Source organism: Paenarthrobacter sp. RAF54_2 (assembly GCF_052113945.1).
Taxonomy (GTDB): Bacteria; Actinomycetota; Actinomycetes; order Actinomycetales; family Micrococcaceae; genus Arthrobacter.
Genome location: NZ_JBFRDV010000003.1, coordinates 1 through 115,343, shown reverse-complemented (window position 1 = coordinate 115,343; position 115,343 = coordinate 1). Strand labels below are relative to the sequence as shown.

Annotated in this window: 103 protein-coding genes, 1 tRNA gene and 1 riboswitch (1 of these 105 running past the window's edge); of the genes, 27 read left to right on the top strand and 77 right to left on the bottom strand. The window is 60.0% G+C overall.

All coding sequences use genetic code 11. The features are described from left to right. From AB4Y87_RS03360 to AB4Y87_RS03325, 8 genes are all read right to left on the bottom strand, one after another. A protein-coding gene (locus AB4Y87_RS03360) for a Gfo/Idh/MocA family protein (RefSeq protein WP_442003070.1) crosses the window boundary here: on the bottom strand, positions 1-1,124 show its 5' portion. It extends 10 nt beyond the left edge of the window; 1,124 of the gene's 1,134 nt are visible here — the first part of the coding sequence; its start codon is at positions 1,122-1,124; the stop codon falls past the left edge of the window. Between the two features lie 83 nt (positions 1,125-1,207). Next, on the bottom strand, positions 1,208-2,968 hold the full coding sequence (locus AB4Y87_RS03355) for a hydantoinase B/oxoprolinase family protein (protein ID WP_442003069.1): 1,761 nt from the start codon (positions 2,966-2,968) through the stop codon (positions 1,208-1,210). A 2-nt stretch (positions 2,969-2,970) separates the two neighbouring features. Next, a complete protein-coding gene (locus AB4Y87_RS03350) occupies positions 2,971-5,061 on the bottom strand; it encodes a hydantoinase/oxoprolinase family protein (protein ID WP_442003068.1) in 2,091 nt (696 codons plus the stop codon). 30 nt (positions 5,062-5,091) lie between these two features. Beyond that, positions 5,092-5,991 carry a fumarylacetoacetate hydrolase family protein gene (locus tag AB4Y87_RS03345; protein ID WP_442003067.1) on the bottom strand — a complete coding sequence of 300 codons (900 nt, stop codon included), beginning with the start codon at positions 5,989-5,991 and terminating at the stop codon, positions 5,092-5,094. A 2-nt stretch (positions 5,992-5,993) separates the two neighbouring features. After that, positions 5,994-7,286 carry an aspartate aminotransferase family protein gene (locus tag AB4Y87_RS03340; RefSeq protein WP_442003066.1) on the bottom strand — a complete coding sequence of 431 codons (1,293 nt, stop codon included), beginning with the start codon at positions 7,284-7,286 and terminating at the stop codon, positions 5,994-5,996. A gap of 20 nt (positions 7,287-7,306) precedes the next feature. After that, positions 7,307-8,254 carry a C-terminal binding protein gene (locus AB4Y87_RS03335; RefSeq protein ID WP_442003065.1) on the bottom strand — a complete coding sequence of 316 codons (948 nt, stop codon included), beginning with the start codon at positions 8,252-8,254 and terminating at the stop codon, positions 7,307-7,309. Positions 8,255-8,480: 226 nt separating this feature from the next. After that, positions 8,481-10,283 carry a sigma-54-dependent Fis family transcriptional regulator gene (locus tag AB4Y87_RS03330; protein WP_431114663.1) on the bottom strand — a complete coding sequence of 601 codons (1,803 nt, stop codon included), beginning with the start codon at positions 10,281-10,283 and terminating at the stop codon, positions 8,481-8,483. A gap of 30 nt (positions 10,284-10,313) precedes the next feature. Then, positions 10,314-10,496: a hypothetical protein gene (locus AB4Y87_RS03325; protein ID WP_442003064.1), complete on the bottom strand. Its 183-nt coding sequence runs from the start codon at positions 10,494-10,496 to the stop codon at positions 10,314-10,316. Positions 10,497-10,723: 227 nt separating this feature from the next. Between AB4Y87_RS03325 and AB4Y87_RS03320 the strand changes: the two genes are divergently transcribed. Next, the gene (locus tag AB4Y87_RS03320) at positions 10,724-11,371 is read left to right on the top strand and encodes a TetR/AcrR family transcriptional regulator (RefSeq protein ID WP_442003063.1); all 648 of its coding nucleotides are present in this window, start codon (positions 10,724-10,726) and stop codon (positions 11,369-11,371) included. A gap of 172 nt (positions 11,372-11,543) precedes the next feature. Here the strand turns inward: AB4Y87_RS03320 and AB4Y87_RS03315 are convergent, their stop codons facing one another. Beyond that, positions 11,544-11,996, bottom strand: coding sequence for a 6,7-dimethyl-8-ribityllumazine synthase (locus AB4Y87_RS03315; RefSeq protein WP_442003062.1), 453 nt, complete (start codon positions 11,994-11,996; stop codon positions 11,544-11,546). A 385-nt stretch (positions 11,997-12,381) separates the two neighbouring features. Between AB4Y87_RS03315 and AB4Y87_RS03310 the strand changes: the two genes are divergently transcribed. The 9 genes from AB4Y87_RS03310 to AB4Y87_RS03270 all read left to right on the top strand — a co-directional run bounded on the left by AB4Y87_RS03310 (position 12,382) and on the right by AB4Y87_RS03270 (position 22,071). Then, on the top strand, positions 12,382-13,260 hold the full coding sequence (locus tag AB4Y87_RS03310) for a transketolase (protein WP_442003061.1): 879 nt from the start codon (positions 12,382-12,384) through the stop codon (positions 13,258-13,260). Next, positions 13,257-14,225 carry a transketolase family protein gene (locus AB4Y87_RS03305; RefSeq protein WP_442003060.1) on the top strand — a complete coding sequence of 323 codons (969 nt, stop codon included), beginning with the start codon at positions 13,257-13,259 and terminating at the stop codon, positions 14,223-14,225. The genes AB4Y87_RS03310 and AB4Y87_RS03305 overlap by 4 nt, the downstream gene beginning before the upstream one ends. Beyond that, the gene (locus AB4Y87_RS03300) at positions 14,218-15,771 is read left to right on the top strand and encodes an FGGY-family carbohydrate kinase (RefSeq protein WP_442003059.1); all 1,554 of its coding nucleotides are present in this window, start codon (positions 14,218-14,220) and stop codon (positions 15,769-15,771) included. Before AB4Y87_RS03305 ends, AB4Y87_RS03300 begins: the two co-directional genes overlap by 8 nt. Beyond that, positions 15,772-16,581: an SDR family NAD(P)-dependent oxidoreductase gene (locus AB4Y87_RS03295; protein WP_442003058.1), complete on the top strand. Its 810-nt coding sequence runs from the start codon at positions 15,772-15,774 to the stop codon at positions 16,579-16,581. A 28-nt stretch (positions 16,582-16,609) separates the two neighbouring features. Next, positions 16,610-17,629, top strand: coding sequence for an ABC transporter permease (locus AB4Y87_RS03290; protein WP_442003057.1), 1,020 nt, complete (start codon positions 16,610-16,612; stop codon positions 17,627-17,629). Positions 17,630-17,720: 91 nt separating this feature from the next. Next, positions 17,721-18,680 carry a substrate-binding domain-containing protein gene (locus AB4Y87_RS03285; RefSeq protein ID WP_442003056.1) on the top strand — a complete coding sequence of 320 codons (960 nt, stop codon included), beginning with the start codon at positions 17,721-17,723 and terminating at the stop codon, positions 18,678-18,680. A gap of 68 nt (positions 18,681-18,748) precedes the next feature. After that, positions 18,749-20,239, top strand: coding sequence for a sugar ABC transporter ATP-binding protein (locus AB4Y87_RS03280; protein WP_442003055.1), 1,491 nt, complete (start codon positions 18,749-18,751; stop codon positions 20,237-20,239). A 61-nt stretch (positions 20,240-20,300) separates the two neighbouring features. Further along, a complete protein-coding gene (locus AB4Y87_RS03275; protein WP_442003054.1) occupies positions 20,301-21,329 on the top strand; it encodes a sugar-binding transcriptional regulator in 1,029 nt (342 codons plus the stop codon). Continuing rightward, complete coding sequence (locus tag AB4Y87_RS03270; protein ID WP_442003053.1) at positions 21,301-22,071, top strand: SDR family oxidoreductase; 771 nt, start codon at positions 21,301-21,303, stop codon at positions 22,069-22,071. The genes AB4Y87_RS03275 and AB4Y87_RS03270 overlap by 29 nt, the downstream gene beginning before the upstream one ends. A gap of 242 nt (positions 22,072-22,313) precedes the next feature. Here AB4Y87_RS03270 and purU read toward each other — a convergent pair whose 3' ends face one another. The 5 genes from purU to AB4Y87_RS03245 form a co-directional block, all read right to left on the bottom strand. Further along, positions 22,314-23,156 (bottom strand): formyltetrahydrofolate deformylase, encoded by an 843-nt coding sequence (purU, locus tag AB4Y87_RS03265; protein ID WP_442003052.1) that lies wholly within the window; start codon positions 23,154-23,156, stop codon positions 22,314-22,316. A 2-nt stretch (positions 23,157-23,158) separates the two neighbouring features. Further along, on the bottom strand, positions 23,159-24,274 hold the full coding sequence (locus AB4Y87_RS03260) for an aminomethyltransferase family protein (RefSeq protein ID WP_442003051.1): 1,116 nt from the start codon (positions 24,272-24,274) through the stop codon (positions 23,159-23,161). Positions 24,275-24,518: 244 nt separating this feature from the next. After that, the gene (locus tag AB4Y87_RS03255) at positions 24,519-25,316 is read right to left on the bottom strand and encodes an SDR family oxidoreductase (protein ID WP_442003050.1); all 798 of its coding nucleotides are present in this window, start codon (positions 25,314-25,316) and stop codon (positions 24,519-24,521) included. Positions 25,317-25,448: 132 nt separating this feature from the next. Beyond that, positions 25,449-26,270, bottom strand: a complete 822-nt coding sequence (locus tag AB4Y87_RS03250) for an SDR family NAD(P)-dependent oxidoreductase (RefSeq protein ID WP_442003049.1) — start codon at positions 26,268-26,270, stop codon at positions 25,449-25,451. 193 nt (positions 26,271-26,463) lie between these two features. After that, positions 26,464-27,927: an APC family permease gene (locus AB4Y87_RS03245; protein ID WP_442003048.1), complete on the bottom strand. Its 1,464-nt coding sequence runs from the start codon at positions 27,925-27,927 to the stop codon at positions 26,464-26,466. 411 nt (positions 27,928-28,338) lie between these two features. On the opposite strand from AB4Y87_RS03245, the gene AB4Y87_RS03240 reads away from it, so the two are divergent. Together AB4Y87_RS03240 and AB4Y87_RS03235 are read left to right on the top strand one after the other, a co-directional pair. After that, on the top strand, positions 28,339-28,746 hold the full coding sequence (locus tag AB4Y87_RS03240) for a nuclear transport factor 2 family protein (RefSeq protein ID WP_442003047.1): 408 nt from the start codon (positions 28,339-28,341) through the stop codon (positions 28,744-28,746). Positions 28,747-28,971: 225 nt separating this feature from the next. Continuing rightward, the gene (locus AB4Y87_RS03235) at positions 28,972-29,646 is read left to right on the top strand and encodes a TetR/AcrR family transcriptional regulator (RefSeq protein ID WP_442003046.1); all 675 of its coding nucleotides are present in this window, start codon (positions 28,972-28,974) and stop codon (positions 29,644-29,646) included. A 218-nt stretch (positions 29,647-29,864) separates the two neighbouring features. Here the strand turns inward: AB4Y87_RS03235 and AB4Y87_RS03230 are convergent, their stop codons facing one another. The 4 genes from AB4Y87_RS03230 to AB4Y87_RS03215 all read right to left on the bottom strand — a co-directional run bounded on the left by AB4Y87_RS03230 (position 29,865) and on the right by AB4Y87_RS03215 (position 36,745). Beyond that, entirely contained in the window at positions 29,865-31,379 is a 1,515-nt protein-coding gene (locus tag AB4Y87_RS03230; RefSeq protein WP_442003045.1) for a class I adenylate-forming enzyme family protein, read from the bottom strand. A 191-nt stretch (positions 31,380-31,570) separates the two neighbouring features. Further along, on the bottom strand, positions 31,571-32,719 hold the full coding sequence (locus AB4Y87_RS03225; protein ID WP_442003044.1) for a saccharopine dehydrogenase family protein: 1,149 nt from the start codon (positions 32,717-32,719) through the stop codon (positions 31,571-31,573). A gap of 178 nt (positions 32,720-32,897) precedes the next feature. Further along, complete coding sequence (locus AB4Y87_RS03220; protein WP_442003043.1) at positions 32,898-34,667, bottom strand: hydantoinase B/oxoprolinase family protein; 1,770 nt, start codon at positions 34,665-34,667, stop codon at positions 32,898-32,900. After that, positions 34,664-36,745 (bottom strand): hydantoinase/oxoprolinase family protein, encoded by a 2,082-nt coding sequence (locus AB4Y87_RS03215; protein ID WP_442003042.1) that lies wholly within the window; start codon positions 36,743-36,745, stop codon positions 34,664-34,666. The genes AB4Y87_RS03220 and AB4Y87_RS03215 overlap by 4 nt, the downstream gene beginning before the upstream one ends. Before the next feature lie 538 nt (positions 36,746-37,283). Between AB4Y87_RS03215 and AB4Y87_RS03210 the strand changes: the two genes are divergently transcribed. The 4 genes from AB4Y87_RS03210 (at position 37,284) to AB4Y87_RS03195 (ending at position 42,498) form a co-directional block, all read left to right on the top strand. Then, positions 37,284-38,060 carry an SDR family NAD(P)-dependent oxidoreductase gene (locus AB4Y87_RS03210; protein WP_442003041.1) on the top strand — a complete coding sequence of 259 codons (777 nt, stop codon included), beginning with the start codon at positions 37,284-37,286 and terminating at the stop codon, positions 38,058-38,060. Between the two features lie 139 nt (positions 38,061-38,199). Further along, positions 38,200-39,402: a cytochrome P450 gene (locus AB4Y87_RS03205; protein WP_442003040.1), complete on the top strand. Its 1,203-nt coding sequence runs from the start codon at positions 38,200-38,202 to the stop codon at positions 39,400-39,402. 212 nt (positions 39,403-39,614) lie between these two features. Then, the gene (locus AB4Y87_RS03200) at positions 39,615-40,019 is read left to right on the top strand and encodes a cupin domain-containing protein (protein WP_442003039.1); all 405 of its coding nucleotides are present in this window, start codon (positions 39,615-39,617) and stop codon (positions 40,017-40,019) included. Between the two features lie 295 nt (positions 40,020-40,314). After that, the gene (locus AB4Y87_RS03195; protein ID WP_442003038.1) at positions 40,315-42,498 is read left to right on the top strand and encodes an amylo-alpha-1,6-glucosidase; all 2,184 of its coding nucleotides are present in this window, start codon (positions 40,315-40,317) and stop codon (positions 42,496-42,498) included. 64 nt (positions 42,499-42,562) lie between these two features. Here the strand turns inward: AB4Y87_RS03195 and AB4Y87_RS03190 are convergent, their stop codons facing one another. From AB4Y87_RS03190 to AB4Y87_RS03175, 4 genes are all read right to left on the bottom strand, one after another. After that, positions 42,563-43,846 carry a cytochrome P450 gene (locus AB4Y87_RS03190; RefSeq protein WP_442003037.1) on the bottom strand — a complete coding sequence of 428 codons (1,284 nt, stop codon included), beginning with the start codon at positions 43,844-43,846 and terminating at the stop codon, positions 42,563-42,565. A gap of 224 nt (positions 43,847-44,070) precedes the next feature. Beyond that, the gene (locus AB4Y87_RS03185; RefSeq protein WP_442003036.1) at positions 44,071-45,303 is read right to left on the bottom strand and encodes an NAD(P)/FAD-dependent oxidoreductase; all 1,233 of its coding nucleotides are present in this window, start codon (positions 45,301-45,303) and stop codon (positions 44,071-44,073) included. 12 nt (positions 45,304-45,315) lie between these two features. Then, complete coding sequence (locus AB4Y87_RS03180; RefSeq protein WP_442003035.1) at positions 45,316-45,633, bottom strand: 2Fe-2S iron-sulfur cluster-binding protein; 318 nt, start codon at positions 45,631-45,633, stop codon at positions 45,316-45,318. A gap of 389 nt (positions 45,634-46,022) precedes the next feature. Further along, positions 46,023-47,051, bottom strand: a complete 1,029-nt coding sequence (locus tag AB4Y87_RS03175; protein WP_442003034.1) for a 3-keto-5-aminohexanoate cleavage protein — start codon at positions 47,049-47,051, stop codon at positions 46,023-46,025. A gap of 281 nt (positions 47,052-47,332) precedes the next feature. On the opposite strand from AB4Y87_RS03175, the gene AB4Y87_RS03170 reads away from it, so the two are divergent. Continuing rightward, positions 47,333-47,998: a TetR/AcrR family transcriptional regulator gene (locus tag AB4Y87_RS03170; protein ID WP_442003033.1), complete on the top strand. Its 666-nt coding sequence runs from the start codon at positions 47,333-47,335 to the stop codon at positions 47,996-47,998. Between the two features lie 155 nt (positions 47,999-48,153). On the opposite strand, the gene AB4Y87_RS03165 is transcribed toward AB4Y87_RS03170, so the two are convergent. Then, complete coding sequence (locus AB4Y87_RS03165; RefSeq protein ID WP_442003032.1) at positions 48,154-49,704, bottom strand: purine-cytosine permease family protein; 1,551 nt, start codon at positions 49,702-49,704, stop codon at positions 48,154-48,156. Between the two features lie 472 nt (positions 49,705-50,176). On the opposite strand from AB4Y87_RS03165, the gene AB4Y87_RS03160 reads away from it, so the two are divergent. The 5 genes from AB4Y87_RS03160 (at position 50,177) to AB4Y87_RS03140 (ending at position 57,442) form a co-directional block, all read left to right on the top strand. After that, positions 50,177-51,637 (top strand): APC family permease, encoded by a 1,461-nt coding sequence (locus AB4Y87_RS03160; RefSeq protein ID WP_442003031.1) that lies wholly within the window; start codon positions 50,177-50,179, stop codon positions 51,635-51,637. A gap of 417 nt (positions 51,638-52,054) precedes the next feature. After that, a complete protein-coding gene (locus AB4Y87_RS03155; protein WP_442003030.1) occupies positions 52,055-52,414 on the top strand; it encodes a cupin domain-containing protein in 360 nt (119 codons plus the stop codon). Positions 52,415-53,093: 679 nt separating this feature from the next. After that, the gene (locus tag AB4Y87_RS03150) at positions 53,094-53,375 is read left to right on the top strand and encodes a hypothetical protein (protein WP_442003029.1); all 282 of its coding nucleotides are present in this window, start codon (positions 53,094-53,096) and stop codon (positions 53,373-53,375) included. After that, complete coding sequence (gene mobF / locus AB4Y87_RS03145; protein WP_442003028.1) at positions 53,372-56,920, top strand: MobF family relaxase; 3,549 nt, start codon at positions 53,372-53,374, stop codon at positions 56,918-56,920. The genes AB4Y87_RS03150 and mobF overlap by 4 nt, the downstream gene beginning before the upstream one ends. A gap of 15 nt (positions 56,921-56,935) precedes the next feature. After that, complete coding sequence (locus AB4Y87_RS03140; RefSeq protein WP_442003027.1) at positions 56,936-57,442, top strand: hypothetical protein; 507 nt, start codon at positions 56,936-56,938, stop codon at positions 57,440-57,442. Between the two features lie 70 nt (positions 57,443-57,512). On the opposite strand, the gene AB4Y87_RS03135 is transcribed toward AB4Y87_RS03140, so the two are convergent. The 13 genes from AB4Y87_RS03135 to AB4Y87_RS03075 all read right to left on the bottom strand — a co-directional run bounded on the left by AB4Y87_RS03135 (position 57,513) and on the right by AB4Y87_RS03075 (position 72,459). Then, the gene (locus tag AB4Y87_RS03135) at positions 57,513-57,794 is read right to left on the bottom strand and encodes a hypothetical protein (protein WP_431119931.1); all 282 of its coding nucleotides are present in this window, start codon (positions 57,792-57,794) and stop codon (positions 57,513-57,515) included. A 101-nt stretch (positions 57,795-57,895) separates the two neighbouring features. Further along, entirely contained in the window at positions 57,896-58,402 is a 507-nt protein-coding gene (locus AB4Y87_RS03130; protein ID WP_442003026.1) for a single-stranded DNA-binding protein, read from the bottom strand. Positions 58,403-58,454: 52 nt separating this feature from the next. Beyond that, the gene (locus AB4Y87_RS03125; RefSeq protein WP_442003025.1) at positions 58,455-59,612 is read right to left on the bottom strand and encodes an ArdC-like ssDNA-binding domain-containing protein; all 1,158 of its coding nucleotides are present in this window, start codon (positions 59,610-59,612) and stop codon (positions 58,455-58,457) included. 84 nt (positions 59,613-59,696) lie between these two features. Then, positions 59,697-60,197, bottom strand: coding sequence for a hypothetical protein (locus AB4Y87_RS03120; RefSeq protein ID WP_442003024.1), 501 nt, complete (start codon positions 60,195-60,197; stop codon positions 59,697-59,699). Further along, positions 60,197-61,996, bottom strand: coding sequence for a type IV secretory system conjugative DNA transfer family protein (locus AB4Y87_RS03115; protein ID WP_442003023.1), 1,800 nt, complete (start codon positions 61,994-61,996; stop codon positions 60,197-60,199). The genes AB4Y87_RS03120 and AB4Y87_RS03115 overlap by 1 nt, the downstream gene beginning before the upstream one ends. Further along, a complete protein-coding gene (locus AB4Y87_RS03110) occupies positions 61,996-63,456 on the bottom strand; it encodes an ATP-binding protein (RefSeq protein WP_442003022.1) in 1,461 nt (486 codons plus the stop codon). The genes AB4Y87_RS03115 and AB4Y87_RS03110 overlap by 1 nt, the downstream gene beginning before the upstream one ends. Beyond that, complete coding sequence (locus AB4Y87_RS03105; protein WP_442003021.1) at positions 63,453-64,943, bottom strand: SCO6880 family protein; 1,491 nt, start codon at positions 64,941-64,943, stop codon at positions 63,453-63,455. Before AB4Y87_RS03105 ends, AB4Y87_RS03110 begins: the two co-directional genes overlap by 4 nt. Beyond that, complete coding sequence (locus AB4Y87_RS03100; RefSeq protein ID WP_442003020.1) at positions 64,936-66,345, bottom strand: type IV secretion system protein; 1,410 nt, start codon at positions 66,343-66,345, stop codon at positions 64,936-64,938. The genes AB4Y87_RS03105 and AB4Y87_RS03100 overlap by 8 nt, the downstream gene beginning before the upstream one ends. A gap of 12 nt (positions 66,346-66,357) precedes the next feature. Beyond that, positions 66,358-66,672: a hypothetical protein gene (locus tag AB4Y87_RS03095; RefSeq protein ID WP_091551245.1), complete on the bottom strand. Its 315-nt coding sequence runs from the start codon at positions 66,670-66,672 to the stop codon at positions 66,358-66,360. A 187-nt stretch (positions 66,673-66,859) separates the two neighbouring features. Beyond that, positions 66,860-69,463, bottom strand: a complete 2,604-nt coding sequence (locus tag AB4Y87_RS03090) for an AAA family ATPase (protein WP_442003019.1) — start codon at positions 69,461-69,463, stop codon at positions 66,860-66,862. 225 nt (positions 69,464-69,688) lie between these two features. Continuing rightward, a complete protein-coding gene (locus AB4Y87_RS03085) occupies positions 69,689-70,774 on the bottom strand; it encodes a C40 family peptidase (protein ID WP_442003018.1) in 1,086 nt (361 codons plus the stop codon). A gap of 20 nt (positions 70,775-70,794) precedes the next feature. Further along, positions 70,795-71,124 carry a hypothetical protein gene (locus tag AB4Y87_RS03080; protein WP_442003017.1) on the bottom strand — a complete coding sequence of 110 codons (330 nt, stop codon included), beginning with the start codon at positions 71,122-71,124 and terminating at the stop codon, positions 70,795-70,797. A gap of 435 nt (positions 71,125-71,559) precedes the next feature. Next, the gene (locus AB4Y87_RS03075; RefSeq protein WP_442003016.1) at positions 71,560-72,459 is read right to left on the bottom strand and encodes a sigma factor; all 900 of its coding nucleotides are present in this window, start codon (positions 72,457-72,459) and stop codon (positions 71,560-71,562) included. 182 nt (positions 72,460-72,641) lie between these two features. Between AB4Y87_RS03075 and AB4Y87_RS03070 the strand changes: the two genes are divergently transcribed. Further along, positions 72,642-72,965 (top strand): ArsR/SmtB family transcription factor, encoded by a 324-nt coding sequence (locus tag AB4Y87_RS03070; RefSeq protein ID WP_442003015.1) that lies wholly within the window; start codon positions 72,642-72,644, stop codon positions 72,963-72,965. On the opposite strand, the gene AB4Y87_RS03065 is transcribed toward AB4Y87_RS03070, so the two are convergent. After that, the gene (locus tag AB4Y87_RS03065; protein WP_442003014.1) at positions 72,919-73,425 is read right to left on the bottom strand and encodes a hypothetical protein; all 507 of its coding nucleotides are present in this window, start codon (positions 73,423-73,425) and stop codon (positions 72,919-72,921) included. The genes AB4Y87_RS03070 and AB4Y87_RS03065 overlap by 47 nt on opposite strands. Positions 73,426-73,610: 185 nt before the next feature. Between AB4Y87_RS03065 and AB4Y87_RS03060 the strand changes: the two genes are divergently transcribed. Continuing rightward, on the top strand, positions 73,611-73,895 hold the full coding sequence (locus tag AB4Y87_RS03060) for a winged helix-turn-helix domain-containing protein (protein ID WP_442003013.1): 285 nt from the start codon (positions 73,611-73,613) through the stop codon (positions 73,893-73,895). On the opposite strand, the gene AB4Y87_RS03055 is transcribed toward AB4Y87_RS03060, so the two are convergent. The 9 genes from AB4Y87_RS03055 to AB4Y87_RS03015 form a co-directional block, all read right to left on the bottom strand. Continuing rightward, entirely contained in the window at positions 73,864-74,760 is an 897-nt protein-coding gene (locus tag AB4Y87_RS03055; protein WP_442003012.1) for an alpha/beta hydrolase family protein, read from the bottom strand. The genes AB4Y87_RS03060 and AB4Y87_RS03055 overlap by 32 nt on opposite strands. A 298-nt stretch (positions 74,761-75,058) precedes the next feature. Beyond that, positions 75,059-75,517, bottom strand: a complete 459-nt coding sequence (locus AB4Y87_RS03050; RefSeq protein ID WP_442003011.1) for a hypothetical protein — start codon at positions 75,515-75,517, stop codon at positions 75,059-75,061. After that, positions 75,514-76,530 carry a hypothetical protein gene (locus AB4Y87_RS03045; protein ID WP_442003010.1) on the bottom strand — a complete coding sequence of 339 codons (1,017 nt, stop codon included), beginning with the start codon at positions 76,528-76,530 and terminating at the stop codon, positions 75,514-75,516. Before AB4Y87_RS03045 ends, AB4Y87_RS03050 begins: the two co-directional genes overlap by 4 nt. Beyond that, positions 76,527-77,018, bottom strand: coding sequence for a hypothetical protein (locus AB4Y87_RS03040; RefSeq protein WP_442003009.1), 492 nt, complete (start codon positions 77,016-77,018; stop codon positions 76,527-76,529). Before AB4Y87_RS03040 ends, AB4Y87_RS03045 begins: the two co-directional genes overlap by 4 nt. Positions 77,019-77,536: 518 nt before the next feature. Then, the gene (locus tag AB4Y87_RS03035; RefSeq protein WP_442003008.1) at positions 77,537-78,940 is read right to left on the bottom strand and encodes a PIN domain-containing protein; all 1,404 of its coding nucleotides are present in this window, start codon (positions 78,938-78,940) and stop codon (positions 77,537-77,539) included. 300 nt (positions 78,941-79,240) lie between these two features. Then, positions 79,241-80,266 carry a hypothetical protein gene (locus AB4Y87_RS03030; RefSeq protein WP_442003007.1) on the bottom strand — a complete coding sequence of 342 codons (1,026 nt, stop codon included), beginning with the start codon at positions 80,264-80,266 and terminating at the stop codon, positions 79,241-79,243. 23 nt (positions 80,267-80,289) lie between these two features. After that, the gene (locus tag AB4Y87_RS03025; RefSeq protein WP_442003006.1) at positions 80,290-81,009 is read right to left on the bottom strand and encodes a hypothetical protein; all 720 of its coding nucleotides are present in this window, start codon (positions 81,007-81,009) and stop codon (positions 80,290-80,292) included. A 4-nt stretch (positions 81,010-81,013) separates the two neighbouring features. Next, entirely contained in the window at positions 81,014-81,778 is a 765-nt protein-coding gene (locus AB4Y87_RS03020) for a hypothetical protein (RefSeq protein WP_442003005.1), read from the bottom strand. Between the two features lie 308 nt (positions 81,779-82,086). Then, the gene (locus tag AB4Y87_RS03015; protein WP_442003159.1) at positions 82,087-82,320 is read right to left on the bottom strand and encodes a sigma factor; all 234 of its coding nucleotides are present in this window, start codon (positions 82,318-82,320) and stop codon (positions 82,087-82,089) included. A gap of 277 nt (positions 82,321-82,597) precedes the next feature. Between AB4Y87_RS03015 and AB4Y87_RS03010 the strand changes: the two genes are divergently transcribed. Continuing rightward, positions 82,598-82,864 carry a hypothetical protein gene (locus tag AB4Y87_RS03010; protein ID WP_442003004.1) on the top strand — a complete coding sequence of 89 codons (267 nt, stop codon included), beginning with the start codon at positions 82,598-82,600 and terminating at the stop codon, positions 82,862-82,864. Between the two features lie 22 nt (positions 82,865-82,886). Here the strand turns inward: AB4Y87_RS03010 and AB4Y87_RS03005 are convergent, their stop codons facing one another. Continuing rightward, the gene (locus tag AB4Y87_RS03005) at positions 82,887-84,017 is read right to left on the bottom strand and encodes a tyrosine-type recombinase/integrase (RefSeq protein ID WP_442003003.1); all 1,131 of its coding nucleotides are present in this window, start codon (positions 84,015-84,017) and stop codon (positions 82,887-82,889) included. 86 nt (positions 84,018-84,103) lie between these two features. Continuing rightward, positions 84,104-84,185, bottom strand: a tRNA-Leu gene (locus AB4Y87_RS03000). Between the two features lie 198 nt (positions 84,186-84,383). On the opposite strand from AB4Y87_RS03000, the gene AB4Y87_RS02995 reads away from it, so the two are divergent. After that, a complete protein-coding gene (locus tag AB4Y87_RS02995) occupies positions 84,384-84,989 on the top strand; it encodes an ANTAR domain-containing response regulator (RefSeq protein WP_431119893.1) in 606 nt (201 codons plus the stop codon). 145 nt (positions 84,990-85,134) lie between these two features. Here AB4Y87_RS02995 and pyk read toward each other — a convergent pair whose 3' ends face one another. The 11 genes from pyk to hisI form a co-directional block, all read right to left on the bottom strand. Continuing rightward, the gene (pyk, locus tag AB4Y87_RS02990) at positions 85,135-86,625 is read right to left on the bottom strand and encodes a pyruvate kinase (protein WP_431119891.1); all 1,491 of its coding nucleotides are present in this window, start codon (positions 86,623-86,625) and stop codon (positions 85,135-85,137) included. Positions 86,626-86,680: 55 nt separating this feature from the next. Next, entirely contained in the window at positions 86,681-88,138 is a 1,458-nt protein-coding gene (locus tag AB4Y87_RS02985) for a glutamate synthase subunit beta (protein ID WP_442003002.1), read from the bottom strand. Beyond that, positions 88,131-92,744, bottom strand: a complete 4,614-nt coding sequence (gltB, locus tag AB4Y87_RS02980) for a glutamate synthase large subunit (protein WP_442003001.1) — start codon at positions 92,742-92,744, stop codon at positions 88,131-88,133. Before gltB ends, AB4Y87_RS02985 begins: the two co-directional genes overlap by 8 nt. Positions 92,745-93,004: 260 nt before the next feature. After that, entirely contained in the window at positions 93,005-94,159 is a 1,155-nt protein-coding gene (lgt, locus tag AB4Y87_RS02975; protein WP_442003000.1) for a prolipoprotein diacylglyceryl transferase, read from the bottom strand. A gap of 23 nt (positions 94,160-94,182) precedes the next feature. Continuing rightward, positions 94,183-94,995, bottom strand: a complete 813-nt coding sequence (trpA, locus tag AB4Y87_RS02970) for a tryptophan synthase subunit alpha (protein WP_442002999.1) — start codon at positions 94,993-94,995, stop codon at positions 94,183-94,185. Then, positions 94,995-96,371 (bottom strand): tryptophan synthase subunit beta, encoded by a 1,377-nt coding sequence (gene trpB / locus AB4Y87_RS02965; RefSeq protein WP_442003158.1) that lies wholly within the window; start codon positions 96,369-96,371, stop codon positions 94,995-94,997. Before trpB ends, trpA begins: the two co-directional genes overlap by 1 nt. A 114-nt stretch (positions 96,372-96,485) precedes the next feature. Further along, positions 96,486-97,304 carry an indole-3-glycerol phosphate synthase TrpC gene (gene trpC, locus AB4Y87_RS02960; protein ID WP_442002998.1) on the bottom strand — a complete coding sequence of 273 codons (819 nt, stop codon included), beginning with the start codon at positions 97,302-97,304 and terminating at the stop codon, positions 96,486-96,488. A 2-nt stretch (positions 97,305-97,306) separates the two neighbouring features. Then, positions 97,307-97,579: an HGxxPAAW family protein gene (locus tag AB4Y87_RS02955; RefSeq protein ID WP_216923214.1), complete on the bottom strand. Its 273-nt coding sequence runs from the start codon at positions 97,577-97,579 to the stop codon at positions 97,307-97,309. A gap of 131 nt (positions 97,580-97,710) precedes the next feature. Continuing rightward, entirely contained in the window at positions 97,711-98,313 is a 603-nt protein-coding gene (locus tag AB4Y87_RS02950) for a Trp biosynthesis-associated membrane protein (RefSeq protein ID WP_442002997.1), read from the bottom strand. After that, a complete protein-coding gene (locus tag AB4Y87_RS02945; protein WP_442002996.1) occupies positions 98,310-99,893 on the bottom strand; it encodes an anthranilate synthase component I in 1,584 nt (527 codons plus the stop codon). Before AB4Y87_RS02945 ends, AB4Y87_RS02950 begins: the two co-directional genes overlap by 4 nt. Positions 99,894-99,950: 57 nt before the next feature. Further along, positions 99,951-100,367, bottom strand: coding sequence for a phosphoribosyl-AMP cyclohydrolase (gene hisI, locus AB4Y87_RS02940; RefSeq protein ID WP_442002995.1), 417 nt, complete (start codon positions 100,365-100,367; stop codon positions 99,951-99,953). Positions 100,368-100,456: 89 nt separating this feature from the next. On the opposite strand from hisI, the gene AB4Y87_RS02935 reads away from it, so the two are divergent. Further along, positions 100,457-101,101, top strand: coding sequence for a TIGR03085 family metal-binding protein (locus AB4Y87_RS02935; RefSeq protein WP_216923805.1), 645 nt, complete (start codon positions 100,457-100,459; stop codon positions 101,099-101,101). Between the two features lie 77 nt (positions 101,102-101,178). Here the strand turns inward: AB4Y87_RS02935 and hisF are convergent, their stop codons facing one another. The 18 genes from hisF to AB4Y87_RS02845 all read right to left on the bottom strand — a co-directional run. Continuing rightward, positions 101,179-101,955 (bottom strand): imidazole glycerol phosphate synthase subunit HisF, encoded by a 777-nt coding sequence (gene hisF / locus AB4Y87_RS02930; RefSeq protein ID WP_442002994.1) that lies wholly within the window; start codon positions 101,953-101,955, stop codon positions 101,179-101,181. A gap of 66 nt (positions 101,956-102,021) precedes the next feature. Continuing rightward, positions 102,022-102,882, bottom strand: a complete 861-nt coding sequence (gene hisG, locus AB4Y87_RS02925) for an ATP phosphoribosyltransferase (RefSeq protein ID WP_442002993.1) — start codon at positions 102,880-102,882, stop codon at positions 102,022-102,024. An 84-nt stretch (positions 102,883-102,966) separates the two neighbouring features. After that, complete coding sequence (locus AB4Y87_RS02920; RefSeq protein WP_018778638.1) at positions 102,967-103,230, bottom strand: phosphoribosyl-ATP diphosphatase; 264 nt, start codon at positions 103,228-103,230, stop codon at positions 102,967-102,969. Positions 103,231-103,362: 132 nt separating this feature from the next. Continuing rightward, positions 103,363-103,848, bottom strand: coding sequence for a 6,7-dimethyl-8-ribityllumazine synthase (gene ribH / locus AB4Y87_RS02915; protein WP_442002992.1), 486 nt, complete (start codon positions 103,846-103,848; stop codon positions 103,363-103,365). A gap of 18 nt (positions 103,849-103,866) precedes the next feature. Beyond that, on the bottom strand, positions 103,867-104,571 hold the full coding sequence (gene ribA / locus AB4Y87_RS02910) for a GTP cyclohydrolase II (protein ID WP_442002991.1): 705 nt from the start codon (positions 104,569-104,571) through the stop codon (positions 103,867-103,869). Beyond that, complete coding sequence (gene ribB / locus AB4Y87_RS02905) at positions 104,568-105,263, bottom strand: 3,4-dihydroxy-2-butanone-4-phosphate synthase (protein ID WP_442002990.1); 696 nt, start codon at positions 105,261-105,263, stop codon at positions 104,568-104,570. The genes ribA and ribB overlap by 4 nt, the downstream gene beginning before the upstream one ends. Beyond that, positions 105,260-105,928 (bottom strand): riboflavin synthase, encoded by a 669-nt coding sequence (locus tag AB4Y87_RS02900; RefSeq protein WP_442002989.1) that lies wholly within the window; start codon positions 105,926-105,928, stop codon positions 105,260-105,262. The genes ribB and AB4Y87_RS02900 overlap by 4 nt, the downstream gene beginning before the upstream one ends. Next, positions 105,929-107,020, bottom strand: coding sequence for a bifunctional diaminohydroxyphosphoribosylaminopyrimidine deaminase/5-amino-6-(5-phosphoribosylamino)uracil reductase RibD (gene ribD / locus AB4Y87_RS02895; protein WP_442003157.1), 1,092 nt, complete (start codon positions 107,018-107,020; stop codon positions 105,929-105,931). It lies immediately after the preceding gene. 41 nt (positions 107,021-107,061) lie between these two features. Continuing rightward, positions 107,062-107,754, bottom strand: coding sequence for a nicotinamide riboside transporter PnuC (pnuC, locus tag AB4Y87_RS02890; protein WP_442002988.1), 693 nt, complete (start codon positions 107,752-107,754; stop codon positions 107,062-107,064). 87 nt (positions 107,755-107,841) lie between these two features. Then, a riboswitch (FMN riboswitch) is annotated at positions 107,842-107,995 on the bottom strand. Between the two features lie 77 nt (positions 107,996-108,072). Next, entirely contained in the window at positions 108,073-108,759 is a 687-nt protein-coding gene (gene rpe / locus AB4Y87_RS02885) for a ribulose-phosphate 3-epimerase (protein ID WP_442002987.1), read from the bottom strand. Positions 108,760-108,852: 93 nt separating this feature from the next. Beyond that, positions 108,853-110,403 (bottom strand): RsmB/NOP family class I SAM-dependent RNA methyltransferase, encoded by a 1,551-nt coding sequence (locus AB4Y87_RS02880; RefSeq protein ID WP_442002986.1) that lies wholly within the window; start codon positions 110,401-110,403, stop codon positions 108,853-108,855. Further along, positions 110,400-111,320, bottom strand: coding sequence for a methionyl-tRNA formyltransferase (gene fmt / locus AB4Y87_RS02875; RefSeq protein WP_442002985.1), 921 nt, complete (start codon positions 111,318-111,320; stop codon positions 110,400-110,402). Before fmt ends, AB4Y87_RS02880 begins: the two co-directional genes overlap by 4 nt. Next, positions 111,317-111,889, bottom strand: a complete 573-nt coding sequence (def, locus tag AB4Y87_RS02870) for a peptide deformylase (protein WP_442002984.1) — start codon at positions 111,887-111,889, stop codon at positions 111,317-111,319. Before def ends, fmt begins: the two co-directional genes overlap by 4 nt. 50 nt (positions 111,890-111,939) lie before the next feature. Continuing rightward, complete coding sequence (locus tag AB4Y87_RS02865; RefSeq protein ID WP_442002983.1) at positions 111,940-112,887, bottom strand: cytochrome; 948 nt, start codon at positions 112,885-112,887, stop codon at positions 111,940-111,942. A gap of 37 nt (positions 112,888-112,924) precedes the next feature. Beyond that, on the bottom strand, positions 112,925-113,095 hold the full coding sequence (locus AB4Y87_RS02860; RefSeq protein ID WP_442002982.1) for a hypothetical protein: 171 nt from the start codon (positions 113,093-113,095) through the stop codon (positions 112,925-112,927). Between the two features lie 208 nt (positions 113,096-113,303). Continuing rightward, entirely contained in the window at positions 113,304-113,681 is a 378-nt protein-coding gene (locus AB4Y87_RS02855) for a hypothetical protein (protein WP_442002981.1), read from the bottom strand. A gap of 78 nt (positions 113,682-113,759) precedes the next feature. Continuing rightward, complete coding sequence (locus AB4Y87_RS02850; RefSeq protein ID WP_442002980.1) at positions 113,760-113,933, bottom strand: hypothetical protein; 174 nt, start codon at positions 113,931-113,933, stop codon at positions 113,760-113,762. Between the two features lie 269 nt (positions 113,934-114,202). Next, positions 114,203-115,343 (bottom strand): SpaH/EbpB family LPXTG-anchored major pilin (locus AB4Y87_RS02845; RefSeq protein WP_442002979.1); only part of this gene is annotated, 1,141 nt, incomplete at its 5' end.

Here is a 115,343-nt window from a genome sequence, read left to right as displayed (position 1 = left end):
CGGTAGGGCTCCTGCGGCCCCACCGATGGCAGCGGCCGTGGCCGCTCGCAGGTGCTTTCGATCTCGATGTGGCGGCTCTGCTCCGAGGAAGCCTCGAAAGCGAGGAGGACTTCGAGCACGTGGTACGCGAAGTCGCCTCCTGTGCGCGGTTCCAGCCCCTTGCGGATGGCATAGCCGAATTCAGCCAAGCCGATGCCGCGATAGGCGTCATCCCGGTGGGTGATGGGCGTTTCCCGCCAGTCGCCTCCACCCGGAGGAGTCATATCCAGAGCCAAGTCACCGGGTTCGCCACGGCGAAGCACGGGCGCTCCGGAGAAGTGGTCCGGGTTCGGTGCAGCCAGGGAGCCACCTGTTCCGTAGATCTCCAAGTGCGGCAGATTGTGGTTCCAAATGTCCCAACTGACGATGACGGTGGCAGTCGCACCGGACTCGAAGTCGAGAGTGCCGGTAACGTGCGTTGGGGTTTTGATGTGGATGACTTCGCCCTCTTTGCCCGGACGCGGCCGGGTCTCAGATGAACGCGGCGTGGTCGCAGAAACCCGCTTAACTGGACCGAAGAAGTTCACCAGGTTGGTGATCAAATAGGGCCCAATGTCCAGCATCGGGCCGGCACCGGGGCTGTAGAAGGGGTCGACGTTCGGGTGCCAGTGCTCATAGCCGCGGCATGCGAAGGACGCGAAAGCGGCCACAGGCTCACCGATCCAGCCGTCATCTATGAGCTTTCGGCTGGTCTGCATGCCCGAACCCAGGAAAGTGGTTGGCGCCGAACCCACTTTCACCCCGGCTTCGCGGGCTGCGTCCAGGATCTGGCGTGCTTCTTCCAAGGAGGTGGCAAACGGCTTTTCCGAGAGGACGTGCTTGCCTGCGGCGATGGCTTGGAGGGTTACCGGTGCGTGGAGCTTCGGGGGCGTGAGATTGAGGATCAATTCAACCTCGTCATCGGCGAGCAGTTCCTCCGGCGTGAGGGCCTTGGGAACCGAGTATTCTGCTGCCCGGGCTTTAACGGCCTCTGCATTGACGTCGGCGAGTGCCACGACTTTTACGTCAGGGTGGACGCCGATCTTGTCCAAGTATTGGTTGAGAACGTTTCCGACGCCGATGATGCCGACTCGAATGGGTTCCATGTGTATCTCCGTCAGTAGTTAGTGAAACCGTCCGGGGCGAGGACTATACCTCGCCCCGGAATAAGTTGCTATGGCTGATACTGCTAGCCGACCAGACGCGCTTGGCGGGTCTTTGCCGTGGCTGTTTCGTCAACGCCGCCGTTGGTGATGACCACGCCGTATAGTGCAGCTGCCGCCTCCAGGGAAACCCGTGATTCGCGATAGTCGTCAAGGACCGCCAGGACGTCGCGTTCCAGCGGATCACCGTATCCACCACCACCTGGAGTGATGGATACAACCTTTTCACCGGACTGGAGGTCGTAGCGACCCACCACGGGGATCTCGCGGCGTTCGCCCGTCTTGAGGTCTTCAACCCAGGTTGAAGGCTCCGAACCGTCGTAACCGCCCCGGACGCCCTTCGGCGGATTGATCTTGCCCTCAATTCCGTACGTAAGAGTGACGCTTTCCCCACGGGGTTCCATCGTCACCCGGGTCGCGAGTCCTCCTCGCTGCCTGCCGGCTCCCCCAGTGTCAGCCACCAGGGTGCGTTCGTGAACCAGGATGGGGTAGCGCTGCTCGTCTACCTCAACGCTGTCGTGGTAGAGAAGCGCACCACAGACAGGACGCTGGTATGTAGGCCAACCGTCAACGTAGGGTGTGGCGGGTCCGCCGACGCCGCCCACCAGAATCTGGTTGACGTAGGCGTTGCCATTGCGTTCGTCGATTCCGGAAATGACCGACTTTGCGGGTGCCTGCCCGGCAGCCCCCTCTGCGGTACCGTAGCCGTCGTCGATTTGGGAGAAGGCGGCCTGGACGATGTTTACCACCCGGTCGGCGAGGTTGGTGGTCCCCGACGAGCAGGAGTACGGGTGCTTCGGGACTCCAACGGCGCAGCCGTCACGCAGCAGCACTTCTACCCGGCGGAAGGTCCCCGCGTTACTCGGGAGGTTCTCCGGGATGCCGGACAGAATGCCTGCCAGTGCGGCGCCAGTGGCCGTGGCCTTCGTGAGGTTTAGGCCGTTGGGAAGGTTGTCGGGGTTGTCGCGCAGGTCAATGACGATCTTGCCCTGTTTGGGTTTCACCTCGAGGGTTGCCTGCAGGTGAACACCCTCCGGGCCTGTGCCGGGGAAGGGATCGTGAACCGATGAGCCGTGGAGGACGTACTCGGGGAGCGTTTCGATCGCACTGGCGGTGAGGCGTTCCGAGTAGTCGAACCAGGCGTCCACGAAGTCCACAAGGTCTTCCACTCCGAACTTTTCGGCGAGCTCGTGGATGCGGCGTTCGGCGATGCGCGATGCACCGACTGAGGCGAGGTAGTCGCCGTACCACTGGTCCGGTACGCGGATGCGGGACCGGCACATGCGGATGATGTCGTCGATGTCCGTGTAGTCGCGCTGAACCCGGACACACGGGAAGATGAGGGCACCTTCTTCGTACACGTCCCGTGCTGTTGCGAAGAAGGTTGTGGGCAGCGAGTTGCCGCAGTCGGCCTGGTGGGCCTTGGTGACGGCAGTGAAGAGGTGGCGTTCCTTGATGAAGATCGGCACCAGGATCACGTGGTCGGCAGCGTGCGAGTTGCCCATGTAAGGGTCGTTGTGGAGGAACGCGTCACCTTCGCGGATGTCGTCATGCAGTTCCACCATGTCTTCGCCGAGCGGGCCTGCTCCAAAGACATGTACGGGGACACCCTCTGCTGCTGCCAGCAACTGGTTGTCTGCGGTTAACACGGCGCAGGAGAAATCGCGGGCCGTGTTGATGACGGAGGAACGGGCCGAACGCAGCAGGCCGCTCGTCATTTCCCGGACAATGCCGTCAAATGCGTTGGCGAGTACCGAGAGCTTTACGGGATCGAATTCGCGTGTCATGGTTACGCCTCCTTACGGGTGAGGTAGATGTTGGATCGTTCGTCAAGCGTGGCGTTCCACTCCGGTGGCACCACGATGGTCGTTGTGGGCTGGTCGATGACAGCTGGGCCAACGATCTTGTCCCGCGGGGCAAGGGTGACGCCGCGGTACCGCTGTGTGCTGAAACTCTCGCCACCGAAAACGATGGAGTCTGTGCGATGGACTTCGGTTGCACGGCTGACCTCGGCTTGGTCCTTCGTGTGCTCGGGCCGTGGGATTTCCACGCGGACGCCCCAGGTGATGATCTCTACGCGGCTGTCCGGATCATGGGTGCCGTTGCGACGGTCGTGCTCTTCGTGGAAGGCGCGCTCAATGATTCCGGCAGCGTCGCCCGCGGTGTCCGGCGCAGCATCCAGGTAAACACGCAAGTCCCATGCCTGCCCCGGGTAGCGGGCATCGACGAAGTAGGTGACGTTTGGGGCGTCGCCCACGCCGTCGAACCGCTTCACGAAGACCTCGGCCTTGCCCGTCAGATCCTCAACAGCCCGGGAGGCGGATCCGGCGTCGAAACTACGGGTGTCGTTGTGCAGTGGTGAGAGGAATTCCGTAGCGATCGGAGCGCGATGGGCACCATACGCGGCGAGCACGCCGGCGGTCGCGGGAATCAGGATGGTGTCAGCCTCCAGGAGGACACCGATGGCGGCCGCCACCATGGCACCTGCGCCACCGCCGGCCACAATAAGGGCGCCCCTGGGATCGACACCCTGTTCCAGCGAGGCTTGGCGGATCGCCGTGGCCATGTGATTGGCAGAGACGTCCAGGATCGCCTGTGCCGCCTGCAAAGTGTCCATGTTCATGGGGCCAGCGATGCGGGTATCGATGGCGCTCACAGCTGCCTCGCGGTCCAGCGTGAACCCACCCTCGAAACCATCAGCGTCAAGGTAGCCCAACGCGACGCAAGCGTCAGTCACCGTGGGCTCCTCGCCACCCCGTCCGTAGGCGGCTGGACCTGGAGTACTGCGGGCGCTCTGGGGACCCACGCGAAGCAGGCCACCGCCGTCGATCCATGCAATGCTGCCGCCACCGGCGCCAATGCTGGAGACGGCCACCGAAGACAGACCGGTCAGGTGCCCCACAAAGGGCTCACCCAGCCATGCTTCCCGGGTATGGCGAACAACGCCCTCTTCAACAAGGGATACGTCGAACGTGGTGCCGCCCATGTCGCAGACAACTACAGTGTCCCGCTCCGGAGCAGCTGCCGCGCCAACAAGCGGTGCCATGGACGGACCGGAGTTAAGCAACAGTACCGGCCGGTCCAGGACGTCCGCGACGTCGAGTACCGCACCTTCGGAGGTAACCACCAACAGATCACCACCGAAACCGTACTCTTGGAGGTCGCCGCGCAGCTTGCCCAGGTGGTCTGCCATGAGCGGCTTCAGGGAGGCGTCGATCGAGGCTGCCGAGGAGCGGCGGTATTCGCGGATGGTCGGGTTGGCCTCGTTGGACAGCGTGAAGGGAATACCAGGCAGGATTTCCTGGATGAGTTCCGCGACGCGCTTTTCATGTGCGTCGTTGATGATCGACCAGAGGAAGGAAACGGCCACCGCTTCGATTCCCTTTTCCTTGAAGGATCCCAGAACGTCACGCACTTGCTCTTCATCCAGCGGCACCAGCAGGTCGCCCTCTGCGGAGATGCGTTCGGTGATTTCAAAAGTCAAGTGACGGGGGATGTAAGGCGGCGGGTATGCAGCCTTGGAGTCGAAGGCGTCCCGGCGGCCGCCTTCACGGAGCAACAGGGTGTCGGCGAAACCAGCCGTGGTCAACAGGGCCGTCTTGGCCACTTTGCCCGTCAGAACTGCGTTGGTGGCGTGTGTGGTGCCATAGACAATCACATCCGCGTTGCGCAGGACGTCGTCCCCGCTCCAGCCAACCGATTCGGCTGCCCGGCGAACAGAGGCTTCGAAGCCGGTGAAAACGCGGTCATAGGTTGTCAGTGCCTTACCAACCGCCATGTCGCCTGTATTTGATCCGACCACCACGTCCGTGAACGTGCCACCGGTATCAACGGCGATGCGGTACCTCGCTTCACCTGATTGTGTCTGTACTTCACTCATGGGTTTCTAACTTTCGTAGAGTTGGAGGGGTTATTGCTGGGGCTTGCCGACGCGGTTACGGAGCAGCCCTACCTTTTCGATCTCGATTTCCACCGTGTCGCCCGGCTCAAGCCAGACTGGAGGATTCCGCTTGGCACCAATGCCCTTGGGAGTACCGGTGGCGATGACGTCTCCCGGTTCAAGGGTGAGGAAGCTCGACAGATAGGAGACGATTCGGGCGATGGAGAAGATCTGGTACTGCGTGTTGGAACGTTGCACTTCGATGCCGTTTACCCGCGTCGCGATGTCCAGTGTCTGCGGATCCCCCACTTGGTCCAGCGTGACTAGTGCCGGGCCCCAAGGGGTTGAGCCGTCAACGGCTTTGCCGGCCAGCCACTGCGTCCCGCGGTACTGGAGATCGCGTGCTGTGACGTCATTCAGTGGAGCAAGGCCTGCAACGTAGTCAAGTGCTTCCTCTTCAGGGACCACGCTTGCCCGCCGCCCGATGACAACGGCAAGTTCCCCTTCGAAGTCGAGGTTGTCGCTGACGTGGGCACCGCCGATTTCGTCCTCCGGACCCACCATGGTGGAGGCGAATTTTGCGAACACGTCCGGGTACTCCGGGAAGGCCCGGCCGGTTTCCGCCACATGGTCCTTGTAGTTGAGACCGATGCAGAGCACCTTGGACGGATCCGTGACCGGGGTGCTCAACCGAACCTCGGTCACCGCGCCCACCCGGGCTACCGGGTCCTGGGCGGCGAGACTGGTGATCCCGGCCGAGATCGCGGAGATCCGGTCGCCGTAGAGCTGCAGGAATTCACGGACCGAAGTTGGCGCACCATGGACTGCCTCAGTTGAGCCCTGCAGGAGCAGTTCCAGATCGAAGACAATATCGTCGATCAGCACTCCCCCTCGGACGCCTGACTCATGGTGGTAGGAGACAATCTTCATGGCTACTTCCCGCCTTCCATGCCCGGGGTCCGTCCGGCAACAGCGAGCACGGCTTCGGCCAGGCGCTCAGCGATGTCCCCTGCCACCTTCTCGTCCATAGGGGTGGACAAGGACAAGAGGTTTGCGGGCGAGCCGAGCAGTCCCCGCTCGTAGGAAGCCCACCAGAGCTCGTGCTGGGTCTTTTCGTCGACCTTCTCCGCGCCGGCTGGAACCGCGCGGAGCAGTGAACCTCGGCCTCGGACTTCCCAGCCGGCGTCGGCGATCTTCAGGTTCACAGCGTCGCGGGTGATGTCACCGAGGTGATTGAGCCTCTTCACTTCCTCTTGAGTGAAGAGTCGCACGGCGACTGCTCCCGCAGCCATGCTCACCGGATTTCCGGAGAAAGTTCCGCCGTGCGGCAGGCTGCCCGGATGGGTCGGGTCGACTTCGGCCATAAGTTCAGCCCGCCCGGCCACAGCGCCGACGGGGAAGCCGCCGCCGATCAACTTGCCTGTGGTCAGCAAGTCCGGTGAAACGCCGTATTCACCGCTGAAACCATTGAATCCGAGGCGCAGGCTGATGACTTCGTCAATGATCAGAACAATCCCGTACCGCGTCGCAAGCTCACGAGCTGTGCGTACAAAGTCCTCGGAGATCCTGAGAAGACCTGCCCTGTTGGGCAGCAGGTCCAAGATGATCGCGGCGTAGGAATCAGGTGCAGCTTCAACTTCCTGGCGCAGGATGTCGACGTCGTTGAGCGGCACCGCGGTGACGTCCTTGATCACGCCGCGTGTGACTCCGCGCTGATATGCCGGTCCGCCGGGAACCAGGGCCACCTCGGACGTACCGTGGTAGCCGCCCTTGGTGACGATGACCCGTTCGCGCCCTGTGCTCGCCCTGGCGATGCGGATGGCGGACATCACGGCCTCAGTACCGGAGTTGGCAAATCGTACCTGGTCAAGATCAGGCAGGCGGGACAACAAGAGATCCGCCAGTTCCCACTCGTAGAGGTTGGGAATTCCCCAGCTGGCGCCGGCGCTGAGCGCCTTCGTAGCGGCCTCCGTGATCTCGGGGTGCGCGTTGCCGTGGATGAGCGACGTGAAGTTGTTGTTCGCGTCGATGAGTTCCCGGCCACGGTCATCCCAGACGCGGTACCCCTCCCCTCGGATGGCGTAGGGGCTCGGAGCTCCCGTGTAATACGTTGAACGGCCGTAGCCGCCGGGCAGCAGAGGGAAGCCGCGGGGTCCTCTGCGCAAATGTGGATCCTCCGCGGGTTGGCGCTCCGCGACCTTTTCCAGGTGGTTATTTGTTCCCAATTGGTTTTTCTCCAGTCTTTTCAGTTCACGAGGTCGATGAGCGGTTGCCCGGTCAGGGCCAGGCGAACCCGTTCCACGGCTCCGTCCTGCAGCGCCCCGGTGGAGCGGTTGGAACGCCACGCAATGTGCGGAGTCAGGATGGTGTTCGGGGCCGAGCGGAGAGGGTGCCCGTCACGCAGGGGCTCCTCTGCAAACGTGTCGATGCCCGCACCGCCGATGTGACCGGAGGCAAGCGCTTCGGCAAGAGCTGATTCATCGATGAGTCCGCCCCGGGAAACGTTGACCACCACCGCCCCCTTGCGCATACGTGCCAGGACAACCCCGGAAACGAGGTTTGCCGTGTCTGTTGTCAGCGGCAGATGCAGCGAGACGACGTCGGAGTTTTCGAGGATGTCCTCGAGTCCGGTCAGCTCTACAAAGCTGTCTGTCACGAACGGGTCGTAGGCCCTTACTCGGGCGCCAACAGCCTGGTACATCCTGGCCACGTGCTGGCCAATGCGCCCCATACCCAGGACGCCGACTTCGAGCTCGGACAGTACCGGTGTGTCATAGCCGATGGTCCCGGCCCAGCCGAGATCACGGATTGATGCATCTCCTGCGGGAAGCCTGCGGGCCAATGCCAACCCCATGGCGAAAGCGTGCGAAGCCACTTCCTCCGAAGCTGTCCCCGGGACAATCGACACCGGGATGTCTGCCGCCGTAGCTGCAGCAACATCGATGTTGTCGTAGCCGATTCCATAGCGGATCACAGCCTTGCACTTGGACATCACAGGGAAGTCCGCAGCGGTGAGTTTCGCGTAAGGAGTGATCATCACAATATCGGCTTCGGGAAGTCCTTCACGGAAGGCTTCGACATCGGCAGCCGGGTTTAGCGTGTAACCGAATTCCTCCGCGAGCGCGTGCTCGCGGTCCAGGTTCGGAAAGTGATGGGGGGCCACAAGAATGGTTCCCTGGGCATCGCGGGTCATAGTCGCCGTCCTGTTCGTTTTGTACCCTCTTCATCTGCCAAGCACCCCTTGGAAGGGTGCTGGTGTCCGGGTGATTTCAAGTAGAACGCGATATGTCCGGGCCCATCCGTACCAAATCGAGACACCCGGGTGGGACACTGTCCCACGCACCCGTCTGCCGGTTTGGACGGAGGCACAAAGAAGCCGGCCACACGCGGTGGCCGGCTTCTTTAAACGTGCTTCAAAGTTAGAGGTCGAACCCTCGGCTGCGGAAATAGTCCATCCGACGGTAAAGCGTGGAACGGCCAATCTGCAAGGTCTCTGCCGCCAGGCTTCGGTTACCGGCGGCTTCCTGTAGAGCGGTCCGGAGTTCGCTGAGTTCGGCGTCCTCCAGCCGGGACAACCGACCCTTGGTAAATACCCTCTGGAAGCCCTGGGGGAGATCGTCCACCGTTACTTCTGCACCACCGGCCCGTTCAACAGCATTGGACACCACTGCGCGTAGCTGGTCGATGTTTCTGGGCCAGTCTGCATGCGTCAACGTTGTGAGAAGCCGGCGGGACAACCTGCGGTCCCCCATCTCTTCAGCGATCGCGTTCGCAAGTTGCGGAATGTCTTCCCTCCTGTTGCGCAAGGGCTCAACTGAAATCTCCAGGACATTGAAGGCTTCAGAGAGAATCAGGGTGGCATCGGTCGGGTGCGTGATAGTGAATGCGAGTTTGGTGGTGGCGTTGCCCCGCAGGTTCCGGGCGAGTTCAGTGGCTTCGCTTTGTGACAGTTCGTCGGCATGTTCAACGATCAACGTGGATGGCAGTTCAGTGGATACACGATGGATGACATCCCGAAGTTGGGGATTCCGGAGCGCGCCACCCCTGGCGTCAACCACGATCTGCTCGCCACGCATGGCTGCAATGGCGCCAGCAAGCCGGCGCTTCCCACTACCCAGTTCGCCGATGACAACTACCGAACGTTCCTGCTCCACAGCCTTTCTGGCCAGGTTCAAGGTGCGTTTGAATCCCAAACTCGTCCCGTCAAGATGCTTTAGGAGACGGTCCGCCGTGTCCGGCAGGGAATTCTGCAGGTTGACCTGGCTGCTTCCGGGCTCGGTAGCGCGATCTTTGGCGGGCGCATGTGGCCGGACCACCACGATTGCCCCGACATTAGCCGCAGACAATGTGACTGGTGATACTTCCAAGGTGGAGAGCCCAGGCCCTTGGAGTGACACCTCGCAATTCAGCTCACGGCCTGAGGACATCACCGATTTCGCGTACCCAGAGATGATGGAGACATCGCCGTCCTCCAACGTAGCCGTTGCGGAAGCGTTGAGGAGGGAGTTCTTGCCGTCAAGGGCAATCACGGCGCGGTTGCCCCTGCGGCGGGAGACCCTCAAGTACTCGCTGAGCAGCGCCCGTTCCTTGGACGACGTCCGGACCTCAATGTCGCGTTCAATCCTGGAAGCCACCCCCTCGAGCATCAACAACGTGGACGACGGCTCCAGCGTGGACACCCTATTGGCGGGCAGAGTAAGCCCGATGACAGCGCGGACCCTGTTGTGGAACGGGTCCCGGACCAGCGAAGCAAAGCACCAGTTACCCCGCATGTCCTCGCGGAAGTGCTCCTCCGGCGCGAGCCAGACACCACGTCCTTCTTCCAGTGCCAGACCTTCACCGTTGCTCCCGCAGCTTTCCTCCAGCAGCGAGTATCCGGCAGGGAAGCCGTCATCCCGCAGGAAGTCTGCTTTGACCAGTACGCCGTTAGGCGCTGTCAGGTTGACGTAGCCACCGAGGTCGGCGGCAACCTCATCCAGTTTCTGGAGGTGTGGACCTGCCGCCTGGATGGTGTATTCGTCCACCCGGCCCTCGTCGAAGAATCCTCGGTCCACCACGGCATCAACACCCGCAGCCCGACTCCTGTACCAGGAGCGCGCCACGATGGGTCGAACACCGGTGAGGTCGGCGTGGGGCTGCATGATGAAGAGTTCGCGTAGCCGGTCTATTTGGCGCATCGACTCTTGCGGCAGCCAAGGGGAAAGTACTTGGGCAGAGGCCATGACAGTAGTTCTTTCTGGTGGAGCCCGGAATTAGGAGACGGCGGTAGTAGTACCACCGCGGCGGGAGGGAAGCCATTTACCTACCCAACCCTGGCGCTTGGGCCGGAAAGCTTGCTCCGCGTGCCAGCTTTCGTCGTGGGCTGCACTGTCATCCAGCGCCTTGGCGCTGATGTAGGCGGAAACCATGCCCGAAAGCCCACTGCCACAGATCATGCTGCTTCCTCTAGCCCCCCGGTTCGAATCTTCGCCTGACATGATTCGTTCCTTCCCGCTTATGGCACTGATGACGGCGGAGCCAGCAGGTGCTGCTTTGCGCCTCTTTCAGGATAGCTAACTAATGATCGTTAGCCAAGAGTTTTCAAGAAATTAGATCCATGTTTAGGTCACGAAGGTGGCTATGTCAGCCAAGGTGACGTCCTCACAACTGCTAGTGTCAAATCATGAGCAGCACGTCCTACAAAGCCGCCCGCGACACCTTCGCCCACCGCTTGGAAGAGTGGGACTGGGCGGGTCAGGGAGCTTCGCGACGACACATACTTGAGGCTTTCCTGCAACTCGCCATCGCCAATGGGTTCAACTCCGTATCCATGCGGACCATCGCCAATGCCGTCAACATCAAACCGCCGAGCCTCTACTCGCATTTTCCAGGCGGTAGGGACGAAATCGTGGCGGAATCACTACGCTGGCACTTTCATCGATTCGGCCTAGCACTCCTGGAAGCCGTTGACCAAGCGGAGTCGGCAGGGGAATTTTGGGACGAGATGGTGCGGCTCCACTTCACTCGACAGTTGACGCTTCCGGAAAGCAACCTGTGGGACCTACTGGTAGCCACGGACAGAATGGCGAACATACTGCCACGTGAACTGCGCACTCAAGTGGACGACTGGGTAAACCTGCACCAAAACATGTACGTCGCCGCCGCCGTCGATATGGGATTTACGCAACCTGAAGAACGGGTAAGAGTGGTGATGACTCTTCTCGAAGGTGCCACACGGTGGGCATCTACAGACGCTGACGACGAAGAACTCACGGCTCTTACCGACCGCGCCGTCGCGCTATCCAGAACCATTCTGGAGATGGATTTCTAGAGGATTTAGAAGGAGATGCTGCCAGCGGCGAACCGGGTGCTCGAGAAGTAACCGGTTCGCCGCTGAGGCGAAATCGCGCAACTGCCACCCTTGAGGCATCGCTTGCTTTTGTGCGCGCTTCTTCGACTAGTTCACCCTCGCCCAGAAAGCCGGTGGAGCGAGGGCGACAGCCCTAAAGCGATGACAACGTTGAAAGAGTCGAGGCGAGTGCATCTGCCAACTCTTGCCCCTTGGCGACAAAGTGCCGCGAGAAGTAGTTTTTATGCTCGTCGTGCTCGTGAAAGTGGTGAGGAGTAAGGACGCCGGAAAAGACTGGAACGTCCGTTTCCATCTGCACCTTCATGAGCGCGTCCACGACGCTGCCAGCTACGAATTCATGGCGATAGATACCCCCGTCAACCACCAAGGCAGAGGTGGCAATGCCGTCGTAACGTCCAGAGGATGCCAAACGGCGGACGAGGAGCGGTATCTCAAAGGCCCCGGGAACTCTGTAAACGTCGACGTCGGGTACGCCGAGTTCCTTGAGTCGCGCCTGAAAACTGTCAAGGGCGTGATCAACGATGTCAGAGTGCCATTGGGCTCCCACAATGGCGACGCGGAAGGAGGTAGCAGGCTGGGTTGTCAAAGAGAGTTCCTTTCATGGATGTCCTCCAAGAATTCTTGCACGCGGCTCCCGATCCCGACTGCAGTGTGACTGGGCATGGGTGGTGCCGTGCCTCGAAAGGAACAGCTCCAAAGCTATAGATGCGGCGAGAACCGACTATGGAACGCACCACCACTACTCCAATCGCTTGTGCTTTGAAATGCGGCTTGGAGTCTTGGCCCACATCCGACACTCCCCCGGGATGCCCTCTCAAAACTCAGGCAATCCTGCATGCTCACCACGAACGTGCAGTACACCGCGAGGCCTAGAGGCCACCTCCTTAGCACCCACTCTTCAATGCGTTGACAAGCTCCGTGTGCCTTACGTAACATATTCACATACAGTCACTACTGAATGGATATGCAAGATGCTTACAGCAGATGCTTCACAAGCCGCGGAGTGGCGGTCCCTTCGAGAGGAACTATTGGCGGGTGACGCCTCTTTTCGCTTCGAGAAGCTGCACGAACGGGCCCAGGCCACGCGCCGCTCTATTCTTCAGATGATCGCCACGGCAGGTCAGGGCCATATCGGGGGGGACTTCTCCGTGACCGATATCCTCACTGTCCTCTTTGACGCGGTTTTGGACGTTGACCCTGAGGAACCCCGAAAGGACGGCCGGGACCAGTTCGTCCTGAGCAAGGGCCACTGCGCGGCTGCCCTGTATTCGACGCTGGCCCACTGTGGCTTCTTCCCGGCGGATGAGCTGACGACCTTTATGGAACCGCTCTCACCATTGAATGGTCACCCGAACCGGGTTAAGGTTCCCGGAGTTGAAACGAACACCGGTCCCTTGGGCCATGGCCTTCCCGTAGCCGTAGGTGCTGCGATCGGCGCCAAGCTGCGCGGAAACGGAGCCAATGTTTACGTCGTGCTCGGCGACGGTGAAATGCAGGAAGGCAGCAACTGGGAAGCACTGATGTCCGCTTCCCACCAGAAACTCGACAACCTCCACGTCATTGTGGACCGCAACCGGCTCCAGCAAGGTGCACGTACGGAAGAGACCAACGGGCTTGATCCACTCGACGCACGCCTCGCTGCTTTCGGGCTTGAGGTCAGGGTCATCGACGGCCACGACTACAACGCCCTCATCGAAGCAATGGCGCCCTCCACCACCGGCTCACCCGTCGGTGTCATCGCTAACACGATCAAGGGCAAGGGCGTGTCCTTTATCGAGGACCGCGTTGAATGGCACCACAAGGTACCCACCGCTGAACAGACCACACAGGCATTCCAGGAGCTCTCATGACCACGACAACTGTGCTCAAAGAAGCACCCACCTTCGACAACAGGCAGGATTTCGCCGACGAGCTGATCCACCTTGCACGAGTTGATGAGCGAATAGTTGCGGTCTGCAACGACTCCGTCGGCTCCAGCAACCTGACGAAATTCCGGGACGAATTCCCGGACCGTCTGATCAACGTCGGCATCGCCGAACAGAACATGGTCGGCGTGGGCGCCGGCCTGGCTAACGCCGGCCTGATTCCCTTCGTCTGCGCCGCTGGCCCCTTCCTGACCGGGCGGTCTCTGGAGCAGATCAAAGCCGACGTGGCTTACAGCCAGCACAACGTGATCCTTTGCGGCATGAGCCCAGGCATGGCCTACGGCGAACTCGGCCCGACGCACCACTCAGTTGAGGACTTCTCCTGGCTGCGCGCCCTGCCTGGCCTTGACATCGTTATCCCGGCAGACGGGGACCAGACCCGGGCCGCCGTCCGCAACGCCGCAGCAAACCCGCGACCGACCTACATCCGTGTCGGCCGGTTCAAGGTCCCCAAGGTCTCTGACCATGACTCCAGCCTTGAACGCGGCAAGTTCGTCACGGCCCGCGAAGGCTCCGACGCGACCATCATTGCAACCGGCACTGAAGTTTCCCGTGCCCTATGGGCTGCGGCATCACTGGATGCGGAGGGAATCTCGGTCCGGGTGCTGAACGCTACCTACCTGAGCCCGCTCGATGAGACGGCGATCGCCGCGGCAGCCCGTGAAACGGGTGCCGTTGTCACAGCTGAGGAAGCCAACGTTGCCGGAGGGCTCGGCGCGGCCGTGGCCAGCGTTGTCGCTCAACTCGAGGACGACGCGCGGGTGCCGCTTCGCATCCTTGGACTCAAAGACTTCGCTCCCACCGGCAGCACCCAATACCTGCTGGGACACTTTGGCCTTGAAGCGGACGACATTGCCAAAGCAGTACGTGGGGCACTGAACCGTGTCTAGCCAGAACCGTGCCGCCGCTGGCTCTGCTGTCGTTGTCGCAGTGGACCAGGGCACGAGCGCAACCAAGGCACTCGTCATGAACGCAACCGGCGAAATCCTCGGCCGTGCGCACGTGAGCCTCAGTCAGCAGCATCCCCAGCCGGGATGGGTGGAGCAGGATCCTCTGGTCATCAGGGACAGCGTGATATCTGCAATCGGGCAGAGCCTGAAAGCCTTTGATTCACACAAGGTCCGGGGCGTTGGCCTTAGCACGCAGCGTGAATCGATCATGATATGGGACAAGGCCACCGGGCAGCCGCTGGGTCCAATCCTTGGGTGGCAAGACCGCCGCACAGCACAACGGGCAAAGGAACTGCTCAGTGACGGCGCAGGTCCTACCGTGCAGCGAATCAGTGGACTACCGATCGACCCGATGTTCTCGGCCCTGAAGCTTGCGTGGTTGCTGGACAGCGTGGATCCGGATCGGCGGTTGAGCCTAGGCGGCAAAATCGCTGCAGGGACAGTAGATTCCTGGCTTGTTTCTTGCCTTACGGGTCAGCACCGCATCGAGGCCGGCAATGCTAGCCGCACCCAGCTGATGAATCTGGACACCGTGGACTGGGACGCTGAACTTCTGAATCTCTTCAGGGTCCCGGCGCAGGTACTGCCGGAGATTGTGCCGTCAAGCGAACCAAGCGGGCCGCTGACCGTTTCCGACGCCGCCGGTGCATCCGTATGCGCCGTGCTGGGTGACTCTCATTCGGCCTTGTACGCCCATGGCGTGCGGGAACCCGGGACGGTCAAAGCCACGTACGGCACCGGCAGCTCCATCATGGGATTGTTGACAGAGTCGACACAGGCGGCGCTGTTGCCAGGGCTGGTCAAGACCTTGGCGTGGCATGATGGTATTCCCCGGTACGCCTTTGAGGGCAACATCCTGGCGACCGGAGCCACAGCTATGTGGCTTGCCCAAGTCCTCGATATTGACGTCGCACACTTGGACTCCTTGGCCAGGACGGTAGATGGCGCCGGCGGCGTGAACATCGTGCCCGCCTTCGCGGGGCTGGGCGCGCCGTGGTGGGACGAATGTGCCGAAGCGTCCATCAGTGGTTTCAATCTCGGTACGTCCGCGGCTCATCTGGCCCGGGCAGCCTTCGAGTCCATCGTCCTGCAGATCGAAGATGTTTTGTCGGCGGCTGAGAAGTCTATTTCCACACCAATCCGCTCCGTTCTCGCTGATGGTGGCCCTACCTCCAACAGCTGGCTGATGCAAATGCAGGCAGATTTGAGCCAACGGACCGTCCTCCGCAGCACTGTGGCTGACTTGTCTGCTCTGGGAGTCGCCCACATGGCGGCTATTCACAGCGGCCTGTGCAGTGCTGAGGACATCGCGGCCTGGCCGCGAAACCGTACCGAGATCCGCCCGGAGATCACTTCCGGAGCGGCTGCCGTACGGAAATTGAGTTGGTCTCGCGCTGTCGCCCGGGCCCGCTGGGCTCCTCCAGCCGAATCCAATGTGGACGCGCGGCAGGACGACACGCTGGTGGCCAGTGAAAGGAGCAGGTAAATGACAAAGCCGATTGGATCAGAAATTTTTGCAGGTCATTTCAAAGGTCGTCGTGCTCTGGTCACAGGGGGTGGCAGCGGAATCGGCCTCGGAATAGCCCAAGCGTTTGCCGAAGCCGGCGCCTCGGTGCTGATCGTCGACCGCGATCCGAAAGTGGCCGACTCGGCCGAAAACCTCAGGCAAGCAGGTTTCGAAGTTGAACACGCCGTCGCAGATGTGACCAAAGAAGATGAAGTCAAGGCAGCCTTCGCACGGGTGGTGGAACTTTGGGGCGCGCTGGACATTCTGGTCAATAACGCCGGCATCATCACTATTGCCAATCTTGAGGAACTTAGCTTGGAGGAGTTCAACAGGGTACTGGCGGTCAATACGACGGCAGTGTTCCTCTGCTGCCGCGAAGCTGCTCCCCTACTGAGAGCCAGTGAAAACGGCGTCATCCTCAATGCCTCCAGCGGACAGGGTCGTCAGGGCTTCATTTTTACTCCTCACTATGCCGCCAGCAAGTTCGGTGTGATCGGGCTTAGCCAGTCCTTGGCCAAGGAACTTGCGCCCTCAGGGATTCGGGTAAACAGCTACTGCCCCGGGATCGTGAAAACAGAGATGTGGGAATACAACGACCGCGAATGGGGAAGCCGCCTCGGCAATTACAAACCCGGCGAACTCATTCAGGAATGGATCAATGGGATTCCACTCAAGCGCCCGGCGGAGGCCGCAGACGTCGCAAATTTACTGCTTTTTTTGGCTTCCGACGCAGGAAGCTACATCACCGGACAGGCCATCAATATTGATGGCGGAATGTTCATGAACTAGCCCATCTCAACTGCCAACGGAGTCAATCATGAGTCAACAAGTAGCCCATCGCCCTGGCGAAGTGAATCCAGCAGGGTCCGAAGCCAAAACAACCCGTCTTTCAAACCTCAGCGCGCGCATTCTCACCGGAAGCGGAGGCGCACTGCTCGGGCTGATAGTCCTAGTGGTTGTCTTCAGCATCCTCTCCCCCGTCTTCTTTACTCCCCGGAACATCATCAACGTCCTGGACCAGGTCTCGGTCCTCGGCATCCTTGCCGTGGGCGCCACAGCTGTGATCCTCACCGGCGGCATCGACTTGTCCGTGGGATCGGTCCTCGGCCTGGGAACAATGGTCCTGGGGTGGACGTCCCACAACGCCGGCTGGCCGCTATGGATGGCCATGCTCGCCGCCCTTGTAGTTGGCGGGCTCGCAGGCTTGCTGAACGGCGTTGGCATCACCTTCGCCAAACTCCCACCTTTCATCGCAACCCTGGCCATGATGTCCGTCGGGCGCGGGCTGGCCAACCTGATAACCGACGGCCAACAGATCGTGGGCTACCCTGAGTGGTTCTCCGACCTCTCCACCCAGCGCTACGCCGGTTATTTCTCCATCACGCTGATCGTTGTTGCACTTCTCTACCTGATGGGCTGGAGCTGGTTGAAATACCGCGCATCCGGCCGGTCAGTCTACGCAATCGGCGGCGGCTCGGAAGTCGCCCGGCTTGCAGGCATCCATGTCAAAAAAGTAACCATCTGGGTCTACGTCTTTGCTGGCGTCCTTGCTGCGCTCGGAGGTATCGTGCTCGCCAGCCGGCTGGATTCCTCACAACCCGGGGACGGTAGCGGATATGAACTCGATGTCATCGCAGCCGTCGTCATTGGCGGAGCCAGCCTTAACGGCGGCGTTGGTCGCATCGGTGGAACGGTGATTGGCGTCCTGATCATCGGTGTGCTGCGCAACGGCCTGAATCTCCTGGGCGTATCCCCGTTCATCCAGCAAATTGTCATCGGTCTTGTCATCGCCATCGCAGTTATGGCCGACGTCCTGCGCCGCAAGCAGCGCCCCTAATCCTCCTCCGGGGTCAATGGTGGTCACTGGCCCCGGAGGACTCCACCTAATCCCGCGTTACCAAACCGCTTTATCAAAGGAGATATACAAAGTGTTCAAGAAAATCGCCATCGCGGCCGTAACTGTTGCCGCCAGCTTATCCCTCGCCGCCTGTTCAGGCGCTGCCGGCTCCGGCTCCTCAGGCGGCGGAGACTCAAAACAGAAGACGATCGGCCTCGCCGTTGCCAACCAGCAGGCAGACTTCTTCAACCAGATCCGCCAGGCCGTCGAGGCCGAGGCCAAAGCAGAAAACGTCAAGGTTGTAGTTGCCGACGCCAAGGGCGACTCCAACACGCAGGTGTCGCAGATCCAAGACTTTATTACCCAGCAGGTCGACGCGATTATCTACATCCCGGCGGGGGCGACCGCGGCGACTGTCCCTGTGAAGGCTGCAAAGTCAGCCAACATCCCCATCGTGACAGTAGACCGTAACCCTGAGGGAGCCCCAGGGAACACTTTCATTGCCACCGACAGCGTCAAGGCTGCCAAGGCTCTTGGGGAGTGGGTCGGCAAGACCGTCAACGGGACCGGCAAACTCGGAGTCATCCAAGGCCAGATCGGTACCACTCCGGAGCAGGCCCGCGACGAAGGCTTCAAGTCCGCCATGACCGAATTTCCCGGCATCACGGAGGTTGCCCGTCAGGCCTCCAAGCAGTGGGCACAGGATGAAGGCTTCCAAATTGCCACGGACATGATCCAGGCCAACCCGGGCATCAACATCTTCTTTGGCCGCGCTGATGCATTGGCTCTCGGTGCCGCGCAGGCAGCAAAGAATGCAGGCCTTGAGAACGTGACGGTCGTAGGGTTTGATGGCGACGTCGCAGGCTTGAAGGCCGTACAGGACGGCACCCTCGCAGCCACTATCTGCCAGCCGACCCAAAAGATGGGCAAGCTCGCCGTCGAATCGGCAGTCAAGCTCATCAATGGTGAGAAATTGCCCGCCGAGCAGCTGCAGGATGGCGTCCTGACCACCAAGGAAAACGTCGCCCCGTTCATCTCCAACCACCCGTAACCGAGCAACGGGCGGCGCCTGACGAGGCGCCGCCCGCCCTGGCCATTCCCTAGTCAACGGAGCCTACAATGCCTACTGAGGACAAGCGCGGACTACGAGTCAGCCGCGTCACCAAGAAATACCCCGGCACCATCGCCGTCCAGGACGTTGACCTGGACATCTACCCGGGAGAAGTCGTAGCACTTCTGGGAGAAAACGGTGCAGGAAAATCCACTCTCTCCAGCATCATCGCCGGTGTCACCCAACCCACCACCGGGACAATGACTTGGAACGGTGAACCCTACGCGCCAGCGACTCCTGGTGATGCCATTGCCGCCGGCATCGGGCTTATTCACCAGGAAATGCGTCTGTTACCTGACCTCACTGTCGCCGAGAACGTCATGATAGGACGCTGGCCGATGCGCAGCGGAATGCTCGATGCCCGCACTATGCGCGAAAAGGCAAAGACCCAGCTTCAGCGGCTCGGGTTCAAGGGAAGCGTCGACTCTCTCGTCCGGGATCTGAGCGTGGCTGGGCAGCAGCAGGTGGAAATCGCCAAGGCTTTGTTGCTCAACGCCTCACTGCTCATCCTCGATGAACCGACGGCGGCACTGGGCCAGTCCGAAACGGACGCCTTGTTCGAATGCGTCCGGTCACTGCAGGCTGAAGGCGTCTCCTTTATCTACGTCAGCCACCGGCTTGCCGAAATTGCCAAGATCGCGACCCGCATCGTCGTCCTCCGGGACGGACTGAAGATCACCGAGCATGCCTCCGGTGAAGTTTCGCCGAACCAACTGGTCGAGGAAATGGTTGGCCGTCCACTAGAGCGATTGTTCCCCGAAGTTCCCCAACCCAGGGACAACGTCGTATTGGAAGTCAAGGACCTGCATGACAAGGAAGGTACTTTCAAGAACGTGTCCTTTACAGTCCGCGAAGGTGAAATTTTCGGAATTGCCGGAATCGTCGGCGCCGGACGCACCGAACTCGTCCGTGCCATCTCTGGTGCCCAACACCGTCACGGCGGCACCATAGTGCTGGATGGTAAAGCGCTCAAAGCCAACGACCCTATGGCAGCCATCAAAGCCGGCATAGTTCTTATCCCTGAGGACCGCAAACAGCAGGGACTTGTCGTATCGGAAACAATTGAGAACAACATTGCATTGCCCAATATGGCCAAGATAGCCACTGGCGGTTGGATTGCACCGTCCAAAGTTCGCAAAATGGCCAGCACTGTGGCCAGGAACATCGGGATGAAGGGCAATGTCAGCCTGCCAGTCGGATCCTTGTCCGGTGGAAACCAGCAGAAAGTTGTCATCGGAAAGTGGCTGGAACGCAATCCGCGCCTGATTATTCTCGATGAGCCAACCCGCGGAATCGACGTCGGTGCACGCGCCTCGATCTATGAAGTCATCGCCGAGCTTGCCCGAAATGGCAACGCCGTGATTGTTGTCAGCTCTGATCTTGAAGAAGTTCTCGGCTTGGCCCATCGAGTAATGGTTCTGGCCCGCGGGCAAAACCAAGGCATCTTGAATGCGGACGAAGCCTCGCCCACCCGTGTCATGGAACTGGCGACAAGATAGTAGATAGGAAGCATGAAATAATTTCATCCTTAGCCTGCAGATCTCTAGCGAAGGACAAACCGTGGCTCCGCGAAACAAGTCGCTCTCAACTGAACAGCTGGGCCTAGTGGTCAGGACTGCGCGGATGTACCACGAGCAGAAACTCAGCCAAGCTGAGATCGCTGAACAACTGCATGTCTCCCAGTCCCGGGTGTCAAGGTGGCTCTCGGACGCGATTAGGGAGGGCATCGTCAGAACGATTGTCGTTGCTCCACCTGGGGCCGAGACCGATCTGGAGGAAGCGGTCGCGGCCAAGTACGGGCTGCAGACGGTCGTTGTCGCCGATGTCCACGCTGACGACGAACCTTCAATCATTCGGGCGCTGGGGGCAGCAGCGGCAAGCTATCTTGAAGTCACCCTCACTGGCACCAACAGGGTTGGTATTTCGTCGTGGTCCGCAACGCTGCTCGCAACCGTGGATGCCATGGCACCCCGGAATGTCAAAACGGCCGAGCGCGTCGTTCAGGTCATCGGAGGCGTCGGCAAGCCGACCGTTCAAGTGCAGGCCACCCATCTGGCGGACAGGCTGGCCAGCGTTACCAAAGCGACTCCAAGGTACCTGGCGGCACCGGGAATTGTTTCCAGTCGCAGTGGCAGGGATGCGCTGATGGAAGACCCCTTCGTGGCTGAGGTGGCCGCCGAGTGGGATCATCTGGACACCTTGCTACTCGGCATCGGCAGTATCGAACCATCTCCCCTTTTGCGGGACTCCGGAAACTCACTCGGAGAAACTGACCTCAGCGTCCTTGCGGCGGCTGGTGCCGTGGGCGACGTGTGCCTGCGGTTCTTTGACGAACACGGATCCTTGGTTGAGTCGGGGCTGAATGACAGGGTGCTCGGTATCAGCCCGGAGCAGATGCTCCGCGTCGGTCGGCGTATCGGCGTCGCCGGAGGGACCAGGAAATATGCCGCCATAAGGGCCGCGCTGACTGGCAATTGGGTCAACGTACTCATCACTGACAAAGAAACTGCGCTGAAACTCGAAGCAGACACAGCGCCCATCAAACTTACAGAGGAACACCATGAACAACCCACTGTCCTTCGCACTTGACGGCCGAACAGCACTCATCACCGGAGGCGGATCCGGCATAGGACAAGCCATCGCCCTTGGCATTGCTCAACAGAACGGGTCCGTAGGAATCGTCGACCTCCCAGGAGATGGACCGGAAGAAACGCTGCACCTTCTCCGCTCGGCAGGCGCTAAAGCCACTTTCGTCCACGCCGATGTCACCAATGCCGAACAGCTCGAAGAAGCGGTCGCAAGGATTCAGGCCGATCTCGGCCCGCTCACCATGGCTGTGAATTCCGCTGGCATCGCCAACGCCGCACCGGCAGAAGACATGCCACTGAGCCAGTGGCAGAAAGTTTACGACATAGATGTGACCGGAGTTTTTCTCAGCTGCCAGGCTGAAGGACGGGCCATGCTTCAGAATGGTGGCGGTTCCATCGTGAACATAGCGTCCATGTCAGGCTCCATCGTCAACCGCGGGCTCAAGCAGGTGCACTACAACAGCGCCAAAGCAGCAGTCATCCACCTCAGCAAGTCTTTGGCCATGGAATGGGCGGAGCGGGGTGTCCGCGTCAATGCTTTGAGTCCCGGATACACCATGACGAAAATGAACTCCCGCCCAGAAATGGTCCACCAGATGGAGGTCTTCGCGCAGGAGACACCCATGAAGCGGATCGCCGATCCGTCCGAAATGGCAGGACCTGCAGTGTTCCTCCTCTCAGAGGCCTCCTCGTTCGTCACTGGCATTGATCTCCTGGCCGACGGCGGCTTCTGCGCCCAATAATGAGGAAAGCCTGCTGGCTGTCCGGACTCATTGGGATAGCCAGCAGGCGGACTGACGCATCGTCTCCTCATCTTGAGCAACCACTTCAGTGATAAGTTCCACCGGAACGATGGCCATCTTCGATGGATCAACGGTTGCTTCCGCGTTCTCCCGCGCATAGCGATGTCAAAAATGCAATTACTGTTCCCAGCGCAAATAAGGCCAAGCCTTGCTAGCGAATGGCCCAGGGCCACAGCTCGTTCTTAGGAGAGGATGACCGTGTGGCGCCCGGAGAGGAAGACGCGGTCGTCGGCGTGAAGACGTACAGCCTCCGAAAGCACCTTCCGCTCGATGTCACGGCCGATCACCACTAGGTTCTCGGCTTTGCTTCGGTGATCGACTCGCACCACATCCTGCTCGATGATGGGACCCTCGTCGAGTTCAGCGGTCACGTAATGAGCGGTCGCGCCGATAAGTTTGACGCCCCGGAGGCGGGCTTGGTGATATGGCCTCGCGCCCTTAAAGCTCGGCAAGAACGAATGATGGATATTGATGATCCGCCCCTCGAAGCCCATGCAGAAATCGTCGGAGAGGACCTGCATGTATCGGGCTAGGACGATGAAGTCAGAGCAAGTCTCGTGGACCAGCGTGGATAGTTGCCTCTCCGCCGCAAGCTTGGTTTCCGGTGTAACCGGGATGTACTGGAAGGGCACGCCAGCCGACTCCACGGCGTTACGCAGGTCTTCATGGTTGGACACGACCATCGGGATCTCCACGGGGAGTTCCCCCCTTCTATAGCGGTAGAGGAGGTCGTCCAGGCAGTGATCAAACTTCGACACCATGATCAGGGCCCGTCGCGGTTCGCGAACTCTTCTGAGCTCAACTATCGGGTCGAATCGGCCGAGACGATGAACGAGCTCTGCACGAATCAGCTGTTCATCATCGCCAGACTCGAATTCGACCCTCACATTGAGCTGGGCACTGTCCTCGTCACTGAATTGGGCGCTGTCCAGAATGTTCCCTCCTGTGGCTACGATGCCACCGGTCATCGCGTGGATGATGCCGGGCTGGTCCGCTGCCCGGATGCGAAGTATGAAGCGCTCCACCGTTAGCTCCTAACCCGAAGGCGCTCGGGATCATAGACAGGCGTCCTTCGGACCGTCGCTGGGGCTGCTCCCGAATCCGTGCCGACTTCAAGGGCGCTTCCGATGCGTGCGAGTGCGGAATCCACCCTCGCCAGCGCGACGGTTCGCCCTCCCAAGACCGGTGATGCAACGGCCATCGAAATGCGACCAACTGACATTCCGTTCAGAAGCACTGGCCGACCGTCGAGGCAGGCGGCGTCCGCCGTCGTTTCTATACTCACCAGACGGGTGGGGACGTCTTTTTTCTTCGTCAGTAGCGCATCGCGTCCCTGGAATTGCCCCTTCTCGAAATCGATCGTCCAACCCAAGCCGCATTCATAAGGCGTCGTCGAGCGGTCATATTCATAATTGTTCATGACCATGCCAGCTTCCGTACGAGCGACCAGGATGGCTTCCAACCCCATGAGTTCGATTCCGAGATCATGTTGGGCAAGGATCTCGTCCCAGAGCGTGTCCGCATGCTCAACAGGGACGATAATCTCGAACCCGAGCTCAGCCGTAAACCCGAGTCTTAGGATCGTTGCTGGAACATTCGCCACCTCGACTCCGATCAGTGAACCGTAATATGGCAGCGCTTCGTTCGAGATGTCGGCCTTCGTAAGGCGCTGCAGCAGGGTTCGGCTTAACGGCCCCTGCAGGGAAACGGCAGCGAATTCCCCACGTCGGTCTGTAACTGTGGTGCCTTTCGGAAGTGCTCGCTCCAGCTGTTGCTGCGTCAGCTGCTCACCGCCGAGGACAAGCACAGTTTCCGGGGAGAGCTTCACCAGAGTAGTGTCCTCGATCATGAAACCGTCATCATCAGTGAACACGCCGTACACAATAGTTCCCACGCGTAAGGCTCTTACGTTGCGCGAGAACACTCTGTCTACTGCTGCAACGGCGTCGGGACCCTCGACATACCATTTGCGGATCGTTGAATACTCGAGTGCGACGACAGCCTCGCGGAGTGCCTTATATTCCTTGGCTGGATCACCATAATCGATAGCAAATGGTCTGCCGAACGAATCGGCCCACTCGGAAACACGGTGGGCAAACCGCGAAGTGGTCGGGTTTGGTTCAAGCCCTGGTGGAATCTGCATTGGTGACTACCCCTAGTGGATTGGCATATGTCCCGCTTGCCTTCGCCTGACGATTGAACGGTAAGGCGCGGCCTTATGGATGAGCGTGACGACGAGTGACTCGCGCACACTATCGGTACTTGAATGGTCGTTAATTAGTTATGAGCGGCTAGAAATTTCAGCCTGAAAGGCCCGTCAGGGGCGGGTTCACGCACATCGTGGCCTGCTTATTTAATGATAAATAAATGAAGCAGCGACCTTGGCGCTAGGACAAGGATGTTCCTGCCGTCACTGCTCCATCGATGATGTGTTCGGCTCCGGAGATGTAGCTCGACTCGTCAGACAGCAAGAAGAGTACAAGCTGTGCTATCTCCAGGGGCGCGGCGTACCGACCCAAAGGAATCTGGTCATGGGTTGTGACTGCCCCACTGGAGGCAATGTCTCCGGCAATCATGTCGGTCATAGTGTCCCCAGGATGAACTGAGTTAACCCTGATGCCGTCCCCGGCCAGTTCGAGGGCCGCAGCCTTCGTCATGCCTCTCACTGCCCATTTGGACGCTACATACGAGAAGCAATCGGTGAAGCCAACAATCCCCGCTGTCGAAGAGATATTCACAATAGAGCCACCGCCCGACGCTCGCATGGCTGCCGCCGCCGCCCGCATACCGAGGAAAACGCCCTTTTGGTTGACGTCGATTGTCCGCTGCCACTGATCAGGCGTGGTCATGTCAAGTCGCTCGTGAACCAGAATTCCTGCGTTGTTTACCAGCCCCGTTAGCGGCCCAAAGTACTTTGAAGCAGAAGCTACAGCCTCATGCCAGTGGTCCTCCTTGGTCACGTCCAGACGGACGAAGCGGGCCGCGGGGCCAAGATATTCGGCGAGCTCGCGCCCCTGCTCGAGGAGGATGTCCCCGATAATGACCCGACCGCCCTCCTGCACGATTTGATCAGCGTATGCAGCACCCATTCCTCGTGCCCCGCCTGAAATGATGACGGTTTTGCCGGCCATTCGTCCACCGTGATTGATTGACTCGGCAGTGGAGTCCTGTGTGGGGGGCTTCATGTTTTAGGCGTCTCCTTCGGACTGGTGTGTTGCCGTGACTCTGGTGGATCCGCCGTTAGGGCTTCACGCTGTGCTTCCGCGCGATCGCCACATTCTCATGCCACTTGGATGCAGGAGCATAGGGCGAAGGCCTCAGTTTCCGAGCGGGATCATTGGTTCTGGAAGTGTCTCCATTACGAACAAATTCGCGGTCAGCCCGCCGTCAACGACGATGTTCGTGCCCGTAATGCCAGATGCCTCGTCAGAGGCGAGGAACGCGACAGTTGCGGCAATTTCTTCCGGTTCGATCAACCTGCGGATCGGTACACGATTGAAATCATTGAGCATATGCTCCAGAACATTAGGGGTCGAGGTTTTGTGGACCATATCAGTGTTCACAAAGCCTGGCGCAACACAGTTGACCCTGACGCCAAAAGGCGAGAGTTCGATCGTCATCGTCCGTGCCATGCTGACCACAGCGGCTTTCGTAGCCGAATAAGCGGTGACCGGACCGTCCGCACCGAGTGCGTCGATTGAAGAAATGTGGATGATTGATCCTCGTCCGTTGTCCACCATGCCCCTGGCTATCGCTTGAGACAGGAGGAAAGTACCCACCACATTGATATCAAAGCTCTGCCGAATAGTTGCAGCATCCACTTCGAGGAAGGGCGGCTCATCAAACACGGCAGCATTGTTAACCAGTACGTCGATCCGGCCCCACCGCTCCAGAGCAGTCTCTGCAAGCCGCCGCACGTCAGCTTCGGAGGAGATATCTGCGGAAATCGACCACGCCCGTCCGCCAGCACCTTCGATGAAGGCCACCGTCTCGGCGAGTGGTTCAGGTGCCCGGCCCACGATCAGGACCTCGGCTCCTTCAGAGGCCAATCTAAGAGCGATCGACTGTCCGATCCCGCGGCCTGCACCGGTCACGATCGCAGTCTGGCCTTCGAGTCGTCGGTAGTTGTGTTGGGCCACTGGGAGTTCTCCTTGCTATTCATAGTGCACTTGGTTGGGAAAGATGGAGCTGGCAACCTGAGTCCGCCGGCTATTTTCATTACGTCCATGTCATCAGTCCATTCGGCGACGAGCCCTTGAGTATCCCGTTTTGCGATTAGCGATGGAATTCCGTCAGTTGGCGGGCGTAGCCGCAGTCACAAGTCCGGGTGGCTCATTGATGACCTCGCGCCAATCCGAGCCGCTCGAATATCGCGGGCCGCCTGTACCGGAAATAGACGGCCGTCCCCATGCCCCCGAGGAGGGCAACACCAAGGATGAGGAGCAGCCCGAGGCTTTGGCCGGAATTCCCGCCCACAACCAGCTCGAAGTGCAAAACCACCAAGACGACAATAAGAGTGAAGGCAGCAAAAGCGACCAAGGGGGCAGCTACTACCTTCAGTGCCATCACTTTGGAAGAGTGTTCGGGGTTACGGCGAAACCACACGATCACGGCAAGACTAACCAGTGCCATCAATGTAAGGATGCCTGTGGAGCCCAGGCCGCCCAGTTGACCATAAAGGGCAGCGGGGTCTGTGCCCGCAAGCAGGAAAGGAACGAGTCCCCCAGCGACGACGGCCGCTGTCGCGTTAGAGGCTGTATGAGGCGATTTGTGGCGGGGGTGCACTCGGGACAGGTACTGAGGTAGGGCTCCATCTACCCCTAGGTTGTGCACGTACCGCGCTATGACGTTGTGGATGGACAACAACGCTGCAATTGCTGACGTTGCAATAAGAACGAAAGCAACCTGCGCGAAGACCGGTCCCACGAACCGACTTACGGCGTTTCCGAACATCGTCGCAGGCTCGCTGCTGGCCGTTTCCGCAGCTGAGCTTCCATACGCCGAGACAAGTGCGTAGCTGGAAAGCGTATATAAGGCTCCGATGAAGACGACCGCCAAGTAGGTGCTTCGGGRGACTGTGGTGTGGGGCTTTTTTACCTCGTCCCGATACAGTGCGGTCGCTTCGAAACCGATGAAGACCATAACGACGAAGACCATTGCTATGGGAATATCCCCTTTCGCAAACTCAGTCGGGTTCAAGGGAGCGAGGCTCAGGCCTTCGGCACCGCCACGCGTGAGAGTCGCCAGGTTGAAAATCATTACCAAAGCAACTTCGAGGACCATCACGACGCTCAGAACCTTGGCAGACAGTTCGATGTGGAAGTATCCCAGCGTGCTGACGGCCACCCAGCCGATCAGGGACCAGATCCACCATGATGTATCTGGCCCGCCGAAACTGCTGACGAGGGAGGTTATCGTGATGCCCGCGAAGACGTAGACCCCGGCGAGCAACGCCAGATAGGAGACTATGGCCATGAATGCAGCCCCAAGACCGGCGACTTTGCCCAGGCCCGATGTGATATAGGCGTAGAAAGCGCCCGGCGTTGGCAGGGACCGCGTCATTGCGATGTACCCAACGGAAAAGACCATAAGAAGTACCGTTGCCAACGCAAAGGCGACAGGTGCGGCTTGCCCAGCGAAAACGATAGTAAAAGGTATGTAGCCAGACACCGAAACGATGGGAGCGGAAAACGCCAGAACACTGAGCACCAGCGATGTCATGCCCATTCTGCCCGAAAGACGGGTTTCCGTACGTCGCGATGCGACGTCCGTTTGGACTCTAGGTTCGATGGTCATAGGGAAACTTTCGTGGTCAAGCTGCTTCGAGAGCAGTCGACGCCATTTGGTAGAGCAGACCGCGACTCTGCGACGCTCATCTCATGGCGTTTATGGGTCTTACAGGAATCGGAGGCAGTGAACTGGCCTTAAGAGCTTGGCTCTCGATGCCGCGACCACCGGCGAGGGCGAAGTTGCCTTCATTTGTGCCGACCTGGCTGGGGCCCTGGTTTTATGACGTACTTTTGGTATGAACTTAATCACCATTAAGCGATGTCGTCAAGAGGTTTGATCCCTTAATAGTCCGCTCTTGCCATAAGTCTGCGGGAGTGGCAATAATCATGCAGACAGTCAGGTCCTCTCCAGCCGCATCGTGAACTTAACGGCGCGTAAAGTGGAGAGCTCGACCAACGGACAATCAAGGAGAGAGCAATGTCCAAAGAGTCTTCCCTTAGCCTTCTGCACGACTACCATGCCGCGTGGGAGCGGGGTGACCAGGCCGCCGGCATCGCCTTCTTTGCTGAAGATGTGGTTGTGCACATGGGAGGCACAGGCCCCCTGGCCGGGGACTACCACGGGCGGGATGCCTTCGCCGCGGACTGGATCGGGCGCGTCGCCGCATATACCGACACCTGGGAAGTTGGCGGCCAGAACGAGGTATTGCTGGTTGGCGACGATGGGGTGCTCTTGCTGGTTCATGAAGTGTGGACCAGAGGGGAACGTCGCGTGGAGACAGACCGCCTCGGTCTCTATAAATTCTCAGAAGGGCAGATCATCGAAGCCTGGTTCAGTGATATGAAGCAACAGGAAGTTGAACGCTTTTTTGGCGATCTGACCTAGGCCACGCCGGACTTCCCTGCATGTTTTGCGTCTGCGCCACTGGCGCAGACGCAATCAGGCATCACTGAGCGCCCAATACGTTTTGTTCGCCGTCGGCGACAGCTCATAGTGCAATTGCTTGATAAGCGTTAAGCTGTGTACAGTGCCAGCCGGCTGGTGGTCTTCCGTGCATGGCCGACGAGCTTGCCGGCTAGCCGTGAGCAGCGAGCAGATAGGAATTCTGGGATGGTATCGAGCCGAACTGTGAACAAGACGAGCGCCGGAGGAAAAATTTCCGCGGCAAATGGTGACGCTATTGGTCGCGACGTAGTCATGAAAGTTGCTCTTCAAAAGTTCTTGCAGCATGGGTATGCGGGAACCAGCATGAAAGCCCTGGCCGAGGAACTCGGCGTTTCCGCGCCGGCCATCTACTGGTACTTCCCCTCCAAGAACGATCTGTACGTATCCGTACTGGCCGCAGCTATGAAGGACTTCCTCACACATGTTCGTGACTCCATAACTGAAAACGAACCCGTTCTCAGGTTGGGGCAGATAGTACGTGCCCATGTCACGTGGCAGCTGCAGCAATTGGGTGCTGCCCGGGCCTTTGATCTGACGATGTCGTACAAAGGCGAAGCGCACGAAATCCCCAGTGAACAGCTGGAGCCCGTGTTTGAAATGCAGCGAGAGTACGTTCGCGAGGTTCAGAACGTCTTGCAGGCGGGCAAGACACGTGGCGTGATGCAGGTGGATGACGTGCCGACTGCCTCGTTCGCCATCATCACGCTGTGCGACTACGTATTCACCTGGTTCGACCCTCACGGCGAAATGTCAATCGCTGCCGTCGCTAACAGGTACGAAGGCCTGGTCAGGAACATGGTGGGCGCGTCCACTTCCTCGGCTTCCAGCGCAGCCGCCTGACGGCATGCGGCTGCTACCGCTGGGTGCTCATAGTAGCGTGCTTCTGGGGGAAGTCCATGCGGGTCTGTCGTGGTGAGATCGAGGTTGTGGTCGGCTTAACGAGCATTAATTCATCGCTGACTCGTTGACTGCCGGTTGGAGCTGTTGACCTGCCAAGAGGTCCGAGGTGGACCTCTCTCGATGTCCACCGCGGTCCACGCATTCTCGGTCCTTGCGGGTTATGCCTTGGTCTCCAAACTCCGGTAGTGGGATGCAACAGCGCGTCGATCGATCTTGCCACTGGCCGTTCTGGGCATCGGATTCAGGATATTTATCCGCTCAGGAACGGCGTAGTCAGGGAGTAAGGACTTCAAGGCAGCCTGGGCGGCATCCTCGTCGAAAGACTCACCGGGGCGCTCCTCGACAACTGCCCACACTCGGTTCTGAAGGATGGGATCAGGCACTGCGAAGACGCAGCTTTGTCCGACGGATTCAATATTGGCAAGTAACGCCTCTACGTGGGCCGGCAGCACCTTTTCCCCCCCTCTGTTGATGACGTCGTCGACCCGGCCCTCTATGTAGTAGAGCCCGTCATCGATTCTCGCAAGGTCGCCAGTCCGCAGCCAGCCACGACTGATTTTTGACGCTGTGAGTTCTGGCTGGCGCCAGTAACCCTGCATAAGCGTGGGCCCCTGAACCCAAAGCTCACCGACTTGTCCAGGCGCCACGTCCATTCCATCCTCCCCCACAATACGGATGCTGGTGCCCGGAACGGCGAACCCAACGGACTCTCCATGATCACGGGCGTACTCAGGAGTCAGGAAGGACACGGCCGAACCATATTCGGTCATGCCGTATCCGTGAAACGGGCGCAGGTTCTGCCATTTTGCCAGCAGTTCATCAATCCAGGCGGCCGGCATGGGGGACCCGCCGTACAGAAGCACCCGTATAGAATCCAAAGCCTTTTCGGCCCCCTCGGCGAGCATGATCAACCGAATAATGCTGGGAACTGCTGCCAGATAGGTCACGGGCCGGGCGGAGAGCGCGGCAATCGCATCCTTTGTACTGAACTTGTGCAGCAGGTCCGTTCGGGCACCCAGGAGAACCATATGACCGAATTGATCAACAAAACCTGTGTTGTGGAACATAGGCACAACCACGAGGGTGGAATCGTCCTGGCTTGTTCCCAGAACGCGAACGAAAGCCCAAGAGGCCTCAGCCAGAGCCGACTGCGTCAGTGTCGCACCCTTGGGTTTTCCGGTTGTGCCGGACGTGAAACTGATCAGTGCGGGCGACTCTGGGTCAGGTAATGCGAAAGCCTCACTGGGAACGCGTTCATTGGCACCGGACAACACTCTTACGCGTTCCTTGGGAACGTTCAGAACGGTTTCGAAATGGGCATCGTCGGCGAGCACTAGCACTGCCTCAAGGAGCTCCACCTGGTCTGCGAACTGAGCTGGGTTCAACCTGTTGTTCGCCGGCGCAATCACTGCTCCCAATGACAGAACGGCCAAATAGTGGGTTATCCACGGAACGGTATTGTGGCCGACGATGACAACACGATCGCCGGGCTGCACGCCTTGTTCAACAAGCCAGGCCATGCAGCCGGAGACCTGCCTTGATAGCTGTCCGTAAGTGAATTGATGCGGCCCTGCTGTGAGTGCCAAAGCATCTGGAGTCGTTTTGGCCCAATGGGCAAAGGCCGCCGGAAGCGTCTCGAATGGCAGCGGGCGGTGATCAGCATGCTCTTTCATACGGCAGATACTCCTCATTTCTTGCGCGTGTGCAAAATGTGATATGCGTCTGTGGACGCCTAAGCCCGGCCCCCTTCGAGCTTGTGACGTGGGAAATCTGTCCGCCCCCGATTGACGGACAATAGGAATTTTGTCCGGCTGGCGGTCGGGCGGGGTCGGAATTTCGTAGCCGCCGCTTCCGGAAACAGAACTCAGCTAGCCGTCACGCGCGCGGTGAGGAGGTCGCGGATCCGAACATGCTCGACGATCTCCCCGTCACGTGTCCGATAAGCGGTCATGCCTCCGCCACCGGCTGAAACCTCCCGCAGCGATGCGAAGAAGTCAGCGGGGTTCAGCACCTCCGGAGAAACGACGCCTGGACCAGGCACACGCCCCTGCAGGGCGACAAGAGCCCCCGCAGCTGCAGGAGTACCGGTTGCGTCCTCCTGGCTCATCTTGCCTCCGGAGAGGAAGGAAATCCCCTCGCTTCCAACCCTCACGTCGACGATAAGACCTGCCCCTACGGGTTCACGGTCCGCGTGGTGTGTACGGGCAGTCTCAAAAATCGCCTGCATGGCCGCTGTACGGTTTCGCCCTTCGGGAAGGCGTGAAATGACCCAACCGAGATGTGTGAAATCTTCCGGGATAAGACCTCCCCTATTCTTAGCCTCAGTCACTCTGGTGAAGCGTGGAAGGGTGGTCACCTCTGGATGGCTGAGCGTTACGACAAGCTGCTCCCCCACCGGTTCTGGGAATTTCACTCGCTGCGGTTCAAGCTCCTGCCATGTGGGAGTGCCGTCGGCGGTGGGCACAGCTGTGCTGAATGAATGGGCGAAATGCGGAACTACGGCGCCAACCATATCGGCGGCGTCCACACACCACGTAATCGAAGCACTTGCATCCCCGGCTGGCAGCGAATCGAGTGCCAGACGTACAAGGACATTCGTTGTCCCCGGGGCTGAGCCCATGCCGATGAGTGCCGTGACGCCAGCGGTCCGCGCTGCCTCGTCCCGCTGAAGCAGCAGTTCCGTAGCATCCGCATCGTCGCAAATGTCGACATAGTCGATGCCTGCTGCAATCGCGGCGTCAAGGATGACTGGCCCAAGCGTGTAGTAGGGGCCGGTCAGGTTCACAACCAGGTCTGCCTCGGAGAGGATACCGTGCAGCTTGGCGGGATCGGCCAAAAGGTCGAACTCTATCTGCTTCACTTCTTGGTTTCCCGCCTCGATGACCCAGTCATCGCGGAACCGGCGGTCACAGCAGATCAAACGCAACTTGGTGGCCGAACGACCCAAACCACGGAACAATCCTGACGCCTGAGCGCCTCCCGCTCCAAGCACCACAACTGTCGGCTTGCCCATAGTTGGCACCTCTTTCGATTTTCCTTGTTAGTCATTTTTGCTTTGACCGCATGGAGGCAGGCACTCGTCCGGCTTGTCAGACGCAAGCGGCAGCGCTCCCGATCCATGCAGATGGTGATATGGCAGGGTTGCGGGCCGGCAGCAGTGCTGCGGCCCGCAACCCTTACAGCTCGGCGTCTTAGCCCACAGCGGCTTTTGCCCGCCTCTGCGAAGTTGCCGCCTCATCGACCGTGAGGCCGTTTTCAGTCGCGACCAACTCCACTCCATAGGTCTCCCGGGCGTGTTCTTCCGTTTCCCACAATTCAACGACATCTTCGAGAACCAAATTTGGGTCCCGCTCCAACGGAGATCCATACCCACCRCCAGAAGCATCGAAACCGTGAATGATCTCGCCTGGGTTCAAGACGACGGTTGCCGTGTTGGCAAGCCTTTCGCGGGAGCCATCGGTCCTCTCCAGCCAGGCTTCCGCTGTCCGGCCATGAGAACCGCCGGCCACACCCTTGGAGGGATTGACCTGACCATCGCATGGGTAGATCACAGTGATGGGGTCAGCCTTGGGCGTATACGCGAGCTCGAAGGACGGTCCGCCCCGGAACTTACCGGCACCACCCGTGTCTGCCACGAGTCGAAGGTACTTGTAGAGAATGGGCATCTTGACTTCATCGACCTCGACAGAGTCCCGGTACATCAGCCCACTGACACAAGGAACCCCGTAGGTGACCCATCCATCGGCGTGGGCACTGCCCGGACCGCCGTTTGCCGTGACACACACTTGGTTTACGAAGTCCTCGCCAGTGCGCCTGTCGACGCCTGAAAGAACAGCGTAGCCAACGCCGACACCTACGGCTCCTTCCGCGACACCGTAAGGCTCGCCAAGTTGGGCGAACGCGGCTCCCACGACGTTGATAAGCCGATCAGTGACGTTAGTCGTAGCAACCGAGCAGCTGTGCGGGAATCGCGGTTTGCCTACCGCAGAGCCCTCGTTCATGTCGATGATGACCCGACGGAAGGCGCCCGAGTTCTTTGGAATCCTGGTGGGGATCGCATTAAAGATCCCGCTAAAAACTGCAGCCCGGGTCGTGGCTTCCGTGAGGTTGAGGCCACAGTCGACATTCGGCCCATTCTTAGTAAGGTCCACGCGGATCAATCCCGCTTCGGGTTTGATCTCGATGCTGGCCTCGATCTCCAACCCATTAGGAAGGTAAGGGAGGAAGGCGTCATGCCGTCCAGTGTTGTGCAGCGTTGCTGCCGGGAGATGTTCGATCGCCTTGGTCATCATCTTCTCGCTGTAGTCCAACCAGTCGCGAATGAACTTCTTGACGGTCTCGATACCGTACTTGGCGACGAGCTCCTTCAAGCGACGCTCTGCGATCCGGGCTGCGCCCACGGAGGCCAAATAGTCTCCGTACCACTGGGAGGGAACTCTGATGCGGCTCCTGCACATGCGGATGACATCATCGACGTTTTCGTAGTCGGATTGAACCTTGACGGTGGGAAAGATCAAGGCCCCTTCTTCATAGACATCCCTGGCAGCAGCGTGATACGTGGTCGGGATGGAGTTACCAATGTCGGCCTGATGTGCCTTCGTCACAGCGGTAAAGAGGTGCTCCCCATTGACGAATACTGGAACAAGGATCGTGTGATCGGCGGCGTGGGAGTTTCCTATGTACGGGTTATTGTCGAGGTAGGCATCCCCTTCCCGGAGCTCGGGGTGAGCGGCACGCAGGGCCTGAGCTTGGAGTTGCGCTCCAAAAACATGCACTGGAATGCCTTCCGCCGCTGCAAGCAATTCGTCGTCGGCCGTGAGAATCACGCAAGAAAAGTCGCGCGCACTGTTGATGACGGCAGAGCGGGCCGAACGGAGAAGAGTGTTGGTCATCTCCCGAACGATCCCGTCGATCTTATTGGCAATAACGGCCGTCCGAATGGCATCAAATTTCTTGCTCATGCCTCGTCCTCCTCGATGTGCAGCAGGTAGTTTCCGGTGTCCGCCACGTGAGCGGCCATTCCGGGGTAGATGACTAGCGTGGTCGTGGGTTCCTCGATAACAGCCGGACCGCTCACGTGCGTTCCCGGGAGGAGATCAGCCGGCTTAAAGACCGGTGTCTCGATTTTGCCTGTGCCACTGAAATAGCACGTCCGCGTGGAAGCGGAGCGCCCAACGCGCTCGGCGGCATCCGGGAACGTCCTATCCGCACGGGGAATGTCGACAGTCACACGGGCCCGCCAGTTCAAGAACTCGATCGGCGAATCCGGGTCGCGAACGGCCATAACGCGCTCATGGAGCTCGTGGAAAGCGCTGAACAGTCGTTCCTGGTCAATTTCCTCGTTCAACAGTGCTGAGTCGAGCGGCACGTCAATCGCCCAGATCTGGCCCTTGTACCGGGCCTCCACGCCAAACTCCATGGAGTGGTCCGGGTAGTTGTCACTGAACCTGGCTGCAAACGTGGTGAGTCTTGTCTCCAGTCCTCTCAGGACCTTCTCCACGCTCTCTGCCGCGAAGTCGTCTGAGGAAGTAATCAGCGAAGCAGACTCCTCCTTGACGATGTCCGCAAAATGCATACCGGAAGCGGAGAGGGCCGAGGCGACCTTGGGCAGGATGACACGGCGCGACCCCAGCTCACTGGCAATTTGCATGATGTTGATGCCGGCAGCCCCACCGCCCGCTACGAGCGTACTGTCTTGGGGGTTCAGACCCTGAACGGTCGTAATTTCATGGACAGCCTTCACCATCGCTTCACTTGCCAGGGACAGAACTCCCCATGCAGCCTCGAGCACACTCACACCGAGCTTGGAGGAAATCCTTCCGATCGCTGCCTCTGCAGCAGCGACATCCAGCTGCATACGGCCGCCCAAGAAGTAGTCGGGGTCGAAGTAGCCAAGCACGCAGGCAGCATCGGAGAGTGTCGGTTCAGTCCCTCCGTTTCCGTAACACGCAGGACCAGGTTCCGATCCTGCCGACTGCGGGCCGACTCGAAGCAAGCCTCCTTCGTCCACCCATGCAATCGAACCGCCGCCAGCCCCGATGGAGCGAATGTCGACCGAGGAAATGCCAAGAAGATCGCCTTCCCATTCGGGTCCAATCCACGTATCACGCGAGTGGACCACTGCGCCGTCACGAGACAGTCCGACATCAAAGGTGGTGCCTCCTGTATCGCATACGATCATGTCGCCGCCGAGCCCTTCGAGAAGGGAATAATTAAGGCCGGCAAGAGGGGCCATAGACGGGCCGCTACGCGCCGTGTGAATGGGCGATTCAATCACTTCCTCGATGTTCATGACACCGCCAATGCTTGTGGAAACTAAGATGGCGCCTTCGTACCCGAAGTCGCGCAGGTCCCGCTCCAGCTGTTTGAAATGCCGCTGCATCAATGGCTTTAGCGAAGCATCGATGGCTGCAGCCGACGTCCGGCGGTATTCGCGAATGATTGGCGCGATCTGGTGCGACAGCGTTACGGGTAGACCGGGAGCAACCCCGGCCAACAGCTGTGCCACGCGAAGTTCATGGGCAGGGTTAACGACCGACCACAGCAGCGAGACTGCGACCGCCTCGAAGCCCTCCTCGCGGATACTCTTGAGCGTTTGGAGGAGGGCCACCTCGTCAAGAGCGACGACTACCTCGCCCTCGGCATTGATCCGCTCGGTCACGCCGAAGGTGTGGCGCCTCGGAATGTAGGGCGCCGGGTATTGCTTCGTGAAATCGTAGCCGTCCTGCTTGCCCCCCTCTTTGAGGACAAGCACATCCTCAAACCCAGCTGTCGTAAGGAGTGCGGTCTTGGCAACGTTGCGGGTCACGATGGCATTGGTTGCATGCGTGGTGCCGTAGATAAAGAGATCGGTGTCAGCCAGGAGCTCCTTGGCCGTCAGTCCCAACTCGTTCGCTGCAACTTCAATGGCGTTGGACATGCCGCGGAAGACCCTGTCATAGGTCGTAAGCGACTTTCCGATCACCTGTTTGGACGCCGCGTCCTGTACGACGACGTCGATAAACGTTCCACCGGTGTCCGCGGAGACCTGATAGCCCATGAATTTCTCCCTGCTTATATTGAGTGTCCACCGCCCCGAGTTATATGAAGATCGCGGAACGGGCACCAAGGTTGCACTTATTGAATGTTAAGTAAGTTGTCCTTGTCAAGGCTTTTAGTGACCTCCCTCACCCAATGACTCCCCCGCGGGAAGGCGAGGTATTCAAGGAGACTCCTCCATTGAGCAGGATCGCAAAACCGAGTGTCAAACCCCTTGACGGGCGACTTAACGGTTATTAAGCTGGGGCGAGCGGGCGTAACTTTCATCGTTCAATCGTTCAGGAGCAGCCACCCAGCTTTCAGCACGGGCGATGTACGGAGATGGTTGCGGTGAACCCCAAAATGACTTGCTTTCCCGGTACGCATCGCAACGGTCCGCCAGTCGGTTTTAGCCTGTCAGTTCCCACGTCGACTGTCTGCAGAGCTGTCGGGGTGGCGGGCGATTGCAAGACCGTACCCCTCTCACCAAAGCGTCAGGGCGGTAGGGCAGATTATTTAAACCTCATTGGCCGCTTTCAGCGGCGGAAAGTCGGTGTTTCTTGACTACGTTGAAGAAGGACGCAGTTGTCATTGTGACCGGTGCAGGATCCGGTATGGGCGAAGCGATGGTGCGTGAGTTCGTGGCTGAGGGCGCCAGAGTCGCAGCACTTGATATCAACCCGACGAGCGCGAAACGGGTTGTCGCCGAGCTTGAGAGCCCTGAGCGTGCGTTGGCCGTCGAAGTCGACGTGTCAAGCCCGGAGTCGGTTCAGTCATCCATCCACCAAGTGCGAGAATGGGCCGGTCGAATTGACGTGCTCTGTAACAACGCTGGCATTATCGACAGCTTCCGGCCTGCTCACGAAATTTCGCTTGAAGAGTGGGATCGGACGCTGGCCGTCAACCTGACGGGCCCATTCCTTATGGCCAGGGCTGTCATCCCCCACATGCTCGAACAATCGAGCGGTGCCATCATCAATACGGCCTCCATCTCAGCCTTGAGCGCGGCAGGAGGAGGCACCGCCTATACGGCATCCAAGCACGGCGTACTGGGACTGACCCGCCAACTCACTTTCGACTACGGGCGGCACGGTATCAGGGTAAACGCGATTTGCCCCGGCGCTACTCTCACTGGGCTCACGATGCCAGAGGGCGGCTCCGAGACTCTGCCCGACAGTGAGACGGAGGTTGCCCGTACGCCCGCCGGGCGGTGGTGCCAGCCACGGGAAATCGCCCGGATGGCCGTTTATCTGGCAAGCGAGGATGCAGACTTCATCCATGGCGCCGCAATGGTCATCGACGGCGGCTGGCTGACAGCTGCGCGGAATCCCATCTAAGTCCGGGTATTGGAACACCGGCCTCGGCATTCAGTTGGCGCACCGGCCGCCGAACTTCTCCCGGCACACACCTCGACCGGAAAGACCAGTCAGATCAAGTAAAGTCCTGAGAATCTCAGGTCTGGATGAAGGAGACATCATGACAACCACACATCCGATTACAGCACCACCCGGCGAAGACCTCCTCCCTTGGAGGGATCCAGAGTTCATAAAGGCCCCTTGGCCCTGGTTTGCCCGCGTTCGAGAAGAGTACCCCTTCCTCAAACTTGAGGACGGAACCATTGTCATCACACGCTACGACGACATCACGGAGCACTTGAAGAGTACATCGCTGGTTGCCGTGCCGCCCCAGGGGATCGGTGACAGCCCATGGGCCTCTAACCTCAACTCAGTTCTCCTCACAGAAGGAGAACGTCACAGCAGGATTCATAAGTCGTTCAGGAAATGGCTAACGCCGAAGGCCACCAAAGGCATGGCCGACGTCGCGGCCGACTCGGCGCGAGCAGCGCTCGACAGGATGGGACCCGACGGCATTATCGACGCACACCGAGACCTTGGGGTGCAGCCGGCGCAGGACGCCATGGCGGCGGCGTTGGGGATACCCCGCGAGGACGGCATGCCCTACATCCTAGCGACGAATCAGACGATGGACTCACTGGGATGGGAACCAACGGAGGACGAGAAGACGCGTGCGTGGGAAGGGTTCGGCTTCATGATGTTCAACGCCGATCGCCTCATTCACGCCAAGCGGCAGAACCCAGGGGATGGCCTTCTGGACGCCATGATTCAGATTGCAGATGACGGCGGACTCACCGAGCGCGAGCTCAAGGAATCAATTCAGATTCTGTGGGGTTCAGCTGCCCACAATCCTGGATACTGCATGGCTTCCGCACTTGCCGACTTGGCGGCGTACCCCGAGGCCTGGCAAGAATATCGGTCAAACCCAGATGCGCGAACTGCCATCATCAACGAAGCGTTCCGCCGGGCACTGCCAGAGGTGCTTGTCGACCGCTACACGACCGAACCCTATGAGATCCGCGGCTACACGATTCCCGCAAACACGCAAATACGCTTCATCCTTGGTGCAGCCGTGCGCGACGAGGAAGTCTTCAGGGACCCCGATGGATTCGACTGGACCAGGCCCCCGGCCGCAAGTATGGCGATAGCCTTCGGTGCAGGGACGCACAGCTGCTGCGGTCAGGGCGTCGCCCGGGTCGAGATGCGTGCAGTTCTGGATGTCCTCGCCGAGGGTGTGCGGAAGATTGAAGTCATCGGCGAGCCGAAGTGGGTCTTTTCCGACCGGCATCGCAACTGCGAAGGTTTGACGGTTCGGCTTTCCTAACTAGTCTCAGGCTGGGTTGGTGTCGTCAAGCGACGACCCAGCCCCCTATTTGGCACACTTGGTTGCTTTCGATTGCTTTTGGAATCCACTGAGCAACAGTGGTCGGTGACAGAAAGGTGCGAGTAGAAGTGGAGCACCGGAACGAGATGCTGCCATACGCGGTCGCGGTCAGTGCGGCGATTATGGGAACCTCTGGAATTGGAGACACAAGCATGAGCACGACAATCAGTGACCGCGACGCCGCGAAGCCCGACCTCATCCTTTCCGGACCTCTTACTCAGTTTTCTGCGAAGACGCCACGCATGAAGGCCCGTTGGGTGGTCAACCCCCGCCCGGAAGGGTGGGACACGTATGCGATGTCCGAGTGGTCGCTTGAACGGGCCGGCTTCGCTGACCACCATCCGCATGATGAGGTCAGCGTGGTCTTGGAGGGGGAACTCCACGTCCGCGTCGGTGATACTGAAGTCGTCGGCGGCCCTGGTGACACGATCCGCGTACCCGCTGGATACGCCGGCTATTACTGGGCGCCCAAGTACGCCAGGATGCTGGGGATTTACGGCCCCAACCCGGACGGCCAGGATTCCCAAGCCTTGGAGTACTGGGAGATCGACGACTGAGTACGCCCTGCTGCCAGAAGATTTTGCCAGCCGACTGTCCGATCATGGGCGCGGCAGCGCCTGCTACGCCCTCATCCAGCCGCTGCCAATGCGCGCCACACAACCGTGGGGCCGCTCTAGACCTTGACTGCCGCCGTCGGGTCCGCCTTGGGCCGCGTGGACGGCCGTCCAGTATGGCTGGCGTCAGGTTTTCGACAAGCGTAGCGTCGTTAAAAACTGATGGGTATGGCAACGGGGCGTCGGGACTGCAGGATCTGCGCCGAGCAGCGCTGGTGCCGTCGGCGAAGGAGCCAGCATGGGAGGGTGGAACGCTGACACAGCGGCAGGGCCGTTGGGTGCGGCCGTCACGCTCGTGGAAGGATCCAATTTCTRCATCTCCTCGGCTAACGGGGACATCTTTCCCGACTCCCCTCACGGGGTTTTCTATAAGGACACGCGTATTTTGTCGCGTTGGAATCTAACCGTGGACGGGCAAGCGCTTGAGCCGCTCGCCGCAGAGACCAAGGAGCCCTATAGAGCCCTATTTGCCGGCCGCGTACCGCGCTGGGACGGCCTCGTAGACAGCCAACTAATTGTGGAGCGCCTGCGGGAAGTCGGCGCGGGAATATTAGAGCGAATCACGCTCAGAAACTATTCCGGGCGGCCGGCCGAGTGCGTCGTCGCCTTGACGGCTGAGTCAGATTTTGCAGACCTCTTCGAGGTCAAGGAGGCGCGGATCCAGCGACGGTGGAACGAGACGAGGCAAATAGATAGAAATTCCCTGGTCATACGGGCCAGCTGGCAGAACGTGGACAAGGGCGTTGTGATACGGCCCGACGACGACGCAGAGGTGACTGCAGAGGCCATAACTTACAAGATGATCATCCCGCCCCACGGTCATTGGAGTACGCTGCTGACCGTCGTCCCCGATGACAGCAGTGCGGCAAGCGGACCCTTTGGACGAACAGAGGATAGCGGCATGTCCCCGCGGGATCTCCATCGGCGTGATTGGGTGGCGAAGATCCCTGTTCTTCGAATGGGCAATCGCTCAATCGAGCGGACGCTACGCCGGAGTTACGAGGATTTGGGAGCCCTTCGGATCGAAGACCCACATCATCCTGAACGGGTTGTGGTGGCAGCCGGTGCACCATGGTTCATGACACTGTTTGGCCGCGACTCACTCTGGGCATCGACAATGGCGCTCCCCGTTGATCCGTCCTTGGCACTGGGCACGCTACAGACCTTGGCCGACCGCCAAGGCAAAGTTGTGGACCCTATGACCGAAGAGGAGCCGGGCAAGATACTTCACGAAGTCCGTTTCGATGTATCCAGTGGATTGGCCCTGGGCGGCAAATCCGCCTACTACGGGAGTGCAGATGCCACACCACTGTTCCTCATAGTGCTCGGAGAGGTGAGTCGATGGGGTTTTGCCAAGGAAACCATCGCAGAGCTGCAGCCCCACGCGGACCGGGCCATGGACTGGATTTGGAACTACGGAGACAAGGATGGAGACGGTTTTGTCGAGTACTCGCGTCTCAATGATCGAGGCTTGATCAACCAGGGCTGGAAGGACTCGTGGGACGGGATAAATTACGCCGACGGAACCATCGCGGACCCACCGATCGCGCTGTGTGAGGTGCAGGGCTATGTCTATGGCGCGTGCCTTGCGTCCGCTTGGATGGCCCACGAGGCAGGCGATCACGTGAAGGCAGGTCACCTGCGGGACCGGGCGGCTCGGTTAAAGCGTCAATTCAATCAAGAGTTCTGGCTGCCGGACAAGGGCTACTACGCTGTTGCACTCGATCGCAACAAACAGCCTGTGGATGCCTGCGCCTCCAACATGGGGCACTGCCTGACAACAGGCATCATCGACGACGACAAAGCCCAACTCGTGGTGGACCGATTGATGTCCCCTCAAATGTTCAGCGGTTGGGGTATTCGCACCTTGGCCTCCGACATGGACGCCTACAATCCTGCCAGCTACCACAACGGATCTGTTTGGCCACACGATAACGCGATCATACAAGTGGGCCTCATGCGCTATGGCTTCGTCGAGGAGGCACAGCGCGTCTCCACCGCGCTGCTGGAGGCAGCCGAATTTTCAGAGGGGCGACTCCCCGAGCTGTTCTGTGGCTTCAGCCGGGAACAGTTCGCCGCACCTGTACCCTACCCGACTGCCTGCTCACCGCAAGCCTGGGCAGCCACCACGCCCATCATGCTGATAACTACCTTGATGCGCTATGACCCCGACGTCTCCCTGGGTGGAGTTTGGCTGGATCCCGTTCTTCCAGAATCGTATGGCCACCTCCATATAACGAACGCCCCTATGGGTGACGGGCGGATTACTATCGACATCGCGGGTTCTGAAGTGTCCGTTCAGGGACTGCCAGAAGGAATGTCCTTCCACAAGGGCTACCTGCCATGGGTGGGCGATCTGATGGAACAAGCCCCGCCCCCTTCTGGCGTTGAAAAGGGGGGAACGGGAAAGCCTACTGTTTGAGGAACCTACAGGGACTCTGGTGTCCGGCGTCGTTGTCGCTGGTGACGCCCAACCGGAGTGAGTTTCATTGTCCCAAGAGGAGCGGTAGCTTCGTAAAGTGGCGTGAGAAGTCGGTGTTGTCTGTCTCAAATTGACCGTTGAGTTCGATTGACTTGAACCGCGAGGACACGGTTTCAAAAATCGTGCGGGCCTGGGATCGCGCATAGCCCTGACCCGCGCACGTGTGGGGGCCTAGACCAAACGACAGATTTCTGGCGCGGTCTTGTGGGCGGTGGAAATCAAACACATGCGGATTTTCGAAGAACATCGGATCACGATTTGCGGCCCCCATCATGAATCGGAGACGGGATCCAGCCGGAACCTCCACTCCCCGGATCGTTAGATCCTCCAACGTTGTCCGGTAAAACGAAAGCTCGGGCGGGTCGTATCGCACAATTTCATTAATGACAGCGTCGCGAACATTCGCGTTTTCCCGGAACTCCGCGTAGACATCAGGGAGTTCCGCGAACACCCGCAAGCCGGCTGCGACGAGATATCCAACATCCATGTGCCCCAGACTGTAGAGCATCAGAGCTGTCGCACGCATCTCTTGGCGGGTCAGGGTGTCATCTCTGACCGCATCCATCAGAGCATTCGTCAGGCCGTCCGCGGGTTGGGCACTCCTCATTTCAATGATCGAGTCAATGCGCCTGGACAGCTTTTMGAACCCCTCGCCGGCCATCTGCCATGTGCCTGGGCGGGGACGCGCCGATAGCATCGGCATCGTCGCAGCCATTTCAGCCATGACGTCAATTGCATCGTCGTCTTCGACCTGAAGAACACGGCACATGGTCCTGTGTGTTGGCACGACAGCCAGATCGAGCCAACCATCGAGCATCCCTCCCTCCATTTCGTCGAGGACCTCGTTGGTGACAGATGCGGTCGTGGTGATCCACTCGCGAACAGCCTTCGGCGCGAACCACTTCGTTGTCTGCCTCCTAAGGCGGGTGTGATCTGGAGCATCGCGCCCAATAATGGTGGAGCTCGCTACCGACCACGGGCCTGCGGCATCCCAGCCCGGTTCAACCGACATGCACGACATCGGACCAAATTCCATAACGTCGTCGTACCGCGAGACCACAAACGTGCCCGTGTCATCTACAAGTACCGGAACTTCGGCTTGAGCTCTGGCGTACCAGGGATTTGGATCCCTCTCGAACTCGGGGTCGTCCCACGGGTAGTAGTCGTAGGCGGACAACTTCCCACCTCCAGCTGGAAGCGGCCTGCAGCTGTTCAGTGCAATACCACCGAATCGATAGGCGGCACGATTGTCTTCTGCAGTCTCGTTCAACGACTCGATGTCTTCCATAACTTCCTCCACTTGCGTTCTTCCTGCGTCAAAGGCCGACAGATCCCAAGCAAGGTAGCTCCGCGGACGTCGCCGTAGCTTCCCCGGTCCTGGTGATTGCATAACGTGGGCGCCGTAGCTGTCTCTTTTCGACGTGCCCGGTTCACGTCCTGGTCGCCTTCCGTACGGAGCAGCTTCAGATCGGCCTAGCCCCACGGCGATGAGGGGTAAGCCCTCCTGATTGCTCAGCCAACGGGAAGTGTTCGCGCAAATGCCTTCAGGTCGAAGTCCTGGTCACGGGCCTGCTCCATGGTGATGCCTCGCTCGTGTTCGAGAAGTTTGCGGGCAGCGACGTGGTCGGCTGGTGAGTTGACGGACTCGACGGCCACAAGCTGGCTGTCTCGGAAGAGAAACTGACTGAACTTCCCTGTCGAACGGTTTCCGCGCTCAATTACGACGTCGGCAGGGTTGGCCAGGCCTGCGATCTGAAGTTTTGCGGGACCTTGGTTCGACCAGAACCAGGGCGATATGTCGTAGGCCGAAGGATTGCCTGCGATCGTCTTCGCTACGGTCTTGGCCATGTCCGTGGCGTTCTGTACTGTTTCCAGCCGCAGGTTTCCTCCGAAGTGCCGAGACGGGAACACCGCAAGATCACCGATGGCGTAGATGTGTGGAACGTTGGTGCGAAGGTACTCGTCCACAAGGATGCCGCGGTCACACTTGATGCCTGCCGCGGTGGGCAGGTCGTCGTCCGTGACCACGCCAAGACCAACGACGGCGAAGTCGCAGGCATACTTGGTACCTGACGTGCCAACAACACCAGTCAGGCGGCCTTGCTCGCCGACGAAATGATCCAGTCCCTCATCAAAATGCAGCCTCACCCCGAGTTCACCATGCAGTTGCACGAAGTAATCCGACATGGATGGAGTCAGTACGCGCTGCATGGGACGCTGGGCAAAATCGATGACCGTGACCTCAAGACCTCGCTGGGCCGCAACGGCCGCGAATTCCAGGCCTATGAAGCCGGCACCAACCACCAGTACCCGGCCGTCGCCCTGGTCAGTCTCCGCACGGAGTGCATCGGCATCATCAACCGTGCGTAGGTAGCTGATGCCTTCCAACTCGCTGCCCACACATTGAGCCCGGCGCGCCTCGGCACCTGCAGCGATGATGAGCTCCGTGTACGGGACCGGTGCCCCCTCGTCAACGATCACCAGTTGGGCTTCGACGTCGATGCGCATAACCTCGACGCCCGTCCGCAGGTCGACGTCGTGCTCAGGATAAAAGGCGGTACCGCGCAGCGGCATGGGTGCGGGGTCACCGCCCTCCTTCATATAGTCCTTGGACAACGGAGGGCGCTGATATGGCATGTGGTTCGCTTTGTCCAGCAGAACGATCCCACCCGAATAGCCTTCCAGGCGTAGGGACTCGGCCGCCTGCACGCCAGCGTGGCCGGCGCCGATGATTACAGCTGTCATGTCAAACTCCGATCAGTTCTGGTTCGCAGGAAGGCTGACTTCGATGTCAGCGAAATCGCGGCCGGCGATAACTTGGCAACCCAGCCGAGAACTGTCGAGCCGTTCATCGGCAGTGCAATCAAGCATTTCATCTTCATCGTCGGAGATCGCAGGGAGATCGGCAGTTCCGCGAACGTATACATGGCATGTAGCGCACATAGTCTGGCCTCCGCATTCTCCGACGATCCCGTCCACGCTGTTCGTGAGGGCGGCGCGCATGATTGATGTGCCCTCAGGAACTTCGACCGTGTCAACGGCGCCGCTGCTGTGGTGATAAGTGATCTTTGGCATTGGAGTCTCCTAGCTCATTACTGTTGTGTCGCTTGCTTCCTTATTTAACGTTAATCAAGGAGGTCGGTCAAGGGATTTTCATGAAGTGCATCACTTTTTGAGAACCTCATTCCCGGCTCTACTAAGATCCTGCGGGGGTTGTGGATCAGGGCGCGCTGCAGATCCCCTCAAGAACCTGAACCACGGCTCCGGAATTCAGGCGCACTCATTCGGAATGGTGGCTGGGCGAGAGCGCTTGCAGACCTCAGCCCAATACCTCGACGTCCCGTCGTGGCTACGTTGGCCTTTGGCAGAAAATGGTGCCAGAACGAGCGCAACCCTGCCGCCCGTTACTCCCGACGTGCCTTCGTGGGAGTGCGTGGGCGGCAGGGCTGCCATTTTAGATCCCGCTAGCCGGAGACTAGGGCCTCCTTCCGGGGTTTCAGTCCCATGATGGCACGCGCTTCGGACGGCGTGGCGACGCGTCGACCTACTACCTCGGCCAGCTGTTTGGCCAGATGGAATGCCTCGAGATTACTGGTCAGCTTGTCCTCTCTGTGTGGCCACTTGAAGTAGGTGTCTTCCATGCCAACGCGGATATGCAAGCCCATGACCGCAGCAAGCGTCGCCAGATAAGTTGACGCCCGCCCGGCAGCACACACCATGATGACGGCTTCCGGGTCGACGTCACGAATAGCTTCCACCGTCCGTGTCAGGCCAGCAATCATTTGACGCGAGTTTTCCATCGGGCTGCAGCCTGGCAGTGCAGGCAGCACCAACCAGGTGGCTCCGGCTTTGAGGAGCCCGGACTTGAACAAGTAACGGTCTGCATTGGAAACGTCAGCGTCAGTGTACACAGCGATCTCCGGGACGGACCCCGCTTCGAGGATCTTGCGGGTCTTCTCAAGCAATACCGGCGTGGGCTTCACGAACAGAGAATCGCCGATGTAGGTAGCGGTGGTGTTGATGGGTGCAGCGTCCAACAGACCCGACTCAAGGACTTCACCCATCTTCTCCCACTCCCCATCCAAGGCAGGAACAAGGCATGCATCAACGGGGATGTCCGGGAATTCGTCGTGCAGGGGCTGAATTACGGCCTCGAAGCGTTCCGGGGACAGGACGTTGTAACCATCGTCATCCCGCACATGGATGTGAACCGCGCTGGCACCGGCAATGGCAACCTCACGGGCCGATGCGAGGATCGCCTCGGGGGTGAGCGGCTGATGCGGGTTCTGATCGTGTCGGAAAAACGCTCCCGTGATTGCCACCGAGATGATCATCTGCTCCGGGATATCGGTCCACGGGCTTGAGATGGGTGCGTCGTGGTAGCAGGAGTGTTCCAGATCCATGACAGTGGGAATGCCGTACGGCCGCCAGATCATCTTGTTGGTCTCGCGGGCAACACCCTTGGACACGCGGTCCCAATCGATATTCGTCATGACTCTCCTCGTCATTTCGTGTGAAACGGACTTCTCTTTTGAAGGACGCGGCGTGCTCACTGTGACGCAAGTGGGCCGCTCCTGTAGCATTGATTTAACATTCATTAAGGAAGGGCGTCAAGGGTATTCAGTCCCCTTAGTTCAATTGCATGACATGACGGAACACTCAACGCACCCATGGTGACGTGGCGGGAGGGCATCCTACTTGAGCTGGCTGTTGGGCGGGGCCTGTCATGTCACAGCCCCTTGAGCCATTTCCGGTACTGCGTTGGGAGATAGCCATGACGAAAGAATCTAAGTTGCCTAACGTAGGCCGCGAACGAATCCTGGAGGCAGCTGCCAGCAGATTCCTAAGAAACGGTTACGCGGGCACAACGCTGGGCTCCATCGCCGCGGACCTTGGCATCACGACTCCGGCGCTCTACTGGCATTTCAGGTCGAAGGAGGATTTGTTCGCCTCTGCCCTTGAGCAGGTGCTAGTGAGCTTCGTGACCTTTGTTCGGGATTCTGTCACCGCATCAGATCCCGCTACCCGGTTGGCGCAAACCGTGGCAGCTCACGTTACATGGCAGCTTGAGCAATCAGACGTCGCATCTGCATATGCCTCCACAGTAGGCATGAAGCCGCTTCTGGCGGGCCTGAGCGAGAAGCATCAGGCCAAGCTTGTTGGAATTCAGCGAGATTACATGCGGGAACTCCGAACGACATTGGCTTCAGGAAGAGTGAGCGGAAGGTTCGAATTCTCAGACGAAGGGGTCGCCGCCTACGCGATCGTCACGATGTGTGAATATGTGCACGCTTGGTTTAATCCAGGCGGACGAATGACGGTGAGCCAAGTCACGCGCCACATGGTCGATCTTGCCCTCCGGCTTGTTGGGGCGGATGGGACGGTCGCCCTGGATGTGTTGCCAGGAACCGACCCCACCCCCGTTGCAGCAGTCTGGTAGAGGTTTGCAAGCCGGTGGCAGAACAGCGGTTGCCATGGCACATGCCGGCAATCGCCCACAGAAAAGCAAAGGACGAGGAACAAGCACGCAAGAGGAAGTCCGTCGCGGCCAGTATAGGGACTACAACGGACTTCCTCAGCATTGGTCGTGTTGGTTCAGGGCCGGTCCCGCGACTGGCAATCCAGGCATAGAGGGCCGCCCATTCGGGACATATCCATTTCGAAGGCAACGTAGCTCAGATCGCATTCCGAACATTTGATCCTGGCAACCCAGACGTCGGGTATCTGATCACGGAGCAAATCTGCATCGAGGACCCTTGTCGCGCTCAGACCAGCCAACCGAACGGCCGCATAGAGAAGAATTGAGGCTGCAAGGGAAACGAGGGGCGCCAGCGCGGACAGCGTCGGCAACTGCGTCGGCAGCTGCAGCAGGACGATTCCAGCGGCTGAGGAGACTACCCAGACCCCAAAGCCCGGAGCAATCCCGCGAAGCCGGGCAGGACGGAATTCTGGTTCCGTGTTTCGATCCAGCACCCAGTGGACCATCATGATGCCCACCCAGGACACGACGAGGACGGCCTGCCAAGCAAGGGCAACAGCGATGTAGCTGAAGACATTTGTAAACATCAAGACCAGGACCATCAGAAGAAGCACAATGACCCAAGTCCGGCGGGAAAGGTTCCGCTGACTGAAATGAGCCACAAACCGTTCCATATTTACACTGGCGAAGTAGAAATTCGCGGAGTTAATGCGAATCTGGCTGACCACGATGACGAGGAGGCCAACGGCACCGAGTGAAGCAATCACTCCATGGACCACTCCTGACTCGGTCACACTGTCCTGCGATGCAGCAAGCGCGGTAATGAAGATACCGACGAGACCGTTGAACAGATAGGCCAGGAGGTAAAAGACCCACCCAAAGCTGACTCGCTCGTGGAATTTCCTATCCGCTTGCCGGCCAAAACGGGCCGCGTCTTGAGTGTCGGGGAAGAGAATCCACACACCCATGTAGAGCACGAACACGGTGAGCCACCCCGGGATCCCGGTCTGTGGTGGGGAAGGCTGAAAAGCAGACCAGTCCCCTCCCCACCCGAACCTGATACCTGCAGCAACGACTGCTGCGACAAGGCCAAAGAAATATACGGGCAACGAGATGCCGTTCAGCTTGTTCAGCCATGTCTGCATGCCGCCAAGCATTAGCGGAAGCATGCCGGCAATAACTATGACGTACCAGACGCGGACATCCCAGACCTGAAAATATGACTGCAAAGCAACCGCCAGGACGCTACTTTCGAAAACTGCGTAGTAGACACCTGCTGACGCAACCAGGAGAGGTGCAAGGGCAGCTCCCCTAAAGCCAAAGAGTTCACGGGACAGCAATGTGGAGTTAAGCCCCCACCGGATGGCTTCCCGAGCACTTTTCGTGGCAAGAGCCGAATAGACAACCACAACCAAGACGATCCCGATGATTGCCTGCTGAACTCCGACGAGACTTGCCGACAGGGCCCCGTAATACAAGAACGCCATGGCACTGGCGATGGAAGACCAGCCGCTGAACACACCCCATTTGCCAAGGCGCGCTGTAGCCGGCACCACATGGTTGGTGTACTCCTCATGGACTTGCCGCTGAATCACCCGCGGATCGTCAGCGCCGCTTACATCGAGTAGAGGCCCTGGTCGCAGTATCGCTTCTTCGGACTCGTTCATTTTTGTCGCCTCCTAAGGAACAAGCTGATCTTGGAGCGATGCTTGGCCCTCGATCTGTGAGCCCCGCCCAGCTGGCTCGCCTTCGAGCCGCTCTTGTTCTGACGCTTATTTAACGTTCATTAATGCTGCAGGTCAATGCCTCCCCGGTTGATGGAGTTCATGACTCCCCACTTGTGTTGAGTGGTGGAAGTAGGCGGCCACAGCGCAAGTACGCCACAAATGAGGGGCCAGATCGAAGCTGGAGCGAAAATATCACTCAAAACTATTGCCAAGTTCGGTGTGACCGTAGTTACATCTTCTCGGGGGCACTGCTTTACAACCGTTAAATTCCTTCTCTCAATCGCCCGCTTGCCCGGGCAAAGGAAGTACTTTCATGAGCGCATCTCCGCAGTCGCAGAGCCACGAGGAACCTCCTGTCGGCTCCCCAGATCAAACAACCAATAGTCCCGGCACGCCAAGGCTTACGGGAAAAATGAGTGCGAAATCACTGACATTGACGGTCCTGGCATTCTCGGCGCCAATGGCTGTGGTCACGGGGTTCATCCCCTTCACGATCCTCTTCGGCGGCCAGGGCGCCACCTTTGCTTTCGTGCTTGTCACGATTCTCTTGCTGGTCTTTTCCGTCGGATACATTGCAATGACGAAGCACCTGCCTAAGCCGGGGGCCTTCTACTCGTTCATCAGCGCAGGGCTCGGCAAAGCCGCCGGGCTTGGGTCTGCCTACCTTGCAATCGTTTCCTACGTGGCTGTTCTCGTCGGAAGTTACGCATTCCTCGGACTCTGCTCCTCCGGATTGATTACCAGTCTCAACGGTCCTGATACTCCATGGTGGGTATGGAGCCTTGCGGGTTGGGCCGTTGTCAGCAGTTTAGGCTACTTCCATATCGAACTATCGGCAAAGATTCTTTCCATAGCTATGGTGGGCGAAGTCCTTCTCGTTATGATCTTCAATGTCTTTGTACTCGCCAAAGGCGGTGCGGAGGGTCTTTCCCCAACTCCGTTCACACCAGGTGCCCTCATGGAGGGTGACATCCCCGTCACTATGCTTTTCTGCATCCTGGTCTTCATGGGCTTCGAGGCCACCGCGCTCTTCAGGGATGAAGTTCGCTCGCCTGATAAGACGATTCCGCGAGCGACCTATGGTGCCGTCCTTTTCGTTGGCGTGCTATACATCATTTCCGCGTACGCTCTGACTTCGGCATATGGCTCGAATGCACAGGAGATCGCCACCAACGCCCCCGCGACGATGTTCCCGGATGCCATAGGTGCGTTTGTCGCGCCGATGTTCACACAGATCGCCTTCATCTTCGTAATCACGTCCCTGATTGCGGCCCTAATTTCCATCCACAATGTCGTCGCACGTTATGTATACAATCTGGGTTTCGACAAAGCGCTACCTGTTTACTTGTCGAAAATTCATCCGCGGCACCACTCGCCTCACCGCGCTTCGAGCGCAGTTGCAGCCGCGGCAGGTCTCCTCATCCTGGTTCTGATCCTTGGTCAGTCGGACAGCGCCAAAGTCTATGGTCAGCTATCGGGCCTTGGTTCTATCGGGGTCATATTCCTTATGGCTTCAGTCAGCTTGTCTGTGATTGCCTGGTTCCGCACCAAAGCGCGACTCACCGGAGAAAACGCCTTCAAGGTCGTCATTGCGCCTCTGATTTCATTTCTGGTCTTGGGCTTTACCGTTGTTTTCGCCCTAATGCACTTCGAACTTATCGTTGGTGGAGCACCTGGCGAGAACATAGGGCTCGTCTTTGTTCTTGCAGGCAGCTTTATTGCGGGCATAGGCGTGACCATCTACTTTCGTTTTGCCAAACCTCACCTATACGCCGGCTTGGGCCACGATGACGAAGGTGACAACGCGATGCCGAACGAAGTTGGGGAGACGCAACACCTGCTTTCCATGACAACAACAGGTGTGGATGAGTAAATTCTGGCTGGAGTTTGTCGGCTGTTGACTCTCACGCACGCGGGCAACGGATCGAACCTTTAGCTGAGGTAGATGCAATCGGTCGGCTAACGCCGGCCGATTGCATCATGGTGATCGGCCGCGGGCAATTGGCAACCATCCTCCAGAAAGTCAATTAGGTGAGCTTACAACTGGACGGACTCGACCCAGGACTTCGTCGACCCTAGAAGTTCTGCTGCAAGAGCTGGATAGATGGCATAACGGACCTCAATGAGGGCCGTCGGACTTATGCTGCCATGGAGCCACACATGATTCGAGAGTCACTCTCCGCCCTACGGTGCCCCGTCATTCTCATCGTATTGAGCCCAATGCATTGTGGGTCACCGATCTTTTTCTTCATATGACAATTTCACCAGCGGAAAATTAGAGGTAATAATCATGACTATCCATCAGAACTCCACAAACGCTTTTGAGAACATCGTTTCATCCGGGCTCTTAGTACCCCCGGCAGCTACTCCACTCACTGGCGACATCGAGACATGGACGAATGAAGTTTTCACGGACGCAAGCGAGGCTTCGTCGGTCGGATTCTGGCAGGCTGATGTTGGGCGCTCCCATTGGATCTTTCAGGACTACAACGAGGTGATCTATGTTTTGGCTGGGCGCCTCGTCGTTACGGAGGAGGGCGGCGGGAGCGTTCATCTGGGTCCTGGCGATGTTGCTGTTTTCCCGATTGGATGGAGGGGCGAGTGGGACATCCTTGAGGAGCTGAAGAAGTTCTACGTCGTCTTTCCCTGAACCTCGTCACTACAAGGGCCGCAGAGCTGAGCAAGCATCTGGATTGCGGCCTATGTGCGTCCTGAAATCTGAACCATCTGGTCGACTGGTGGGTATGTGAGGCCTCGTTGCTCAATAGCGAAGCAACAGCTTCCTCTGCTCATCCCCCTCACCGGCCCGGACGCTGGTGGTGGTTTCCCCGGCCCCACTCCGACGTGGTGCAAGGGCTTCAAGACGAACTCTCCGTTCGGTGGGTGAGTCCCTTAGGAGCTGACACGTGGAGGCACTTGCAGCGGCCAAGGCCTTCTCCAGGGGGCTGGGGAAATTGATTTATCTGATGAGATATGCAGGGGAAAGCACGACATACCGGTCCCACGTCAGCACACTCGCAGGAGCCGATATAGACCGTCAACAATGGCACTGCGCACTGCTTGCCAAGTGATACCTTTCCTCATCCAGGGAAGATCCAGCTCATCCTTGCACCGAACACGAATGGCATGTAAGTAGATACTGGCATCCAGCTCCTGTCGACTAGGCTGAGATCCCTCAACGACTTCACACCTCTGGCATCCAAGGCCGCTCAGCATATCCACCCCGCGGCGAATCATGCTGACCAAGCCTGGTGGACTCATGAACGGGTGTGAACAGGAAGGCGTCAGACCCAGGCCCGACAGAAACATGCAACGAATTCCAACGGCGCATGGACCGGCTCCTAACTGAGCTTCGGACACAAGCCGCAGACATCGAGCACCTACAAACGCTCAATGAGGAACTGGAAGTAAAAACCAACCTCCTCCACAACGAAGTCTCGCGGCTCAAGCGGGCTCAACGAACGAACATTCAGGAACTGGCACATGTAGCGGCCGCACTCGTGTCTCTGTCAAAGGTGAAAGGCATGCCCCTGGACGCCACTACGGTGGGCATCCTTCGTCGCCGTGGCTGGCTTCCGTCACGAGGTCGTACCAGAGCTGCACAGCCATGACCATGTCCATGGCCAGGCTCTCCGCGCAGTCTGGCCTGAAGTACCTCTTCAAGTCGACCATGATGGACGACATCGACCGCACTCCCCCGGACACCGTCTCCTATTACATGAAGTCTGGAACGCCGCAGGGCCGTTGGCTCGGCAGCGGGCTGAATGGTATTGATCGGTCCGCAGGCGACAAGGTCACCGAATCGGACGCCAAGGCCATCTTCGAGCAAGCGGCCCACCCAGACACGGGAGCCACCCTCGGACGTCCCCACGGGGAGCCGACAGTCGTCCAACGAAGACAGGGACTCCCCGAAACCAGGCACGCCGTAGCAGGATTCGACCTAACGTTCAGTGTTCCTAAGTCCGTCTCGGCCCTGTGGGCCCTCAGCACGCGGCACGTCCAAGATCAGATTTTGCAGGCCCACCATGAGGCGGTGCAGGAATCCCTGCACTGGCTTGAGCAACTGGTCATCCACACCAGAGCTGGTAGAAACGGAATAGCCCGTGTCGGTACCCACGGCGCGATCGCTGCCGCCTTCGACCATTGGGAGTCCCGCTCCGGGGATCCGCAACTCCACACTCATGTGGTGATCGCCAACCGCGTCCAGCGCATCACCGACGACGCGTGGGTCACGCTGGATTCACGGAGTCTGTACAAAGCGGTGGTCGCTGCGAGCGAGCACTACAACGGGCTGCTGTTCGATGCGCTCCACCAAAGTCTCCAAACAGAAACAGATATCCGGATCCCTGCTCAAAGCACCCACAATCTAAGCCAGCAGCTGACCGGCATAGACGACGCCCTCATCCGCGAGTTCTCGAATCGATCCAGACTCATCGACGTCGAGACTGACCGCCTCGTGGCCGAATGGATCGAGGAGCACGGCAGCCGTCCTACGGCCACGACAACCGTCAAATTGCGACAGCAAGCCACCTTGTCCACACGCACCCCGAAGGGCGACGTTGGCGCCCCACTTCACGAGCTATCTGCCAACTGGCGCAAACGAGCAAAAGCTAGAGGCCTGGACCCAGAGGCTGTTGTTGCCGCCACCATCAATCGCTCTCGCCACGCTCCATTCCACAGAGGCGACTTAACCCCTGACTGGATCGACGCCGTCGCACTAGTCACCCGCCAGCGCGTCGCTGCTAAACGTTCCACTTGGAACCGATGGAACCTCATCGCGGAAGGCGAGCGTATTTGTGCCGAAATCCGCTGTGCCACGGCCGTCGACAGGAACGCCCTGATTGACGCTGTCGCGTCAGCGGCCGAGCGTCAATCTGTTCCGTTGAACGGATATCGCTACACCACGCCTCTGGATGCTAAACCTGACCTCCGCTTCGCAAACGGTAGCGTCTTCGAGTTCCACGGCTCGCGGCTCTTTACCGATGAGGCGACGCTTTCGTTTGAGGATGAAATCCTGGCAGCGAGGAACGACGACGGCGGACCCGTCGTGCGAGGCATTGTCACCATGGATGTACTCGCCAGCCACAGAACGAGAGGCGGACTTGAGCTTCACCAAGATCAACGGGCCGCCGCCGCGCAGGTACTGTTGAGCGGAAACCGATTGGATGCGATCGTCGGTCCAGCCGGTACTGGTAAAACAACTGCTCTCGATGCCATCAAGTCAGCTTGGGAGGCCGAATTTGGGACTGGCAGCGTCGTTGGGTTGGCTCCTGCTGCGGCGAGCGCAGAAGTGCTGGCCCACGAACTGGCCATGACAACGGAGAACGTTGCCAAGTGGCTACATGAATCTGTTGGAACCGGAGCAATGCAGCGTGCCGCCTCGTTCTCTGAGGCGGAGAAGCGGCTCGGATCTTTGCCCCACGACAAATTTGCCGGCGCCACACGGCTGGTGCAGGTGGTGGCCAGACTTTGCGCCGAGCAATATCGGTGGCGGTTCCGTCCTCGGCAACTCGTTATCATCGATGAGGCCTCGATGGTATCCACGGCTCAGCTTGCCGGGCTTGTACGCCAAGCACGCGAGAGCGACGCCAAGATCCTCCTGGTTGGGGATCCAGGACAGCTGGATTCTATCGATGCTGGCGGCGTGCTCGGCTGGCTCGATCGGCAAAACAAGACTGCAAGGCTGAGCACCATTTGGCGCTTCAGACAGGCGTGGGAACAGACAGCGTCACTCAGGCTCCGCGATGGAGATAAGTCCGTTCTTATGGACTACGAACGGAATGGGCGCATTCGACATGGAACCTATCTGGACATGCTCGATCGGGCGTACTCCGGGTGGCATGAAGACGTGCTCTCCGGGCGACTCTCGATCCTTATTGCACCCGACAATGACACAGTTGGGATGCTCAACGAACGAGCCCAAGCAGACCGCGTCGTCCAGGGCACTGTCGATGCGGAAAAGACCCTGGCGCTGAGGGACGGCCTCCGTGCTGGCCGAGGGGACATAATCATCGCCCGACGAAACGACAGATCAATCCTTGACGACCATGGAGCCTTCATTCGCAACGGAGCAGTGCTCGAGGTGACCGATGTCGGGACGGGCCAAGTCCGCGCTATCCGAAGGGACACAGGGGCGAGCATCACCTTGGACGCGTCCTACCTTGAGACATCCGTCGAGCTGGGATATGCCACGACCGCTCACCGTTCCCAGGGCCTCACAGTTGATACCGGGCATACGGTGGTCACACCTGGCCGGCTAACCCGTGAACTGCTCTACGTCAGCATGACCCGAGGACGCAGCGCCAACATGGCCTATGTCAGCGAAAACGACCCCGATGAGGAAGAGACACTTGACCCACGGCTCCGATCCACCTGGCGACAAATTCTGGGTGAAGTCCTGGCCGCCGAGGGAGCTGAAAGATCCGCCCACGAAGTGCAGGCAGCTGAACGAGCGCATGCTGACAGTCTCGAAAGGCTGAGCCGAGAGTACGACTACCTTGCCCAAATCGCAGCCGGGCTAGATCTCGCAAGGGTCGTAGCGGAATTGGCTCCCGAAGAGGCCAAGGCGCTGCGGATATCGCCTTCCTGGGGAGCTGCAGTTGCTTCCTGGCGGCGAGCAACGAACGTGAGTCGGACAAGTGCCGACCGCGTTTTGAGAGAGCTGTTCACATCACAGGATGGGGCACGAGATCTGGCGGCAATCGTTCACTCGCGCCTCCGCCGCCTTTCGTCCGGTATGCCACTAGCCTCCTTTGATGCTTTGAACGAGGACCTTGTCGTCGAGCGTGCGGACCTCAACGCAATGCTTACTCAGGTAAAACATCGGATTCATGACCGAATTGAGCTTATTGGCAATGCTGCCCTCTTTGAGGAGCCCGAATGGAAGATGGACCTCCTTGCGCAACTGGGTGCCGACGTCGATCCTTACGAGTGCGCTTCACTAGTTCGGGACGTAGCTGTCTACAGAGATCGGTGGGGTATCGCGGACTCCGATCTGGCCATCGGCACAATCCCGGATGAGTACGAATGGGAACAAAGATTGCAATGGGAAACCCTCCAGCGCACCATCCGAGAAGTTGCCCGCATCCCCGCCATCGATGCCGGCGAATTCGTTGATCAACGTGTCGCTCTTACCAATGTCGGCTGGCAGCTTTAAACTGAAGCAGCAAGCATGAACGCGAACCCAGCCCTGAAGCCCAAGGTGGCAACACCCCTGCTGATCGTTGCGAGCGCAGCGACCATTCTCTTCGCTGCTGTGATGCCCACTCTCGGACCGGGCTCAATTCTGCTTCAATGGATGCTCGTAGCCGTGGCATTGGCAGGCTCGGTAATTATCTTGTTCTGGGTGCATCGCGTGCACAGGCAACGCGGCTGGCAAGCTTCCGCTGACTCTCGGTGGAACGCACTTGAGCGAGCCAAGCGCGATCATGGCACAACAACCGAGATCACAGTGCTGAGTGTCGATGGCCTTCAGCCAACCGGTTCATGGATCACCATCAAGTGGAACCATTTCGATCACGTTCAGCCGGCGTGGATCGAGGCGCTGTCCGAGCCCATATGGCCGGGCTCTGTATTGCTGATCTCGCCTGACCCGGCCCAAGTGCGTCCTGGCAGTCCGTGGCCGGCCACTTACCGCATAACGGGAGACCGCGTATTGGCGTGGGCACCTTTTGTCTGATCAACAAACACCGCTCGTCCCGATCGAAAAAAGAGGCTGGCACCACCGTGCTAGCCTCCCACTTTCAATCCTAGAGTTGTCGCCCTCTCCACGAATCCCGGTCAACCCGCTTGACCTGCCCCGCCGGAAACCACTGCACGTGGTAAACCCTCTGATCGTCCACCCACTCGACCAGGCCGTATGTTCTGGTGTACTTGATGGCTCGTCCATAAATCTCGCTTACGCGCACCAGCGGCTGTTCGTTGGCAGGTAGTTCCATAATCTGGCCATCATCAGGTTTTGGATGCTTATTGTCGGCATCTGTCTGCGCCATCATGCGTGCGAAGGCGTTGGAGTCTTGCTTGGGTCTCATAGAACAAGATTAGAACATATATTCTAATGCTGGTCGGCAGACAAAAGGCGGCCCACGTCTCGGAGCATGAAACGTGGGCCAGAACCTGCAGAGGGCGCGAATCAGATCGTCATGTCATTTACCGGCGCTCCGCCTAAAGGGGACGCCACCACCGGCCCCTTGGTGGTTACGTTGTACGCGGGCCAACCGGTCGCCGTCGTGGCTTGTGGCCCCGAGGCCTCCACGGCGGCCTCAGGCTCAGACACTGCACGGGCGGAGCGCTGATACGTCGCCGTACCGAACCGCAGGTCCGGACCGATCGTGTCAGCGATGATGCGCCTTGCTTCACGTCGTTCACCGTCTTTGTCGTAGGAACGGAACTCAAGTTCCCCCGACACTGTCACAGGGTCACCCTTCTTCAGAGAAGTAGAAGCGTTCTCCGCGAGCATCCGGAACGCAGACACGTTGTGAAAGACCGGTTCGCCGTCCCGCCAGGTGCCATCTGGGTTCTGAATCCGCTGGTTCACGGCAACGCGGAGTTTCGCGTGTGGTGTTCCGGATTCCCCAATAGTCAGTTCGGGATCTGCGACCAGGTTCCCCGCGATAGTGATGGGAATCTTTGTATTCATGATGGTTTACCTTCCTTAGCCGACGGGCCTCTCCCGACGGACACCTGCGCGTTTAGGGACCAGCAATCTCAGGACCGTTCAAGGACGCGGTCGGTCCAGGGACACCCGCGTAGTTCGGACTGGCAGCAACGGATGGGTCAGCACTGGTGGCGGCGAACTTTCCTCCGAAGCCAGGAGGATCCGAGACCGCCAGGATCCCCTTGGTTGCTGCGGTCACCCGTCCAAGCACCGACTTCGCGATGTCGACGCGCGACGTCGGCACCCAGCCTTCTGAGGAGTCGTGCTTCAGGTCCTTCTCCGCGCTGATCACAGCGTCGGCCCAACCAGCCAGATAGGACGCTGACTGCGGTCCTCGATCGATGCCGTGGGCCCGCATGACGGTATAGGCAACTGATTCGGCTTCGACTTCCGCCAGGCCGCGATGGTTCGCGCTGCTTCCATAAAGTCGCCCCAGGCGGTCGTCTGGTCCATGCAAAAGAACGTGGCCGAGTTCGTGGGCAAGAACGGCTACGCGTTCCTCGTCGGTCATCCAAGCGCCAACTTGAATTCGACGAGCATCAAAGTCGGTATAGCCACTGGTGTAGCCCTGTTGGAATCCCGACACCTCAACCCGGAAGCTGTGTTCCTTCGCTACCTCCCGTAGGGAAGTCCACAGATCGCCAACGTCCACGCCAAATTGAGCACCCGCGCGAGGAACCAGCAGCGGTGTGCCCTCCGTTTGTGTGACGTCAAAGACAGCCTGCCCGCGCCAACCCGTGATCACGTTCTTCTTGCCTCTGCTGACAGCATTAACAGGTGCAGTCTGATTCGCTGGCAAGAGCTTGCGCTGCCCGTCGGCCAGAATCAGTTCCTGCATCGATGCTGTCCGGGGCGCGATCACCCAGAGCGCGTGTTCTCCCCGCAGAACCGTTCGCCCATGCCGGGCCCACTCCTTGTAGCCGGCCACCAGAGTCGGCTCTTGGGTACCGCGCTGTGCCATCTGCATCATCAGCAGGGCGATGTTACCCCCGGAGTACCGCCACAGGGTTGCGGAGGCATCGAGCAGAACCTGCCAGCGCATCGGCGAATCAATGGCTTCCTCAAGTGCTGTGTGAAGTCCCTTGGTCAGTTCGGCTATGCGTTCCTCGGGCGACAGGCGAGCGTTCGACGGCGGCGCGGCGGCTTCTTCAGCCCCGTTTGCGTCAGCATTGAGTTCAGATGCAGAGGCCACGACAGCCACCCTTCGTGCTTCTAGACTGCCCCCTGAGGGGATCACCTATTCATGTCGAGCGAACGAAGCAACGGCATGACGGGATCAGCTTCGGGTCTGATGGGTGCCCAGCTTCCAGTCCTCGAATTCCCGGTCTGCGGGAACGATCCTCAGGACCGGTTCCTTGTGGCTCTGCAGGCCGACGCATCCTGCCGTCCGCGTGTGGACCCGCAGACGTTCGACGGCGTGTGGCAACCTTTCGTGGAATGCCAACGGTCCGTAGCCGGCGTCGTCGGCCATATAGGAAGCCATTTCGGCTCGCTGCAGGGCATAGAGCTCGGCCACGATTTCCGTGTGACGCCACCAGCAGTCCGGCACCACCGACGTCGTCAGCTGGTAGGTCGCCACAAACCACCTGACCCACCCAAACAGGCTTTCCCAGGCCCCAACTGCCTGTTCGGGTGCCATGTCACGCCAACGATACGTACCACCCGGGCCACGGGATGGCGGCTGAAATGCCGATCGGAACAGCTCTGCCGTCAATTCGTCGTCGAGTTCCGCAATTGGACCAACTTCAAACTCAGCGTCATCGGATGAGGAGCCCATCAGTCCACCTGTTTTTCTATTGCCTGGTTCTGCCGGTGGCCGGCGGCCAGCTCCCGTTCAGTTTCAATCTTCGAACGGCCCAGTTCGGCTGCATCCTTGCGTTGATGCCAGTCCCGAAGATCCAGGAGGATCGGCCTTGTACGGCGACCGAGCATCAGAGCAGTCCCTACCGGCAGCCTCCGGATCTCGTCCAACCGAATGACTGGGCTCTCCCTGATCTGTTCCCCGTCCTGACGGCCCTGAGATGACCAGGAGCGGGTGTTGAGCACGAGACTCCGCTCTCCCAGTAGGCCAGCCAGCGAGCGCAGGTCAGGCTCGTCCGAACCGCCGCCGAAGATCACTTTGATGATCGCGGAATCCCAGATGGTGGCGGCTTCCTCGATTGACCATCCACTCCGTGCCTGTGAAAGGGACTGCAGAACCACGAGAGTTGAAATGCCGATGCCACCCCCATCAGAGAGCACCACGGGCAGGCCAGGCCACGGAGACAGATTCGCTATTTCGTCGAGGATCAGGGAAAGCGGTGGATCGAGTCGGCCTCCAGGCGAGACAAAAGCCAGCTCTCGCGCAGCGTTATCGATGTCGTCGATCAAGGCCGATAGGTAGGGACCAGCGGCGGCAGCTCCGGAGCGGGTACCAATAAGGTAGAGAGTCCCCCGTTGCCTGATGAAGCTCTTGGGATCAAACTCTTGAGCTTCGTCTTGTGGGTCCAGTGCCGCCAACACCCTCGGAGATGAAAGTGGGGCTACAGCGGCTGAGACCCCAATCCATGAGTTGGAAGTATTCCGTGGGTCGTCTTCCAAGATCCCCATCAGATCTGCCTGCCATCCCAATGCCGCACCGGGACGCCCCAGAATATCCAGCGCCTCTCTGGCCAGCACAGGGCTGGACGACCATCGACGGAAGGCTGCGATGCCCTGCCCTGACAGCGCCGCCGCATGGAGCAGGCACTGCAGCACGATCAGCGAGCGCTTTTGCCACGCGGCGTTCTCGCCTTTCATCTCGGTATCTGCGGTGATAACGAGAGCCCGTCTGGTGGCGATGTCCGGGTCACCGCAACCACGCACCGGCGACCAACGGAGAGTCGATGGCAGGCCCGACATGCCCTGAGGGTCAAAGACAGTCACTGGCCGCCCACCGGACATTCGCGCTCGCATCGTGACCACCAGATTGTCGGCTCGCGTGGATGTTGTAACAACAGCGCCGGGCGCGTCAAGGATCGCGTTGATGACGACATATAGGCCCTTGCCCGACCGAGGAGCTCCCTGAATGACCATCGACTCTTCGGTAGAGACATGGATGGTCACTCCACGGGAGCGCCCAAGTGTCCACGACACATCATGAATGCTCGGCTTGCGGAGGCCGGGCCTAGTGTATTGCCCACGCTTACGAACAGCTCTGGCTCCGAAGTCCCGAAGTATTTCAGCCCGGCCAGCCACCCCGTCCCTGCTCAGGATGTCCTGGCGTAACCACGCTCCGGACTGCTTCCAGGTTCTCCACGCGAGGGCCGCAGCAGCTGCGAGCGCCGCAAGCAATGTGAGAACTACACCCACAATCCACCACATTGCCCGTACGTCTATGGCGCAGCCGCTCGAGGTACCCATAATCCAGTCCTGACGGCCCGTCAATAACCCGATGCCTGCAGCGGGGTTGAAGAACGACGGCGGCCTGCCGCCGCAATGACCAGCGCCAGCAAGGTGAGCGGCTGCTTGGACCAACAGGCAGAACCCCATGTAGCCAGTCAACGTCCACAGTCCGGCCGAGACCAAGGGACTGCTGCTACCCGGTCGCGTCGTCATCACAGGTGCATCCGGTCATCCGTGCCAAAGACTTCCAGCTCATCTGTGGTCACTCTGTTGGCCACGATGAAGGAGCGGTTCCCAACCTTCCAGAGCCCAACGCCCTTTGGAAGGTTCTCGACGTGCTCGCACTCAGCTTCGGTAAGCCCCAGAGCTTCCTTGGTCAGGCGCATGGCGTCATGCTTCTGGCGATAGATGATGCGAGTATCAGCTTCTGTCAGCAACCCCAGGGCCTTCTGACGGTGACCGCTGCTGCTGTCGCCGATCTCGTTGAGGTCAGCCACCTTATGCATGATGAGAAGGTTCGCAATCCCGTATGTCCTCGCGAGCCGCCATTGCTCGCTCATCTTGGCCAGCATGTAGGGATCGGCGAGCATCCGCCACCCTTCGTCGTACACCACAAGCCGCTTACCGCCGTCGGGGTTTGTCACTGCCGCCTCCAGCCACGTGGCGCTACAGGCAGCGGCGAGGGACAACGCCTGCTCGGACGCGCCGATGAGCGCGGACGTATCCATGACCATCATTGGCGCGTCGGCGTCGAAGGCCACTGTGGACGGCGCATCGAACATGCCTTCCAAATCGCCAGAGACTGTGCGCCTCAGCGAGTGACTGACTGCAGCTCCGCCGTCCTTGCCGACAAGGGCGAGCGTTTCTGCGGAAGGACTCAAGAGGCGGTCCAGCACCATAGGAAGGGTCGGCGTCGAATTTTCGGCGGTGGTTTCCATGAGCGCCATGTCGAGAGCGGTGTGCTCAACCGGATGCAACGGCGTGCCCTGACGCATGAGAGACACCAAAGCCACCAGCAGTTGCCGACGCCGCTGCCGGACGACAGCCTTCCACTGGGTGTCCGACAGTGAAGCGGGCCGAGAACCTGCGTCCAGAGGATTCACGCGAGCCGTGCGACCAGGACCCACGGAAATGACCTTACCACCGACGGCCTTGGCCACTGCCACCCATTCGCCCTTGGGATCCGACGCGACAGCCGCTTTCCGTCCCAACGTTATGGAGCGAGCAACCAGCGACTTCCCACACATGGATTTGCCCGTGCCTACCGTGCCAATGACGACGATCGAAGGACCGCTGATGATCCCTTTGTCGTACAGGATCCACGGATCGTAGGAAAAGGCCCCCGAACCAAAGACGTCAGTTCCTATGTAAGTTCCTTCATGGCCAAGTCCTGACTCCGTGATGAAGGGATAGGCCGCCGCGAAGGTCATCGTTGAGGCACGGTGAGGTGCCGGCCGGAGTCTATGCGGACCCCATAGTGACTGCGGTTCCCTGCTCCCCCAATCGCCGACAAGGCGCTCGCGGTCGCCGCGCCGCTCCAAGGCTTCGTCGATCCGCTGGCCGAGTTTGCGCTTCTGTGGCAATGACTCAGCGGTTGTCGCCTTTCTGAGACTCTTGCGTTCGGCGGGAGTGCCCGACGGCGTATAGGTCACCTCTTGGTTCTTGAGGCTCATCGCAATCCCCTTCCCAAGGGCAGTCCTCCCGCAATGAAGGCTGCCCACTGTTGGCCCGCCAGCAATCGAAGTTCGACGAACGCACCGGCCGCTGCGGACTCCAGTTGGTGGCGGTGCCGGGCCAAATCCTCCAAGGACGCTGCGGTTATCGTCACGAAGGCGGTCGGACGAACATCGCCATGCCCGGCTATGATCTCTTCTTCCCGTTGCGCAACTTCTTCTTCCTCGGCTCGCTGCTCCCGTGTCGTCGGACGATCGAACCKGGCGTTGATCCTGCGTCGGGTTTCGTGGGCTTCCTGAGCGGATCGAATGTCCTTGAGGGCTTCCATGGTAGGAACAGCACGAATCACCYGCGTGACCGTATGCCGGAAGTCGCCGACGTAAACCAGCGGGTGCAGGAACCCGGGATGGACCTTCTGGCGAGGCCACTCTGCGACCCAGAAAGTCTGATGGAACCCGGAGTCCGTGCGGAGGTAGGTCCAGTGCTCATCTACGGCCATCGGGCTTGAACTCAGTCGCCGTCTTCCGGTTGGCTGGGCATCCTCCGGCTCGCTGTCATTCTTCACCGAGCCTCGGGAGAGCGTTTCTGGATCAAAGGAACCCCTGAACACTTCAAGTAGCCGGGACTCCGAAAGCCACTCGTCCACCCGCACTCCATGAGTTGCCAAGGATGAGGTGATTGCCTGAACCTCCAAACGCAGAACACGCTCGAGTCCGGCTATGCCGCCGCCCGACTCCTTGATGCGCCTCCTCGATTTGACGGTGTCCACAACAACGGACAACAACACGTCGTGACTCATGGCGGAGCCAGCAGCAGCTATCAAGTCCTGGTAGGCCAACTCACCCCACGAATTGCCACCCGGCCGGCCACCATTTCGCAAGATGGTGTTGTTATAGAAGTCCTGAAGGGCAGACGAAGGATACGGAACCGTGTAATCCTGAACGGCGATTCTTGCTATGTCCGACCGTTGGGCGAGCCCGGCCTGAACACGTGACCATGCCTGGGCCGCCCACGCTTTGTCATCGTCGTCGAGAAGGGCAAATGATCTGGTGGTACAACGCAAGACGACCGTTGCTTCCTTGCCTTGCGGGTCAAGGATAAAGCACTCTCCGCGTCTGGTCGTCTGGAGTTTGAGATTGCCGAGTCCACCTGGCAGCGCAAGCCTCCCCGCTTTGAGCGCTTTTTCGGGGCGTGCGAGGTATTGGGTCTGCCCTAAGATCAATCGCATGAAGAACAGAGTGATGAGACTGACCCAGATGGGATATGGAATGCGAGCGTGCTGAAGCACTCCCATCAGCACGAACAGCAGCCAGATGGGACTCATTGTCGTAAGTCCGACTGGACCGCCAGCCGCGGAGGCAATAATCGCCGTTAGGATGCCGACGGCCAGTAACGCGAGCTGGTACCACTTCAGCCCCATGAAAATGCCGCGACGCTCGTAGCGGGGAAACTTAACGGCCTCAAGTGCCCGGGAATCTTCAGTCATTGGGTTTCTCCGGAGGGAAGTGCCCCTCTGACGCCTTTGGCCTGATGGGCGGCAATTCGGATGACGGCAAAGCGCTGCCAGAACTTCGCATTTCGGGCGCCGGAGCGGTCCTCGGTCGGTTTGCCTTTGGCGGTCTGGCGTCCTGTATCCGCGAAGGTGACGCCGACGCCTGTTTACTCGGCCCGGTTACGAGCTCTCCGCTCACCACGTCCCTCTGCCCAGCGGCGGCGCCTCCGCGAACGGAGTTTGCTCCGTGCGATACCGAAGCGTTTTCACCTGAGGTGGGTATCGGCGTCGTACTCGTGAGGCTGCGCGGCAGAGGCACTGAAGGTGCCAGCACGCGCGTGGGGATGTCCCTGCGACTTGAGGAAATTGGTCGAGCTAGTGACGATCTGCCCAACATTGATGCAATCGTCATGCGGCCACCGAGTTGTCGGCTGAACTGCCGGGAGGCAACGCTGCTGCTGCGAGCAAGGACGTGACCGCCGCCAGCCGTTTGAGCCGCTGCTGCGAGTTCACCCCCGGCAAAGCTCACTAGTCTCAGCGCCATCAATGGGGCTCCGCAGGCGAGAACCATGCCGACAGTGCCGGCTGCCAATCCCGCAAAAGACGTCGAATCCGCGAACAGTTTGATCGCCGCTGCCAGAACTGTCGCGGCCAGCGGTTTCGCCAGCAAAAGCGCGACGACGACTTCGCACCACCGCCCGGCCCAGGCCCTGGACTTCTCCCAGGGCATCATCATGAGGGCGACCGGTGCGACAGCCGCGAGGACGGCGAGGGCGAACGTCCTGAAGATCATCGAGCACATGAGGATGAACGCCAGGATCCACACGACGATGACTGCCATTGCTGTCACTATCGCGCCGCCGACGGCTCCGCCTTGATTGCCCGGCGCCAGGGAGATGACATTCCATTCGCGCTTGGAGCCTGCTGGAGCCCGTTCGAAGCCGAAGAGTCGCATGAACACGACGTAAGGATCAGTTCCCATTGACTCCAGCAGGGCCGCCGACGCCTCGTCGCTGACCTTGGTGAGCTGCCGAACCACGTAGACGGCCGCAGCCACGAGCGGCACTGCCGCCGCTCCCCCGACGAGTCCCCTCAGCAGTCGGCGTGGTTGCTGGCTGATCAGACCGGACAAGAGTTGCAAGATCATCACGACGACGAGTGGCGTCATCATCACGATGACCCACCAGTTCGTCAGGCCGCCGATCGCGGCCCATTGGGAGTCGTCGACATCCGAGACCGTGAAGGCTCCCGTGATGAACCCCCACATCCAAGAGGCGATGTTCTGAAGAACGTTCGCGAAGATGGACGTGATGGAGCCTTGTACGCCGTCGTTAGCTTGTGAAACCAGTCCGCAACCCGGCGGCCACCAACCGTTGAGGTCACACTCGATAGGCATGATCGCAAGCGGCTAAAAACCCAACGGAAAGGCCGTCTGGGACCACAGTATGTAACCGTTAATACCACCGAGAATTGCCGCGACCGGGCCGGTCCACAGCAGGATCACTCCACCGCCAGAGGCAAGCCGCGACGATTGGCTCAATTTGCCGGCCAACAACATCGCAGCTCCGATGATGGCCACGATCGCGATGACGATGAAAGCGCCGACGAGGATGCCGCCGCCGATCTGCTTGAGGGACTCAAGAAAAGGAAAGTTCGCGTTTGGTGTGATCCCAGGATCCACCGCTGCCAGTACCATCTGGTGCTCCATCCAGTCGTCTTCCAATGAAATGAGCTGCTTGGGCTCACGACTTCATGGGTGGGTCGGGAGGGAACGACATGACGGAGGCGACAAACATCGTTATAAGGGCATTCCAGAACCAATGGTGATCAATGTACAGGTCCCCAAAAACGACCAGCCTGGCTTAGGCGAATCGCTCAGGTCTCAAGCCGAGACTACGGTGGGAATCGACTCATGCAGCAACGTCCGCGCTTATCAGCGAACACGCAGGGCAGGTCTGAAACTCCTTCGCCCAGCGACACGATGCTGTCCATTCGTCAGTGTGGCTTACAGCGTTCGGCTCCAAGAAGTGGGCCAATCGTCGGAGCTGAGATGCGTAGTCCTTAATCTGCACCACGCTGGGATAGACGAAGTCCGCGTGGCTGGCTTCGTCCAGTAGATACTCTTTCCTTCGATCAATTGAATCAAGCAACCGAGCCATGGGCTGTTGGGCACTGCGATGCCGCGGTGAGCCACACTCACTGTGGATTTGCTCGATTTCTCTTACTACTCTGGCCACGTCGTCAAAGGCGGCGCCGGCGCCCCTCTTGTCTAATACGTCGTGAGCCGCCATGTACCCCAGACCTAGCGGTCCAAGGACGAGATGGATGTCTTTGACAATCATCTCGAGCGCCTGCCGAAGTTGGTTGCCTGCGGCGCTTCGCAGCCACAGTCTGTTTCCCTCGTCAGGGTGCTGCGATAACAGAGTCTCGACGCGTTCGAGATATTGACGGGCTGATCGGGGTACAACAACAGCTTGCGGCGGGACCACACTGTTATTCACTTCGATGACCAATTGCGAAGTTGTTGGCCACCGGTGGCCATGGTGGCGCCAGAGCTCACGAACAAACTGGTCATCGTGAGTAAGAACAACAACTTGTCTTCCGGTACCAGCGTCATCCGAGAGCAGTCGAGCGATGCCATCTCCAGCCAGCTTATCGCGGGTTAAGTGATCCAACATGTCGGTAGGATCGTCGATGACGACCGGCTGGCCTGGTGATTCGCGCTCTAAGGTTGCCAGATGGGCTGCCAAACCGAGCATGTCCAGTTGCGAGTCAGAAAGCCGTCCAATGGCCTTCACCTTCCCATTTCCGGATACAAACAAGTCCAAGGCGGTTCGGCCAGAAGTTGCTCTCGTCGATACACGAACTCCGGGCGTTCCGTCCGGCGCCAGACGGGCCATCCACTCGTTAATAGGTTTGGCCAGCAGGCTGCACCGATCGCCGATTGTTTGATCCAAGTGCGTTTTGAGCACCGCTGAGGCGGTTTTGTAGGCAGCTGCACGCGTCTTCGACCGCCTAGTTTCCACGACTTTCTGAGCTATCCGGTGGGCATTTAGCATGCGCCACTTAGCTTCTAAGGCGACCGACCGTTCGGATGACGCCACAAGCTCCTGCCGAGCTTCGACTCTTAACTCCTCGCAGCGCATCGCTAAAGCTTCAAGCGTTTGCCGCCACTCCCCCAGATCATTCAACGAATTAAGTAACGAACGCATATCTTCGTTCATCAAAGAGCTCTTGGCTTGGGCTTTTTCTTCCACCAGCCGTTGAGCCGCGGCGCTCCAACGAATAGATCTCTCATAAAGTTCAATGTAGGAAGACTGAAATGCGCGACTTTTCTCGGACGCGGCAAGCTCATCCAGCATCTCAGGTGAGACTGTAGGGATGGTCCACTGCAAACCTTCGATTGGTAAAGCATCCAGCAGGGCCGTTGCCCTCGAATAAACGGCCTTTTGAGCAGCTTGGTATCCCCGGAGTTCAGTTACATCATGCAGCAAGCTCTGAACGTTACTTAGCCGGTCAGAGCTGACCAATCCGTCCTCACAAGCAGGGCACAACTTGTCCGGCTCTGCGGTAGCAAGAAATGCTTCGAGCAAGTCCATTGATTTTGTATCGATGACGGCCCTCGTGGGCTGGGGAGGCGGCTCCGCCAAGTCCTCGGAGCTCTTGATGATTTCTTCCAAAGCGAAGGTCGGGGGGACTTTTGGAAGGGGTGGCAGGGTCCGACCCAGAGTCACGTCCCAAGGACCTTCAGCTGGAGGGTTGCCGCCCGAGTCCGAGTCGAGCACCGATTGGGCATCTTGCACTATACGGGCCTCGAGAAACGATTCCGATGCATCGCAAGGCGTTTCCGCCATCAGACGGACAACATCGCGTTCGAACTCTTGTGGCAGTACCGGTGCTGTCTCAAGCCTCTTAGCCTCATCGCTGAGCCGATCCTGAGCAACAGTCCATTCCTCGGTAATTGCGCTTAACCCGAGGGCGTCTCCCAAGCGAGATGCGCGGTCCGGACCCTTTAGAGCAATAACTTCGCGAAGCCTCCTGCGGGCGATCAGGTGCACGGGCGGCGCGTTTTCCGCGGCTTTGCCCCAAGTTCGCGACCACACCGAGTTGATCGCCGGCGTTCCTCTCGCACTTCTCCAGACAGTGCTGACATTGGCGTCTGGTGCACATGGTTCGCCATCTAGAGTTGCATGCTGAACGTGAAGGTCGTCCCTCATTTCCGACTCTAACTGAGGATATTGAGCCGCCCGGGTTGTCCGCCCAGTTGATAGCAGTTCAATCGCGTCGACGAGACTGGTCTTTCCCGAGCCATTCTGGGCATAGATTATTGTGAGTCCCCGAGATAGCTCAAAGGTTTCCTGTTGACCGAAGGCTCGCACACCCTGGACACTGATTTTCTCAAGCCACCCACGAAATGCGTCCGCACCTTCAACCGAGGGGGCTTGGGCAACGTCCCAGACCGCCTGCCGAATCTCTTCCTTATCTGTCGGCTCCAAGACCTCGACGGCCGACATGATTCTCGTGGCAATGTCGCTACCCGACCTCAACAGATCTCCCCGAAATAGTTGTTTGTTCCACTATCGCGCACGGCCACTGCTTTTTGGGGACGCCACTCGGCAAGTTCATATTTGCTTGTGGTTACAAGCCGCGTGGGTCATTTGTCTTTGCGGCACCGTCTGGCTGGGAACTGGCAGCACCACTAGCAGAAACTCGAGAAATATGGCAATACACCGTGTCCGCTATGTCAGCAGATCGAAGTAGACCGTACCTGGATTCCAATCAATTGGGTGGAGCAGTGTCCCAGCGGAGGGGTTCAGGGCGCTGTACATCATTCCCTCGCCTGCGTAGATGCCGACGTGTCCCCAGTTGTATGGACCCTGAGGGTTCTGGACCACTAGGTCCCCAATTTGAGGATTGTCTGTCATTCGCCCAACGCGCCACTGTTCCACCCGCGGGAGCTCGATTCCCGCTTGGCGATAAATCCACTGAACAAATCCTGAGCAATCCCAGGCCTTGAATGCCGTTCCACCCCAGACATAAGCACCACCCACACCCATCTGTGTGAAACGCAGAATGTCTTGCCGAATTTGAGGCAAGCCCTCTGCGTGGACCGGATCTGGCCGGCCACTCTCCCCTGCGCTGCACTTCGGAAGCGTGGTGACACCCTGAAGCAGATCAACGATCGCTGTCGCCTGTGGTTCCCATCGAGCATAGAGCTCGGGAAACGCTGAAACTTGAACTGCTTGGGCTGCTTGCCCTTTGCTCATGGAAGACCAGCCTGGCACATCCAGCAAACCTCGAGGACTACCTCGATTCGGCCCAGACGGCCCGCCATAGAACGCCCGGGCGTTGTAAGTGACATCCATCAGCTCTGCAACGGTCCCCCAACCCGCCGCTGGTCGTTGTTGTGCAGAGCCTACGGAATCATGGTCACTCCCAACCCCGTCATGAGGGTACTGGAATGAGGCGGGGACGTTGGCGTTGGCGAGCATCCGGAGGGTCGACTCCTGCAACGACATCATGATGGCAATCACCATCGCCTGCCGAGGAACGCCAAGTTGCTTCCCGACGGAAATGTACCCCTGTGCCACAGCAATCTGCCCTGCGGAGAGTCCAACCGCTTGACCATCCGGTCGAGTTCCACTGTTCTCGAGGACGTTTTGGGCGACAGCGCGGCTGTTGGACACACAGCCGACGGGCGACGTCGGCTTATCCCCCGCCAAGGCTATAGCGACAACACTGACGACGACACCTAGGGAAAGCACGATCACGAGAACGACCGCTGTTGCAGCCCGCAAGACTGTTCGGCGTCTAGCTAGCGCCATTAACAAAGCCGGGTGCGGCATCAGTAGACGATCCTGCTGGCGGACGCATAGAAGCCCACCATTTGGCAACGATCAGGCGGCGCGGTCGCTGCCGGCGGACAGTTGGCCATGACACTGACCGGCGCTGTGTATGAATTACTGCTACTGGCGGTCTGATCAACGACCTTGAGTCGAACCGTGCAAACATGAAGGCCCACCCACGGAGCCGGACGTTCGCGGACCTTTACGAGTTCCTTGTCGCATGCCATGGATTCGAACGTTGCTACCCGGTAGGCACCCTTGCCCGCAAGAGAAGCGAAGGATCCCGCATTTATGCCCGTTGCCTCGAACTCCTGTACGAGGACAGACAATGGATTCGATCCGTCAGGGAGGACGAACCACCAGCCCCTAATTCGAGCGTACACATCCGAATAGGACGAACTTCGAGTGTCCCAGCTATAGATGGCCACAGCCGCCGCAGAAGCAAGCGCCCGATAATCGGCAGTCACAGGCGGAACGGACGCAGGCACCTTAGAGAGTGGAGATGACCTCGTTGGTTTCGGTGTAGAAGTCGGGGAAGTGCTCGGTGGAGCCTTTTCGGTTTGAGACTCTGCCGATGGGACGCCCGTCCCTTTTGTAGACGGGGACTCCCACGGTGCGACCAGGACGAGAATGAGGGCGCCTACGATGGCCGCGAATGCTAGACCAAACACCCACCGACGAGTTGTGCGTCCGCGCCGAAGCGATTCAACCACGTTTGCCTCCTAAGCCTGTTCATGGCTTAGCTCGGCAATGAGCAACATGACTCAAATAGCCGAAGTCATGGAACTGCGAATGACTCGCCATGCCGTTTGGTACAGGCGACGGGCCGTGCCGATTTGAACAGCCACATATCGATCAGTCAGTTTGAACTCCTCGGCAACCGCGGCGATGGCAACCTGCCGTTCGACGCCGTGGTGTTCTGGCAGCACGATCGATTCGGCCACTCCCCGCAGCAGCGGACTCGGCAGACAACCAACGGCGTGCGTGCAGAGGCCAGGCATGTCATGCACAGCTTCAGGATCTACATCCAGGGCTTTACTAATTGTCTTTGCGGTCTGCCGAACCGCGGTGACTGCATTCCAGCGACGACGGTCATGCGGCGACGGAGGGGCGTATCGTCGCGGCTCGGTAAGGCTGCCCACGGCGAGGCGCCAAACGGGAGCTGACACCGCGGCCCGAGTCAGCCCAAGAACCATATGCGCCCATTCATGATCGATGATCTCCTCGGCATCGCGGTAATCACGGGACACCACCAATACCGCTAGCTGCTGAACAACCTCCGGACCGTCACCATCGCTTGGATCTATTAGCAGCGGCAGCGTCTTGTGGCCAAGTTCCCGACGGACGTGCGCGGCACAGACATTTCCCGTGACGCCTTGCACCCAGGCCTCGAATGGAACTCCAGGGATCTGCCGGTAGCTGCCGCGTGCTACCCCGTCCCAAACGGCCATCCTGATGTCCTGTATGACATCGTCCACATCGCACGAGCGGCCGATCCGGGCCAAGTGCGAGATGACGTACCGACGCACGCCTTCAACTGCTCCCATCATTTGGTCGATGGGTACTGTCAGGGTGGGTGTCACCGGCCTCAGCAGCGAAATGTCCACCGGGGATGGGGTTGAGTTCTCTATTTCAGCGTTGCCCGCCAGGTGTTCCAGGCTCATGGCTCTCACCGCTTCGACTAACGGATTCGAATATCTCCAGCGCCACCAGATGTGGCGAATCAACGTGGCTAGTAGCGATCTGACCACAACACAAGCTTCTAACAAATATTGTCAAAGATAATTAAAGTATCGTCAAGACTCCAGTTCTTACTTTTTCCATGTTGTTCAGCAAGAATGGAGGCATGCCACGGATCACGCAGCCTCACGACGACGCCTGGTCGCCCGACGTTGAAGACGCAGTGGCCACGTTCGGGAACCGCTCCCGGAATGAGATTCTGAGATTCCTGACGGCAAATGGTCCTGCGTCCAGAGGGGACATCGTCGCAGCAGTCAGCGCCGGCGAGCCCAGCGTCGCCAAACACCTCATCGCACTTGAACAGGTCGGCGCCGTTGAGGTCGACGTGGAAGCCGGACGGCGCCACGGTCGTTCTCCTCGCTACTCAGCGAATTCTGCCCGCATCAAGGAGTTACTGGACGCTCATCTTCGGTATGTCTTGGAGGAGTAGCTGCGGCCCGCTCACCATTCGGATGCAAGCTGATGTCCTTGTTTAGATACTCGGAGATGGCGCGCAGCGTTTCCGGCGAGACGTCACCGAGCGTCCTAACTGCGAAGGATTTCACCCGAGCTGCCCTAAGTGACTTCACGAACTCCAACTGCGAATCGATGCGCTCCGGGATGTCACCTTCCACGCCGTTCAGCAAATAGGAGGGATCGACGTCGAACATCTCGCAGATAGCGGCGAGCAGCTTCGGATCACTAACCAGGCGTCCCGTGCCGTCTTTCATGTAGAACCATCTGGCTCTGGAGATCTTGATTCCTCGAGCGCGGAGCCCGGCCTCAATCTCCCGGAAAGTGACGGGTGAACCCCTCTCGGCTACAACGACATCGAGCAGCAGGTTTAGCCGGCGGGCGAGGGCGGCCTGCGGTGACAACGCGCCGTCGCGGCTAAGGTCTTTTGCCGGCATGCTCCACCCTTTCGACTGCCTCGTTCGATGAGAAATGATGCTGCGTTGCCATCAGTATTCCGCGAGCGCCCTGGCTAGACAATCCACTACACATTCAATCTGTTCCACGGCTCATCTGAGGCGTATCCTGTTGCTGTAGACCCGTCTACAGCAAGCATCCTCCACAATCCTGAGCCGTGGTTTGAATGTCGACCTACATCTTGATGAACCGAACACGGAGCCAGATCCTTCGCTTCCTTATCAGAAGCGGGCCATCTTCCCCCTGCGTCTTGGCTTCAGGGCTTCAAGCATCTCAAGCAACTGTTCGGCATCATCTCTTCATCCTTGAGTCGGCTGGTTACGTTCAGGCTTTGGCTGACGAGCGCTACTCCGCCCACGCCTCGCTCGTCGAGTGCCAGCTCATCGACCTAGCGGCCCAGTACTCAGTACAAATGCCTCCTACAACTGCGCCGCCGCTTGCTCAGGACTAGCGCCGGCCAACGGGAGACTGTAGAACCAGTCCTCGACTGATCGCTCCCACTTTTCGGCGTCGACATTCCACTCCAGAGAGTGGCCCTGAGCTTCAAACTCCACCAACTTGATGAGGTCTGGCCTCAGGCTGGCAGCATTCCTTGATGCTTCGAAGGGTGTTGTGTCGTCCTTCACCCCATGGAGCACGAGGATCGGTTTGTTCAATTCAGTTGCGCGCGCCAACCAATCCAGGGAATCGAGACGTATCGGCTCAGCAAGGCCAGTCACCCACCGGAGCGCCTTGGATCGAAGAATGGTAAAGCCCAGGTGCACAAGTGGCAGAGGTAGTCCGGCCGCCTTGGCGTTCGCTGCAAGGGTCGTTCGCCAGTCGAAGACTGGCGCGTCGAGAACCATCCCGACTACTCGCGATGAATTCGGCGACAGGGCCGCTGCTTGAAGGGCCATGGCAGCGCCGAGTGACCACCCAAAAAGGACAATACGTTCAGCGCCATTGGAAATGGCGTAGTTGATCCCGGCTTCGACGTCGCGCCACTCGCCTTGGCCGAGACTGTACCGGCCATCGTACGACGGCGGGGCGTCGCCGTCGTTGCGGAACGAGACTACCAGCGACGTCAGCCCCATACGTCCTGCGACTGGTATGCCGCGAAGAGTGCCTGCCCGCTTACCGCCCATGCCGTGGATATGGATAGCCCATGTTCCGGGAGTTGCGACAGTAGCGGACGGGTCAAATCTCCACGCTGGGGCGACACCGTTATCAACTGGAATCTCAACGTCTTGGTAGGGCAGGCCAAGTTGGCCAGGTTTCGAGTAGACATACCCGCTCCAGATACCGGCCGTGGCTTGTTTGAGGTCGCCCGAGTCCACTCGCTCAACCGCTCGGGTTACGGTGTTCCGGTCGCGGTTAGACTCGACGATCCGTCCTAAGCACGCGTGACCTGTTCCCTGATCGAACCAAAAGCTGTACCGCCCATGCGCTCGAGTTTGTTCAGTAGCCGGAAGTTCGATTTCGAGAGAACCGTCTACCCTAGTGTGCACTGCACGAAGGTCCAATCCCTCACGACGGCTGTATTTCGGGACTACAACCTGACGAGCAAAGTACATTGCACCGGCCACGCCGGTAAGCAGAGCAGCGGATGCAGCAAGAAGTCCAATCTTCAAAACCCTATGGCTGATTGCTCTCCGCATCGTTCACCCCTTCTGCTCTCGTCCGTTCGTCGATTACTTGGCGGAGCCTCATCAGCGTATCGGGAGAGATCCCTTGCAACTGACGAGCGGCAAAGTTCCTTACACGGGACTCACGCAGGGTACGGAGAAGTTCCAGTTGAGCGTCCACAAGTTTGGGTATTTCCCCGGCATCATCGAGGAGGTAGTCACGGTCCACGCCGAAGAATTCAGCAAGATTACGGAGCAGCACAGGATCATTTGCTAGCGAGCTATCCCCGCTGCGCATGTAGGCCCAGCGGGAACGGGAAAGTGGAGTTCCACGCTGACTCATATGCCGATTGATTTCGGGGTAGGTCAATGCCTCCGATCCCTCGGCCTCGTAGAGGTCAAGAAGGAGGTTGAGCTTTCGCGCCAATCTGGTCTGAGGGGTTTCGGAGGAACTGGCATCATCCGTCATATCGCCTGTTCCCGCTTCCGTCTACGAGCTGGAACTTGGCGCACGAAAGGTCCCGCCAGATAGTTCTCAGCAGCGTTCAAGACATTGAGCTCATGGATGTCCAAGGAGCTGCCCAAACTGGGCTCAACTAACAGTGCGTCCTGTACTTCAACAAGCATTCTATGGAGCCTTTGAGCCCGGTCCAGTCGGCTGATCATTTCGGTGTCTCGCACGAGCCGTACGTCTTGCCGCTTCTTTGTCGTCTTTTCCCAGATCTTTGTCAGACCACTGACTAACTCCTCCTCGGTCACGGAGTCCCTGTGGCGGAGAACTCGGCGCGCTAAGGGCGGGATCGCCAGACCCACGCAAAGGAAGGCCATGGCCGCAACGACTGCCGCATCATAGATAGGCGAGACCGCACGCATAGCATCCAGGCGCCCCTGCAAATGCAGAATATCCATGACCAGCACGAGCAGTACGAGGAGAACGGCAAAGCTACAGCCAACCCCGATGCAGGTAAATGCCGTGCGGAAGTAGGGTCTCAACATGTCGCCGCGAAACCGGAAACACGTAAAACCGGTAACGCTAACCACGTAGCCGATGTATCCAAACTGGATGGATGAGTAGAGGGCAGCAGACCACTGGTCACCGTACTCCACCATGAACCGAGTAGAACTGCCATGGGTGACGATGGCGCTGAAGCTGGCTGCAAGGCCCACGATCACCGCGGACAGGAGAATAATGCCGACCCTATCTCCCTTCTCGACCGCCTCTTCCGGCGTTGCCGCCCGGATGATTGCTCTCGAGAGAAAGTAGATCCCAACGACCATTGAGACATTGGCCGACAGGTCAACGAAGTTACGGCCGCCCAGAACCGAATCGGTGACATCGTAGACCTGATCGATGTTTAACGTCAGGGCTACTGAAATCGTGATGGCCGCCGTTAGCACGCTGTGATCGCGCCGTCTCCGTAGGCCAGACAGGAGGCAAACGACGAGTAGCCAAATTAAGCCAGCAGCCACAATCTGAATCATTCGAAAACCCTCTCGAAGGACCTTGGCTCCCTTGCACTATTCCTGATCGCTGATGCGAAGAGATCCGCTAGCGACTCCGCTGCGGCCTCCAGCTCATCGGTGAAACTGCTCCTGGCTAAGACACGAGAAACAAGACCCACCGGAAGGTTCGGGAAGAGAACTCCTATGTAGTCGGCCGAAACGACAAGTTCGTCATGTCTCAAGACCATGTGCCCGAGTTCGTGCAGGACGAACTGTTGCCGGTGCAGCCCAGACGGACTGACGGCGTGCAAGATGATTTCGACTTCGTCCGTGGAAAGCCACAATCCACAGACAGAACCGCCGTTAAGCACTCCGGCAGCTTCAATCTGAATTGGACGATGCCGGACAGCCTCGACAATTTTCACCAGGCGTTCCAAGTTCAGGTGAGTCGGAAGCGCCAAAGAATCGAAGGCACTCGCTGCGCGTTCGGCAGGCGATTGTTGTGAAGGATATGGATTCTTGTTCATCAGCATCCCCAGTGATGCGTGTCCTTAGGTTCTCTGGTCGCCGCAGGCCACGGCCTTGACCCACTCTGACAGGAACCCTCACATCCATTGAACTCTCCGGCTCTGGACATGTCCAGAGCGAGTGGTAGGTGAATCGAGGCTGAATCCACCGTGACCATCGAGACACGGATCGACGAGCGCTCGGTCCTCCTCGCGCGTCCTGATTCTTAGAACTGAAACACTCCGCTGGGACACACCCCGTCGAAACTAAGTCTGACCGAACCTTTCAGTTCGGTGTGAAGTGCCGAGCGTGGTGGCCACTCGATAATGAAGAACCGGCTGCGGCGAACACCCACCAAAAAGTAAGGACAAGTGCACCGCAATTAAGTCGAGGTAGATATTTTCAGAGGTCCGCATTTACGTTAAGCATCCTTGTCCGGAGTTGTTTGCCCGTCCGCTTGCCTACCCAGCTGAACAGATCGTTCGGGTTCGCCCGCGTCCGAAAGTTCTTGATCGTCGCTAGGCATTCGGTCAGACTTTCAGTCCTGCGATCGATTGAGTCCCCGAGCGGTGTTGGCAGCTTGGTTGATCATCTTGATCGCCTCTGCCGACAAACTTGCACCATTAGCGAGCTTGGCGGCATCAGCTATGTTTTTGGCGTCTTGGGCGGGAAGCCTTGATATGTCGCCTAACGCTCTGGAGGCCTGATCAGAGAGCCTTCCCAACCCATGCACAGCAGCACTTCTAATGGCCTTGTACCTGGACGCCTCGGTTGGCCATCCGAGGGACGGTTCGGTGGGCCATGCGGAATCGAACATTGGGAACCCAGCTGCTTCGATCAAGGCCCAGAGTCCTCGGTCCGGGTCATCGGGTAGGGCCTCTAATCGAGACACCTGCACTTCCACGGGTTCTCCTTGTTTTGTTAAGGTTACTGTCCCCGTCGCAAGCAGAGGTTTTTCGATAAACGAAGAAGTCATCAGCTCGGTTGGATCTCCATCGACGGCCACAATGTTTGCATCCACTTCGACAGAAAAGTTCGCAGTCCAACGGTCGTTCCCCCTGCCCGCTGCATCAGAGAACCCCCAAGCGCGACTGCGGGGCCGAACCCAGTTCACAAGACAATGCGAATATCGTGGATTCAGTGCGGCAGCCTTTGCCGAAACCTTGAACCCCGAGTGGTCCCAGCGCATGCTCGCCTGGTCAGTCAACAGGCCTTCGAGGGCTTCAAGGTTGATTGCAGCTACCAGATCCCTAAGATCGTGTGCGGGAATAGCGCCGTGAAGGGCAGCGATGTGTGCTTCTAACGCACGAAGGCTTGTTGCGTACTTGACCCTCCCGGCCAGCCCTCGATTAACCAGTTCTTCGAGCAAGTGAGGGTGGAGAGGTCGCGGAAGCTGCGGGACGTCTGCGCCCAGGTCGTTCTTCTTCATGGACGCTGAAGGGTCCCCGAAATCTTGATCATTGTTGCTCACAAACCAGACCTCATGGTCCGGCTCCCTGGTTGCGACGTCGAGTACTGTCAACCAAATCAGGGTGTCTCTATACCCGTCCTTTCTGCCCTTTGTATAAGGGGCTATCTCTTTGGAAGCTCGTTCTGCCACCTCAAGATGCCCAACCGCTGGTGTCGGCGCGGCTTCGATGCCCAGTTCAGCCATCCGGGCAACCAATACTTCTTCATAACCATCAATGCGGTCCTGGATGTTTTGGCTGAGCGATTGCTGTTCTTTCTGCAGTCCGAGTTCAGCAACGCGAAGCTTGTCAAGGGTCGATTGTTGGTCGGACCACTTCCTGGTCACAACTGTGACTGTCTCCATCTGAACGACTTCCGGGACCAAGACTTCGACTTGCCAGTCTTTCTGGTGACCCGTAAGTGAGATCCATTCGGCTCTGTCAAGCAAAGGGGTGTCATACAAAATGTTCGTGTCCACAACGATGGAAATCATGTTCTAAGTATCCGTGACGCACTCGTCCGTTACGACTTTTAGGACAAGGCGAAACGAGCTGATGAGGCCGCATCCATACCGGGGGGTCATGCACCTAGCGGGGTGCAACACCCCCGATTGAGCACCAACATTTCACTCAAATAGTTGCCCCTTACGGGCTGCATCCATCCACCCGTAGCGCCGCGAAGAACCCGTCATTTAGCGCCGAAAGTCACACACCGGCGAATAGCTGGGCAGATCAATTTGTGATGCGCGTTGAGCCTTCTGATTACCGAATCATTCAGGACGAAAAAATGCATCTCAGCGCATGCGCTCGGCGAGCTGGTCGAAGAACTCGGTGACCATTTTGTCTGCGCCGTCCTTCATCAGCCCGGCCCCGCCGAACCTGTAGACCTCGTAGCCGGCGAGCCTGAGCCGTCGGTCCTCGGCGACCATCTCGCTGTAGAGGGCCGGACTTGCGGTATCGCCGTTCGCGTAGTGCTGCTTCCCGTCGACCTCGAGGACCACGCGATGCCTGCTGGAGAACAGGATGAGGAAGTCCATCCGCTGCCGCCCCAACGGGCTGCCGCTCTGCCCTACAGATCGACGATGCATCTGGGTCGCGGGGTCGAAGTGCAGGTAGACCTGCGGAATCAGCGCGGGGATGCCGAATCCGTCGTCCTTGTACCGAGCCGCATAGGCGTCGAAGACGCGAAGCTCGACCGGGTTATCGTCCAGGGAAGCCCGCAGGCGGTTGTGCAGGTCCAGGCCGACATCCCGCGGTGGCACATCGTCGGCGAAGCCCTGTCGCTCTCGCCACCACTGAATCAGATGGCTGTACGTCAGGCCATCGGCCGGGATCGGCTGGTCGTAGACGAGGCAGTACTCGCCGTTGCGGACGATCTCGATGTCGTTGTTGAGGGCATCGCGCAGCACGAGCTCAGGCTTGGGCCCGTTCGCTGCGAAGATCAGGTTCTTGGCCGGCGTGCCGACGCCTCCGCCACGGTCGTACTCTGCGAGCAGAGCAGCCAGGTCGGCGAGGAGCATGTCGGTCACGTCGAGCTCGGTGACCATACGGCGCGCCAGGGCCGCGAGCCGAGGGAGATCCCAGCCTTCGGTGTACCCCTTGATGACGTCGCGCTTGGTGTACTCGTTGTCGGTGGGTTGGTGATCCGCCTTCGGCCACGACAGCTTGAGCTCTTCGGCGAGCACAATCTGAAGGTCCTGCCGCGTGTAAATATGGATGAACGCTTCTTCGATCGCATTTCGGAACGAGCGCGACGACACCTTCACCGGCACCGTCGGGGCGTCGTCAAGAATCCCTTCCAAGAAGTTGAATCCGCTCATCACACCATTGTCCCTGTCGCCGCCTACAGTCTGACACCTACGAAGCCTGAGCCAGTATCGGCTATCGCCCCTGGGCTTACCTTCGCCTGGTAGTCCGTGGTCCAATGGCCGTCGTAGAATCCCCGGTCGTTGAGCCGGTGAATGCGCGTGTCTATCAAGGGCGAGGCGAGGATCGAGTCACGCAGGGGTGTCAGCGCGTCCGCCACGATCGTCCCGAGGTGGGCGAGGATCTCGATCTGACCGGTCGAATGCCCGAGGAGCACGGGAGCCACTTCGCTCAGGATATGGTCGGTCTCAACCTTGGGGACGGCGAAGTGGACGCCGCCTTCCGTGTTGGCGTAGTACTTGACCACCTCGCTGACGGTCAGTGGCCGCCCCTGAACCATGCCCACCCTCGCCCCGATGAAGTGCTTCAGTTTGGGAAGCGCCGGGTCCTCGGGGCCGCCCACGAGCTCGGGACCGCCGAGCCTGAAGAGATACGGCAGGTCCGCGTCGCCCCGGCCGTCGTCAGGAGCGCTCCACTGCCTGATGCGGAACTCCGTCGGCACCTCCGGGCGAGCGGTCCGGACAGTATTGAGGAGGGGATGCGCGTCGATGAGGAGCTTGCGCAGAAGCGGCGCGATCCCGAGCAACTCGTAGCGGTCCCGCACACCCGGATCCTGGCTCCGTCGTCTGACGTCGGCGACCGTCTCGACGAAGAGCCATTCGGCCAGCATCGTCTCAGGGCCTATCTTCGGTGTCATTGATCTAGTCGACCGACGTCGAGAGCGTCTCGAAGAAGTAGTCGACTTCCTTCTGCGCGCTCCCCCTCTGAAGCGGCGCGAGGGTGCGGATGCTCGACCAGTTCACCGTCATCTTCCAGGTTTTATGGCCATCCGCGTTGATCGTCGGCACCTGCTTCGGCTTCTTGGTCTTCTCGGTGAGGGTGTCGCTCATCTCCACCAGGTCCGAGAAATCCTCATAGGCGTTCACGATCCTCACGAGAGCCGCCTCGACGGCAGTGATGCTCAGGCTGTCATTAGCTTCCACCCACGTGTCGAATCTGCGATCCATGGACGCGTGACCCGCCCACTTGTTGCACATGTACTGCACATACCCCAGGGTCTGGTGATTCTGGGGGTTCACGGATTTTCTGATGTGCTCGACGAGGTCGAGCTCGGCGCTGGCGTCCGTGTCGAGGTCTTCCAGCGTCGTCTTGATCCTCTCGAGCATGTGAGGCAGGGACGCGGTCCTGCCCGGCGGCTTCTGCCCGTTCACAGGTTTCCCCGCAGTCAGGTCGATCGTCGTTGCGACCGAGATGACGGCCTGCTTGAGCATCTGTTCCGACAGATAGCCGAAAGTCTCCTGGAGCCGCTCGTCGCCCTCGTACTCCAAGGTGCTTTCTGTCTGGAAGAAGTACTTCGCGAAGTAGAAGTCCTTGATGACGCCCAGAATAAGGTTCTGCTGCGAGATCTCGACGCGTTCGTGCTCGGGGACCTTTGCGACCTCGGCGGCGAGGTCGTCGTTCGTCACGCGCGCTCCGGTCAGGTCCGGAACTTCGTGGGGTGCAAACTCTGATTGGAAATTGGGCGGTCGCATGCCACAGCATATCGACGCTGCGTCGGGGCATCCAAGAAGGGTCCCTCGACCGGCCGCCCCTCGGTCCAAATAACGTTCTTCAGACGCTGACCATCCAATGCTCCACATCAGCGACTGTCTTGCATCCAGCGACAAGACCTTGCCCTTGGGCCGAGCGCTGAGACAATTTCTAAAGGGCGAGCCTTGGGACACCAAGATCGCCGCAAACCTCGGCTGTTCCTGGAAGAACGCTCACCTTTCCGTCAATGACGCACTCGGTGAGGAAAGGGTACTCGGAGCTGAGATCGGCCCTCTAGTAGCAGCGAATGCTTCTCTTGTCTTCCACCCTGCAGCAGGGACTCCCGCTGCAGGGATAAATTTCTGCGCTGCCACCATGCTTCGAGAAACGTGACGGATACGAGCTCTTCAGCGTCACGCCACGATGCAGTCCGGCTCAGGCAGTACCGAAATACCGCACGCGAGTGCCGGTCAAACAACAAACCGAGTGCCTCGGAATCCCCTGCATTGCACCTCTGCCGTCGCTCAGCATCCTGTTCCCCCCAAGTCGTTCATACCTAGTAGTGTCCGCCACCCGCAGAAACGTTCCCGCATCAGAAACGCCAAACGCACAAAGCCAGCCCTGTCCGCGAATTGCTGACGATCTCAACTAGGGCTACTGCGACAAGATTGTCCGTGCGCTCACACACTTTAGTCATGGTGCCAAAGTCAAGTTCAAGAATGAACACTCAAGGTGAAGCAACGAGAAAGTTTGACATGGACTTGGAATTCTTCGAACCTGCCGAAGCCGCGGCGCTCATGCGCTGCAGTGAAGGATGGCTGCGCGACGGCGCTGCCGCTGGCCGCTTCCCGCACGCGTGCTGGGGCAAGGGCAAGATCGTCTTCACATCCGAGCACATCGCAGAGATCGCCAGGATTAGTGAGATATTGCCCGACTCCCACCCGGCAACAGATGTCCGTGAGCGAAGCAACACCAACACTCGGCTCATAGGGACTAGAGCACGCAACCGCTTGGCCTTCTAGAGGACGGGGAGAGCCAGCCTTCTCAACGCATGAACGCCGACACCGACCGCTCCGTGGCATCCGCACCAGCCTGGAGAGCCTCCGGCATCAGGTGCCCATAAACGCCCTCTGTGGTCCTGGTCGACGCATGCCCCAACCGACGCGAGATCGTGAATATAGGAACCCCATCCTGAATCAGCCACGAAGCATGAGTGTGCCGTAGATCGTGAATACGTGGATTCTTCCGCAGCCCTCGAGCCTGTGCCGCTTTCACCGCCGGCACCCAATAGTGATGCCAGAACAGCTTGTGAACGATCCGCTCCCCCTTGGGCGTCGTGAAAATCAGATCGCTGCTCGGACGCCCAGCCACCAAGGGAATCAACAGGTCCACAAGGGCAGGGTTCAAGCCGATAGTCCTTTTGCCGGCGCCGGTCTTCGTCGGCCCAATGTAAAACTGGTTCTGCCCGTCCCGCTTCCATGCCTTATTGATCCGTGCCGTCGCCGGCTTACCCAGCAAGTCGATGTCCGCAACGGTCAGAGCCGTGGCTTCACCGAATCGCGTCCCCGTCATCACCAAGAAGTTCGTGAAGTCCTTGTACCGCTCCCCCATGCCTTCCATGATCAGTCCGAACTCGGCGTGGGTGAGGAACATCATTTCGTCCTCGGCCTTCTCAACGCTCGGCAACTGAACACCGCGGCAGGGATTGCGCGTGATATACCCCAGCATCTCCGCTGTGTTCATCGAAGCAGAAATCAGCCCATGTACGTTCTTGATTGTCTTCGGCGAGCGCCCCTTGGCCATCATCGACTTCACCCAGTAGGCGATCATCCGGTAATCCAGCCTGTCCACGGGAACGTGGCCGATGACCTTCTTCACGTGGAGGTCGAGCATGGTCTGATAGGTCTTCACGGTCCCGCTCGAGGGCCGGACCAGCAGGTCGATGTGTTCCTGGATCACTTCGCCAACAGTCGGAATTTTCGCCCTGTTGTCCAGCAGTGCTTGCTGCGCGATTTCGAAAGACTGTCCGTTCGCATCGAGCAAACGTTTCAGAGTTTCAGCCTCATGCGAGGAGTCGACAGTGATGCCCTGTTGCTTCCGGATCTTGGGATCGCGCCAGACCACCATGAAGGACGAAGAGCCGTCCTTTTTGACGCGTTTCCGGATACTAGCCACATAAAAATGCTAGATCCGTGTCAACAGATTTGGGGGTTTTGTCAACAGTCAGGGGCCATATAGGCCCCTGACCTGCGACAACACAGTGCCCGAGGTGGGACTCGAACCCACACACCTTTCGATACCGCATTTTGAGTGCGGCGCGTCTGCCAATTCCGCCACTCGGGCGCGGATTACCGGGAAGTTAATTCTCGCTGACTGCTCTCATTGCTGTGAGCAACGCGATCCTTTCCCAGCACGCGAAACTACTCTACATGCAGATAGGCTGTTTTTCAGAACTGGGCGCGCGAGTGCAACAAAATCATGTGCCGCAGCGGTCCACACTAAGATGGACATGAACCCGCCGAACCTTTTCAAGGAGATCCCGTGACCGAACAGACGGAGTCCACACCCGCAGCCCAACTGGCCCGACGCGTCGTCGTAGCCGAGGATGAGACCCTCATCCGCTTGGACATTATTGAGATCCTGAAGGGCGAAGGGTACGACGTCGTCGGCGAGGCAGACAACGGCGAGAAGGCCGTGCAGCTGGCCGAAGAGCTGAAGCCGGACCTCGTCCTCATGGATGTGAAGATGCCCGTCATGGATGGCATCTCGGCCGCAGAGAAGATCGTCAAAGCCCGCATTGCTCCCGTCGTCCTTCTGACTGCTTTCAGCCAGAAGGAACTTGTGGAGCGTGCCCGCGACGCCGGCGCCATGGCCTACGTTGTGAAGCCGTTTACGCCGGCTGACCTCATCCCGGCCATCGAGATCGCGCTGTCCCGCCATGAGGAGATCAAGGCCCTCGAAAACGAGGTTTCTGATCTCCAGGAGCAGTTCGCCACCCGCAAGCTCGTAGAGCGCGCCAAGAGCCTCCTGACCACCAAGATGGGCCTTACGGAGCCGGAGGCCTTCCGCTGGATCCAGAAGACGTCCATGGACCGTCGCCTGAGCATGCGTGAGGTTGCTGAAACGATCATCAACCAGGTCAACTAGCACCCAGCGGTCAACGACGGCGGCCGGTCACCTCATCGAAAGGTGACCGGCCGCCGTCGTACCCACCCAAGCCAGGAAACAGCAAGGCGGGCCCCACCAACAAAAAGTTGGCAGGACCCGCTTCACTCAAGCCTGAGCCAGGAACCTAGGCCCTGGTCTTGCTTTTCTTTTCAGGCCACGGGCCAACGGGCTCCTTGCGCGACGCGTCCACGGAGGACGTGTCGGCGAGGTCGCCCACCTTGTGGACCTTCAGCGAGTTCGTGGAACCGGCCTGTCCGGGAGGGGAACCGGCAGCGATGACCACCAGGTCACCTTCCTCGACGATCTTCATGTCCAGGAGGCTGCGGTCAACCTGTGCGGTCATTTCGTCGGTGTGGCCCACTGTGGGGACCAGTACCGGCTGGATGCCCCAGGTGAGGGCGAGCTGGTTCCAGACGTGCTCAACAGGCGTGAACGCGAAAACCGGCTTGACCGGGCGCAGACGCGAGAGGCGACGTGCCGAGTCACCGGACTGGGTGAAAGTACAGATGTACTTTGCGTCCAACTGGTCGGCGATTTCGACGGCGGCACGGGTGATGGCGCCACCGCGGGTCTTGGGCTTGGTGCCCAGCGGGGGGACGCGCTCAAGGCCGTGCTCTTCGGTGGACTCGATGATCCGGGCCATGACCTTGACGGTTTCGATCGGGTACTGACCCACCGAAGTTTCGCCGGACAGCATGACTGCGTCGGCGCCGTCGAGAACCGCGTTTGCGCAGTCAGAAGCCTCGGCACGCGTCGGACGCGGGTTGTCGATCATGGATTCCAGGACCTGAGTTGCCACGATGACCGGCTTGGCCCAGCGGCGTGCCAGTTCAATGGCCCGCTTCTGGACGATCGGGACCTCTTCGAGCGGGAGCTCAACGCCGAGGTCGCCACGGGCAACCATGATGGCGTCGAACGCATCGATGATTTCGTGGAGCTGGTCCACGGCCTGCGGCTTTTCGATCTTGGCTATCACCGGAACGCGGCGGCCTTCTTCGTCCATGATTTCGTGGACGCGCTTGATGTCGGAGGCATCCCGGACGAAGGACAAGGCAACCAGGTCCACGCCACGCTTGAGGGCCCAACGGAGGTCGTCCTCGTCCTTTTCGCTCAGTGCGGGGACGTTGACGGCAACACCGGGCAGGTTGATGCCCTTGTTGTTGGACACCTTGCCACCGACGGTAACGGTGGCGACCACCTTGACGTCGTCAACTTCGATGGCGCGAAGGGCAACCTTGCCGTCGTCGATCAACAGGGCGTCGCCCACGTTGACGTCTTCGGTGAGGCTCTTCAGCGTGGTGGAGCAGATGTCCTTGGTGCCAGGGACGTCTTCGGTGGTGATGGTGAAGATGTCGCCAACAGCCAGCTCGTGCGGGCCGTCAACAAAGCGGCCAAGACGGATCTTGGGACCCTGGAGGTCAGCCATGATGGCCACGGGCTTGTGCAGTTGCGCCGCAGCCTTGCGGACATTCTCGTAGGTGATGTCATGCACGGAGTAGTCGCCGTGGCTCATGTTCATGCGGGCAACGTCAACGCCGGCTTCCAGCACTGCGAGAGTGTTGTCATAGCTGGAGATTGCCGGGCCGAAAGTTGCCACAATTTTCGCGCGTCTCATATACCTACCCTAAGTAGTGTGCTGCTGATTGAGTTAAAGATCATTCCTGCCGGCGCTATAAGACCGCGATTGCCCGGTCGGTGGGGGCGACCGGTGCCGGAAGGATTGTGCTTCCCATGAGGAACTTGTCCACTGCTGCCGCACACGCACGGCCTTCGGCAATGGCCCACACAATCAGGGACTGGCCACGTCCGGCGTCACCGGCAACAAACACACCCTCGGTGTTCGTCATGTAGTAGCCGTCGCGGGCTACGTTGCCCCGACCGTCGAATTCTGCACTGACCTGCTCGGTGATACCGGCCGGTTCAGCACCGGTGAAGCCGAGGCTCAGGAAGACGAGGTCGGCGGGAATGATCCGCTCGGTCCCGGCCTTCGGGAGGCGCTTGCCATCCACGAACTCCGTCTCGGCGACCTTGACCCCGGTGAGCTTGCCATTCTCGCCAACAAACTCCACGGTGGACGCCAGGTACGTACGTTCGCCACCTTCTTCGTGGGCGCTGGCCACCTCGAAAAGCGTGGGGAATGTCGGCCACGGCTGGTGACCTGCACGCTCAAGAGGCGGCTGCTTGCCGATCGCCAGCGTGGTAACAGAAGCCGCCTGGTGACGGTGCGCTGTACCGATGCAGTCCGCGCCGGTATCGCCGCCACCAAGGATGACCACATGCTTGCCACGGGCATCGATGTGATTTTCCGGGCTCTCCCCCGCTACTACGCGGTTGGAAGGAACCAGGTAGTCCATGGCGAAGTGAACACCTTCAAGGTCACGGCCCGGAATGGGCAGATCGCGCGGGACGGTTGCACCGGTAGCAATCACGACGGCGTCGTAACGGCGGCGCAGCTGTTCCCAGGTCACGTCCGTACCGACTGCGACGCCGGTGCGGAAGCGGGTGCCTTCGGCCTTCATCTGCTCCAGGCGGCGGTCAACCTGTTCCTTCTCCATTTTGAAGTCGGGGATACCGTAGCGGAGCAGGCCGCCGATCTTGTCGTCACGTTCGTACACGGCGACTGTGTGACCAACGCGGGTCAGCTGCTGTGCAACTGCGAGGCCTGCAGGACCGGACCCCACCACGGCAACCGTCTTGCCTGTGAGGCGAGTCGGCGGAAGGGGGTGGACCCAGTCGTTGTCGAAGGCTTCATCAATGATGGAAACCTCAACCTGCTTGATGGTCACGGCAGGCTGGTTGATACCCAGCACGCAGGACGCTTCGCAGGGCGCCGGGCACAGACGTCCGGTGAACTCCGGGAAGTTGTTCGTGGCGTGGAGGCGTTCAATCGCTTCCTCACCCTTGTCCCGCCACACGAGGTCGTTCCACTCAGGAATGAGGTTGCCCAGCGGGCAGCCCTGATGGCAGAACGGTACACCACAGTCCATGCAGCGGCCGGCCTGGCTCTTCAGGACACCCTTTTCCTGGGCTTCGTACACTTCCTTCCAGTCCATGATGCGAACGGGAACGGGACGGCGTGGCTGCGTCTCGCGCTGCCGGACTTTCAGAAATCCGCGTGGATCAGCCACCGGTTACCTCCAGGATTCGAGACCATACTTCTTCGCCGTCGGGGTCAAGGCCCTCTTCGATGGCGTCGAGACGGGTTTGCAGGACTGCGGCGTAGTCGCGCGGCAGTACTTTGGTGATGCGGGCGGCGGTGTCGTCGAAGTTCTCGAGCAGACGGCCGGCCAGGACGGATTCGGTTTCCTCGGCGTGCTTGGTGAGCAGGCCGTGGACGATGTCGCGGTCCTCGGCGTCCAGCTCAAGGAGCTGAAGTTCACCGGAGTCCAGCGCATCCTTGTTGACCCGCTCATGCTGCAGGTCCAGCACGTACGCAGTACCACCGGACATGCCGGCACCGAAGTTGCGTCCGGTACGGCCAATGATCAGTGTTTGGCCACCGGTCATGTACTCGCAACCGTGATCGCCAATACCTTCGACGACGGCGGTCGCACCCGAGTTACGCACCAGGAAGCGTTCACCAACCTGGCCACGCAGGAACATCTCACCACTCGTTGCGCCGTAACCGATGACGTTGCCGGCAATGACGTTGCGCTCTGCCTGGAACACGTTGGTGCGGTCCGGGCGGACGATGATGCGTCCGCCGGAGAGGCCCTTGCCCACGTAGTCGTTGGAGTCTCCGTACATGCGCAGCGTGATGCCGGCAGGCAGGAAGGCGCCAAGCGACTGGCCAGCGGTGCCGTTGAGCGTGATGTCGATGGTGTCCGTCGCCAGCACATCGGTACCGAACGTCTTGGTCACCACATGGCCGAGCATCGTGCCCACGGACCGGTCCGTGTTGATGACGTCCAGGGTGATCTTGACGGGCATGCGGTCACTGAGCGCTTCGGCGGCCATGGTGATGAGCCGCTGGTCGAAGTGCTTGTCCAGCTCGTGGTTCTGGGTGGTCATGTTGCGCAGCGGCACGTCGTCGTCAAACTCAAGACCGTGCAGGATCGGATCCAGGTCCAGCCCTTCGGCTTTCCAGTGGTCGATCGCTTCGCGGGTGTCCAGTACCTCGGCGTGGCCGATCGCCTCTTCGAGGCTGCGGAAACCGAGCTCTGCCAGGATTTCGCGGACTTCTTCTGCGAGGAACTCGAAGAAATTGACCACGAACTCGGGCTTGCCGTTGAACCGTGAACGCAGTTCCGGGTTCTGGGTAGCAACACCGACGGGGCAAGTGTCCAAGTGGCAGACACGCATCATGATGCAGCCGGAGACAACCAGCGGAGCCGTTGCGAAACCGAACTCTTCGCCACCCAGCAGGGCAGCAATGACCACGTCGCGGCCGGTCTTGAGCTGGCCGTCCACCTGCACCACCACGCGGTCGCGGAGACCGTTGAGCATGAGCGTTTGCTGGGTCTCGGCGAGGCCAAGTTCCCACGGCACGCCTGCATGCTTCAGCGAGTTCAGCGGCGAGGCGCCGGTACCGCCGTCGTGACCTGAAACAAGCACGACGTCGGCCTTCGCCTTGGTCACGCCGGAGGCCACAGTGCCGATCCCGACTTCCGAAACCAACTTCACGTGTACACGGGCCGACGGGTTGGCGCGCTTGGCATCGTAGATGAGCTGCGCGAGGTCTTCGATCGAGTAGATGTCGTGGTGCGGAGGCGGGGAAATGAGTCCGACACCGGGCGTCGAGTGGCGCGTGCGGGCTACCCAGGGGTAGACCTTCTGGGCCATCAACTGGCCACCCTCGCCGGGCTTGGCGCCCTGTGCCATCTTGATTTGGATGTCGTCGGCGTTGGTCAGGTACAGGCTGGTCACACCGAAGCGGCCGGAAGCGATCTGCTTGATGGCAGAGCGGCGCTCCGGATCCAGCAGGCGGTCAACGTCTTCGCCACCTTCACCGGTATTGGACTTGGCGCCCAAACGGTTCATGGCGATAGCGAGTGTCTCGTGGGCTTCCTTGGAGATGGAGCCGTAGCTCATGGCGCCGGTGGAGAAACGCTTGACGATGCTGGAGACGGACTCCACTTCCTCAAGGGGCACGGCCGGACGGACGTCGCTCTTGAACTTGAGCAACCCACGCAGGGTCATCAGGTTCTCCGACTGATCGTCAACGCCCTTGGTGTAGGCCTTGAAGATGTCGTAACGACGCTCGCGGGTGGCGTGCTGCAGGCGGAAGACGGTCTCCGGGTTGAAGAGGTGCGGTTCGCCGTCGCGGCGCCACTGGTATTCGCCGCCGCCGAGCAACGGCTGGTGCGGGTGCTCGATGCCGCCCTCCGGGTACGCCATCTGATGCCGTGCGGAAACTTCGGCGGCAATAACGTCCAGGCCCACGCCACCCAGTTGGGAGTGCGTACCCGAGAAGAATTCGTCCACGAGTTCCTGCGACAGGCCCAGTGCCTCAAAGGTCTGGGCGCCGGTGTAGGAAGCAACTGTGGAGATGCCCATCTTGGACATGATCTTCAGGACACCCTTGCCGAGTCCCTTGATGAGGTTGTAAACGCCGTCTTCCGGAGTCACGCCCTCAACATCGCCGTTGGAGATCAGCTGTTCAACCGATTCCATGGCGAGGTACGGGTTGACGGCCGATGCGCCATAGCCAATGAGCACGGCAACGTGGTGCGTCTCGCGGACATCGCCGGCCTCAACCACGAGTGCCGTCTTGGTGCGATTGGCACTGCGGAGCAGGTGGTGGTGGACAGCGCTGACAAGCAGGAGCGACGGAATGGGTGCCCACTGCGCGTTCGAGTCGCGGTCGGACAGCACAACGTACTGCACGCCACGGTTGATCGCGCCGGAAACCTGCTCGCAGATCTCTGTCAGACGGGCACGCAGTGCCGCTTCACCACCCTCCGGGCGGTAAAGGCCACGTACCTTCATGGCGATGCGCTCGCCGTCGGCGTTTTCGATGTTCGAGATCTTGGCGAGTTGATCGTTGTTGATCACGGGGAACGGCAGGGAGATCTGCGGTTGGCGGACCTGCTTGCCATCCAAAAGGTTGCCGTTGGGTCCGATGGCGCACTTCAGTGACGTCACCAGCTCTTCGCGAATGGCGTCCAGCGGCGGGTTGGTGACCTGGGCGAAGGACTGCACGAAATAGTCGAACAGCAAGCGGGGGCGCTTGGACAATACAGCAACCGGCGTATCGGAACCCATGGCACCCAGGGGCTCAGCACCCGTGCGGGACATGGGGCCGAGCAGGATTTTCAGTTCTTCCGTGGTGTAACCGAAGGTCCGCTGGCGGATGTTCACCGATGCAGCAGTGTGGCGTACGTGCTCGCGCTCGGGGAGCTCATTGATGTCGATCAGGTTGTCCTTGAGCCATTCGGCCCACGGGTTGGCTGCTGCGACCTCGGCCTTGACCTCGGCGTCGTCGATGATGCGGCCCGCTTCGGTGTCCACCAGGAACATCTTGCCCGGGGCGACGCGACCCTTCTTGACCACGTTGGAAGGCTCAACCTCGATAACGCCCACTTCCGAGGCGAAAATGATCAGGCCGTCTTCAGTGATCCAGTAGCGTCCGGGGCGCAGGCCATTACGGTCCAGCGTTGCGCCGACGAGGTTGCCGTCGGTGAAGGACACAGCGGCGGGACCATCCCACGGCTCCATGAGCAGCGAGTGGTATTCGTAGAAGGCGCGGCGTGCCGGATCCATGGTGGCGTGGTTCTCCCACGCTTCCGGGATCATCATCATGATCGAGTGCGTGATCGGCCGGCCGGAGAGCCAAAGGAGCTCGGCTACTTCATCGAAGGAAGCAGAGTCCGAGGCACCCGGGGTGCAGATCGGGTACAGCTCTTCGGGGGTGTCACCCAGCAGAGGGCTGGCCAACTGCGACTGGCGTGCGCGCATCCAGTTGCGGTTGCCCTTGACCGTGTTGATTTCGCCGTTGTGGGCGATGGTACGGAACGGCTGCGCCAGCGGCCACGAAGGGAAAGTGTTCGTGGAAAAGCGTGAGTGGACAATGGCCAGCTTCGTCTTGAAGCGCTTGTCCGAAAGGTCCGGGTAGAACGGCTCCAACTGGGCCGTCGTCAGCATGCCCTTATACACAATGGTGCGCGAGGACAGCGACGGGAAGTACACGCCGTACTTGTTCTGGGCGCGCTTGCGGATTCGCCACGCACGGGAGTCAAGTTCGTTGCGCTCAAGCTGCTCGCCGGTAGCGGATGCAAAGAAGGGCTGCGAGAAGTAGGGCATACATGCCCGTGCCATGGCGCCCACGAGGTCTGCGACCACGGGCACTTCACGCCAGCCAAGGACCGTGAGGCCCTCATCCGCTGCAAGAGCTTCGATGCCGGCCTTGGCGGTAGCTGCTTCGCGCGATTCAGCAGGAAGGAAGGCGGTACCCACCACGTACTGGCCTGGAGCGGGCAGTTCGAATTCGGTGACGGCCCTGAAGAACTCGTCCGGAACCTGCATCAGCAGGCCCGCACCGTCGCCAGTACCTTCATCGGCGCCCACGGCGCCGCGGTGTTCGAGATTGCGGAGGGCAGTCAGAGCCGCTTCCACGATGTCGTATCCCGGTTCCCCGCGGAGCGTGGCAATAATTGCCAGGCCGCAGGCGTCCTTCTCCTTGTCCGGGTTGTAAAGACCCCGGGCCTCCGGAAGCGCGGCAAAGCGCTTGAATGGAGACATGGCACCCTGCGGTTCGATATTTTCGGACCAACCGGGGTTATGAAGATGGGTCATGGGAGACGTCCTTCCTCGTGATCGTGCGTATGGAAGGGACAACGTTGGCCCCACCTTGCATGCCCTTGTGATGGGCACAACAAAGCGCTAGTTATTGGAATTGTAGGCCAGTCGATCAAGCGCAACTAACAGTTACGCAGACCACTGGCCCCGGCTTGACCAGTGAACATCGGTATGCTGCGATCCGGTTTCCGGGGTGCCACGACGCTGTGGACTGGGCCCTACGAGCGGTGACTCTGTTGCCCCTTTGCCGAAAGTGACTACTTGGTGTCGTCAGCTTCCAGCGAGGATCCGGGGGCCTTCCTTGCGGCAGTCGCAGCAGATTCCGATTCGGCCTTGGACTTGGTGTCCTTAGGCGAATCTCCTGCTGCATCCTGCGGCTCGTCAACGTGGTCCGGATCGCTTTGGTTATCTGGGAGATTACCACGGGAACCACTATCCGAGACAGATGGGTCCACATCATGACTGGTGACGCTCGTCACGGATGCCTCATCCTTGGMTGGCGTGGATTCAGGTTCCCGGCCCGGTAGATAAGGGGTATCTGGCTGCGGCCGCCCTCCCCTGCCCAGAACAAGGAAGATAACCAGCGCCGCAATGAAGACGAAGATGCTCGTCCACACGTTCAGTCGGGTGGTGATCCCGAAGAGGCTGATCTGCTCGGCGTCGTCAATCCTGAGCGCTTCGATCCACACGCGGCCAAGCGTGTAATACATCGCGTAGAACCAGAACAGGCGTCCGCGGCGGAAGTTGAACTTCCGGTCCAGCAGAAGAAGTATGGCTACGCCCAGGACGTTCCACAGGAATTCATAGAGGAACGTCGGGTGGAAGAGCGTGTCTGCGGGCATACCCGCAGGGAAGTTGGCATTGGCAGGGTCAATCTGGAGTCCCCACGGCAACGTGGTGGGTGCGCCGAAGAGTTCCTGGTTGAACCAGTTGCCCCAACGTCCGATCGCTTGGGCAAGCAGCAATCCGGGTGCCGCGGCATCCAGGAACGCAGTGAGCTTGACGCCTGCCCGGCGACAACCGATCCAGGCACCCACGGCGCCGAGCAGCACGGCACCCCAAATACCGAGGCCGCCCCGCTGTATCTGCGGAATCAGAGAGAGGTCACCCGTGCCATCGAAGCCAGGGCCAAAGTACGCGTCCGGGGACGAAAACACGTGGTAGAGCCGGCCACCGATGATGCCGAACGGAATCGCCCAAATGGCGATATCCCACAGGCTCCCGTCGGGGGCTCCACGGCGCTTCCATCGGGCTGACGTCAACCATAGGCCGATGATGATGCCCGCCAGGATGCAGAGGGCGTATGCGTGGATACGCAGCGTCCCCCACGGCAGCGGAATGTCGAAACCGGACCACGATGGGCTCGGGATGCTCAGTGGAACCATTGCCGCTGCGTGGAGGACGGTCTGCATTGGGCTTCGCTGTTTCCTTTTTCCTAGGCGTCTGCAGCTGCGCGGCCCAAGCCGGCGCTGAGGTTCTTGGTGAGTTGGCCGACGGCGTCAACGCCGCCGTCGCGGAGGGCCGCCACGAGCGCGGTGCCGACAATCACGCCGTCCGCGTAGGCAGCTATCTCGCGGACGTGATCCGGGTTGGAAACACCGAGGCCGACGCAAACCCGTTCAGCGCCTGCAGCGTGGGCACGTGCAACCACATCTTCGGCCGTGCTGCTGACGGACTGGCGTGTACCGGTCACGCCCATAATGGAGACGGCGTAAACAAAGCCTCGGCTGGCCTTGACGGTCATGTCCAAGCGCTCGGGCGTGGATGACGGAGCCACCAGGAAGACCCTGTCCAGTCCGTACTTGTCCGAAGCCTCGAACCACTCACTGGCCTCATCCGGAATAAGGTCCGGAGTAATGAGGCCCGCTCCCCCGGATTCAGCCAGGCGGCGGGAGAACTCATCCACGCCCATGCGCATGACGGGGTTCCAGTAGGTCATGACCAACACGGCGGCGTCAGTAGCAGCAGTGATCCCTGCAACGACGTCGAAGACATTGGCGACCCGGAAACCGTTGTTGATCGCTTCCGTGGTAGCAGCCTGAATTACGGGTCCGTCCATCACGGGATCGGAGTAGGGAATACCGATCTCGATGAGGTCGGCACCGTTCTGTGCCAGGGCAATGCCTGCATCGATGCTGTCCTGGACAGTGGGGTAGCCCGCCGGAAGATATCCGACAAGGGCTGCCCGCCCCTCGGCCTTGGCGCGGTCGATGGCGGCAGCAGATTTGCTGGCGAATTGTTCAGTCATCAGTTCTGGTCCTCGTTTACGTCCACGGCTGCTTCGGAGGTGCGCTCTGCAGGACCTTTGGGCTTGCGGGTAGACAGGGTGGTGCCCTTGACGTGACCTTCTTCGTCCAACATGTTGAACCACGCGGCTGCGGTTTCCACGTCCTTGTCCCCGCGACCGGACAGGTTCACGATCACGGAGATCTCGGACGGGTCCTCTTTACCCTCGGTGAGGCGCTTGCCCACCTTGATGGCACCGGCAAGCGCGTGCGCAGACTCGATAGCGGGGATGATCCCCTCAGTCCGGCACAGGAGGCTGAAGGCGTCCATGGCTTCGGTGTCCGTGATGGGCTCGTAGGTAACGCGTCCAATGTCCGCGAGGTACGAGTGCTCGGGTCCCACGCTGGGGTAGTCCAGTCCGGCAGAGATCGAGTGGGATTCGATGGTCTGGCCGTCTTCGTCCTGCATCAGGTAGGAACGGGCACCGTGCAGCACACCGGGACGTCCCAGGGAGATTGCTGCAGCGTGACGCCCGGTCTCTACGCCGTCGCCACCTGCCTCAAAGCCGTAGATCTTCACGGATGCGTCGTCCAGGAAGCTGTGGAACAGGCCGATGGCATTGGAGCCACCACCGATGCAGGCACAGATGGCATCAGGCAGCTTGCCAGTCTGGTCCAGGATCTGGGCGCGGGCTTCCTCGCCGATAACTTCGTGGAAGAAACGAACCATGGCGGGGAACGGGTGAGCTCCGGCCGCGGTACCCAGCAGGTAGTGGGTGTTCTCCACGTTCGAAACCCAATCCCGCAGGGCGTCGTTGATGGCGTCCTTGAGGGTCTGCGAACCATTGGTTACGGGAACCACAGTGGCGCCGAGCAGTTGCATGCGTGCCACGTTTAGGGCCTGACGGCGGCAGTCCTCGGCACCCATGTAGACAACACACTCAAGGCCTAGGAGGGCGGCTGCCGTCGCGCTGGCAACGCCGTGCTGGCCTGCGCCGGTTTCGGCAATGACCCGGGTCTTGCCCATGCGCTTGGCCAGGAGGGCTTGCCCCAGGACGTTGTTGATCTTGTGCGAACCGGTGTGGTTGAGGTCTTCACGCTTGAGGAAAATCCTCGCGCCACCAGCGTGCTTGGAGAAGCGCTTGGCCTCTGTCAGCAGCGACGGACGCCCGGAGTAGTTTTTGTTGAGGTCCTTCAACTCCGCGAGGAACTCGGGATCGGCCTTGGCTTTTTCGAACGTGTCCTGGACTTCGTCGAGTGCGGCGATAAGTGACTCGGGCATCCAACGGCCACCGTAGTTACCGAAGTAGGGCCCGGCCGCGTTGCGCAGCGAAGTGCCACCTTGCAGGAATGCGTCGGCCGCATTCTCTTCCGAGCTGGCTGTTGGCGCGTCCACCATCAGTCTCACCGTCCTGTTCGAAGTTAGTTCATCGGGTAGTTCCACGTGCCACAAGGCAGCCGCAGGCTCATGCCCGGGCTGCCTCATGGCTGTCGCCTTGTTTCAGGTACCGCCTCAGTTCCTGACGGCGATGGCGGCAGCTCCAGCTGCCTTGAATTCTGTGATGCGTTCGCGCGGGGTTGAGTCGCTGACCAGCGCCTCCCCTACCAAGATGGCATTGGCACCGCTCGCAGCATAGTGTGTGACGTCCTCGGCCGTCCGCACGCCGGACTCGGCCACAATCACTGCCTCAGCCGGAATCAAACCGGCCAGTGAACCGAAAACTGAACGGTCGACGTCGAGCGTCTTCAGGTTGCGGACGTTGATGCCGATGATCTTGGCCTGCGCAGCGACGGCGCGCTCAATTTCCTCTTCGGTATGCGTTTCCACGAGCACGTTCATGCCAAGCTCATGGCTGAGGGCGCTGAAGTCGGCCAGCTCAGAGTCGGACAAGGCCGCAACAATCAGCAGAATGAGGTCCGCGCCATGGGCACGGGCTTCCCAGATTTGGTACTCGTCCACCGTGAAGTCCTTGCGCAGCAAGGGAATATCGACGGCGGCGCGTACGGCATCGAGATCTGCCAGCGATCCGCCGAAACGTCGCTTTTCGGTAAGGACGCTGATGACCGAAGCTCCGCCATGTTCATACTGCACTGCGAGCGAGGCAGGATCATCGATGGGTGCGAGATCGCCCTTGGAGGGGCTCCGACGCTTGATCTCAGCGATGACCTTGAGATCCTCGCGGCTCAAGGAGGGACCACCCAGGGCAGCCCAAGCGTCACGCGCGGGAGCTGCACCTGCAACGCGGTCCTTCAGCTCAACGAGGGACACAAGCCGCCGGCGGGCTTCCATGTCCTCCTTGACGCCGACGATGATGTCGTCAAGAACGGTCACGATTAGTGGCCGTTGTTCTGCAGCTTGCTGCCACCCACTCCGTAGCCGGCCTTGCGCATGGCCCAGCCAACGATGAGGCCGGCCACCATGACCACGACACCACCGATGAAGATGGGGGTGCTGGCAATGACGAAAGCAATGGAGGAAATCAGGGCGCCGACCAGCATCACAATCACGCAGGTCCAGGCAGCCGGGCTGTTACCGTGGCCGATGGCATCAGCGTGGCTGGCCATGGTGGAGGTAGCTTGGTTTGCGGACACTGTGGTTTTGCTCATGTGGAATCTCCTCAGGATGAATACTGCTTACATTCTGCCATTTATTGACGGCGGCCGGGACATCGTCCGACGTCAGGACCGGCCCCGGCGCTTATGTTGCGCCATACCGGCCCGAAAGCTTGCTGGACGGCCTAGGTTGGGTCTTCGCCGCGGGAAAGACTGTCCCAGCTGTCGATCTCGTCCACTGGTCCGTTACCGCGTTCCCTAACAGCAGCGGCATCGTACTTGGTCCGGGACTTCCAATACCGTCCCGCCAGCGGCAAGACCACAGCACAGACGGCAAGCAGGGCACCGGCCACGATTGCCAGCACGGGGAAGACCGTTGTGGCCACGCTCGCCTGACCTCCCGAGATGCCGGTTGCCGCAGCGATGGAACCCTGGGCTGCCCCAAGAGGATCGGACAGGACCGTGGCCGCTGCGAGGATAATCCCAGCAGCAGACAGGGCAAGGAGGGCCGCGATGATCCAGCGGGCGATCCGCCCCGCAATGGAAGCGGCCAACCCACCGGCGAGGGCTACGAGTGCCAGTGCGGTAACGGCTGTGGCTGCCTTACTGCCTTGAACGTGGAGGTCGCTGTTGGAGGCAGCTGTCGGATCAAGACGGACCTCGATCCAGGTCTGCGTGGTGGTTCCAAACACAGCGAGTGCCAGGAGAGCCGTCGCAAGAACAAGAGTTGACTTCCGCGCCCAACGCGGCGATGTGGTCGCCGTCGGTCCCGGTGCTTCAGCGGTCATGAGCCGGGCGTCCCGCCGTCGACGATTCCTGCTTCGGGAACGGTCTCCGCAGAAATATTTTGCAACGAACCCGCCGTGTGCACGGCCCGAAGCGGCGCAGCAGCCTTGTTCACGGTTTCAAGTGCTTCCGACGGCTTATGTGAGTCAGCAACGATCCCGCCTCCAGCCTGCACGTACGCACGGCCTTCCCGCAGCAACGCAGAACGGATGGCAATCGCCATGTCCATGTCACCGGCAAAGTCCAGGTAACCCACCACGCCACCATAGATACCGCGGCGGTGCGGTTCGAGTTCGTCCAGTAGGCGCAGGGCCCGTGGTTTCGGGGCACCGGAAAGGGTACCTGCGGGGAACGTTGCCTTGAGGACGTCGTAGGCCTTGGCATGCGGAGCCAGCTCCCCCACCACAGTGGACACCAAGTGCATGATGTGGCTGAAACGCTCCACCTCCATGAACTGGGTGACGTCAACCGTGCCGGCAACGCAGACCTTGGAGAGGTCGTTACGGGAAAGGTCCACCAGCATGAGGTGCTCGGCACGCTCCTTCTGGTCGGCCAGCAGTTCCGTGGCCAGGGCTTTGTCAGCTTCAACAGTCTTGCCACGGGGACGCGAGCCGGCGATGGGGTGCGTAATGACTTCGCCACCGGTTACCGTCACCAACGCCTCCGGCGAGGAACCCACGATCGAGTACTCGCGGCCGTCCGCATCTTCGAGGCTGAAGATGTACATGTACGGGCTCGGGTTCGTGTTGCGCAGGACACGGTAAACGTCCAGGGGGTCGGCCTTGCACTCCATTTCGAAGCGGCGCGAAATGACCACCTGGAAGACCTCGCCATCGACGATCGCTTCCTTGCCGCGATCGATGGCTTCCAAGTACTTGGCCTCGTCCCAGCGTTCTTGCACGCTCGATGCGAAATCCAGTGCGGCCGGCTCCAGCACCGAGACGGGTTGGGCAACAGGGGTACTGACTTGGTCCAGCAGCGCTTTAACCCGCGCCACGGCGTCGTGCCAGGCGTCATCCACACGCTCGGAACTGTTGTCGAAGTTGATCGCGTTGGCGATCAGGAGGACTGTGCCGTCCACGTTGTCGTGCACTGCCATGTCGGTGACCAGGTTCAGGGCCATCTCGGGCAGCTGGAGGTCGTCTTCCGGCGGTGCCGTCAGCTTCTCCCAATGGCGCACGGCTTCCCAGCCCAGGAAACCGACGAGGCCGGAAGTAAAGGGCGGCAGCCCTTCAAAACGGTCCGTCTGCAGGGCGGCGATGGTGTCACGGACTGCTTCCACCGGGTTGCCAGTCACGGGAACGCCGACGGGCGGCTCGCCAATCCAGTGTGCCTGGCCGTCCTTCGTGGTCAGCGTGGCCCGGGACTTGGCACCAATAAAGGAATAGCGCGACCAAGCACCGCCAACGGCAGCCGACTCAAGGAGGAACGTTCCGGGCTGGCCCTTGGCGAGCTTACGGTACAGGCCGATGGGCGTCTCGGCATCGGCCAGGACTTTGAGTCGGACAGGGATGACACGGCTGTGGACGGCGAGTTCGCGGAACTCTTCCAGGCCCGGGCTGATGATTCCAAGGTCCTGCATGGTTATTGTTCTCCGCCTTTGGTCTTAGGTGGTGCGTCAGGGAAACTAGGGGATGCCTTAATCGCGGTGGCCCGTTACGACCGAAAGGTCGCGCCCGTCGAAGCAGGTGCGGGTACCGGTATGGCAGGCTGCGCCGATCTGGTCCACGCGGACCAGGAGGGCATCGCCGTCGCAGTCAAGGGCGACTGACTTCACGAACTGAACGTGTCCGGAAGTGTCGCCCTTGCGCCAGTATTCCTGGCGGGAGCGCGAGTAGAAGGTCACGCGTCCGGTGGTCATGGTGCGGCGGAGTGCCTCGTCATCCATCCAGCCCAGCATGAGGACCTCATGCGTATCGTGCTGCTGGATGATGGCGGCTACTAGGCCTGCGGAGTCGCGCTTAAGGGCGCTGGCGATCTCCTGCGGCAGGGTGTCCGCGGGGTCGCTGGAGAGCTCCACGGCAGGAGTTGGACTGGGGGCGGACTGCTCTGACATCAGATCAAGTCTAGTGCCTTTGATGGGAGCCGGATTCTGCGGCGGTTCCACTGCGCAACCTTGCCCTGATCGTGCTAGTTTCACAAGTGATGCATTTCGTCGATCCTTCCCGAGAAGTACTGGCCGAAACCCTGTTGGCGGCCGGACCTGACTCCCCCACGCTCTGCCAAGGGTGGCTCACCCGGGACCTTGCGGCGCACCTCTACCTGCGCGAGCGTAAAGCTGCCGTGGGCATTGGCCTCTTGATTCCCAGCCTCGGTAAGGCTTCGGACAAAGCAACGGCCAAACTTGCTGCCAAGCTGAAGACCACTGATGACTACGCGGAGCTCGTCAAGACGTTCCGCGCAGGCCCGCCAGCCCTTTCCCCTTTGAAGATCAAGGCACTGGACGAGACGTCGAATCTCATCGAATATTTCGTCCACACCGAGGACATCCGCCGGGCGGGCGACCGCTGGGCGCCCCGGGCCTTGGACGAAGCGTACTCGGACGCCCTGTGGGATGAACTCATCAAGCGGGCCGCTTTCCTTTACCGCGGCGTGGACCTCGGCATCGTTCTGGTGCGGCCCTCCGGCCCCCGCCATGTGGCCAAGCGCGCTCCGGTGTCGGTAGCGATTGTTGGCGAACCCGGCGAATTGCTGATGCATGCCCACGGGCGCACCAGCCAGGCCCTGGTCACCTTCGAAGGCCAGCCGGACGCCGTCGCGCTTCTGCAAACCGCCGACATTGGCCTTTAAGACAAACAACGCGGGGTCACTTTTGGCCCATCATCCTTCCGGAGATGGGCCAAAAGTGACCCCGCGTTGCTTACGTTTTAGCGAACTTCGAAGCCGGCTTCACGAATAGACGCTTTGACTTGGGCGATCATGTCATCCGGACCGAAGTGGAACACCGAAGCTGCCAGCACTGCGTCGGCTCCGGCCTCGACGGCTGGAGGGAAGTGCGCCGGCTTCCCCGCACCACCGGAGGCGATGATCGGAATGTTGACCGCCCCACGGACAAGGCGGATCAGTTCAAGGTCGAATCCGTCCTTGGTGCCGTCGGCGTCGATCGAGTTCAAAAGGATTTCTCCCACACCCCGGTCCGCGGCTTCCTTGGCCCAGGCGATGGCGTCGATTCCTGTCCCGGTCCGGCCGCCGTGTGTGGTGACTTCAAAACCGGACGACGTCGGGGCGTCACCTTCGCGGGTTCGGCGCGCATCCACGGAGAGCACCAGGACCTGCGAGCCGAAGTGGCGGGTGATTTCATCGATGACCTCAGGCCGGGCCACAGCGGCGGTGTTGATCGATGCCTTGTCAGCACCGAAGCGCAGGAGTTTATCCACCTCCGCCACGCCACGGACGCCGCCGCCCACAGTCAGCGGGATGAAGACTTCCTCGGCGGTGCGGCGAACGACGTCGAACGTGGTTTCGCGGTTGCCCGATGATGCCGTGACGTCGAGGAACGTGAGTTCATCGGCGCCGCCATTGTCGTAGCGATGCGCCAGTTCCACAGGGTCTCCGGCGTCCCTCAGGCCTTCGAAGTTGACGCCTTTGACCACTCGGCCGGCATCGACGTCCAGGCAGGGAATGACGCGTACGGCTACAGCCATATGCTGCTCCTTAATTCTGCTGTGCGCTGCTGAGGAATTCTGCTGTGCGCTGCTGAGGCGGTCCGGTCAGATACGGCAGGCGTGGATGCTGCTGACCAGGATGGCGCGGGCGCCAAGATCGTACAGCTCGTCCATGATGCGGTTGGTTTCCTTCTTTGGAACCATGGAACGCACGGCCACCCAATCCGAGTCCCGCAGCGGGGAAACGGTGGGTGATTCAAGGCCGGGCGTGAGCGCAGCAGCATCCTCCACCAGGTCCTTGCGGATGTCGTAGTCCATCAGGACGTACTGCCGCGCCACGAGGACGCCCTGCAGGCGACGGATGAGAACGTCGATTTCCTTGGCAGTGCCGTTCGCGGCACCACCTGGGCCTGTGCGCCTGATCAGCACGGCCTCGGATTTAAGAATGGGATCGCCGAAGATTTCCATCCCGGCTGCCTTGAGGGTGTTGCCCGTCTCGACGACGTCGGCAATGGCGTCGGCGACGCCGAGCCGCACCGATGACTCGACGGCACCGTCCAGTCGGACCACCTTGGCGTTCACGCCACGATCCGCCAGATAGTCGCGCAGGAGCCCGTCGTAACTGGTGGCGAGGCGCTTGCCTTCGAGCTGTTCGACGCCGGTGAAGTCACCTACCGGGCCGGCGAAACGGAAGGTGGAAGGGGCAAAGCCCAAGGGAAGGAGTTCTTCGGCTTCCACCTTTGCGTCCAGCAGGAGGTCGCGTCCGGTGATTCCGACGTCCAAGGTTCCTTGGCCCACATACACGGCGATGTCGCGAGGGCGCAGGAAGAAGAACTCAATGTCATTGTCGGGATCAACCATGACCAGTTCGCGGGTGTCGCGGCGCTGGCGGTAACCGGCCTCGGACAACATCGCAGAGGCGGCTTCTGACAGGGATCCCTTGTTGGGGACTGCTACACGGAGCATGGGGAGACTTTCTGTTTGGAATGGAGGTTTTCAGGCACTTCGGCCACGCAGCTGGCTTCGCTTGAGGAATGCGAAGTGGCGTGGCTAGAGATGCTTGTAAACGTCTTCCAGGCTGAGGCCCTTGGCGAGCATGAGGACCTGCAGGTGGTACAGCAACTGGGAGATTTCCTCGGCAGCGGCTTCGTCGGATTCGTACTCGGCGGCCATCCAGACTTCGGCGGCCTCTTCGACCACTTTCTTACCGATGCCGTGGATTCCGGAGTCCAGTTCGGCAACCGTACGCGAGCCTGCCGGGCGGGTCGCTGCTTTCTCACTCAGTTCTGCGAACAGCGTCTCGAAATTCTTCACGCCCTACAGACTACTTGCTTAGGGGCTGGCACCGCTCGTTGGGGCGTTGCATGACGAAGGGGATGTGAGTGAAGACACACCCACATCCCCTTCGACGCTTGCTGTCCCAGCGCCGGCTGTACTGCTTCAGTGTCAGCTGTACTGCTTCAGCGTCACTGCTGTAGCAAGGGCCGCGGTGACTGCCTCGTGTCCCTTGTCTTCGTTGGAGCCCGGGAGGCCAGCACGGTCCAAGCCCTGCTGCTCCGTATCGCAGGTCAGGACGCCGAACCCGACCGGAACGCCGGTGCGGACGCTGACATCGGTGAGTCCCGACGTCGCGGCCTGGCATACGTACTCGAAGTGCGGCGTCCCGCCGCGGATAACAACACCAAGGGCCACGACGGCGTCGAAGTGCGGTGCGAGCCGGGCCGCGGCAACCGGGAGTTCGAAGCTGCCGGGGACGCGCAGAAGGGTGGGCTCGGCGATGCCGGCTTCCTTGGCTGCGCGGAGTGCGCCATCAACCAGTCCATCCATGATCTGGGTGTGCCAGCTGGCTGCCACAATGGCGAGCTTGAGCTGCGAGGTTTCCTCGGGCCTGAGGGTGGTGAGGTCGATGGTGGGTGCGCCGTGTCCGCTCATTGTTTGCTGGAATTCCGTTCAGTCTTGTTCGTGGTCAAAGGGGCTTCGGGACGGTGTCTTTCCGTTGCCGACGGTCTCGGTTTCGAGCGTCAGACGGTGATCCATCCGGTCTTTCTTGGTCTGCAAATAGCGAAGGTTCTGTTCGCGCGAAGGAACTTCCGTGGGAACCATTTCCACCACCGAGACGCCAGCCTCGGCCAGCCGGTTCTGCTTGTCCGGATTGTTGCTGAGCAACCGGACCTCATGCAGGCCCATCTCGGCCAGGATCTGACCCGCGGCACCATAGGAGCGTGCGTCTACCGGCAGGCCCAGCTGTTCGTTGGCCTCGACGGTATCGAAACCGGCTTCCTGCAGCGCGTAGGCCTTGATCTTGTTGGCGAGGCCAATGCCGCGCCCTTCCTGGCCGCGCAAGTACAACAGCGTTCCACCCTCAGCGTGGATGAGTTCCAGGGCAAAGGCCAATTGCTCGCCGCAATCGCAACGATAAGATCCGAAGACGTCGCCAGTGAGGCATTCGGAGTGCAGGCGCACCAGTGGTGCCTGGCTATCCTTAGGCGGGTTGGGGGAACTCACGGCAAGGTGTTCCACGCCCGTAACGTGGTCCGTCCAGGCCTGGGCTACAAAGTCCCCAAAGGCTGTGGGCAGCTGGACAATCGGGCCGCCGCTCACCGGGTGGGGTGTGGGCTCGGTGTCGCCGCTGCTGCGCGTTGTCGGTGCGGTCATCGCTTCTCCTCGTCTGCCACTGAAACGTGTGCCGTCTGGGACTCTACCGCGTCGACGTATGCCACCAGATCCTCAATGGAGATGAGGGGGCATCCGTGTTCGGCGGCGAAATCACGCAGACTGTCCAGGCGCATCATTTCACCATCGTCATGTACCAACTCAGCGATCACGCCCACCGGAGCAAGCCCGGCAAGCCGACACAGGTCCACGGCTGCTTCCGTGTGTCCCGGACGTTCACGCACTCCCCCCTTAACCGCCCGAAGCGGGAAAATATGCCCGGGGCGCGTGATCGCCGCTGGAGTGCTCTGCGGATCGGCGAGGATCCTGGCCGTCAATGCGCGGTCCGTAGCCGAGATACCAGTGCTCACTCCGATGGCCGCATCGCAGGAAACAGTGTAGGCAGTACCTTTGGCGTCCTCATTGACTGCCACCATGGGCGGAAGCGCAAGGGCATCCGCACGTTCCGCTTCAAGCGGAACGCAAATGACGCCCGATGAATACCGGATGGTCCACCCCATGAGGGCGGGCGTGGCGTGTTCGGCAGCGAAAATGATGTCGCCTTCATTCTCGCGGTCTTCGTTGTCCACCACGATGACTGCCTGGCCGGCAGCCATCGCCGCGATCGCAGCTTCCACAGGATCCAGACCTGTACGATCCGTCGCCGTCGAGACCGTCTTGGTCGGCGTGCTCATCGCGCAGCCTCCTTGTTTCCAGCTGACTCGCCCGCGCGGTGCGCCGGGGAGCCCTGCGGAGCGAAGGACAGGAGCCTTTCGGTGTACTTCGCAAGCACGTCCACTTCCAGGTTCACCCGGGCACCAACCGGCTTAGCCCCCAGGCCTGTCTCCTCCAGAGTCGTAGGGATAAGCCCTACTTCGAACCAGGGAGCCGCTTCAGCGGCTGGGCTCACGGCCGTCACGGTCAGCGAAACACCGTCGACGGCGATCGACCCCTTCTCGGCAATGTACCGTGCCAGCGGACCAGGGACGCCAAACCGCAAACGGTCCCAGTTGCCCAGCGGCTCACGTTCCAGCAGCTCACCCACGCCGTCAACATGTCCTTGGACCACATGGCCGTCGAGGCGCCCACCCGCAGGGACGCAGCGTTCAAGGTTCACCGTATCGCCCGCGGCCAACTCGCCGATGGTGGTGCGGACCAGGGTCTCCCCCATGACGTCGACGCTGAAATCCTGCCCGTCAATCTGAGTGGCGGTGAGGCAGACTCCATTGACTGCGATGGATCCTCCCAACGGGAGACCTTCTGTGGTGGTCGGGGCTTTCAGCCGCAGCGTCGCGCTATCATCGCCGTCGCGGTCAATACCCAGGACGGTGCCCTGTTCGGCAACGATTCCGGTAAACATTTAGTGTCCTCCTGTGACGTATTCCGCAGCTTCACTGCGCGGAATGGAATTCGTGGTGGTGCTGCCTGGTGCTGTATTGGTTGCCGATCTCATTGACCGCAAATGCAGCCGAAGGTCGTTGCCCAGGGTCTGTACAGCCCCGCCACCGGCATCGTCCCAGGCCCATTGCTGGGCATCGGCCAAGGTGGTAATGCCGAGGTCGTTCAGAGCGGGCGTTCCGGACCCCAAAAGGGTTGGAGCAAGATAGACGATCAGTTCGTCCACCAAGCCAGCAGCAAGGAACGTACTGAGGATGCTTGAGCCGCCCTCCACCATGACGTGCCTGACGCCTTGGTGGAACAGATGGCTGAGCGCTTCCGCCGGGTCCCGGGTTTGCAGGTGCACAAAAAGGCCATCGGTTCCGCGTACCGCCGCGTCTTGGGGAACGTCCCTCAAACCCATGACGGCGCGGAGCGGCTGGCGCTGAGCCAGGCTACCGTCGGATGCCCGGGCCGTAAGGCGGGGGTTGTCGATAAGTACCGTGCCTGTGCCCACCAGGATCGCGTCGATGAGTCCCCGCAACGCATGGTTGTCCGCGAGGGACTCAGGACTGGAGATCCATTGGCTGGTACCGTCCACTGCGGCGATGCGGCTGTCCAGCGTCTGGGCAATGTGCAACGTGACGAAGGGACGTTTGGTTGCGACGGCGTCGAACCATTCGCGATTGAGGTCAAACGCCTTGTCGGCGTCGAGCCCGGATTCGACGTCGACTCCCGCTGCTTTCAACGTGCGGGCGCCGCCCGCGGCGGGATCGTGGGGATCATCGACGGCGTAAATCACCCTGGAGATTCCGGCCTCAATGATGGCCTGTGCGCAGGGACCGGTACGGCCCACGTGGTTGCAGGGCTCCAGGGTGACCACCATGGTGGTTCCTGCAAGGTCCACTCCCTGACGGCGTGCCTCAAGAATGGCATCTGCCTCGGCGTGGGCTGTGCCGGCTCCCCGATGGTAGCCGACGGCGAGTTGTTCGCCCCCGGGGCTGAGCACAACGGCGCCCACCAAGGGGTTGGCTCCACGCGGCCCGCTCAAGGCGGCTGCAAGTGCCACGTCCATGGCCGCTGTCTCGGCGGTACTGAAGAATTTGGGGTTCAGAGTCACGGAGCGACCCCCGCAACAGCAGGAGCGGGGCCGGTCGAGGCACGTTCGCGCTTCTCTGCCCGCCACCACACGAAGAAACCGGTCAACGTAAAGAAGCCGTAGAAGAGGTACATGACGGCGCTGGCGTAGTATCCGGCGCTGAAGAGGAGCGGGACGCCAACGATGTCCACGGCTACCCAGATGAGCCAGAACTCCGTCCATCCCCGGGCCATACCGTAGGTGGCCAGCAGGGAACCTGTGAATGTCCAGGCATCGGCCCACACGGGCGGGTAGGAGCCCAGCGCGTCGAAGAGAGGAGTCAAGGCGGCCGTTCCTGCCACCATTGCCCCGATGAGGGCTATGCGGACCTTGTTGCTGGCCCAGCCCGGAAGGATTGCGCGTCCCTGGGTGCTGGCCTGCCGCCCTTGTTGCCAGCGGTACCAACCGTAGACGGCGACGGCTATGAACATGATCTGCCGTGCAGCCTGTCCCCATAGGGTTGCGGGGGCGGCTGCGCCGAAAACGTTGCCGAGGAAGACCGTCAGCAGGAGGATATTCCCCACGATGCCTACAGGCCACGCCCAGACTTTGCGGCGCATTCCGCCGAGGGCGCTGGCGAGCCCAAAGATGTTGCCAAGCACTTCGCGTAAAACAAGCGCAGATCCTCCAACGGGAATCTGTGCTTCGAAGAGCCATCGCAGAAAGTCCATGCCGTTCCTTCCCAGTAAGCCGCGATGGCTCCGGGGGTGTACGACAGCACACTGCGCGGCGTCCCTAAGGACGCACACAGCATGACTGTACGTGCTTCTCCCATCCAGACTTTAACTGTCGGTACCGGAATTCCACCGGTTCAACCGTTTGCCAGCAGCTTCCAATTACTTGGATTCCAAGGCGCGCGGGTCGCGGACTATAACCGCCGGTTCGGACTTACACCGACCCCGGAGCACGTATGTGTGTTGCTATTCTGCCACAACTGCGAAGATGGCTGAGCTATTCCCCGCAATCTTCGTAACATCTGATGACGGTCGTCACGGTTTCGCCGAGCCACCCGCCATTGCGGCCTTAGATCCGGCGGCGCGGAGCCGATCAATTGCCGCCGCGGGGTCTTCATCCCCGTACACGGCTGAGCCTGCCACGAACACATTCGCGCCTGCCTCAGCGGCGCGGAGGATAGTTTCCTCAGTGATCCCGCCATCCACCTGAATAGCCACGCCGATTCCGGATCCGTCAATGGCTGCCCGGGCCCGGCGGATCTTGGGCAAGGTGATATCCAGGAACGACTGGCCACCAAAACCCGGCTCAACAGTCATGATCAGGAGCATGTCCAGTTCACTGAGCATGTCAAGATACGGCTCAACCGGAGTGGCAGGCCGCAATGCCATACCCGCTTTTGAACCTCGGGCCCGGAGCTCACGGGCAAGCTTGACAGGCGCCATGGCAGCCTCGGCGTGAAACGTCACTGATGCGACACCGGCGTCCGCGTAGGCAGGTGCCCAGCGATCGGCATCCGAAATCATCAGATGCGCATCCAGGGGAACCGGGCTGACGGCCTGGATCCGCTGTACCACCGGCAACCCAAGCGTCAGGTTGGGAACGAAGTGGTTGTCCATGACATCCACGTGCACGGCATCGGCATTGGCGATCCGCTGCAGCTCCGCCTCAAGGTTGACGAAGTCTGCGGACAGGATGCTCGGGTTGATACAGCACTGAAACAAGGCAGCCCCTTTGGGTCAGTTGTTTTATCGATTGAGTTCAAGCGAGGGTGGCGGCCTAGGACTTTTTACGGAGCCAGGACTTTTTTTGCGGAGCTAGGACTTTTTGCGGATGAGGGCCATGAACATGGCATCCGTGTGGTGAACGTGCGGCCAAAGCTGCGCCGTAAGCTCGTGCCCGGCCCCGAGGCCTCCGGTGAGGCTGACAGCGTCCAGCGCCTGACCGGCGTCGAGCATCTCAAGGTCATCACGCTTTCCCATGACGTCACCCACAACGGCTGTTGTTTCCGCCGGGTGGGGTGAACACGTCACGTACGCCACCACGCCACCGGGCTTGACGGCGTCGATGGCCGACGTCAGCAGTTCACGCTGCAGGGGGCCGAGGTCCGCGATGTCCTTGGGTGCACGGCGCCAGCGCGATTCGGGACGCCTGCGCAAGGCACCGAGACCACTGCAGGGAACGTCCACCAACACCCGGTCAAAGGAGTCGGGCTGTTCGCCGCCAACCTCCCGTCCGTCACCGGTCCGCACCGTCCAGGATTCCGCAGGCACCGCAGACAGCGCCTGCTGGACCAGCTTGGCGCGGTGCGGGGCGGGCTCGTTGGCCAGCAAGGTGGCCCCATCGCGGTGAGCCAAAGCGGCAAGCAAGGCAGCTTTGCCTCCCGGACCTGCGCACAAGTCCAGCCAGCGCTCTCCTTCCCGGGCAGGGGCGCCGAGATCGACGCTTGCAACGGCGCGGGCCACGAGTTGGGAGCCAACATCCTGAACACGGGTAGTGCCTTTTCGGACGGACTCGAGCCGGCCAAGGTCGCCTCCGGCCGACAGCGCGGAGTCCTCTACCAGCTCTCCGGCTGTAGCCCCGTTCTCGAAAGCTTCATCAAGGTTCCCCAGCCCTGGCAGGGCAACCAGATTAACCACAGGCGCTGCGTTGTCTGCCTCCAGCAGGGCTTCAATCTCAGTCTTGGATCTCCCGTGATTCACCAACGATTGGCGCAATGCGCGGACGATCCATTCCGGGTGCGCGTGCCGCAATGCAGCAATCTTGGTCTCGTCAGTCTCCTGCTCCAGCAGAATGTCCAGCCACTCGGTCATGCTGTGCGCCGTGACTTTGCGGAGAACAGCGTTGATGAGCGCAGACGGCCCGGCGCCGATGACCGCGCGGGCCAGACCCACGGTTTGGTCCAGCGCAGCATGGGCCGGAACACGCATGGAGAGCAGCTGATGCGCGCCGATGCGCAAGGCATCCAGGATCGCGGGGTCAAGTTGCTCGAGGGGGCGGTCAACGCAGCGGGCCAGGATGGCATCGTACGTGCCCTGCCCTCGCAAGGCACCGTAGCTCAGCTCGGTGGCAAAACCAGCGTCGCGGCGGTCCAGGCGGTGCTCACGGATTCTGGCGGGAAGGACAAGATTCGCGTACGCGTCTTCCGATGCGACGGCACGGAGGACTTCGTAAGCTACCAGGCGCGCAGGATCAGCGCGGCGCGTGCGCTGGGATGGGGCGTTATTGGAGTAGCCCCTCTGGGGTCCCCTGTTTCGTTCCCTGCCCTGGGCATTGCGCTTGCTGTCGCTGCGGCCTCCACGATCGGCGTGTCCGCCACCGTCCCGGCTCCCGCTGTTGTTGGGGCCTCGCCGGCCGGACTCACTCATTCGAATACCACTTTCTCAGGTGCAGCCAAGCCGCGGGCCCAGTCGGCCGACGACATCATCTTTTTGCCGGCGGGTTGAATCCGCCCCAGTTCCACCGCGTGGGAACCAGTCCCTACCAGCACGGACTTTCCATCCACGCGGATGGCTCCAGGAGCAATGTCTTTGACGTCGGGCCGGAGTGCGACGGATTCAAGCTTGATCCTTTGACCCTCCAACGTTGTCCACGCGCCGGGCTCGGGCGTGACGCCACGCGCCCTTCGATTCAGGGCAAGGGCCGGCTGCTGCCAGTCCAACCTTCCGTCCTCGAGCGACAGTTTGGGGGCCAGGGAAACCTCGCCCGTCTGCGGCTGCGGTGCAGCCTGACCGGCGTCGATAGCGGACAGCGTCTGGCTGAGGAGGACGGCGCCACTCAGGGAAAGACGCTCGAGAAGATCGCCAGCAGTGTCATCCGGCCGCACGGTTTCGGTTAGCGTGCCAAACACAGGGCCGGTGTCCAGCCCTTCTTCGAGTTGGAAGGTAGCCGCCCCCGTGACGTCGTCACCCGCGATGATGGAGCGCTGCACGGGAGCCGCACCACGCCACGCGGGAAGAAGCGAGAAGTGGAGATTGACCCAGCCATGCCGGGGAACGCCCAGGGCAGTGCGCGGAACGATTCCCCCATAAGCCACGATGGCGGCTACATCCGGAGCAATTTCAGCAATTCGAGCCGTAGTGTCAGCATCCACCTTGGCAGCGCGAATGATCTCGATGCCGAGTTCCTCCGCTCGGGCGGCAACCGGCGACGGCGTCAGGACCCGTTTGCGTCCTAACGGTGCATCCGGGCGCGTCAGCACTGCAACGACGTCAAAGCCGGCTTTGACCAGGGCGTCCAAGGACGGAACGGCAACAGCAGGGGTTCCTGCAAAGAGAACCCTCACTCGGGAGCCCCGAAACTGCCGGCACCAAAGCTGGAACCAACAGAGCTTGCCCGCTTGGATGTGGTCTGCTCAGTCACAGCGTGGTAGTTCGCGTTTCGGATGGCACGCAGCGCGGCTTTCCGGTCTTCGCCCTCAAGCCTGTCCGTGAAAAGGACGCCGTCAAGGTGATCGGTCTCGTGTTGGAAGCAACGTGCCAACATACCTTCGGCTTCAACTGATACCGGATTGCCATTGAGATCCACACCCGTGGCGCGCGTTGCCCGGTGTCGGCGCACGGGGAAACCAAGGCCGGGTATGGAGAGGCAGCCCTCAACTTCGTCAGGCTGGAAATCTTCGCTGTTGTCAAGGATCGGGTTGATGATGTGCCCCTCTACACCGCCAATGCGGTAGGTGAAGACCCGCTTGCTAACGCCCACCTGGGGAGCTGCAAGGCCTGCGCCTTCCACGTCCTCCATGGTTTCCATCATGTCGGCTACCAGCTTGGCGAGCTCCGGACCAAATTCAGTGACGGGATCGGCTACGGTGCGCAACACCGGATCCCCAATGATTCGGATACTCAAAATTGCCATCTGCTGTCAGTCCTCACGATCGTCACACTCTGGTCCGGCTGTTGCGGAGCCTAAGCCAGTTTAGTTGAGTGCAGGCTGCTGCCGTTGTCTCCAGCGCCAGCAGTGGCAGTCGCTGCGCCAGCAGGCACCAGCGACGCGGACTCCAACGACGGTGACACGAACGACGGCGGTGGGACGGGCATGAGCGCCTGACCGGCCGCAGTAACATCAGCTGACATCTCCCAGACGCGCCTCAGGGCGCAGAACTTCCACCAATGGTGCTTCAGGACATCCGGGTTGGCTCGCTGGGGCCTCACTTCGGTTTCTCCGATGGCGACCGCCAACAACATAGGGTTCTCGCCAAACTTCCATGCCTCCCACTCCCCCGCTACCGGGTCCACGAGGCTCTCTTCCGCTTTCATCCCCGCCACAAGTTGCATCACGACTTTGTCGTCGAGGGCCTTAACAGTGCCATCGCGTGTAGTGCCCTTGGTCTTGTAATCGATCAGGCAGATGCGCCCGTTAATCCGCGCAACGAGGTCCAGGGTGCCGGCATAGCCAACGGTCTTGTTCCAGACAGTGATTTCCGGAGCAAGCGGCTCCACTCTGTACAGTTCCCACCATTCGTCGAAGCGCGCTGCAAAGGCCTGTTCACCGTGGGAGGCAAGCTCATCGCGGCATTCCTGCATCCGATGCGGACGACCCAGGGCGCGAAGGGCTACCTGCTCACAGTAGTTGTGGACGCGATCGCCCCTTGCCGCAGCTTGGTCCCTGTAGGCCTCAGCAGCTTTGGAGGCCTTATTGACCGCCTGCCGGATCCTTGCCGGGCTGCCAAGCACGGCGGGAAGTTCGGGATCTGCGGCCAAGCTGCTTGCTCCCATATAACTGAACCAACCGTCCAGGGAGTGCGCCTGCTGCCCTATCACCGTGGTGATGGAGGGGACAGAGAATTGCTCTGTTGTGGAGCGGGCGTACATACGTCCGTAGTCGGTAGCGTGGGCAAGAAGTGGAGCAGTCATATAAAGACTCTGACACAGAGCACCGACAGAATTCCCCTCAGCCGCCAGGCGTGCCTGCGCGTATACGGCCTTCGGTGGACCATTCACCAAAAATCATGGCCGCTTGTTCAGGCGGCAGGCGGGCGAGCTTTGCCGCGAGGATGGGCGACGTTGTGGCCAAGTCCTTCAGGAGTGCCTTGGAGTCTTCAGCTTCTGTTGATCCACTCATGTTGATGGTGTGCACTGGCGGGCATTTTTGTGACGCCGAATGCTCCCCGGAGTCCTGACAACGAAAACCCCGCCTGAAGCTGAGTCCCAGGAATGTCAAGCGATTGATCGATCAGCGGTCGCGCAGTTATGAACTTCGCGATAGGCCCCGGCAGGTGTCCGAATCAGGCTTGTACTCAGTGCTGAACGCACCCACCCGGAAAAGGTATTTACTCCCCATCGACAGCGACGAACCGGAAGAAGGCAAGAAACGGAAGCGCACACAGAACTGCGCCTGCTATCCACCAAGCCATAGCTCCGGCAAAAAGGACCGTGCCCAAAAGAATGGTCACCACGACCAGCGCACCAGCGATCGGAGTCAGGCTGTAGGCCCACTGCCGCTTTGACGAAGGGAAGTTTCCTTGCACGACCAGTCCAAGCAAAATAGCCACAGGGATGAAGGCCAGGGCGGAAATCAACTGAAGTCCGCCGGGCGATGAAAAAGCACCCACGACAATGACAACAAAAACTTCCATCAGGGCAAGTGCTAAAGCGACCCAACGGGTTAGTGCGGACGACGAATGACGTACGACAGGCGACGTGCTCATTTGATTTCCCCCTTTTACTGACCATCTCCACTAGTTGAGCCACGTGCCACTTCTGAGGCTATGCGGCGGCAATCAGCCTTAAAGATCTGCCGCCATCATACCAAGAATGCGCTCTTCAGCTGGTAAGAATCCAAGCAGATTCATTTCCCTATGAACGTATTCCAATAAGAGCTGTACACGAAATGGACCCACCGACAACCTTTCGGTTGCATCAAGCGTTGCGTTCAATTCTGATGCAATTTCCTCGGCCATGTCCACTATTCACGGGCCGTGACCCAATAGAGGAATGGGTGATCATTCGTGAACACACTGGAGCCGTCTTCATCGACGTGCGGCTGCCGGATTCCATTTCCGTAGAAACCTTGCACTCACGGTGATGCAATTGGTCATCACCGGCTTGGCACCGCGCGATTCCGGCGGCGAATGCAAGTGGGGAAGAGCGCGTGGTTGGCGTTCTTCCCCACTTGGGGTCACTGCGGGGGCCGCGGGTAGCGGGCCCTGCAGTGTTGGTGGTGCTGGTGTTAGTTGTTGCTGGTGCGGCGGTTGCGGACGAACATCAGGGCTGCGCCGACGACGAGGAGGGCACCGGCTGCGTAGAGAATGCCGGTTCCGACGCCACCGGTCAGCGGCAGCTGGAAGCCGCTGTTGGAGGGGATGTTCTTCACGCTCAGGTCGATACCAACGGTGGTGGTGGCGGCGTTGATCAGGAAGGACACCGGCTCGGCGAGCAGTTCATAGCCTGCCGGGGCGGTGGTCTCTACCAGGTAGTACGTGCGGTAGTCCGGGCTTCCGGGTGCGACGGCTGCGCCGTTGGCCCAGTCGGAGTACCGCAGGCCCGAGATCGTCAGGGTGCCGTCAGCGGCGACGGTGAAGACCGTCTGGCCGTTGAGGTCCACCGGGTTGGTCCCGGCTTTGGCGTCGGCTTCGTTGGTGTAGACGGAGAAGGAAGCACCGGCGAGGGCTGCACCGTTTTCGTTGACCTTCTGCAGCGTCATTTCGCCCCACTTGGTCACGACCGGGGGTGTGACGATCGGGCCGCCGGGCTGGCCCGGTGCAACGTTGAAGCTGGCAGCGTTCGGGTACACGAGGGCTTCGTTTTCGATCTCACCGATGGTGTTGACCTTGGTGTTCACCATGACCTGAACACGGGTGGTGTTGTGTGCTTCGAGTTTGTCCAGGCCTGCCTGAGTGAAGATAACTGAGACGGTGTTGGTCGCGGCGTCGAAGGACACGGTGTAATCCGTGCCGGCCGTCAACGGGGTGCCGTCAACGAGGGTCGCGGACGCGCCGACGTAGGTCAGCTTCGGGTCCAGGACGTCCACGATCTTGTAGCCATCGATGACGGCTTCGTTCGGGATGTCACCGGTGATGGTGAAGTCGATCTGGTCCCCGAGTTTGACGTCAGGGGCGTCCGTGACGGTCTTCTCGGCCCCGGCAACGGAGTTCTTCGGGTAGACGTGGACGTCGTAGATCCAGTTGTCCTTGTTATCCGGGTCCGTCAACGGCACGGACACCAGGAACGGGGCCGACGGCGTCACACCGGCCGGGTAGTTCGTTTCCGTCACCAGGTACAGGCCCACCGGCAACGCGGTGAACCCGGCGGTCCCGGCAGCGTCGGTGGTCTTCGCCTGGGCAGCGCCCAGGGTGTACCCTGTACCCGGC

Excerpts from the sequence above, each read along its gene's own strand:
- AB4Y87_RS03355 (WP_442003069.1), bottom strand. The coding sequence starts at position 2,968 with ATGACACGCGAATTCGATCCCGTAAAGCTCTCGGTACTCGCCAACGCA.
- AB4Y87_RS03350 (WP_442003068.1), bottom strand. The coding sequence starts at position 5,061 with ATGAGTGAAGTACAGACACAATCAGGTGAAGCGAGGTACCGCATCGCC.
- AB4Y87_RS03345 (WP_442003067.1), bottom strand. The coding sequence starts at position 5,991 with ATGAAGATTGTCTCCTACCACCATGAGTCAGGCGTCCGAGGGGGAGTG.
- AB4Y87_RS03335 (WP_442003065.1), bottom strand. The coding sequence starts at position 8,254 with ATGACCCGCGATGCCCAGGGAACCATTCTTGTGGCCCCCCATCACTTT.
- AB4Y87_RS03330 (WP_431114663.1), bottom strand. The coding sequence starts at position 10,283 with ATGGCCTCTGCCCAAGTACTTTCCCCTTGGCTGCCGCAAGAGTCGATG.
- AB4Y87_RS03325 (WP_442003064.1), bottom strand. The coding sequence starts at position 10,496 with ATGATCTGTGGCAGTGGGCTTTCGGGCATGGTTTCCGCCTACATCAGC.
- AB4Y87_RS03320 (WP_442003063.1), top strand. The coding sequence starts at position 10,724 with ATGAGCAGCACGTCCTACAAAGCCGCCCGCGACACCTTCGCCCACCGC.
- AB4Y87_RS03310 (WP_442003061.1), top strand. The coding sequence starts at position 12,382 with ATGCTTACAGCAGATGCTTCACAAGCCGCGGAGTGGCGGTCCCTTCGA.
- AB4Y87_RS03305 (WP_442003060.1), top strand. The coding sequence starts at position 13,257 with ATGACCACGACAACTGTGCTCAAAGAAGCACCCACCTTCGACAACAGG.
- AB4Y87_RS03295 (WP_442003058.1), top strand. The coding sequence starts at position 15,772 with ATGACAAAGCCGATTGGATCAGAAATTTTTGCAGGTCATTTCAAAGGT.
- AB4Y87_RS03290 (WP_442003057.1), top strand. The coding sequence starts at position 16,610 with ATGAGTCAACAAGTAGCCCATCGCCCTGGCGAAGTGAATCCAGCAGGG.
- AB4Y87_RS03280 (WP_442003055.1), top strand. The coding sequence starts at position 18,749 with ATGCCTACTGAGGACAAGCGCGGACTACGAGTCAGCCGCGTCACCAAG.
- AB4Y87_RS03270 (WP_442003053.1), top strand. The coding sequence starts at position 21,301 with ATGAACAACCCACTGTCCTTCGCACTTGACGGCCGAACAGCACTCATC.
- AB4Y87_RS03260 (WP_442003051.1), bottom strand. The coding sequence starts at position 24,274 with ATGCAGATTCCACCAGGGCTTGAACCAAACCCGACCACTTCGCGGTTT.
- AB4Y87_RS03255 (WP_442003050.1), bottom strand. The coding sequence starts at position 25,316 with ATGAAGCCCCCCACACAGGACTCCACTGCCGAGTCAATCAATCACGGT.
- AB4Y87_RS03240 (WP_442003047.1), top strand. The coding sequence starts at position 28,339 with ATGTCCAAAGAGTCTTCCCTTAGCCTTCTGCACGACTACCATGCCGCG.
- AB4Y87_RS03235 (WP_442003046.1), top strand. The coding sequence starts at position 28,972 with ATGGTATCGAGCCGAACTGTGAACAAGACGAGCGCCGGAGGAAAAATT.
- AB4Y87_RS03230 (WP_442003045.1), bottom strand. The coding sequence starts at position 31,379 with ATGAAAGAGCATGCTGATCACCGCCCGCTGCCATTCGAGACGCTTCCG.
- AB4Y87_RS03225 (WP_442003044.1), bottom strand. The coding sequence starts at position 32,719 with ATGGGCAAGCCGACAGTTGTGGTGCTTGGAGCGGGAGGCGCTCAGGCG.
- AB4Y87_RS03215 (WP_442003042.1), bottom strand. The coding sequence starts at position 36,745 with ATGGGCTATCAGGTCTCCGCGGACACCGGTGGAACGTTTATCGACGTC.
- AB4Y87_RS03205 (WP_442003040.1), top strand. The coding sequence starts at position 38,200 with ATGACAACCACACATCCGATTACAGCACCACCCGGCGAAGACCTCCTC.
- AB4Y87_RS03200 (WP_442003039.1), top strand. The coding sequence starts at position 39,615 with ATGAGCACGACAATCAGTGACCGCGACGCCGCGAAGCCCGACCTCATC.
- AB4Y87_RS03185 (WP_442003036.1), bottom strand. The coding sequence starts at position 45,303 with ATGACAGCTGTAATCATCGGCGCCGGCCACGCTGGCGTGCAGGCGGCC.
- AB4Y87_RS03180 (WP_442003035.1), bottom strand. The coding sequence starts at position 45,633 with ATGCCAAAGATCACTTATCACCACAGCAGCGGCGCCGTTGACACGGTC.
- AB4Y87_RS03175 (WP_442003034.1), bottom strand. The coding sequence starts at position 47,051 with ATGACGAATATCGATTGGGACCGCGTGTCCAAGGGTGTTGCCCGCGAG.
- AB4Y87_RS03170 (WP_442003033.1), top strand. The coding sequence starts at position 47,333 with ATGACGAAAGAATCTAAGTTGCCTAACGTAGGCCGCGAACGAATCCTG.
- AB4Y87_RS03165 (WP_442003032.1), bottom strand. The coding sequence starts at position 49,704 with ATGAACGAGTCCGAAGAAGCGATACTGCGACCAGGGCCTCTACTCGAT.
- AB4Y87_RS03160 (WP_442003031.1), top strand. The coding sequence starts at position 50,177 with ATGAGTGCGAAATCACTGACATTGACGGTCCTGGCATTCTCGGCGCCA.
- AB4Y87_RS03155 (WP_442003030.1), top strand. The coding sequence starts at position 52,055 with ATGACTATCCATCAGAACTCCACAAACGCTTTTGAGAACATCGTTTCA.
- AB4Y87_RS03150 (WP_442003029.1), top strand. The coding sequence starts at position 53,094 with ATGGACCGGCTCCTAACTGAGCTTCGGACACAAGCCGCAGACATCGAG.
- mobF (WP_442003028.1), top strand. The coding sequence starts at position 53,372 with ATGACCATGTCCATGGCCAGGCTCTCCGCGCAGTCTGGCCTGAAGTAC.
- AB4Y87_RS03140 (WP_442003027.1), top strand. The coding sequence starts at position 56,936 with ATGAACGCGAACCCAGCCCTGAAGCCCAAGGTGGCAACACCCCTGCTG.
- AB4Y87_RS03135 (WP_431119931.1), bottom strand. The coding sequence starts at position 57,794 with ATGAGACCCAAGCAAGACTCCAACGCCTTCGCACGCATGATGGCGCAG.
- AB4Y87_RS03130 (WP_442003026.1), bottom strand. The coding sequence starts at position 58,402 with ATGAATACAAAGATTCCCATCACTATCGCGGGGAACCTGGTCGCAGAT.
- AB4Y87_RS03120 (WP_442003024.1), bottom strand. The coding sequence starts at position 60,197 with ATGGGCTCCTCATCCGATGACGCTGAGTTTGAAGTTGGTCCAATTGCG.
- AB4Y87_RS03115 (WP_442003023.1), bottom strand. The coding sequence starts at position 61,996 with ATGACGACGCGACCGGGTAGCAGCAGTCCCTTGGTCTCGGCCGGACTG.
- AB4Y87_RS03110 (WP_442003022.1), bottom strand. The coding sequence starts at position 63,456 with ATGAGCCTCAAGAACCAAGAGGTGACCTATACGCCGTCGGGCACTCCC.
- AB4Y87_RS03100 (WP_442003020.1), bottom strand. The coding sequence starts at position 66,345 with ATGCCTATCGAGTGTGACCTCAACGGTTGGTGGCCGCCGGGTTGCGGA.
- AB4Y87_RS03090 (WP_442003019.1), bottom strand. The coding sequence starts at position 69,463 with ATGTCGGCCGTCGAGGTCTTGGAGCCGACAGATAAGGAAGAGATTCGG.
- AB4Y87_RS03085 (WP_442003018.1), bottom strand. The coding sequence starts at position 70,774 with ATGGCGCTAGCTAGACGCCGAACAGTCTTGCGGGCTGCAACAGCGGTC.
- AB4Y87_RS03075 (WP_442003016.1), bottom strand. The coding sequence starts at position 72,459 with ATGAGCCTGGAACACCTGGCGGGCAACGCTGAAATAGAGAACTCAACC.
- AB4Y87_RS03070 (WP_442003015.1), top strand. The coding sequence starts at position 72,642 with ATGCCACGGATCACGCAGCCTCACGACGACGCCTGGTCGCCCGACGTT.
- AB4Y87_RS03065 (WP_442003014.1), bottom strand. The coding sequence starts at position 73,425 with ATGCCGGCAAAAGACCTTAGCCGCGACGGCGCGTTGTCACCGCAGGCC.
- AB4Y87_RS03060 (WP_442003013.1), top strand. The coding sequence starts at position 73,611 with ATGTCGACCTACATCTTGATGAACCGAACACGGAGCCAGATCCTTCGC.
- AB4Y87_RS03050 (WP_442003011.1), bottom strand. The coding sequence starts at position 75,517 with ATGACGGATGATGCCAGTTCCTCCGAAACCCCTCAGACCAGATTGGCG.
- AB4Y87_RS03045 (WP_442003010.1), bottom strand. The coding sequence starts at position 76,530 with ATGATTCAGATTGTGGCTGCTGGCTTAATTTGGCTACTCGTCGTTTGC.
- AB4Y87_RS03040 (WP_442003009.1), bottom strand. The coding sequence starts at position 77,018 with ATGAACAAGAATCCATATCCTTCACAACAATCGCCTGCCGAACGCGCA.
- AB4Y87_RS03035 (WP_442003008.1), bottom strand. The coding sequence starts at position 78,940 with ATGATTTCCATCGTTGTGGACACGAACATTTTGTATGACACCCCTTTG.
- AB4Y87_RS03030 (WP_442003007.1), bottom strand. The coding sequence starts at position 80,266 with ATGAGCGGATTCAACTTCTTGGAAGGGATTCTTGACGACGCCCCGACG.
- AB4Y87_RS03025 (WP_442003006.1), bottom strand. The coding sequence starts at position 81,009 with ATGACACCGAAGATAGGCCCTGAGACGATGCTGGCCGAATGGCTCTTC.
- AB4Y87_RS03010 (WP_442003004.1), top strand. The coding sequence starts at position 82,598 with ATGGACTTGGAATTCTTCGAACCTGCCGAAGCCGCGGCGCTCATGCGC.
- pyk (WP_431119891.1), bottom strand. The coding sequence starts at position 86,625 with ATGAGACGCGCGAAAATTGTGGCAACTTTCGGCCCGGCAATCTCCAGC.
- gltB (WP_442003001.1), bottom strand. The coding sequence starts at position 92,744 with ATGACCCATCTTCATAACCCCGGTTGGTCCGAAAATATCGAACCGCAG.
- trpA (WP_442002999.1), bottom strand. The coding sequence starts at position 94,995 with ATGACTGAACAATTCGCCAGCAAATCTGCTGCCGCCATCGACCGCGCC.
- trpB (WP_442003158.1), bottom strand. The coding sequence starts at position 96,371 with ATGGTGGACGCGCCAACAGCCAGCTCGGAAGAGAATGCGGCCGACGCA.
- AB4Y87_RS02955 (WP_216923214.1), bottom strand. The coding sequence starts at position 97,579 with ATGAGCAAAACCACAGTGTCCGCAAACCAAGCTACCTCCACCATGGCC.
- AB4Y87_RS02950 (WP_442002997.1), bottom strand. The coding sequence starts at position 98,313 with ATGACCGCTGAAGCACCGGGACCGACGGCGACCACATCGCCGCGTTGG.
- AB4Y87_RS02945 (WP_442002996.1), bottom strand. The coding sequence starts at position 99,893 with ATGCAGGACCTTGGAATCATCAGCCCGGGCCTGGAAGAGTTCCGCGAA.
- hisI (WP_442002995.1), bottom strand. The coding sequence starts at position 100,367 with ATGTCAGAGCAGTCCGCCCCCAGTCCAACTCCTGCCGTGGAGCTCTCC.
- AB4Y87_RS02935 (WP_216923805.1), top strand. The coding sequence starts at position 100,457 with ATGCATTTCGTCGATCCTTCCCGAGAAGTACTGGCCGAAACCCTGTTG.
- hisF (WP_442002994.1), bottom strand. The coding sequence starts at position 101,955 with ATGGCTGTAGCCGTACGCGTCATTCCCTGCCTGGACGTCGATGCCGGC.
- hisG (WP_442002993.1), bottom strand. The coding sequence starts at position 102,882 with ATGCTCCGTGTAGCAGTCCCCAACAAGGGATCCCTGTCAGAAGCCGCC.
- ribH (WP_442002992.1), bottom strand. The coding sequence starts at position 103,848 with ATGAGCGGACACGGCGCACCCACCATCGACCTCACCACCCTCAGGCCC.
- ribA (WP_442002991.1), bottom strand. The coding sequence starts at position 104,571 with ATGACCGCACCGACAACGCGCAGCAGCGGCGACACCGAGCCCACACCC.
- ribB (WP_442002990.1), bottom strand. The coding sequence starts at position 105,263 with ATGAGCACGCCGACCAAGACGGTCTCGACGGCGACGGATCGTACAGGT.
- AB4Y87_RS02900 (WP_442002989.1), bottom strand. The coding sequence starts at position 105,928 with ATGTTTACCGGAATCGTTGCCGAACAGGGCACCGTCCTGGGTATTGAC.
- ribD (WP_442003157.1), bottom strand. The coding sequence starts at position 107,020 with ATGGACGTGGCACTTGCAGCCGCCTTGAGCGGGCCGCGTGGAGCCAAC.
- pnuC (WP_442002988.1), bottom strand. The coding sequence starts at position 107,754 with ATGGACTTTCTGCGATGGCTCTTCGAAGCACAGATTCCCGTTGGAGGA.
- AB4Y87_RS02880 (WP_442002986.1), bottom strand. The coding sequence starts at position 110,403 with ATGAGTGAGTCCGGCCGGCGAGGCCCCAACAACAGCGGGAGCCGGGAC.
- def (WP_442002984.1), bottom strand. The coding sequence starts at position 111,889 with ATGGCAATTTTGAGTATCCGAATCATTGGGGATCCGGTGTTGCGCACC.
- AB4Y87_RS02865 (WP_442002983.1), bottom strand. The coding sequence starts at position 112,887 with ATGACTGCTCCACTTCTTGCCCACGCTACCGACTACGGACGTATGTAC.
- AB4Y87_RS02860 (WP_442002982.1), bottom strand. The coding sequence starts at position 113,095 with ATGAGTGGATCAACAGAAGCTGAAGACTCCAAGGCACTCCTGAAGGAC.
- AB4Y87_RS02855 (WP_442002981.1), bottom strand. The coding sequence starts at position 113,681 with ATGAGCACGTCGCCTGTCGTACGTCATTCGTCGTCCGCACTAACCCGT.
- AB4Y87_RS02850 (WP_442002980.1), bottom strand. The coding sequence starts at position 113,933 with ATGGCCGAGGAAATTGCATCAGAATTGAACGCAACGCTTGATGCAACC.